The organism is Streptomyces sp. Ru71, from assembly GCF_002920535.1.
Classification (GTDB): domain Bacteria; phylum Actinomycetota; class Actinomycetes; order Streptomycetales; family Streptomycetaceae; genus Streptomyces.
This window is the reverse complement of the sequence record NZ_PQSS01000001.1, coordinates 1-111,506: the sequence shown is the minus strand read 5'-3', so window position 1 is coordinate 111,506 and position 111,506 is coordinate 1. Positions and strand designations below refer to the sequence as shown.

At 72.8% G+C, this 111,506-nt stretch carries 105 protein-coding genes and 4 pseudogenes (1 of these 109 running past the window's edge); 53 read left to right on the top strand and 56 right to left on the bottom strand.

Annotated features, from left to right (window positions below; translation table 11 throughout):
- Together C3489_RS00545 and C3489_RS00540 are read right to left on the bottom strand one after the other, a co-directional pair.
- Positions 1-238: the beginning of a glycoside hydrolase family 15 protein gene (locus C3489_RS00545; protein WP_103778604.1), read on the bottom strand. 1,589 nt of this gene lie to the left of the window's left edge; 238 of the gene's 1,827 nt are visible here — the first part of the coding sequence; the start codon lies at positions 236-238; its stop codon lies off the left edge, out of view.
- A gap of 202 nt (positions 239-440) precedes the next feature.
- On the bottom strand, positions 441-971 hold the full coding sequence (locus C3489_RS00540; protein WP_103778602.1) for a hypothetical protein: 531 nt from the start codon (positions 969-971) through the stop codon (positions 441-443).
- Between the two features lie 213 nt (positions 972-1,184).
- Between C3489_RS00540 and ctaD the strand changes: the two genes are divergently transcribed.
- Both ctaD and C3489_RS00530 read left to right on the top strand, forming a co-directional pair.
- Positions 1,185-2,924, top strand: coding sequence for a cytochrome c oxidase subunit I (ctaD, locus tag C3489_RS00535; protein ID WP_103778600.1), 1,740 nt, complete (start codon positions 1,185-1,187; stop codon positions 2,922-2,924).
- A complete protein-coding gene (locus tag C3489_RS00530; protein ID WP_103778598.1) occupies positions 2,921-3,292 on the top strand; it encodes a hypothetical protein in 372 nt (123 codons plus the stop codon). The genes ctaD and C3489_RS00530 overlap by 4 nt, the downstream gene beginning before the upstream one ends.
- A gap of 52 nt (positions 3,293-3,344) precedes the next feature.
- Here C3489_RS00530 and C3489_RS00525 read toward each other — a convergent pair whose 3' ends face one another.
- The gene (locus C3489_RS00525; RefSeq protein WP_103778596.1) at positions 3,345-3,941 is read right to left on the bottom strand and encodes a hypothetical protein; all 597 of its coding nucleotides are present in this window, start codon (positions 3,939-3,941) and stop codon (positions 3,345-3,347) included.
- 179 nt (positions 3,942-4,120) lie between these two features.
- Here C3489_RS00525 and C3489_RS00520 point away from each other — a divergent pair, with 179 nt between their 5' ends.
- Both C3489_RS00520 and C3489_RS00515 read left to right on the top strand, forming a co-directional pair.
- Entirely contained in the window at positions 4,121-5,599 is a 1,479-nt protein-coding gene (locus C3489_RS00520; protein WP_103778594.1) for a glutamate--cysteine ligase, read from the top strand.
- 129 nt (positions 5,600-5,728) lie between these two features.
- Entirely contained in the window at positions 5,729-6,553 is an 825-nt protein-coding gene (locus C3489_RS00515; protein ID WP_103778592.1) for an NAD(P)H-binding protein, read from the top strand.
- 20 nt (positions 6,554-6,573) lie between these two features.
- On the opposite strand, the gene C3489_RS00510 is transcribed toward C3489_RS00515, so the two are convergent.
- Positions 6,574-9,366, bottom strand: a complete 2,793-nt coding sequence (locus C3489_RS00510; protein WP_258054507.1) for a LuxR family transcriptional regulator — start codon at positions 9,364-9,366, stop codon at positions 6,574-6,576.
- 254 nt (positions 9,367-9,620) lie between these two features.
- Between C3489_RS00510 and C3489_RS00505 the strand changes: the two genes are divergently transcribed.
- Positions 9,621-9,950: a hypothetical protein gene (locus tag C3489_RS00505; RefSeq protein WP_103778874.1), complete on the top strand. Its 330-nt coding sequence runs from the start codon at positions 9,621-9,623 to the stop codon at positions 9,948-9,950.
- Positions 9,951-10,009: 59 nt separating this feature from the next.
- Here C3489_RS00505 and C3489_RS00500 read toward each other — a convergent pair whose 3' ends face one another.
- A complete protein-coding gene (locus C3489_RS00500; RefSeq protein ID WP_103778588.1) occupies positions 10,010-10,423 on the bottom strand; it encodes a hypothetical protein in 414 nt (137 codons plus the stop codon).
- A 263-nt stretch (positions 10,424-10,686) separates the two neighbouring features.
- On the opposite strand from C3489_RS00500, the gene C3489_RS00495 reads away from it, so the two are divergent.
- Entirely contained in the window at positions 10,687-11,769 is a 1,083-nt protein-coding gene (locus C3489_RS00495) for a class I SAM-dependent methyltransferase (protein WP_103778586.1), read from the top strand.
- Between the two features lie 73 nt (positions 11,770-11,842).
- On the opposite strand, the gene C3489_RS00490 is transcribed toward C3489_RS00495, so the two are convergent.
- Positions 11,843-13,372 (bottom strand): ricin-type beta-trefoil lectin domain protein, encoded by a 1,530-nt coding sequence (locus C3489_RS00490; protein WP_103778584.1) that lies wholly within the window; start codon positions 13,370-13,372, stop codon positions 11,843-11,845.
- Between the two features lie 136 nt (positions 13,373-13,508).
- Between C3489_RS00490 and C3489_RS00485 the strand changes: the two genes are divergently transcribed.
- Entirely contained in the window at positions 13,509-14,906 is a 1,398-nt protein-coding gene (locus C3489_RS00485) for a cellulase family glycosylhydrolase (RefSeq protein ID WP_103778582.1), read from the top strand.
- Here C3489_RS00485 and C3489_RS00480 read toward each other — a convergent pair.
- Positions 14,879-15,814, bottom strand: a complete 936-nt coding sequence (locus C3489_RS00480; RefSeq protein WP_103778580.1) for a LysR family transcriptional regulator — start codon at positions 15,812-15,814, stop codon at positions 14,879-14,881. The genes C3489_RS00485 and C3489_RS00480 overlap by 28 nt on opposite strands.
- 96 nt (positions 15,815-15,910) lie before the next feature.
- Between C3489_RS00480 and mdlC the strand changes: the two genes are divergently transcribed.
- The 4 genes and pseudogenes from mdlC to C3489_RS00460 all read left to right on the top strand — a co-directional run bounded on the left by mdlC (position 15,911) and on the right by C3489_RS00460 (position 20,858).
- Positions 15,911-17,500 (top strand): benzoylformate decarboxylase, encoded by a 1,590-nt coding sequence (gene mdlC, locus C3489_RS00475; RefSeq protein ID WP_103778578.1) that lies wholly within the window; start codon positions 15,911-15,913, stop codon positions 17,498-17,500.
- 14 nt (positions 17,501-17,514) lie between these two features.
- Positions 17,515-18,970, top strand: a pseudogene (locus tag C3489_RS00470) (benzaldehyde dehydrogenase).
- A 54-nt stretch (positions 18,971-19,024) separates the two neighbouring features.
- Entirely contained in the window at positions 19,025-20,269 is a 1,245-nt protein-coding gene (locus tag C3489_RS00465; RefSeq protein ID WP_103778576.1) for an aromatic acid/H+ symport family MFS transporter, read from the top strand.
- 214 nt (positions 20,270-20,483) lie between these two features.
- Entirely contained in the window at positions 20,484-20,858 is a 375-nt protein-coding gene (locus tag C3489_RS00460; protein WP_103778574.1) for a VOC family protein, read from the top strand.
- Here C3489_RS00460 and C3489_RS00455 read toward each other — a convergent pair.
- A pseudogene (locus tag C3489_RS00455) lies at positions 20,839-22,291 on the bottom strand (phytoene desaturase family protein). The gene C3489_RS00460 and the pseudogene C3489_RS00455 overlap by 20 nt on opposite strands.
- On the bottom strand, positions 22,288-24,603 hold the full coding sequence (locus tag C3489_RS00450) for an FdhF/YdeP family oxidoreductase (RefSeq protein ID WP_103778572.1): 2,316 nt from the start codon (positions 24,601-24,603) through the stop codon (positions 22,288-22,290). Before C3489_RS00450 ends, C3489_RS00455 begins: the two are co-directional and overlap by 4 nt.
- Positions 24,604-24,816: 213 nt before the next feature.
- On the opposite strand from C3489_RS00450, the gene C3489_RS00445 reads away from it, so the two are divergent.
- From C3489_RS00445 to C3489_RS00435, 3 genes are all read left to right on the top strand, one after another.
- Entirely contained in the window at positions 24,817-25,557 is a 741-nt protein-coding gene (locus C3489_RS00445) for a hypothetical protein (protein WP_103778570.1), read from the top strand.
- Between the two features lie 222 nt (positions 25,558-25,779).
- The gene (locus tag C3489_RS00440) at positions 25,780-26,241 is read left to right on the top strand and encodes a GreA/GreB family elongation factor (protein WP_103778568.1); all 462 of its coding nucleotides are present in this window, start codon (positions 25,780-25,782) and stop codon (positions 26,239-26,241) included.
- A gap of 141 nt (positions 26,242-26,382) precedes the next feature.
- Positions 26,383-27,312: a LysR family transcriptional regulator gene (locus C3489_RS00435; RefSeq protein ID WP_103778566.1), complete on the top strand. Its 930-nt coding sequence runs from the start codon at positions 26,383-26,385 to the stop codon at positions 27,310-27,312.
- Positions 27,313-27,347: 35 nt separating this feature from the next.
- Here C3489_RS00435 and fdhD read toward each other — a convergent pair whose 3' ends face one another.
- The 3 genes from fdhD to C3489_RS00420 form a co-directional block, all read right to left on the bottom strand.
- Positions 27,348-28,181: a formate dehydrogenase accessory sulfurtransferase FdhD gene (gene fdhD / locus C3489_RS00430; RefSeq protein WP_103778564.1), complete on the bottom strand. Its 834-nt coding sequence runs from the start codon at positions 28,179-28,181 to the stop codon at positions 27,348-27,350.
- Positions 28,169-30,484, bottom strand: coding sequence for an FdhF/YdeP family oxidoreductase (locus C3489_RS00425; RefSeq protein ID WP_103778562.1), 2,316 nt, complete (start codon positions 30,482-30,484; stop codon positions 28,169-28,171). The genes fdhD and C3489_RS00425 overlap by 13 nt, the downstream gene beginning before the upstream one ends.
- Positions 30,485-30,809: 325 nt before the next feature.
- Positions 30,810-31,598 carry a metalloregulator ArsR/SmtB family transcription factor gene (locus C3489_RS00420; RefSeq protein ID WP_103778560.1) on the bottom strand — a complete coding sequence of 263 codons (789 nt, stop codon included), beginning with the start codon at positions 31,596-31,598 and terminating at the stop codon, positions 30,810-30,812.
- Between the two features lie 122 nt (positions 31,599-31,720).
- On the opposite strand from C3489_RS00420, the gene C3489_RS00415 reads away from it, so the two are divergent.
- Both C3489_RS00415 and C3489_RS00410 read left to right on the top strand, forming a co-directional pair.
- Positions 31,721-33,430: an FUSC family protein gene (locus C3489_RS00415; RefSeq protein ID WP_103778558.1), complete on the top strand. Its 1,710-nt coding sequence runs from the start codon at positions 31,721-31,723 to the stop codon at positions 33,428-33,430.
- Positions 33,431-33,546: 116 nt separating this feature from the next.
- Complete coding sequence (locus C3489_RS00410; protein ID WP_103778556.1) at positions 33,547-33,915, top strand: thioesterase family protein; 369 nt, start codon at positions 33,547-33,549, stop codon at positions 33,913-33,915.
- Positions 33,916-34,010: 95 nt separating this feature from the next.
- Here the strand turns inward: C3489_RS00410 and C3489_RS00405 are convergent, their stop codons facing one another.
- Positions 34,011-34,721 (bottom strand): TetR/AcrR family transcriptional regulator, encoded by a 711-nt coding sequence (locus C3489_RS00405; RefSeq protein ID WP_258054506.1) that lies wholly within the window; start codon positions 34,719-34,721, stop codon positions 34,011-34,013.
- Positions 34,722-35,361: 640 nt separating this feature from the next.
- On the opposite strand from C3489_RS00405, the gene C3489_RS00400 reads away from it, so the two are divergent.
- The 4 genes from C3489_RS00400 to C3489_RS00385 all read left to right on the top strand — a co-directional run bounded on the left by C3489_RS00400 (position 35,362) and on the right by C3489_RS00385 (position 39,135).
- Positions 35,362-36,126 (top strand): glucose 1-dehydrogenase, encoded by a 765-nt coding sequence (locus C3489_RS00400; RefSeq protein ID WP_103778554.1) that lies wholly within the window; start codon positions 35,362-35,364, stop codon positions 36,124-36,126.
- A 185-nt stretch (positions 36,127-36,311) separates the two neighbouring features.
- Complete coding sequence (locus C3489_RS00395; RefSeq protein ID WP_103778552.1) at positions 36,312-37,442, top strand: LLM class flavin-dependent oxidoreductase; 1,131 nt, start codon at positions 36,312-36,314, stop codon at positions 37,440-37,442.
- On the top strand, positions 37,442-38,188 hold the full coding sequence (locus C3489_RS00390) for a glucose 1-dehydrogenase (RefSeq protein ID WP_103778550.1): 747 nt from the start codon (positions 37,442-37,444) through the stop codon (positions 38,186-38,188). Before C3489_RS00395 ends, C3489_RS00390 begins: the two co-directional genes overlap by 1 nt.
- The gene (locus C3489_RS00385) at positions 38,185-39,135 is read left to right on the top strand and encodes an alpha/beta hydrolase (RefSeq protein ID WP_258054505.1); all 951 of its coding nucleotides are present in this window, start codon (positions 38,185-38,187) and stop codon (positions 39,133-39,135) included. Before C3489_RS00390 ends, C3489_RS00385 begins: the two co-directional genes overlap by 4 nt.
- Before the next feature lie 91 nt (positions 39,136-39,226).
- Here the strand turns inward: C3489_RS00385 and C3489_RS00380 are convergent, their stop codons facing one another.
- The 7 genes and pseudogenes from C3489_RS00380 to hsaA (C3489_RS00350) all read right to left on the bottom strand — a co-directional run bounded on the left by C3489_RS00380 (position 39,227) and on the right by hsaA (C3489_RS00350) (position 46,248).
- Complete coding sequence (locus tag C3489_RS00380; protein WP_103778548.1) at positions 39,227-40,039, bottom strand: SDR family NAD(P)-dependent oxidoreductase; 813 nt, start codon at positions 40,037-40,039, stop codon at positions 39,227-39,229.
- A gap of 22 nt (positions 40,040-40,061) precedes the next feature.
- Positions 40,062-41,735 (bottom strand): FAD-dependent oxidoreductase, encoded by a 1,674-nt coding sequence (locus C3489_RS00375; protein ID WP_103778546.1) that lies wholly within the window; start codon positions 41,733-41,735, stop codon positions 40,062-40,064.
- 48 nt (positions 41,736-41,783) lie between these two features.
- Positions 41,784-42,654 (bottom strand): annotated as a pseudogene (locus tag C3489_RS00370) (MaoC/PaaZ C-terminal domain-containing protein).
- A gap of 31 nt (positions 42,655-42,685) precedes the next feature.
- The gene (locus C3489_RS00365; RefSeq protein WP_258054504.1) at positions 42,686-43,186 is read right to left on the bottom strand and encodes a flavin reductase family protein; all 501 of its coding nucleotides are present in this window, start codon (positions 43,184-43,186) and stop codon (positions 42,686-42,688) included.
- Complete coding sequence (locus C3489_RS00360) at positions 43,174-44,067, bottom strand: VOC family protein (RefSeq protein WP_103778544.1); 894 nt, start codon at positions 44,065-44,067, stop codon at positions 43,174-43,176. Before C3489_RS00360 ends, C3489_RS00365 begins: the two co-directional genes overlap by 13 nt.
- Before the next feature lie 141 nt (positions 44,068-44,208).
- Positions 44,209-45,069: a 4,5:9,10-diseco-3-hydroxy-5,9,17-trioxoandrosta-1(10),2-diene-4-oate hydrolase gene (gene hsaD, locus C3489_RS00355; protein WP_103778542.1), complete on the bottom strand. Its 861-nt coding sequence runs from the start codon at positions 45,067-45,069 to the stop codon at positions 44,209-44,211.
- 12 nt (positions 45,070-45,081) lie between these two features.
- On the bottom strand, positions 45,082-46,248 hold the full coding sequence (hsaA, locus tag C3489_RS00350; RefSeq protein ID WP_103778866.1) for a 3-hydroxy-9,10-secoandrosta-1,3,5(10)-triene-9,17-dione monooxygenase oxygenase subunit: 1,167 nt from the start codon (positions 46,246-46,248) through the stop codon (positions 45,082-45,084).
- Between the two features lie 226 nt (positions 46,249-46,474).
- Here hsaA (C3489_RS00350) and C3489_RS00345 point away from each other — a divergent pair, with 226 nt between their 5' ends.
- Complete coding sequence (locus C3489_RS00345) at positions 46,475-47,929, top strand: FAD-dependent oxidoreductase (protein ID WP_103778540.1); 1,455 nt, start codon at positions 46,475-46,477, stop codon at positions 47,927-47,929.
- A 209-nt stretch (positions 47,930-48,138) separates the two neighbouring features.
- Here the strand turns inward: C3489_RS00345 and C3489_RS00340 are convergent, their stop codons facing one another.
- From C3489_RS00340 to hsaA (C3489_RS00330), 3 genes are all read right to left on the bottom strand, one after another.
- Positions 48,139-49,704 carry an FAD-dependent oxidoreductase gene (locus tag C3489_RS00340; protein WP_103778538.1) on the bottom strand — a complete coding sequence of 522 codons (1,566 nt, stop codon included), beginning with the start codon at positions 49,702-49,704 and terminating at the stop codon, positions 48,139-48,141.
- Positions 49,705-49,904: 200 nt separating this feature from the next.
- Positions 49,905-51,533 (bottom strand): FadD3 family acyl-CoA ligase, encoded by a 1,629-nt coding sequence (locus C3489_RS00335; protein WP_103778536.1) that lies wholly within the window; start codon positions 51,531-51,533, stop codon positions 49,905-49,907.
- A 97-nt stretch (positions 51,534-51,630) separates the two neighbouring features.
- Complete coding sequence (hsaA, locus tag C3489_RS00330; protein ID WP_103778534.1) at positions 51,631-52,797, bottom strand: 3-hydroxy-9,10-secoandrosta-1,3,5(10)-triene-9,17-dione monooxygenase oxygenase subunit; 1,167 nt, start codon at positions 52,795-52,797, stop codon at positions 51,631-51,633.
- A gap of 176 nt (positions 52,798-52,973) precedes the next feature.
- Between hsaA (C3489_RS00330) and C3489_RS00325 the strand changes: the two genes are divergently transcribed.
- Entirely contained in the window at positions 52,974-53,834 is an 861-nt protein-coding gene (locus C3489_RS00325; RefSeq protein WP_103778532.1) for an IclR family transcriptional regulator, read from the top strand.
- 56 nt (positions 53,835-53,890) lie between these two features.
- Here the strand turns inward: C3489_RS00325 and C3489_RS00320 are convergent, their stop codons facing one another.
- The 9 genes from C3489_RS00320 to C3489_RS00280 all read right to left on the bottom strand — a co-directional run bounded on the left by C3489_RS00320 (position 53,891) and on the right by C3489_RS00280 (position 61,829).
- Positions 53,891-54,667: an SDR family oxidoreductase gene (locus C3489_RS00320; protein WP_103778530.1), complete on the bottom strand. Its 777-nt coding sequence runs from the start codon at positions 54,665-54,667 to the stop codon at positions 53,891-53,893.
- Positions 54,668-54,712: 45 nt separating this feature from the next.
- Positions 54,713-55,774 (bottom strand): ferredoxin--NADP reductase, encoded by a 1,062-nt coding sequence (locus C3489_RS00315; protein ID WP_103778528.1) that lies wholly within the window; start codon positions 55,772-55,774, stop codon positions 54,713-54,715.
- Positions 55,767-55,994 (bottom strand): hypothetical protein, encoded by a 228-nt coding sequence (locus tag C3489_RS00310; protein WP_103778526.1) that lies wholly within the window; start codon positions 55,992-55,994, stop codon positions 55,767-55,769. The genes C3489_RS00315 and C3489_RS00310 overlap by 8 nt, the downstream gene beginning before the upstream one ends.
- A gap of 1 nt (position 55,995) precedes the next feature.
- Entirely contained in the window at positions 55,996-57,156 is a 1,161-nt protein-coding gene (locus C3489_RS00305; protein WP_103778524.1) for a Rieske 2Fe-2S domain-containing protein, read from the bottom strand.
- Positions 57,157-57,188: 32 nt separating this feature from the next.
- Positions 57,189-58,214: a 4-hydroxy-2-oxovalerate aldolase gene (gene dmpG, locus C3489_RS00300; RefSeq protein WP_103778522.1), complete on the bottom strand. Its 1,026-nt coding sequence runs from the start codon at positions 58,212-58,214 to the stop codon at positions 57,189-57,191.
- Positions 58,211-59,116 carry an acetaldehyde dehydrogenase (acetylating) gene (locus tag C3489_RS00295; RefSeq protein WP_103778520.1) on the bottom strand — a complete coding sequence of 302 codons (906 nt, stop codon included), beginning with the start codon at positions 59,114-59,116 and terminating at the stop codon, positions 58,211-58,213. Before C3489_RS00295 ends, dmpG begins: the two co-directional genes overlap by 4 nt.
- Positions 59,113-59,913 carry a 2-keto-4-pentenoate hydratase gene (locus tag C3489_RS00290; RefSeq protein ID WP_103778518.1) on the bottom strand — a complete coding sequence of 267 codons (801 nt, stop codon included), beginning with the start codon at positions 59,911-59,913 and terminating at the stop codon, positions 59,113-59,115. Before C3489_RS00290 ends, C3489_RS00295 begins: the two co-directional genes overlap by 4 nt.
- 208 nt (positions 59,914-60,121) lie before the next feature.
- A complete protein-coding gene (locus C3489_RS00285; protein ID WP_103778516.1) occupies positions 60,122-61,036 on the bottom strand; it encodes an SDR family oxidoreductase in 915 nt (304 codons plus the stop codon).
- 13 nt (positions 61,037-61,049) lie between these two features.
- A complete protein-coding gene (locus C3489_RS00280; RefSeq protein ID WP_103778514.1) occupies positions 61,050-61,829 on the bottom strand; it encodes an SDR family oxidoreductase in 780 nt (259 codons plus the stop codon).
- Positions 61,830-61,909: 80 nt separating this feature from the next.
- Here C3489_RS00280 and C3489_RS00275 point away from each other — a divergent pair, with 80 nt between their 5' ends.
- The 8 genes from C3489_RS00275 to C3489_RS00240 are packed head-to-tail and all read left to right on the top strand — an operon-like array spanning position 61,910 to position 68,171.
- Positions 61,910-62,662 (top strand): enoyl-CoA hydratase family protein, encoded by a 753-nt coding sequence (locus tag C3489_RS00275; RefSeq protein ID WP_103778512.1) that lies wholly within the window; start codon positions 61,910-61,912, stop codon positions 62,660-62,662.
- Positions 62,663-62,680: 18 nt separating this feature from the next.
- Positions 62,681-63,532 (top strand): CoA transferase subunit A, encoded by an 852-nt coding sequence (locus tag C3489_RS00270; protein ID WP_103778864.1) that lies wholly within the window; start codon positions 62,681-62,683, stop codon positions 63,530-63,532.
- Positions 63,529-64,284, top strand: a complete 756-nt coding sequence (locus C3489_RS00265; RefSeq protein WP_103778510.1) for a CoA-transferase subunit beta — start codon at positions 63,529-63,531, stop codon at positions 64,282-64,284. The genes C3489_RS00270 and C3489_RS00265 overlap by 4 nt, the downstream gene beginning before the upstream one ends.
- Positions 64,281-65,348: a nitronate monooxygenase family protein gene (locus C3489_RS00260; protein ID WP_103778508.1), complete on the top strand. Its 1,068-nt coding sequence runs from the start codon at positions 64,281-64,283 to the stop codon at positions 65,346-65,348. Before C3489_RS00265 ends, C3489_RS00260 begins: the two co-directional genes overlap by 4 nt.
- Positions 65,349-65,404: 56 nt before the next feature.
- Positions 65,405-66,322, top strand: a complete 918-nt coding sequence (locus C3489_RS00255; protein WP_103778506.1) for a tyrosine-protein phosphatase — start codon at positions 65,405-65,407, stop codon at positions 66,320-66,322.
- Positions 66,323-66,334: 12 nt separating this feature from the next.
- Complete coding sequence (locus C3489_RS00250; protein WP_103778504.1) at positions 66,335-67,252, top strand: LLM class F420-dependent oxidoreductase; 918 nt, start codon at positions 66,335-66,337, stop codon at positions 67,250-67,252.
- The gene (locus C3489_RS00245; RefSeq protein WP_103778502.1) at positions 67,249-67,587 is read left to right on the top strand and encodes a hypothetical protein; all 339 of its coding nucleotides are present in this window, start codon (positions 67,249-67,251) and stop codon (positions 67,585-67,587) included. Before C3489_RS00250 ends, C3489_RS00245 begins: the two co-directional genes overlap by 4 nt.
- Positions 67,584-68,171, top strand: a complete 588-nt coding sequence (locus tag C3489_RS00240) for a Dabb family protein (protein ID WP_103778500.1) — start codon at positions 67,584-67,586, stop codon at positions 68,169-68,171. Before C3489_RS00245 ends, C3489_RS00240 begins: the two co-directional genes overlap by 4 nt.
- 50 nt (positions 68,172-68,221) lie before the next feature.
- Here the strand turns inward: C3489_RS00240 and C3489_RS00235 are convergent, their stop codons facing one another.
- From C3489_RS00235 to C3489_RS00220, 4 genes are read right to left on the bottom strand one after another with little or no spacing between them, the layout of a single operon-like run.
- A complete protein-coding gene (locus tag C3489_RS00235) occupies positions 68,222-69,379 on the bottom strand; it encodes an acetyl-CoA C-acetyltransferase (RefSeq protein WP_103778498.1) in 1,158 nt (385 codons plus the stop codon).
- A 49-nt stretch (positions 69,380-69,428) separates the two neighbouring features.
- On the bottom strand, positions 69,429-70,016 hold the full coding sequence (locus C3489_RS00230; protein WP_103778496.1) for a TetR/AcrR family transcriptional regulator: 588 nt from the start codon (positions 70,014-70,016) through the stop codon (positions 69,429-69,431).
- Between the two features lie 39 nt (positions 70,017-70,055).
- Positions 70,056-70,838: an SDR family oxidoreductase gene (locus tag C3489_RS00225; protein WP_103778494.1), complete on the bottom strand. Its 783-nt coding sequence runs from the start codon at positions 70,836-70,838 to the stop codon at positions 70,056-70,058.
- Positions 70,835-72,001, bottom strand: coding sequence for an acyl-CoA dehydrogenase family protein (locus C3489_RS00220; protein ID WP_103778492.1), 1,167 nt, complete (start codon positions 71,999-72,001; stop codon positions 70,835-70,837). Before C3489_RS00220 ends, C3489_RS00225 begins: the two co-directional genes overlap by 4 nt.
- 79 nt (positions 72,002-72,080) lie before the next feature.
- On the opposite strand from C3489_RS00220, the gene C3489_RS00215 reads away from it, so the two are divergent.
- The 5 genes from C3489_RS00215 to C3489_RS00195 all read left to right on the top strand — a co-directional run bounded on the left by C3489_RS00215 (position 72,081) and on the right by C3489_RS00195 (position 76,784).
- Complete coding sequence (locus tag C3489_RS00215; protein ID WP_103778490.1) at positions 72,081-72,938, top strand: enoyl-CoA hydratase; 858 nt, start codon at positions 72,081-72,083, stop codon at positions 72,936-72,938.
- Positions 72,938-74,107 (top strand): acyl-CoA dehydrogenase family protein, encoded by a 1,170-nt coding sequence (locus C3489_RS00210; RefSeq protein WP_103778488.1) that lies wholly within the window; start codon positions 72,938-72,940, stop codon positions 74,105-74,107. The genes C3489_RS00215 and C3489_RS00210 overlap by 1 nt, the downstream gene beginning before the upstream one ends.
- Positions 74,107-75,108, top strand: coding sequence for an acyl-CoA dehydrogenase family protein (locus C3489_RS00205; protein ID WP_103778486.1), 1,002 nt, complete (start codon positions 74,107-74,109; stop codon positions 75,106-75,108). The genes C3489_RS00210 and C3489_RS00205 overlap by 1 nt, the downstream gene beginning before the upstream one ends.
- On the top strand, positions 75,105-76,187 hold the full coding sequence (locus tag C3489_RS00200; RefSeq protein WP_103778484.1) for an acyl-CoA dehydrogenase family protein: 1,083 nt from the start codon (positions 75,105-75,107) through the stop codon (positions 76,185-76,187). Before C3489_RS00205 ends, C3489_RS00200 begins: the two co-directional genes overlap by 4 nt.
- Before the next feature lie 75 nt (positions 76,188-76,262).
- Positions 76,263-76,784: a flavin reductase family protein gene (locus C3489_RS00195; RefSeq protein WP_103778482.1), complete on the top strand. Its 522-nt coding sequence runs from the start codon at positions 76,263-76,265 to the stop codon at positions 76,782-76,784.
- 298 nt (positions 76,785-77,082) lie between these two features.
- Here the strand turns inward: C3489_RS00195 and C3489_RS00190 are convergent, their stop codons facing one another.
- Positions 77,083-77,721, bottom strand: coding sequence for a PadR family transcriptional regulator (locus tag C3489_RS00190; protein ID WP_103778480.1), 639 nt, complete (start codon positions 77,719-77,721; stop codon positions 77,083-77,085).
- Between the two features lie 89 nt (positions 77,722-77,810).
- Between C3489_RS00190 and C3489_RS00185 the strand changes: the two genes are divergently transcribed.
- Entirely contained in the window at positions 77,811-78,176 is a 366-nt protein-coding gene (locus C3489_RS00185; RefSeq protein ID WP_103778478.1) for a hypothetical protein, read from the top strand.
- Between the two features lie 90 nt (positions 78,177-78,266).
- The gene (locus C3489_RS00180; RefSeq protein ID WP_103778862.1) at positions 78,267-78,809 is read left to right on the top strand and encodes a MarR family winged helix-turn-helix transcriptional regulator; all 543 of its coding nucleotides are present in this window, start codon (positions 78,267-78,269) and stop codon (positions 78,807-78,809) included.
- Between the two features lie 118 nt (positions 78,810-78,927).
- Here the strand turns inward: C3489_RS00180 and C3489_RS00175 are convergent, their stop codons facing one another.
- The 11 genes from C3489_RS00175 to C3489_RS00125 are packed head-to-tail and all read right to left on the bottom strand — an operon-like array spanning position 78,928 to position 88,978.
- The gene (locus tag C3489_RS00175) at positions 78,928-79,947 is read right to left on the bottom strand and encodes an aromatic ring-hydroxylating dioxygenase subunit alpha (RefSeq protein WP_103778476.1); all 1,020 of its coding nucleotides are present in this window, start codon (positions 79,945-79,947) and stop codon (positions 78,928-78,930) included.
- Between the two features lies 1 nt (position 79,948).
- A complete protein-coding gene (locus tag C3489_RS00170; protein WP_103778474.1) occupies positions 79,949-80,176 on the bottom strand; it encodes a recombinase-like helix-turn-helix domain-containing protein in 228 nt (75 codons plus the stop codon).
- Between the two features lie 32 nt (positions 80,177-80,208).
- Positions 80,209-81,156 (bottom strand): PDR/VanB family oxidoreductase, encoded by a 948-nt coding sequence (locus tag C3489_RS00165; protein ID WP_103778472.1) that lies wholly within the window; start codon positions 81,154-81,156, stop codon positions 80,209-80,211.
- Positions 81,157-81,168: 12 nt separating this feature from the next.
- Entirely contained in the window at positions 81,169-82,794 is a 1,626-nt protein-coding gene (locus C3489_RS00160; protein ID WP_103778470.1) for a thiamine pyrophosphate-binding protein, read from the bottom strand.
- A gap of 58 nt (positions 82,795-82,852) precedes the next feature.
- Positions 82,853-83,638 carry an SDR family oxidoreductase gene (locus C3489_RS00155; RefSeq protein ID WP_103778468.1) on the bottom strand — a complete coding sequence of 262 codons (786 nt, stop codon included), beginning with the start codon at positions 83,636-83,638 and terminating at the stop codon, positions 82,853-82,855.
- 24 nt (positions 83,639-83,662) lie between these two features.
- Positions 83,663-84,406, bottom strand: coding sequence for an SDR family oxidoreductase (locus C3489_RS00150; protein WP_374936706.1), 744 nt, complete (start codon positions 84,404-84,406; stop codon positions 83,663-83,665).
- Entirely contained in the window at positions 84,399-84,920 is a 522-nt protein-coding gene (locus tag C3489_RS00145; RefSeq protein WP_103778464.1) for a cupin domain-containing protein, read from the bottom strand. Before C3489_RS00145 ends, C3489_RS00150 begins: the two co-directional genes overlap by 8 nt.
- 6 nt (positions 84,921-84,926) lie before the next feature.
- The gene (locus C3489_RS00140) at positions 84,927-85,718 is read right to left on the bottom strand and encodes an alpha/beta fold hydrolase (protein WP_103778462.1); all 792 of its coding nucleotides are present in this window, start codon (positions 85,716-85,718) and stop codon (positions 84,927-84,929) included.
- A complete protein-coding gene (locus C3489_RS00135; RefSeq protein WP_103778460.1) occupies positions 85,715-86,515 on the bottom strand; it encodes an aspartate dehydrogenase domain-containing protein in 801 nt (266 codons plus the stop codon). Before C3489_RS00135 ends, C3489_RS00140 begins: the two co-directional genes overlap by 4 nt.
- Entirely contained in the window at positions 86,512-87,474 is a 963-nt protein-coding gene (locus tag C3489_RS00130; protein WP_103778458.1) for a VOC family protein, read from the bottom strand. The genes C3489_RS00135 and C3489_RS00130 overlap by 4 nt, the downstream gene beginning before the upstream one ends.
- A 16-nt stretch (positions 87,475-87,490) precedes the next feature.
- Complete coding sequence (locus C3489_RS00125; protein ID WP_103778456.1) at positions 87,491-88,978, bottom strand: aldehyde dehydrogenase; 1,488 nt, start codon at positions 88,976-88,978, stop codon at positions 87,491-87,493.
- Between the two features lie 316 nt (positions 88,979-89,294).
- Between C3489_RS00125 and C3489_RS00120 the strand changes: the two genes are divergently transcribed.
- Entirely contained in the window at positions 89,295-90,683 is a 1,389-nt protein-coding gene (locus C3489_RS00120; RefSeq protein WP_103778454.1) for an MFS transporter, read from the top strand.
- Positions 90,684-90,734: 51 nt separating this feature from the next.
- Here the strand turns inward: C3489_RS00120 and C3489_RS00115 are convergent, their stop codons facing one another.
- On the bottom strand, positions 90,735-91,259 hold the full coding sequence (locus C3489_RS00115) for a hypothetical protein (RefSeq protein WP_103778452.1): 525 nt from the start codon (positions 91,257-91,259) through the stop codon (positions 90,735-90,737).
- A 172-nt stretch (positions 91,260-91,431) separates the two neighbouring features.
- On the opposite strand from C3489_RS00115, the gene C3489_RS00110 reads away from it, so the two are divergent.
- A complete protein-coding gene (locus tag C3489_RS00110; protein WP_103778450.1) occupies positions 91,432-92,418 on the top strand; it encodes an aldo/keto reductase in 987 nt (328 codons plus the stop codon).
- Between the two features lie 27 nt (positions 92,419-92,445).
- Here the strand turns inward: C3489_RS00110 and C3489_RS00105 are convergent, their stop codons facing one another.
- Together C3489_RS00105 and C3489_RS00100 are read right to left on the bottom strand one after the other, a co-directional pair.
- Positions 92,446-93,327 carry a YegS/Rv2252/BmrU family lipid kinase gene (locus C3489_RS00105; protein ID WP_103778448.1) on the bottom strand — a complete coding sequence of 294 codons (882 nt, stop codon included), beginning with the start codon at positions 93,325-93,327 and terminating at the stop codon, positions 92,446-92,448.
- A gap of 40 nt (positions 93,328-93,367) precedes the next feature.
- Positions 93,368-94,967, bottom strand: a pseudogene (locus C3489_RS00100) (FAD-binding oxidoreductase).
- A 172-nt stretch (positions 94,968-95,139) separates the two neighbouring features.
- Here C3489_RS00100 and C3489_RS00095 point away from each other — a divergent pair.
- The 7 genes from C3489_RS00095 (at position 95,140) to C3489_RS38515 (ending at position 100,541) form a co-directional block, all read left to right on the top strand.
- Entirely contained in the window at positions 95,140-95,739 is a 600-nt protein-coding gene (locus tag C3489_RS00095) for a TetR/AcrR family transcriptional regulator (protein WP_103778446.1), read from the top strand.
- Positions 95,736-97,307: a glycerol-3-phosphate dehydrogenase/oxidase gene (locus tag C3489_RS00090; RefSeq protein WP_103778444.1), complete on the top strand. Its 1,572-nt coding sequence runs from the start codon at positions 95,736-95,738 to the stop codon at positions 97,305-97,307. Before C3489_RS00095 ends, C3489_RS00090 begins: the two co-directional genes overlap by 4 nt.
- Before the next feature lie 311 nt (positions 97,308-97,618).
- Positions 97,619-98,239 (top strand): DUF6230 family protein, encoded by a 621-nt coding sequence (locus C3489_RS00085; RefSeq protein ID WP_103778441.1) that lies wholly within the window; start codon positions 97,619-97,621, stop codon positions 98,237-98,239.
- Positions 98,230-98,796, top strand: coding sequence for a DUF6114 domain-containing protein (locus tag C3489_RS38975; protein ID WP_219821912.1), 567 nt, complete (start codon positions 98,230-98,232; stop codon positions 98,794-98,796). Before C3489_RS00085 ends, C3489_RS38975 begins: the two co-directional genes overlap by 10 nt.
- The gene (locus tag C3489_RS00075; RefSeq protein WP_181139435.1) at positions 98,793-99,455 is read left to right on the top strand and encodes a hypothetical protein; all 663 of its coding nucleotides are present in this window, start codon (positions 98,793-98,795) and stop codon (positions 99,453-99,455) included. Before C3489_RS38975 ends, C3489_RS00075 begins: the two co-directional genes overlap by 4 nt.
- Positions 99,456-99,699: 244 nt before the next feature.
- Entirely contained in the window at positions 99,700-100,155 is a 456-nt protein-coding gene (locus C3489_RS00070) for a tellurite resistance TerB family protein (RefSeq protein ID WP_103778439.1), read from the top strand.
- A 17-nt stretch (positions 100,156-100,172) separates the two neighbouring features.
- The gene (locus tag C3489_RS38515) at positions 100,173-100,541 is read left to right on the top strand and encodes a hypothetical protein (protein ID WP_103778437.1); all 369 of its coding nucleotides are present in this window, start codon (positions 100,173-100,175) and stop codon (positions 100,539-100,541) included.
- Positions 100,542-100,659: 118 nt separating this feature from the next.
- Here C3489_RS38515 and C3489_RS00060 read toward each other — a convergent pair whose 3' ends face one another.
- Both C3489_RS00060 and C3489_RS00055 read right to left on the bottom strand, forming a co-directional pair.
- Entirely contained in the window at positions 100,660-101,334 is a 675-nt protein-coding gene (locus C3489_RS00060; RefSeq protein ID WP_103778435.1) for an ABC transporter ATP-binding protein, read from the bottom strand.
- On the bottom strand, positions 101,331-102,419 hold the full coding sequence (locus C3489_RS00055; RefSeq protein WP_103778433.1) for an ABC transporter permease: 1,089 nt from the start codon (positions 102,417-102,419) through the stop codon (positions 101,331-101,333). Before C3489_RS00055 ends, C3489_RS00060 begins: the two co-directional genes overlap by 4 nt.
- A 248-nt stretch (positions 102,420-102,667) precedes the next feature.
- Between C3489_RS00055 and C3489_RS00050 the strand changes: the two genes are divergently transcribed.
- Positions 102,668-103,918 (top strand): sensor histidine kinase, encoded by a 1,251-nt coding sequence (locus C3489_RS00050; protein ID WP_258054503.1) that lies wholly within the window; start codon positions 102,668-102,670, stop codon positions 103,916-103,918.
- Positions 103,915-104,553 carry a response regulator transcription factor gene (locus C3489_RS00045; RefSeq protein WP_103778429.1) on the top strand — a complete coding sequence of 213 codons (639 nt, stop codon included), beginning with the start codon at positions 103,915-103,917 and terminating at the stop codon, positions 104,551-104,553. Before C3489_RS00050 ends, C3489_RS00045 begins: the two co-directional genes overlap by 4 nt.
- Before the next feature lie 3 nt (positions 104,554-104,556).
- Here C3489_RS00045 and C3489_RS00040 read toward each other — a convergent pair whose 3' ends face one another.
- Positions 104,557-104,895 carry a transglycosylase family protein gene (locus C3489_RS00040; protein WP_103778427.1) on the bottom strand — a complete coding sequence of 113 codons (339 nt, stop codon included), beginning with the start codon at positions 104,893-104,895 and terminating at the stop codon, positions 104,557-104,559.
- Positions 104,896-105,247: 352 nt separating this feature from the next.
- Here C3489_RS00040 and C3489_RS00035 point away from each other — a divergent pair, with 352 nt between their 5' ends.
- Positions 105,248-106,591 carry a chloride channel protein gene (locus C3489_RS00035; RefSeq protein WP_103778425.1) on the top strand — a complete coding sequence of 448 codons (1,344 nt, stop codon included), beginning with the start codon at positions 105,248-105,250 and terminating at the stop codon, positions 106,589-106,591.
- 118 nt (positions 106,592-106,709) lie between these two features.
- On the opposite strand, the gene C3489_RS00030 is transcribed toward C3489_RS00035, so the two are convergent.
- The gene (locus C3489_RS00030; RefSeq protein ID WP_103778423.1) at positions 106,710-107,618 is read right to left on the bottom strand and encodes a YhjD/YihY/BrkB family envelope integrity protein; all 909 of its coding nucleotides are present in this window, start codon (positions 107,616-107,618) and stop codon (positions 106,710-106,712) included.
- Between the two features lie 243 nt (positions 107,619-107,861).
- Here C3489_RS00030 and C3489_RS00025 point away from each other — a divergent pair, with 243 nt between their 5' ends.
- The 3 genes from C3489_RS00025 to C3489_RS00015 all read left to right on the top strand — a co-directional run bounded on the left by C3489_RS00025 (position 107,862) and on the right by C3489_RS00015 (position 109,425).
- Positions 107,862-108,524, top strand: coding sequence for a GAP family protein (locus C3489_RS00025; RefSeq protein ID WP_103778421.1), 663 nt, complete (start codon positions 107,862-107,864; stop codon positions 108,522-108,524).
- 126 nt (positions 108,525-108,650) lie between these two features.
- On the top strand, positions 108,651-109,073 hold the full coding sequence (locus C3489_RS00020; RefSeq protein WP_103778860.1) for a DUF6325 family protein: 423 nt from the start codon (positions 108,651-108,653) through the stop codon (positions 109,071-109,073).
- 34 nt (positions 109,074-109,107) lie between these two features.
- On the top strand, positions 109,108-109,425 hold the full coding sequence (locus C3489_RS00015) for an SHOCT domain-containing protein (RefSeq protein WP_103778419.1): 318 nt from the start codon (positions 109,108-109,110) through the stop codon (positions 109,423-109,425).
- 99 nt (positions 109,426-109,524) lie between these two features.
- Here the strand turns inward: C3489_RS00015 and C3489_RS00010 are convergent, their stop codons facing one another.
- Positions 109,525-110,586 carry a YihY/virulence factor BrkB family protein gene (locus C3489_RS00010; RefSeq protein WP_103778417.1) on the bottom strand — a complete coding sequence of 354 codons (1,062 nt, stop codon included), beginning with the start codon at positions 110,584-110,586 and terminating at the stop codon, positions 109,525-109,527.
- Positions 110,587-110,794: 208 nt separating this feature from the next.
- On the opposite strand from C3489_RS00010, the gene C3489_RS00005 reads away from it, so the two are divergent.
- The coding region (locus tag C3489_RS00005; protein WP_146075253.1) for an MFS transporter at positions 110,795-111,506 on the top strand (712 nt) is incomplete at its 3' end.

The following is a 111,506-nucleotide window of genomic DNA, read 5'->3' as shown; positions in this document are numbered from 1 at the left end:
ACCGGGTGACGAGGATCGCGGTGTCCGGGAAGTACAGCTGGCGGGTGGCGACGTCCGGGCCCTCCACGGTGATGGCGAAGTGGCCTCCGCGCTCGTGGTCGAGGAGGGCCGCGAAGACGCTGGGCGCGTCGAAGCGGGGCGAGCACAGCCAGTCGACGACACCGTCGGAGGAGACCAGCGCAGCGGTCTGGAGGTCGCCGACGAGGCCGTGGTCGGCGATGGGCGGGTAGCGTCGCATGAGTTCCTCCGCGTGAGCCGCTCGTGGGCCACGGGCCGCGTGGGCGGCTCGTGGGACACCTCGCCCCTGACCCCGCAACGGCCTGCCCGCGCTTGAAGCATCCGGCCGTCCCGGCTGTACGTCCATGTGGGGTACGCCGGGCGGGTGAGGCCCCGGCGACCCGACGACCGGCGGCCCGCGTGGGACAGGACTTGATACCCCGTCAAGCTGCCGTAGCCACAGGTTGGTTCACGGTCATCGTCGCCAACCGCTTGATCTTGCGCCGCACCACGTACAGCGGAATCACTCCGAACACGCCGAACGACATGTCGATCACCGACCACCACAACGGGATGCCCCGCAGGGGCCCGCAGATCAGTGCGAGCGGGATGATGCCGGCGCAGGCGATCATCCCGAACTCGACGACCCAGATGTTGCGGACGGGGTCGCGGTAGGGGCCGTAGAAGGCGACCGCGATGACCAGGTGGGCGAAGGCCAGCCAGTCGGTGCCGTAGAGGAGGAAGGGGTAGTCGGCGTCGGCGGTGTCGAGTCCGTCGCGGACCCGCTCGATCCAGTGCATCAGGCCGGGCAGGTACTCCGGCGCGGACAGGGCCCGCAGCGCGGACTCCGCCCACCGCAGTTCGTGCACCAGGGGGAAGGCCGTGGCGCCGCTGAGCACCAGGCAGACGACGAAGAGGACCAGCCAGGCGCGCACGCTCTTCAGCAGCGCGGCTCTATCGCTCGCATCACTCATGGCGGCAGCATACGCCGGGAATTGAACATGTTCAAAAGCCTTGCCCGAGAGGTGAGCAAGGAGCTACGGATCGCATGTCCGCTGCTCCATTCGCGTGTGATCGTCACGTGAACAGCCGCGTGTCGCTGCTCGCGGACCGCACCTCGGTCCGCGTACCGCGAGGATGGCCGGACCGACGTGGGCGAAGCCAGTCTTTCGAGAGAGACACCGCTTGTGAGCATCCTCAACGAACCCCAGGGTTCCCCGGCCGAAGAGGCGTATTACCAGGACGAACTGCCCATTCGGCGCAAGCGCCCGGGCAATGTGGTGGTGAAGTGGCTGACGACCACGGACCACAAGACGATCGGCACGCTGTACCTGTCGACGTCGTTCGCCTTCTTTCTGATCGGCGGGGTGATGGCGCTGGTCATGCGCGCCGAACTGGCCCGCCCCGGCCTGCAGATCGTGTCGAACGAGCAGTACAACCAGGCGTTCACGATGCACGGCACGATCATGCTGCTGATGTTCGCCACGCCGCTGTTCGCCGGCTTCACGAACTGGATCATGCCGCTGCAGATCGGCGCCCCCGACGTCGCCTTCCCGCGGCTGAACATGTTCGCCTACTGGCTGTACCTGTTCGGCTCACTGATCGCGGTCGCGGGTTTCCTCACCCCGAACGGCGCGGCCGACTTCGGCTGGTTCGCCTACACACCGCTGTCGGACGTCATCCGCTCGCCGGGCATCGGCTCCGACCTGTGGATCATGGGTCTGGCCTTCTCCGGCTTCGGCACGATCCTCGGCTCGGTCAACTTCATCACCACGATCATCTGCATGCGCGCCCCGGGCATGACCATGTTCCGCATGCCGATCTTCACCTGGAACGTACTGCTGACCGGTGTCCTGGTCCTGCTCGCCTTCCCGGTGCTCGCGGCCGCGCTGTTCGCCCTGGAGGCGGACCGCAAGTTCGGCGCCCATGTCTACGACGCGGCCAACGGCGGGCCCATCCTGTGGCAGCACCTCTTCTGGTTCTTCGGCCATCCAGAGGTGTACATCATCGCCCTGCCGTTCTTCGGCATCGTCACCGAGATCCTGCCCGTGTTCTCCCGCAAGCCGGTCTTCGGCTACATGGGCCTCGTGGCCGCGACGATCGCGATCGCCGGTCTGTCCGTGACGGTGTGGGCGCACCACATGTTCGTCACCGGGGCGGTCCTGCTGCCCTTCTTCTCCTTCATGACCTTCCTGATCGCCGTCCCGACCGGGGTGAAGTTCTTCAACTGGATCGGCACGATGTGGCGGGGGGCGCTGTCCTTCGAGACACCCATGCTGTGGGCCACCGGCTTCCTCGTGACGTTCCTCTTCGGCGGTCTGACCGGGATCATCCTGGCCTCGCCGCCGATGGACTTCCACGTCTCCGACTCCTACTTCGTGGTGGCGCACTTCCACTACGTCGTCTTCGGCACCGTCGTCTTCGCGATGTTCGCCGGCTTCCACTTCTGGTGGCCCAAGTTCACCGGCAAGCTGCTCGACGAGCGCCTGGGCAAGATCACCTTCTGGACGCTGTTCTTCGGTTTCCACGGCACCTTCCTGGTCCAGCACTGGCTGGGCGCCGAGGGCATGCCGCGCCGTTACGCCGACTACCTGGCGGCGGACGGCTTCACCGCCCTGAACACGATCTCGACGATCGCCTCCTTCCTGCTCGGTCTGTCGATGCTGCCGTTCCTGTACAACGTGTGGAAGACGTCCAAGTACGGCAAGCACGTCGGTGTCGACGACCCGTGGGGCTTCGGCCGCTCGCTGGAGTGGGCCACCTCCTGCCCGCCGCCCCGGCACAACTTCCTCACCCTGCCGCGGATCCGCAGCGAGTCCCCCGCGTTCGACCTGCACTACCCGGAGATCTCCGAACTGGACCAGAAGGAGGTCACCGGACGGCGGGACGCCATCGACGCCGCAGGGCATGAAGGCGACCGGCGATGACCGACTCCCGCGGGCCCCTCGCCGAGCAGCGGGAAGGCGCGCTGGCCAACGAGGTCGAGGGCTACCTCCTCGCCCGGGCCGACCAGGAGCAGGCACGGCGTGAGGCGGACGCCTTCTGCGCCCGCCTGCCGTGGCTGACCACGGCCCAGGCCGAGGAGGTGGCACGGCTCTACGCCGAGCAGCACATCGAACTGACCCGGCAGCGCCTGCGCCACACGATCCGGCGTGCCGAGGAACTGCGCCGGGAGTACGAGGCCCGCTACGCCCAGCTCCGGCACCGCCTGCTCACCTGGCACGCCCTCTGCGGGTCGGCTGTGCTGGCCTGTGCCACGGGGGTGAGCGCGGCCGTCTGCGCGGTCGTGCGCTGAAGCGGCGCCGCCGGCTGCCCGGTGGTGCGCTGAGGCGGAGCCGCCGGCGGTTTCAGAACTTGCCCATGTGATCGACGGTGCGGTGTCCCAGCCGGCGCCCGAACTCCGCGACGAAACCGGCGGCGAGCGGGGGCCAGCCCCAGAAGTCGAAGGCGAGGGCACCGACCGCGAAGCCGGACTCCCACCGCCACTCGGTGACCGGGACCGAGGCGCCACACGCCGGGCAGGGGGCGCTGCCCTCCCCCTGCTCCTCCCAGGCGGCGATCGCCTCCCTGAACGGCCCCCAGACCTCCTCGTCCGCCTCGAACCGCTCGGGGTAGTCGATGAACACGGTTCTGGTCCCGCAGCGCGGACAGTCGGCGTACTCCGCCTCGTCCGCTCCCTGGCCCCCGACGTGGTGGTGACGGCCGACGACGACGGCCACCGGTCCCGGCAGCCAGTCCGGGTCCGACGCGTCGGCGACGGCCCGCGGCCAGTTCGGGCCGGGCAGGTATCCCTCGTCGGCGTACAGGCTGTACACCCCCTCCGCGGACGTCTCCCGCGTGATCAGCCCCTCGCGCACCATCCAGTCGACCATCCGCTCGGCGAGCGGCCCCGCCTCCTCGCCGCCCACCTCGACGTCCACGATCCGCTCGTAGTAGTCGCCCATCGCTCGGCTCCCCTCTCGATCACCGCGGGCATCGTAGTGACCACCCGCGGGCCGGCGGCCCCGCACGGGCCCGGCGGGCAGGCCCGGGCGGCGACGCCACGGTCCCGTCTGGTCGCTCCCGGGCGGCGGTGGGATTCTGGGGTGAGAGGCAGCGCAGTCAGGCGCGACCGGGAGGGCCCATGGGACGGGACGTCCCGGCGCTGGTCTTCACCCGTGAGGACCGCCGCCGGTACCGGATCAAGATGCAGGAGTGCCTCGACGTCCTCGCGCAGATGCTGCGCGAGGCACGGTTCGAGTCCGAGCGGCCCCAGGTGGGGCTGGAGATCGAACTGAACCTGGTGGACGATCGGGCCGAGCCGGCGATGCGCAACATCGACGTGCTGGAGGCGATCGCGGACCCCGCCTGGTCGACTGAGCTGGGCCGGTTCAACCTGGAGATCAACATCCCGCCCCGCCGGCTGACGGAGGGTGGCCCCGACGCCTGGGAGGGGGAGATCCGCGCCGCGCTCAATCACGCGGAGGACCGCGCCCGCTCGGTCGGCGCCCACCTGATCATGATCGGCATCCTGCCCACACTGCGGCAGCAGGACGTCGGCGAGGCCGCCCTGTCGGAGAACCCGCGCTATCGCCTGCTCAACGACCAGATCTTCGCCGCCCGCGGGGAGGACCTGCACATCGAGATCGACGGCGTGGACCGGCTGCGCACCTACGCGGACACCATCACGCCGGAGGCCGCCTGCACCAGCACCCAGTTCCACCTGCAGGTCTCCCCGCAGGAGTTCCCCGACTACTGGAACGCGGCCCAGGCCATCGCCGGTGTCCAGGTGGCGCTGGCCGCCAACGCGCCGTTCCTGTTCGGCCGGGAACTGTGGCACGAGACCCGTATCCCGCTGTTCGAGCAGGCCACCGACACCCGGGCCCAGGAGATCAAGGTGCAGGGGGTCAGGCCCCGGGTGTGGTTCGGGGAGCGCTGGATCACCAGCGTCTTCGACCTCTTCGAGGAGAACCTGCGCTACTTCCCCGCGCTGCTGCCGCTGCGCGACGAGCAGGACCCCACCGAGACACTCGAACGCGGCGACATCCCGCACCTCGCCGAGCTCACCCTGCACAACGGCACGATCTACCGCTGGAACCGTCCCGTCTACGCCATCGCCCACGACAAGCCGCACCTGCGGGTGGAGAACCGGGTGCTGCCGGCCGGCCCCACCGTCGCCGACACGCTCGCCAACGGCGCCTTCTACTACGGCCTCACCCGGGCCCTCGTCGAGGAGGAACGCCCCGTGTGGTCGCGGATGTCCTTCTCCGCCGCCGAGGACAACCTGCGCACCGCCGCCCGGGACGGCATCGAGGCCCGGCTGTACTGGCCGGGCATGGGCGAGGTGCCCGTGCCCGAACTGGTGCTGCGGCGGCTGCTGCCGCTGGCGCACCGGGGCCTTGAGCGCACCGGCATGGACGCGTCCTGGCGGGAGCCACTGCTCGGCGTCATCGAGCAGCGGTGCGTCACCGCCCGCAACGGGGCGGTCTGGCAGACGGAGATGTTCCACCACGTCGACGCCCTGTCCCGCGCCGGCCGGCACGAGGCCCTGCGGCGCATGACGCGGCAGTACATCGACTACATGCACCTCAACGCCCCGGTGCACACCTGGCCGGTCGACTGACCCGCCGGCGCATGCCCGGATCGCCGGACGCCGCCGCCACCCCCGTGGGACAGTGGCGGCGGCTCGTCACGGCGCTCGCCGTGCCGCCGAGCCCGGCCGCACCGCCGCGTCACACCCCATGGAGGGACGTTGTTACTCGTCACAGGCGCCACCGGCAACACCGGGTCCGAGCTCGTCCGGGAACTGGCCGCGCGGGGCGTGCCGGTGCGGGCCCTGGCCCGGCGGCCGGACGCGGACCTGCCGCCGGGAACGGAGCGGGCCACCGGCGACCTCGACCGGCCCGACACGCTGGGCCACGCGCTGCGGGACGTACGGGGGATGTTCCTGCTGCCGGGCTACGCGGACATGCCGGGGCTGCTGGAACGCGCGCGGGAGGCCGGCGTACGGCATGTGGTGCTGCTCTCCGGCGGGTCGGCCGCGCTGGAGGACCTCACAAACGCCGTGTCCCGGTACATGACGCTGTCCGAACGGGCCGTGCGCGACTCGGGAATGTCCTGGACGCTGCTGCGACCGCGGGCGTTCATGTCGAACGCGCTGCGCTGGCTGCCGCAGCTGCGCGCGGGCGACGAGGTGCGGGTGCCGTTCCCCGACGTGCCCGCCGCCTGCGTCGACCCCCGGGACATCGCCGCCGTGGCCGCCGAGGCGCTCACCGGCGAGGGGCACGAGGGGTGCGTCTACGAGTTGACGGGACCGCAGTCCCTGCTGCCCGCGGACCAGGTCGCCGTGCTCGGCACAGTGCTCGGACGGCCGTTGCGCTGCGTGGGCCTGTCGGACGAGGAGGCGCGGGCCGAGATGGAGGCGGGCATGCCGGCCGAGTACGTGGAGGCGTTCTTCCGCTTCTACCGCGGCGGCGATCTGGACGAGTCACAGGTCCTCGACGACCTGGTGAAGGTGACGGGGCGTCCCGCGCGCACCTTCGCGCAGTGGGCCACGGACAACCGTCACCGGTTCTAGAGCGCCGGCCTTCCCTCCTCTCAGCCGCCGCCGATGGGTTCGGCCAGCTGCTGCCGTGAGGCGAGGTTCAGTTTGCGCATGGCGCGGGCGACGTGCTGTTCCACCGTGCGGGGCGACAGGTGCAGGGTGGCGGCGATCTCCCGGTTGGTCAGGCCGGCGCCGGCCAGCTCGGCCACCTCGCGCTCGCGCGGGGAGAGCTGGTCGCCGTAGGCGGGTCGGCCGTGCGGGCGGCGCTGCGGCGCGGGGCTGTGGGCGCGCAGCAGCGCACGGGTGCGGGCGGCGTCCCAGGCGGCGCCCAGCTCGGTGAACTGCTCGATGCAGCAGGTGAGTTCGGCGATGGCCCGGTTGTCGGGGCCGTCGTCTCCGTCGGGGGACGGTGTGCGCCCAAGAGCCTCGCCGGTGTGCACGCCGCCCTGACCTGCGCGTCCGCCGGTCCCGTACGCCTCCGGGCCCTCGCTTCCGTCCTCGTACGCCTCCTTGTCCACTCCTGCGTCGGCGCCGTCGGCGTCCCGGGCCGCCAGTGCGCTGCGGCCCGCGCCCTCCGCTGTCAGGGCCTGGGCGTACGGGCGGCCCAGCGCGGCGTAGGCCGCCGAGGCGGCGCGGTACAGCGGGACCGCCCGGGCCGGGTGGCCGGTGGCTTCGGCGAGGGCGGCGCGGGACCAGGTCAGTGCGGCGCGGGCGCCGGGCGCGTCGACGCCGTCGAGGCCCTCGGCGAAGGCGTCGACCATCGTCCGGGCCTCCCCCGCGCGGCCCGCGCGCGCCGTGGCCTCCACCGCCCAGGGGGCCAGTTCGGCCGCCCAGGCCCAGATGCCCTTGCGGACGACCTTCTCCCAGGCCGTGCGGGCCTCGGCGGCAGCGTTCTGGACCGCGTCCCGGGCCAGTTCGCGGCGGATCAGAGCGCCGGACATGGCCGCGGCCTGACTGGGTGAGGCGTACTCCGGTGCCGTGCCGTGCTCGCCGGACAGCCAGGACACCGCCCGGCCCCACTCCCCCTGGGCCAGCGCCAGCAGGCCCAGCACCATGCGCCCGTCGCTGGAGATGAGCGGCATGTCGAAGGTGGCGGCCACGAACGTCTCGCACCGCTCGGCGAGGCCCTGCCAGCGTCCCAGCATCCAGTCGAGCGTGAGGCGGGCACCGAGCGCGGTGTGTTCGGTGAACGGCGAGCCGCTGGTCACGGAGAGTTCGACGCCCTCGGCGAGCAGTTTCTCGGCCCGCTCGTAGTGGCCGAGCCAGACGGCCGCGTCGGCGGCGTTGCACAGCCCGCGCGCGGCGTGCCGACGCGCCTGGACGTCGGTGCTGGTGGTGGGCAGGGCATCCAGCAGGGCCCAGCCCCGCGGATCGCCCCGCATGGTGGCCAGGGTGACCCGGGCGGCTGCGACGGCGGCCGAGGCCGCCGGGTCGCCGCTGTCTGCGGCTGCCCGGTCGGCGGCCCGCAGCCACTTCTCGTGCGCGTCGGCGCCGGTTCCGGGCCAGCGCGGTGAGGAGAGCGCGCACATGGCCCGCGCGGCGAGGGCGGGGCGCTCCTCGCGCAGTTCGGCCGCGGCCTGCTCCAGCACGCTGCGGCCGTCCTGACCGCCGACCTGGTTGACGAGAAGCAGTCCGAGGTCGAGGCGGATCTCGCCGCGCACCGCGGCCGGCAGGGTGTCGTCCCGGACGACGCGCTGGAGGGCCTCGACGGTCTGGTCGGAGCGCAGACCGTCGACCGCGCTGCGCGCCAGCACCGGCGCCAGCCGGGCACGGGCCTGCGGGGAGACGGCCGGGGAGGCCATCGCCTCCTCCAGCAGCCCGATGGCCTGCTGGTAGCGGGCGCTCTCGCCGAGGGCGTGGGCCTGCCGGGCGGCCTGTTCCACGGCTCGCAGCCAGCTGCGCACCCGGCCGGCGGCGCGGCGGTGCCGGGCCAGTTCGGGCCAGGAGGCCGGCTGCCGGGCGGCGAGCACGTCCGCGGCCCGTCCGTGCAGGTCCTTGCGCAGTGGGCCGGGGAGCACCTGCTGCAGTGCCCGGGCCGCGAGCGGGCAGACCAGCCGGTAGTGGCCGTCGCCGGTCTCGGCCAGCAGCCCGGTCGCCAGGGCGGCGCCCAGTGCGTCGCGGCCCTCGTGCGGTGCGAGGGCCGCGACGGTGAGCAGGTCGGTGTCCGTGGCGGGCCGCTCCAGCACGGCCGCCGCCCACACCACGGGCCGGTGGTGCTCGGGCAGCGCGGCGGTGCGGCTCCGCACGAGGTCGGCCAGCCGGACGGGGACGCCGGCCGCGTCGACGTCGGCGGGGGTGAACCACTGCTGGCCGGGACTGTCGTGCAGGGCCTCCACCAGGTCGGCCACGACCTGCGGCACACCCGCTGACCGTTCGTACAGCCGGGCGACCGCCTCGGGTGTGCAGCGCCTGCCGAGGGCCTGACCGGCGTACCGGCGCACCTCGTCGGCGGTCCACGGCTCCAGGCGGTGCCGGCGGACGGACAGGCGGGAGGGGTAGTGCGGGGGCGGCGTGCCGAGCGGCAGGCCAGGTTCGGGCAGTTCCTCGGGCCGGTAGGTCACCACGGCCGCCAGTCCCTGGCGGGCGCCTTCCAGCACCGCGCGCAGCCACGCCAGGTCCCTCTGCCCGGCTCGGTGCAGGTCCTCGGCGACCAGCAGCAGGGGCCGGTCGCCGGCGGGCGGCGCGGGTGGCTCGCCGTCCGCGCACGTCCACACCTCGTGTGCCGTCCCCGCCGCCCACGGTGCGGTGGTCAGGCACCGGACGAGGTGGCTCTTGCCGTGCCCCGCAGGGCCCTCCACCAGGACGAGGACGGGCCGGGTGTCCTCGCCGTCGAGCGTCCGCCGCACTCTGCGTGTCCACGGAGCGTCACCAAGCGCCACCACATTGCTCCAGCCGTCGGCCCCCGGATCTGCCAGCGTTCGAACGTCGATTCTGCGACCGGGGTGGGCCTCAGGAGAAGACGTGTGCGCACATCGGGGGGCACTTCGGTCCGCGCGGCGGGTTAATTGCGTATACGTAGCGCCGGGTCCCCGGATGGCAGGTGGCGCGGATCGCCCATACGTTCGTCACACCGACCGACCGACACAGGAAGGTGGACGTGGTGGCCAAGCCGTACTTCCAGGTCGACGTCCCGATCACGCACCAGGCCCAGCCCGACCGGCGGGGCAGCTATGTCTTCACCGGCCAGGCGGACAGCGGCCGGGAAGCCGTGCGGATCGCCCGCGAGGTGTGCGACGCGGCACTCGCCGCCCACGCGGCGGGGCTCGCCGTCCCGCGCCGCCGGCCGGACGGATGGGGGGCGCGCGGGGTGCGGCCCGGCTGGGAGCCCGACTGGGCGGCGGCGCGGGCCCACCTGTGGGACACCGCGCACGGCTGGTTCGTCCGCTCCGCCCGCTCGGGCGCTCCGGTGCCGGGCCTGCCGGGCGCCTGACCGAGGGGGCCGCCCCGAGGCCGTCTGCCGGGCCGCCGGACCGGAACGGGCCGCCTTGCTCAGGCCTGGCGCAGGACGACGAGGATCACGAGCAGCACGGTGGCGCCGGCGCTCGTGCCGTGGGCGACGACGGCGGTCAGCGGGAAGTGCCGCTCGGCGGTGGCGCCCGCGGCCTGGGAGTGCCGGCCGGAGCTGGGCAGCCAGCGCAGCAGCATCATGAATCCGAACGCGGCCACGATCAGGACGACCACGCAGGCCGCCCATGCGGAACCGCGCACACCGCCGAGCAGATAGGTGCTCCAGGCGGCGAGTCCGCCCACCGCGAGCGTCACGTGCCCCAGCACCAGCCACAGCGGCAGCCTGGTCACGCCGGGCGTCCGCTGGCGCAGGCCGCCGTGCCGGATCCACACCGTGGCGAGGTAGCCGCCGAGAGCGGCCGTCAGCAGCCATGCGCACAACACGACGAGACGCATAGGTCTCACTCCCCCTGCCTTGTGGGCCGGGCACCGTCCGGTCGGGCCCCGCGCGGTTCAGCACACCGGACACAGCGGGAGACGTCCGGAAATCCGTCCTGTAATTCACTCGTTGGGGTGAAGCGTTATGGGACTGGCACTTTCCCCGGCCGGTCTGCCGTTCTCGCTCCGTAAGATCCGCTGCCGCCGCCCGGGACTAGCATGAGACGCGGTCGACAACACCCGTCCGGCGGCGCCGGCCGCCCCAGGCGGAGGGAGAGATCATGTCGACTCTCGACACACCCCACGCGCCCCTGGACGCCGCGAAGCAGGAGGCGTTCGCCGGTGAAGTCGCCGATGTGCTGAACAAGGCCGTGCTCGCCCTGCTCGCCAGCGTCGGCCACCAGTGCGGGCTGTTCGACACCCTGGCCGCGCATCCGCGGTCGACCAGCCCCGACCTCGCCAAGGCGGCGGCCCTCGACGAGCGTTACGTCCGCGAGTGGCTCGGCGGCATGGTCGTCGGCGGATTCGTGGAGTACGACCCGCAGGACGGCACCTACACCCTGCCGCCCGAACACGCCGCCTCCCTGACCACGGCGGCCGGCCCGGACAACTTCGCCGGGATGATGCCGTACATCGCGCTGATGGGCGAGGTGGAGCAGCAGGTGGTGGACTGCTTCCGGCACGGCGGCGGGGTGCCGTACTCCGCCTATCCGCGCTTCCAGCGGCTGCAGGCCGAGGAGACGGCCCGGGTCTACGACGTGGCGCTGGTCGACACCATCGTGCCGCTGGTGCCGGGGCTGACCGAGCGGCTGCGCGCCGGTATCGACGTCCTGGACGTGGGCACCGGTCAGGGACACGCGCCGCTGGTGCTGGCCCGGGCCTTCCCGGCCAGCCGCTTTTGCGGGCTCGACCAGTCCGAGTCGGGGATAGCCGCCGCCCGGGCCGAGGCGGACCGTTCTGGGCTGGGCAACCTCGACTACGTCCTCGCCGACGCCACGCAGATCACCGGCGCCTACGACCTGATCACCGCCTTCGACGTGATCCACGACCTCGCGCGCCCCGCCGAGACCCTGCGGGCCATCGCGGGTGCGCTGCGCCCCGGTGGCACGTTCCTGATGGGGGACATAGCGGCCTCCAGCAAGCTGGAGGAGAACCGGGGGCATCCCTTCGGACCCGCCCTGTACGGCTTCTCGGTCTTCTACTGCATGACGACCTCGCTCGGCACGGGCGGCGCCGGTCTGGGCACGGTGTGGGGTCAGGACACCGCGGTGCGCATGCTCAAGGAGGCCGGTTTCGAGCACGTCGACGTCACCTCGATAGAGGGCGACCCGATCAACGTGTACTACGTGGCCTCCCAGGGCTGACGGGAGGGGGCCGGCCGGGCGGTGCGCCCGGCCGGCCCCATCGTGCGGCCCGCTGCGGCCGCCGTGCCGGTTCCTAGGAGGTGAAGCGCTGGCTCGCCGTGCCGTCGCAGTTCTGCAGGCGCAGCGGCTCGCGCGGCGCCGTCTGGGTCAGGCACAGGCCCGTCGCCGCCGCCGGGCGGATCGTGGCGCCGTCCCGGACGAACTTCTGGTTCGCGGCACCGGAGCAGTTCCAGACGATCAGTGCCGTGCCCGCCTTGTACTGGGCGCCGGGGACGTCCAGGCAGCGGTCCTGGGTGAGTTCGGTGTGGTAGGTCTGCCGCGCCTGGTCGTACCACCAGTGCTGGTTGCGGTTGCCGGTGCAGTCCCAGCCGAGCACCCCGGTGCCGTTGGCGCTCCGGGAGCCGGTGACGTCCATGCAGGTGCCGGTGGCCTGGTTGCGGACGCCGGCGTAGACGTCGTCCCAGGCGAACGGGAAGAGCGTCGGCGTGCCGGCCGAGTCGACGTCCGCGCAGGACGCCTCGCGCAGGTTCGCGGCGTAGAAGCGGGTGAGGCAGGTGGCGAAGGCGGCGTGGCCGCGGGCGTTGGGGTGGAAGGACTGGCGCACGGAGTTCTCGTCGGGCAGGCCGGGCTTGGTCACGTCGATGAACAGGCCGCGGGCCCAGGTGTTGTCCGAGCACACCTCATGGCCGTGGAAGAGGCGGGAGTTGTCGAGGTAGTAGGCGCCGGTCTCGGCCGCGGCCTTGCGGATGCCGCGTTCGAAGGCGGGGACGGCGGTGTTGCGGCCCCAGACGGTGTCGGAGTCGTAGCCGAGGCCGCCGCAGGCGAGCTTGGTGCTGAAGTCGGGGTTGTCGCGGAAGTCGGGGCCGATGGGGCTGGGGTAGCTCATCAGGACGAGCTTGTAGTCGCCGTCGGAGTAACCGGCGTCGCGCATCACGGACTTCAGGTCGCGGACGGTCTGCTCGACCTTCGGCACCAGGGCGTCGACGCGGGCCTGCCAGCCCGGCGCGTACTTGGGCTCGCAGGGGCCCTGGGAGAGGAGGTAGCGCTCGACGCAGTCGGTCATGACGGGGCCGAACTGGAGGTCGTCGTTGGCGCCGGCGACCAGCAGCACCATCTTGACGCGGGTGTTGCGTGCCTGGACGGCCAGGCTGTCGCTCTGGACGAGTTCGTCGGCGTACTGCTTGCTGCCGCCGATCCTGATGTTGCCCGTGTAGGCGCCGGAGCAGGCGACGTTGTAGGTGACGTCGGCGGCGATGCCGGTGCGGTGGATGGCGGCCTCGGGTGAGCGGTGGCACCAGTTGTCGGGGCCGTTGGTGGGCGATTCGTAGGTTCCGACGCCCTCGCCGGAGATCTCGCTGTCGCCGAGGGAGATCAGCGCGCTCTTGCGTTCGCTGAGCGGGCGTTCGGCCGGATCGCCGTAGAGCCGGGTGGCCTCGGCGGCGCGGATGGCCTCCAGGTCGGGCGGGAGCGGCGTGGCGGCGGTCGCCTGCCGCGGGGCGCCGTCGGCGGCGGCCGCGGTGGCGGGAAGGGCGGCCGTCGCCATGCCGAACAGGGCGGCAAGGGTGGTGACGGTCCACCGGATGCGGTACCCGGAGCGTCTCATGACACCTCCTGGACGTGGGGTTACCCACGGTATTTACTGGTCGGTAGCCGCGTTTGGGAATACCTCTGCCGAGTAAAGTTGAGGGAGTATCACGTTCCGTTTCGCGGCCCCGTGAGCCCCGACCCCGGAGGTGTCCGTGCTGCGAACGACCCTGACGGCGAGCGTGGTTGTGGCCGCGCTGCTCGCCCCCGCCACCGCGCGTGCCCAGCAGGAGGAGCCGGACATCCCCCGCCTCACCGACCGGCACGGCCGGGTGCTCACCCTGCGCGGCTGGAACGTCGAGGACAAGGCGAACCGGGGCGACAAGGCACTGTCCGCCATCACCGAGCGGCACTTCAGGGACATGCGCGCCCAGGGCTTCGACTTCGCGCGCCTGCTGGTGTTCTGGGACGACCTGGAGCCGCGGCCCGGACAGTACAGCGAGGCGTATCTGCGCAGGATCGAGCGCATCCTCGACTGGGCCCGGCGCTACGACGTCAAGGTGCTCATCGACGCCCATCAGGACGTCTTCGGGCCCGCGTTCGGCCATCGCGGCATTCCGCGGTGGGCGACCAGGACCGACGGTCTGCCGTTCACGCCGCATCCCGACGACTGGTTCGCCGAGTACTTCGAACCCGCCGTCCAGCGTGCCTTCAGCCATCTCTACGACGACCCCGACCTGCGACGCGCCCAGGCCGACGCGTGGCGGGTGCTCGCCGCCCGCTTCGCAAACCACCCGGCCGTGATCGGCTACGACCTCGTCAACGAGCCGATGGGTGAGCTGAAAGACGGTGAGGATCTGCCCACGGCCGCGAGTCGTATCGAGCGCGAGCAGCTCACGCCCATGTACAACCGCCTTGCCGACGCGGTCCGTTCGGCCGACCGGGACGCCTGGGTGTTCGTCGAGCCCACACCGATCGTCGGCGAGGGCGTACCGACGGGCCTCGGGCGCGTCGACGACCCGAAGGTGGTGTACGCCCCGCACTTCTACAACACCGCCATGGAGGCCGGCGCCGACTACGACCCGGGCGCCGGATGGATCGAGGCGTACGAGCGGGCCGTGGTGGAATACCCGAAGCGCTACAAGGTGCCGGTCGTGGTGGGCGAGTGGGGCCCGCTGAACAACTCCCTGCCGAACATGCGGCGCTTCTACGGCGACGCGATGGCCTCCCTGGCGCGCTACACCTCCGGCTGGGCGGGCTATGTGTGGTGCTACGGCGGCGGGTACTGCGCGGTCGACGGCACCGGTGCCTTCCGCGCCAACAAGGAGCTGACGGCGCAGCCGTACGCGGCGAGCGTGGCCGGCACGGTCCGCTCCGCCTCGTACGACCCTGCGACGGGCCGGTACCGGCTGGCCTACCGTGCCGCGTCACACGGCCCACGGCTGACCGAATTGTCCCTGCCCCCGGGCGACTGGCGGGTCAGGGCGGACGCGACGGTGCTGCGCCGTGAGCCGGGACGGGCCTGGGTGGTGGCCGCGCCGGGACGGGAGGTGGTGGTCACCGCCGAGCGGGTGCAGGGCCCCGGTCAGCGGCCGGTGGACGGCGGGAGCTGAGCCGGGCTGACCCGCTCACCGAGCACATCGGCCATGAACCGCACCAGCCACCGCTGCGACGGGCTGCGCGAGGACTCGTGCCGGGCGTACAGCGCCACCTCGATCGGTTCCGTCTCGAAGGGCAGGCGCACCAGACGCAGCCGGCGGGAGGCGGTGAAGACCTCCCCCACGAACTCGGGGACGATCGCGATCAGGTCGGTCTGCTCCAGCAGGTAGGGCAGCATGGAGAACCGGGTGGCGTCGACGGCCACCCGGTCCAGCAGGCCGTAGGTGGCGAGCACCTCGCGCGGTACGACGTGGCCGCTCGGGCCGTAGACGGTCGCGTGGTGCTCGGCCGCGAGCTGCTCCAGGGTGACCGCGTCCCCGCGCACCCGGGGATGGTCGGCGGCGACCATGGCGACGTAGCGCTCGCCGAACAGCGGGATGCGCACGGTGCGGTGGGAGGTCAGCACCGGGGTCGCCACGAAGGCGTCGAGGTCGCCGCGGCCGAGCTGGTTCTCGGCCTCCTCCACATCGAGCGCGCGCACGGTGAACGACACCCGCGGGGCGCGCACCCGGGCCGCCGCGAGGAGCCGGGGCAGCAGGGTGGCCTCGCCGAGGTCGGACAGGGCCAGGGTGAAGCGGCCCGGCATGGTCTCGGGGTCGAAGGCGTCGGACTGGCGCACCGCGCCGTCGATCTCCGCGAGCGCGCGCTGCAGCGGCTCGTACAGCCGGCGGGCGCCGGCTGTCGGCGTCAGCCCGCGGCCGGTACGGCGGAACAGCTCGTCGCCGAAGTGGCGGCGCAGCTTGGCCAGGCTGTAGCTCACGGTGGGCTGGGTCAGGTGCAGCGTGTCGGCGGTGGCCGTGACGCTGCCGGTCTCGTACAGCAGGACGAAGACGCGGGCCAGGTTGAGGTCGAAGCTCCTCATATCGATGGACTCTATATCGACGCGCGGAAACATCTATTGGAGTCCATGTCGCGGTGTCCTTAGCGTGGCGTGCGTCACTTCGGAAAGGACCTCTCCGTGCCCTCCGTACGCCGCGTGTCCCACGAGTTCCTGCACCGCCAGGGCCTCACCACGATCTTCGGCAACCCCGGCTCCAACGAACTGCCCTTCCTCGCCGGGCTGCCGGAGGACTTCCGCTACGTCCTGGGCCTGCACGAAGGCGCCGTCGTCGGTATGGCCGACGGCTACGCCCAGGCCACGGGCCGGCCGGTCCTGGTCAACCTGCACGCGGCGGCCGGCTCCGGGAACGCGATGGGCGCGCTGACGAACGCGGTCGCCTCCCGTTCGCCGCTGGTGGTGGTGGCCGGCCAGCAGGTGCGGCCGGCCGTGGGCGTGGAGGCGAACCTCACCAACGTGGACGCCCCCGCGCTGATGAAGCCGCTGGTCGGCTGGGCCGCCGAGCCGGCCTGCGCGCGGGACGTGCCGCGTGCGCTCGCCCAGGCCGTCTTCGAGGCGCGGCTGCAGCGCCGTCCGACGTATCTGTCCGTGCCCTACGACGACTGGGCCGCCGACGCCGGGGACAACGCCCTCGCCGTCCTGGACCGGCAGGTGCGACAGGCCGGGGCGCCCGACGCGGAGCAGGCGCGGTGGCTGGTGGACCGGGTGACCTCGGCGCGACGGCCGGCGCTGGTGCTGGGCGGCGACATCGACGCCGACGGCCACTTCGACGCCGCCGTCCGGCTGGCCGAGGCGATGGGCTGCCCGGTGTGGGCGGCGCCGTCGCTGTTCCGGCTGCCCTTCCCCAACCGGCACCCGCTGTTCCGGGGCGTGCTGCCCGCCGGGATCGAACCGGTCCGTCAGGCCGTCGAGGGACACGACCTGGTGCTCGTCCTCGGGGCGCCGGTGTTCCGCTACCACGAGCACCTGCCGGGCCGCTATCTGCCCGAGGGCACCCGGCTGATGCAGGTGACCGGCGACGCCTCCGCCGCGGCACGGGCACCGATGGGCGAGGCGCTGGTGGCCGATCCCGGCGCGGTGCTGGAGCTGCTCCTGGCCGCCCTCGCCACTCCCGACGTATCCCCGGGCGCCTACCGGCCGGTGCCGCCGCCGCGCCCGGCTCAGGGCGCGGGCCTGCACCCGGAGGAGGTCTTCGCGGCGCTGCGCGACAAGCTGCCCGAGGACACGGCGTACGTCGTCGAGTCGACGTCGACCAACGCCGCGTGGTGGCGCCAGATGGACCTGCGCCGGCCGGGCTCGTACTACTTCCCCGCGGCGGGCGGGCTCGGCTTCGGGCTGCCCGGCGCGGTGGGCGTCGCCCTCGCACAGCCGTCGCGGCCCGTCGTCGCGGTGAGCGGGGACGGCTCGGCCAACTACGGCATCACGGCCCTGTGGACGGCGGCCCGGCTGCGGCTGCCGCTGACGGTGGTGCTGCTGCGCAACGGCACCTACGGGGCGCTGCGCTGGTTCGGCGGCCTCCTCGGCGTGCCGGACGCGCCGGGCCTGGACATCCCCGGCCTGGACTTCACGCGGATCGCCGAAGGGTACGGCGTCCCCGCCCGGCACGCCTCCGGCACCGAGGAGCTGCGCGCCCTGCTCTCCGAACGCCCCGACGGGCCGCGGCTGATCCAGGTGGACACCGCGCTCACCACCCCCGACGACTCCCGATGAGAAAGGATCCGCCGATGACACTCCTGGACAGCGCCGTCTGGGACGGGAAGTTCTTCAGCGACGGCTGGCGGGACTCCGCCACCCGGCAGCCGGTGATCGAACCCGCCACCGGTGACCGGCTCGGCACGGTCGGGCACGCCTCGCCCGACGACGTGCGGGCCGCTTCCGCCCGCGCCGCCGAGGCACAGCGGGCCTGGGCGCGCACCCCGCCGCAGCAGCGGGCCGCGGTGCTCCGCCGCGCGGGCGAGCTGTTCACCGAGCACGCCGCCGAGATCGAGGAGTGGCTGGTGCGGGAGGCCGGCTCGGTGCGGGCGAAGGCCGGCTTCGAAGCAGGGCTCGCGATCGGCGAGTGCTTCGAGTGCGCGGGCCTGCCGACGCACCCGCAGGGCGAGGTGCTCACCTCCGAGGACGCCCGCTGGTCTTTCGCCCGGCGCCGGCCGGCCGGTGTGGTGAGCGTCATCGCACCCTTCAACTTCCCGCTCGTCCTGGGCCTGCGCTCGGTCGCGCCGGCGCTCGCGCTCGGCAACGCGGTGCTGCTCAAGCCGGATCCGCGCACCGCGGTGAGCGGGGGCGTGGTCATCGCCCGTGTCTTCGAGGAGGCCGGGCTGCCGGACGGAGTGCTGCACCTGCTGCCCGGTGACGGTTCGGTGGGTCAGGCGGTCGTCGCGGCGTCGGAGGTGCGGGTGGTGTCCTTCACCGGCTCCACGGCGGTCGGGCGCGCGATCGGCGAGCAGGCCGGCCGGCTGCTGAAGCGGGCGCACCTGGAGCTCGGCGGGAACAACGCGCTGGTCGTGCTCCCGGGCGCCGACGTGGCGAAGGCGGCGTCGGCGGGGGCCTTCGGGTCCTATCTGCACCAGGGGCAGATCTGCATGACGACGGGCCGTCACATCGTCCACGAGTCGCTGCACGACGACTATGTCGCCGCGCTCGCGGCGAAGGCCGAGGCGCTGCCGGTGGGGGATCCGGCGCGCGAGGACGTGGCACTGGGCCCGATCATCGACCGCCGTCAGCTGGAGCGCGTCCACCGCATCGTCACCGACAGTGTGGCCGCCGGTGCCAAGGTCGCGGCGGGCGGCGAGATCGCGGGGCCCGCGTACCGGGCCACCGTGCTGACCGGTCTCGCCCCCGACATGCCGGCCTGGCAGGAGGAGATCTTCGGACCGGTCGCGCCCGTCGTCGGCTTCTCCACGCTGGAGGAGGCCGCCCGGATCGTCGACGACTGCCCCTACGGGCTGTCCGTCGGCATCCTCGGCGACGTCGGTACGGCCATGCGCCTGGCCGACCTCATCGAGTCCGGCAAGGTGCACATCAACGAGCAGACCGTCGGTGACGAGCCCAACGCGCCCTTCGGCGGGGTGAAGGCCTCCGGCACCGGGTCCCGGCTCGGGGGCGCCGCGGCCAACATCGAGGCCTTCACCGAGACCCAGTCGGGTGACCGTCCGCCCGGACATCGCCGACTACCCCTTCTGACACTCCCCCGCTCGTGCCGTACCCCGCGGCCGCCTCCGAGGAGAACACCTCCCCATGACATCCGCTCCCCCCTCCCCCATACCGGGCCGCAACGCCTGGACGGTGGTCCTGTGCTGGATCACCGTCCTGCTGGAGGGCTACGACCTCGTCGTCCTCGGCGCCATCATCCCGACCCTGCTGAAGACCCATCACCTCGGCATGACCGCCGGTGACGCCACCACCGTGGCCACGCTCTCCCTCGTCGGCGTGGCGATCGGCGCGGTGTCCGTCGGCCCGCTCGCGGACCGGCTGGGCCGCAGGCTGGTCCTCATCGGCTCGGTGGTGCTGTTCTCGCTGTTCACGATCCTGGTGCCGCTGGCCGGCTCGGTCACCGTGTTCGCCGCGCTGCGGCTGGTCGCGGGACTGGGCCTGGGCGCCTGTATGCCGGTCTCCCTGACGATGATGGCCGAGCACATGCCGGCCGAACGGCGGGCGCGGGCCAGCACCCTGACGATGACCGGCTACCACACCGGCGCCGTGATCACCTCGCTGCTCGCGCTGCAGGTGACCGACCACTGGGAGGCCCTCTTCTACGTCCTGGGTGCCGCCGGTTTCGCCGTCGCCGCGATCCAGTGGTTCCGGCTGCCGGAGTCGGAGGCGTTCGTGCGGGCCCGCAGGGCCGACGAGGCGTCCGCGCGGGTGCCGTTCACCGAGCTGCTCAAGCCCGCGTACCTGCGGGCGGGCGTGGGCGTGTGGATCGCCTCCTTCATGGGGCTGCTGCTGGTGTACGGGCTGAACACCTGGCTGCCGAAGCTGATGAACGACGCCGGCTACCCGGTGCCGACGGCGGTCACCCAGCTGCTCGTCCTCAACGTCGGCGGTGTCGTCGGGCTCGTGCTGGCCGGCTCCATCGCGGACCGGCGCGGCATCAAGGGCACCACGCTGGGCTGGTTCGCCGCCGCCGCGGTCATGCTGGCGCTGCTGAGCGTCCGCACGGACAGCGACCTGCTGCTGAACACGGTCGTCTTCCTGACCGGGGTGTTCGTCTTCTCCGCGCAGGTGCTGGTGTACGCCTATGTGACGTCGTTCTACCCGGCGGCCGTGCGCGGCACCGCGCTCGGTTCGGCCTCCGGCATCGGGCGGATCGGCTCGATCGTCGGCCCCTCGGTCAGCGGGGCGCTGGTGGCCGCCGGGATCGGGCACCCGTGGGGCTTCTACTTCTTCGCCGCGGTGGCGGCCCTCGCCGTGCTGGCGGTGCTCACCCTGCCCGGTCGCGGCCCGCGTCCCCTGGAGGAGCCGGCCGCCCAACCCGCCGTCTGAGATACCGCGTTGTGCCGGCCGGTGTGATCGCGTAGGGTCCTGCGACGTGAACACCGGACCGGCACTGCGCCACGCACGGATCGGCGATCCGGTGGAGGGCTGATCCCCCACCGGGTGCGCGACGCGCACTCCCATCGCCCGGCACGCGGACCTCCCGATGCTCGTGATCCACGAGCGTCCCATTCCGTATCCGCGACAGCGAGGTCTGCCGAACATGTCCGTCAGCTTCAACCACACCATCATCGCCGCCAAGGACCGCGAGGAGTCGGCCCGCTTCTTCCGCGAACTGCTGGAAGTGCCGCCGGCGCCGTCCTGGGGCCCGTTCACCAACATCCAGCTCCCCGACGGGGTACTGCTGCAGTTCGCCGAGCCGCCGGTGGACATCCAGATGCAGCACTACGCCTTTCTGATCGACGACGCGCTGTTCGACCGGGCCTACCGGCGGCTGTGCGACGACGGTGTCGAGCACTGGGCCGATCCGCAGATGCGCCGCCCGGGCGAGATCAACCACGAGCACGGCGGGCGGGGTGTGTACTTCAAGGACCCCGCCGGCCATGCGATCGAGCTGATCACCCGGCCGTATCTGTAGCGGGCAGGACCGCCGACGGCATGCCGAGGTGGCGCAGCGCCGACCGCGCCGCCCCGGCGCCGCACATGCCGTGGGCGCCGGGGCCCGGCGGGGTCGCCGCCGAGCACAGGAACACGCCGGGCAGGCCCGTGGTGTACGGATCCCGTGAGGGGCGTGCGCCGAACAGCAGGCGGGGCACGGTCTCCGCGCCGGTGAGGATGTCCCCGCCGGTGAAGTTGGCGTCGCCGGCGGCCAGGGCCGCGGGCGGCGTGGCGCGCAGGCCCACGATCCGCTCACGCACGCCGGGGGCGAAGCGCTCCAGCTGGGCCAGCACGGCCTGGGTGGCGTCGCCGTCGTAGCCGTGCGGGACGTGCGCGTAGGCCCACACCGGGTGGGTGTCGCCGGCCGACCGGGAGGAGTCCGCCAGGTACTGCTGGCCGACCAGGACGAAGGGGCGCTCTGGCATGCGTCCGGCCGCGATGTCCCGCTCGGCCCGGGCGACCTGGGCGAACGGGCCGCCGAGGTGGACGGCGACGGCGCGGCGGGCGTCCGGGCTGCGCCAGGGGACGCCGCCCTCGATCGCGAGGTCGAGTTTGAAGGCGCCGGGGCCTCGGCGGTAGCGCCGGTAGGCGTTGCGGGTCCTAGCCGGCAGCCGGTCGCCGTAGATCGCGGCGACCTGTCCCGGGTCGAGGTCGAGCAGGGTCACGTCCGCGGGCGGGAGCTGCCGCCGGTGGGTGATGCGGACGCCGGTGTGGAGGGTGCCGCCGTGCTCGCGCAGGACGCGTTCCATGGCGCGGGTGATGGAAAGCGAGCCGCCTTCGGCGACGGCCCACCCGGTGGCGTGCCCGGCGACGAGCACGCCCAGACCGATGGCCGAGCTGAACGGCCGGGTCAGGGGACGGAAGCCGTGGGCGGCTACCCCGGCCCACAGGGCTCTGGCCCGCGGTGTCGTGAAGACGCGGGCCAGGGCCGTGGCGGGCAGGGCTGTGGGCAGTCCGAAGCGGGCCAGGAGCAGCGGGTGGGCGGGGACGCGCACGAGGGGGCCCATGGATGTCGCCGGCGAGTGCGTCCCAGTGGCGGACGGACGGCTCGACCAGGGCCCGGTAGCGGCCGCCGTCGGGCCCGAGCAGGCGGCTCGTCTCCGTGACGGACCGCAGCAGGACCCCGGCGGTGCCGTCGTCGAGCGGGTGCGCGCAGTCGACGTCGGCCCAGCGCCAGCGCAGCCCGTGGTGCTCCAGGCCGAGGGCGCGGTGGGCGGGTGAGGTGACGGCCATGGGGTGGATGGCGGAATGGTGGTCGTGCAGCAGCCCGGGCATCAGCGCCTCGGAGCTGCGGGTGCCTCCACCGGCCTCGTCCGCGGCCTCCAGTACCGTCACCTCCAGCCCCGCGACCGCCAACAGGGCAGCCGCGGCCAGTCCGTTGGGTCCGGCGCCGACGACGAGCGCCGACGTCATGCCCGTACGTGACGGATCGTCACCTTCAGGTGCTTCATCAGGGGCTGGTCGCTCTGGGCGCTGTAGTCACCGTGCGCGACCAGCGCGTTCATCTCCGGCATGTATCCGGCCGCGCAGCCGCGCGGCATGTCGTACGGGATGGCGAGGTAGCCGTCGAGGGTACGGGTGCTGCCGTCCTTGGCGGTGGCGGTGATGCTGACCGGGTCGAACTCCACCAGGCCGCGGTCGCGCATGTCGTCCTCGTTCATGAAGACGAGGGTGCGCAGGTTCCTGATGCCGCGGTAGCGGTCGTTGTCCGAGTAGATGGTGGTGTTCCACTGGTCGTGGGAACGCATGGTGCCCAGCGCCAGTGTGCCGTTCGCGGGGACGACGTCGGGCAGGGGCGCCGAGGAGAACTCGGCGCGTCCGGAGGCGGTACGGAAGACCAGTTCGCGGGCGGGCTGCTTGATGCGGAAGCCCAGCGGCAGGCGTACCCGGCGGTTGAAGTCCTCGAAGCCGTCGAGGACCTGGGCCATGGTGTCGCGGATGCGGTCGTAGTCCTCGACGTACCACTCCCACGGGGTGGGGCTGTCGGGCAGCGCGGCGCGTGCCATGCCGGCGATGATCGCGGGCTCGGACAGCAGGTGGGGGGACGCGGGGCGCTTCATGCCGACGGACAGGTGGACCATGCTCATCGAGTCCTCGACCGAGGTGCTCTGGATGCCGCCGCGCTGGTGGTCCTTCTCGGTGCGGCCGAGGCAGGGCAGGATCAGGGCACGCCGGCCGTGGACGAGGTGGCTGCGGTTCAGCTTGGTGCTGACCTGGACGGTCAGCTCACACTTGCGCAGCCCCTCGTAGGTGTAGGAGGTGTCGGGCGCGGCGAGCGCGAAGTTGCCGCCCATGCCGACGAACACCTTCACGTCACCGCTGTGCATCGCGCGGATGGTGCCGACGGTGTCCAGTCCGTGTTCCCGGGGCGGGTCGATGCCGCAGACGCCGGCGAGGCGGTCCAGGAACTCGGGCTCCGGGCGGTGGTCGATGCCGCAGGTGCGGTTGCCCTGGACATTGCTGTGTCCGCGCACCGGGGAGGGTCCGGCTCCCTCACGGCCCAGATTGCCGCGCAGCAGCAGGAGGTTGACGATCTCGCGGACGGTGTCGACGCCGTGCTCGTGCTGGCTCACGCCCAGGCACCAGCTGATGATGGAGCGGTCGGCGTCCCGGTACACGCGGGCCGCCTTGAGGATGTCGTCGCGGCTGAGACCGGACTGGTGCTCGATCTCCTCCCACGGGGTGGCCTCGCACACCTGCCGGTAGGCGTCGAAACCCGTGGTGTGCCGGTCGATGAACTCCCGGTCCACCGCCTTGGGATCGCTCCCCGCCTGTTCCAGTACGGCCTTCGCCATGCCCCGCACCAGCGCCATGTCACCGCCGATGCGCGGCTGCAGGTTCAGGGTGCTGGTCGGGGTCGAGTGGCCGGTGGCCATGTCGCCGAAGTCGTGCGGGATGATGGTGCGCCGGGCGGCCGCCTCGATCAGCGGGTTGATGTGCACGATCTGCGTGCCGCGCTTGTACGCCTCGGCCAGGGCGGTGAGCATCCTCGGTGCGTTGGAGGCGGCGTTGACGCCGATGATGAACAGCGCGTCCGTCGTCTCCCAGTCCTTGAGGTCGACGGTGCCCTTGCCGGTGCCCAGGGATGCCTGCAGGGCACGGCCGCTGGCCTCGTGGCACATGTTGGAGCAGTCGGGCAGGTTGTTGGTGCCCAGTTCGCGGGCCATCAGCTGGTACAGGAAGGTGGCTTCGTTGCCGAGCCGGCCGGAGGTGTAGAAGGCGGCCTGGCCGGGGTGGTCCAGTTCGCGCAGGGTCCGGCCGACCAGTGCGAAGGCGTCGCGCCAGCTGATCGGGACGTAGTGGTCGGTGTCCGGGTCGTAGACCATCGGCTCGGTCAGCCGGCCCTGGTCCTCCAGGGCGAAGTCGCTCCACTCGGACAGCTCGCCGACCGAGTGCGCGGCGAAGAACTCCCGGCCGACCCGCTTGCTGGTCATCTCCCAGGTGACGTGTTTGATGCCGTTCTCGCAGATGTCCAGGTGCAGGCCCTTGGTGTCGTCGGGCCACGCGCACCCGGGGCAGTCGAAACCGCCGTTCTCGTGGTTCATGCGCATGATGGCCCGGGGCCCGTCCAGCAGCGCGCCCTCGCGCGCGAGGAACCTGCTCACACTCTTCGCGGCGCCCCAGCCGGCGGCGGGGTGACGGTAGGGGCGGTAGCGCGGTTCACCCTCGGGAGTGGGCCCCACACGGGGCTCCGTCCGTGCCTGCTCGTCCTTGGAGGTGGTCACGACTCTCACCCTTCCGCCACGGGGACGTGCGCCGATTCCGGCGTGTGGCGCCTGCGGCCAGGCTATGCCCGCCCCTCAGCGGGCGCCACGCGGCTGTGCGGAGGGCCTTGCAGGGGTGGGAGCCGTCCCTCCATGCTGTCTTCTCAACTGATCGCCCCGTGTCACGGCGGCAGACCTGCTGTGTCACCCCGGGATCTAGGGAGAACCGACACCATGTCCGACAGCAGTCTCTCCAGCACCGAACTCACCTCGCAGTACCTCGCCCAGGTGACCAGCGACCTGGAGCACAACACCAAGGAACGTGAGCGCATCAGCGCGGAGATCACCGCACTGCAGGAGCAGTTCGCCGCGCTCCAGCACGACTTCGCCGTACTGCAGAACATGCGCCGTGCGCTGGAGGGCACTTCGGCAGCGGCCGAAGCGCGGGCCGTCCCGGAGACGGCGGTGCCCGAGAGCCCCGCCGAGGCGGTCGTGCCCGCACCGCGCAAGGCGGGCAGCCGTGCGTCCGGCGCGGGCAAGCGGACGGCCCCGAAGGCGGCGAAGGCGACGAAGACTGCGAAGTCCGCGACGGCACCGCGCAGCACGGCGAAGAAGAAGCAGCCGGCGAAGAAGTCGACCGCCGCCAAGTCCTCGGCTGCCGCCACGTCCCCGGCCGCGAAGTCCTCAGGCGCCTCGACGGGAGCGCCGAAGCTCGTCGAACTCGTGCGCAGGCATCTGGCGGAGCAGAAGGAACCGCGTTCGGCGGCGGAGATCACCGAGGCGCTCGGGAAGGCGTACCCCGAGCGCAGCGTCAAGACGACCGTCGTGCGCACCACGCTCGAAAGCCTCGTCGCCCGTAACCAGGCTCAGCGCACCAAGCAGGGCACGTCGGTGTTCTACACCGCCCCCGAGGCGACGGCGGCGAACGAGGCGCAGGCCGAGGCGCCCGCGCAGGACGGGCAGCAGGAGAGCTGAGAAGTCGTCAGCCCGCCGTCAGGACTGGGGGCGCCGACCGTGGTTCGCGGCGTGCTTACGGCGGGACTTCTTCTTCCGGCGTCGCTTGGACGACATGAGTACCTCCCCAGGCAGGGACGGAGGACACACAGGTCACTGACGTATCCGTGAACACCATACTGCTAGGCTCACAATGTCGCATTTGTCGATCATTGTCCTGTGGTGTGCGCCCCCGGAGTGAGCATGACTGGTGACCCCGAGCCGATCAGCGCCGACGCCCGTCGCGCACTGGAACAGGAGCTGGCCAATGTGCGGGCCGAACGCGCGACGGTCGCCGCGACCCTGCGGGACACCGACGCGGTGGGCGACCGCGCCGACGAGGCCGACCAGTTGCAGCGCGCCGACGACCTGAAGCGGCTGGACAACCGCATCAGCGACCTCACCGTGCGTCTTGAGCAGGCGGGCCTGGCGGGCCCCGCCCGGACCGATGTCGTCGGCGTGGGCAGTACGGTCACCGTCCGCTTCCCTGACGGTGCCGTGGAGACGTACCGCGTCGCCGAGATCGCCGACGCGCTGGACCAGACCCTGATCACCGCCGACAGCCCGCTCGGCCGTGCCCTCCTCGGCCGCCACGCCGGGGACACGGTCCACTACGACGCTCCCGGCGGGCGGGCGAGCGCGGTGGTGGAGTCGATCGGCGGCTGATCCGGGGTGGGGACCGGTGGCTCATCGGCGGTGGGGACCGGTGACGGATCGGCGGCCCGATCGCGGCCCGGATCGAGGGTGATCGCGGTCCTGACCGAGGGCGGATTGGCGTTCCGGGAAGGCGTCGGGTAGACCGAGGGCGTGCTGTTTCGCCAACTCGAATACCTGGTGGCGCTCTCCCGGGAACGTCATTTCGCCCGTGCCGCTCAGGCCTGCTACGTCTCCCAGCCCGCCCTGTCGGAGGCCATCCGCAAGCTGGAGGAGGAGCTCGACGTGCCGCTGGTGCGGCGCGGCCGCAAGTTCGAGGGCCTCACCCCCGAGGGCGAGCGGATCGTCGTGTGGGCGCAGCGTGTCCTGGCCGACCGCGACGCCCTCAAGGACGAGGCCGGCGCTCTGCGCAGCGGGCTGAGCGGCCGGATGCGGATCGGCTCGGTGCCGACGGCGTCCGGGGCCGCCTCGCTGCTGACCGACCCGTTCTGCGCGGCGCACCCGCTGACCACGGTGGAGGTCATCGCCGACCTGCAGCACGAGGACATCCTGCGTCAGCTGCAGAACTTCGAGATCGACGCCGGTCTCACCTATGTCCGCGACGAGCTGCCGGAGCATCTGCAGTCCGTGCCGCTGTACGAGGAGCGCTACGTGCTGCTCCTGCCGGCGGCCGACGCCCTGGCCGCTCGTGCGACTGTCACCTGGGAGGAGGCGTCCCGGCTGCCGCTGTGCCTTCTGACGACGTCGATGCAGGGCCGCCGGGTGCTCGACGAGGTGTTCGGCGAGGTGGGCACGAGGCCCTCGCCCCGGGTCGAGACCGACTCGGTGGCCGCGCTGTTCGCCCATGTCAGGACGGGCCGGTGGGCGAGCATCGTGGCGCATGCCTGGCTGCATGTCTTCGGCGTCCCGCACGGCATGCGGGCCGTGCCGCTGGTCGAGCCGGCCCGGACCGTGCCGGTGGGCCTGGTGGTGATGGCCCGGGAGCCGGGTTCGGTCATGGCCCGCGCCCTCACCGACATCGCCCGGCGCACCGATGTGTCGGCCGCCCTGGAACGCCTTCCCGGGGGCCCGGGGTTGTCATGAGCGGAGCCGTCATCGGGCTGCGTGAGTCCGGCCTGTCATGAACAGAACTCGACCAGGCGCTCGGCACCGGCGTAGACGTTCATCGACTCGCCGCGCAGGAAGCCGACCAGGGTCAGTCCGCTGTCCTCGGCGAGCTCCACGGCCAGCGAGGACGGGGCCGATACGGCGGCGAGCATCGGGATGCCGGCCATCACCGCCTTCTGCACCAGCTCGAACGAGGCGCGGCCACTGACCATGAGCACGCTCCCGCGCAGCGGCAGCAGCCCCTCCCGGAGTGCGTGTCCGACGACCTTGTCCACGGCGTTGTGCCGGCCCACGTCCTCGCGCAGGCAGAGCAGTTCGCCGTCGCCGGTGAACAGACCGGCGGCGTGCAGGCCGCCGGTGCTGTCGAACACCTTCTGCGCCGCCCGCAGCTTGCCGGGCAGCGCCGCGAGCAGTTCGGGGCCGAGGGTGAGCGGGTCGTCGGCCACCGACCACGCGGCGGTGGTGCGCACCGCGTCCAGACCGGCCTTGCCGCACAGTCCGCAGGACGACGTGGTGTAGAAGTTCCGCTCCAGCGAGGCGTCGGGCGCGGGCACGCCCGGCGCGAGGGCGACGTCGACCACGTTGTAGGTGTTGCCGCCGTCCGCGGTGGCGCCGGCGCAGTAGCGGATCGCGGCGACGTCCGCGGCGGCGTGCAGCACGCCCTCGCTGACCAGGAATCCGGCGGCGAGGTCGAAGTCGTCCCCGGGGGTGCGCATGGTCACCGCGAGCGGCCGGCCGCCCACCCGGATCTCCATCGGCTCCTCGGCGGCGAGGGTGTCCGGGCGGTGCGAGAGCACGCCGTCTCGGATGCGCAGCACCTTCCGCCGTGCGGTCACTCGTCCCATGCCGTCTCCTTCGAACCGGGCGTGCGGGCGGCTTCCAGGCGGACCAGGACGGCCTTGGAGGTGGGGGTGTTGCTGATGTCGGCGACGCTGTCCAGCGGGACGAGGACGTTGGTCTCGGGGTAGTAGGAGGCCGCGGAGCCCCGGCTGGTGGGGTAGGCGACGACGCGGAAGTTCTCCGCCCGGCGCTCCACGCCGTCGTGCCAGACCGCCACCAGGTCCACGAGGTCGCGGTCGGCGAACCCGAGGGCGGTCAGGTCGTCGGGGTTGACCAGGACGACCCGGCGGGCGTTGTGGATGCCGCGGTAGCGGTCGTCCATCGCGTACGGGACGGTGTTCCACTGGTCGTGGGAGCGCAGCGTCTGCAGCAGCAGGTGTCCGTCCGGGATGTCCGGCATGGTGAAGTCGTTGCGGGTGAAGACGGCCTTGCCGCTCGGGGTGCGGAAGACGTGCTGGTTGACGGGGTTGGGCAGACGGAACCCGCCGGGCCTGGACACCCGGGCGTTGAAGTCCTCGAAGCCGGGGACGACGCGGGCGATGCGGTCGCGGACGGTGCCGTAATCCGCCTCGAAGTCCTCCCAGGGGATGTCCGGGGTCTCACCGAGCGTGCGGCGGGCCAGGCGGCTGATGATCGCGACCTCGCTGAGCAGGTGCGGGGAGGCAGGTGCGAGGCGTCCTCGGGAGGCGTGGACCTCGCTCATGGAGTCCTCGACGGTGATGAACTGCTCGCCGGTGGCCTGGACGTCCCGGTCACTGCGGCCCAGGGTGGGCAGGATCAGCGCGATCTCGCCGCAGACGGTGTGGGAGCGGTTGAGCTTGGTGGAGATGTGCGCGGTGAGCCGGCAGCGCCGCATCGCCTCCTCGGTGACCTGGCTGTCGGGGGTGGCCCGGACGAAGTTGCCGGCCACGCCGAGGAAGAGCTTGGCCCGGCCGTCGCGCATGGCCCGGATGGCGTCCACCGAGTCCAGGCCGTGCCGGCTCGGCGGGGTGAAGCCGAACTCGCGGCCCAGGGCGTCGAGGAACGTCTGAGGCATCCGTTCCCAGATGCCCATCGTGCGGTCGCCCTGGACGTTGCTGTGACCGCGCACCGGGCAGACGCCCGCGCCCGGCCGGCCGATGTTCCCGCGCAGCAGCAGGAAGTTGACGACCTCGCGGATGGTGGGGACGCCGTGCTTGTGCTGGGTCAGGCCCATCGCCCAGCACACGATGATCTTCTTGCTCTCCAGGACCAGGTCGTGGATGCCTTCGATCTCGTCGCGGGTGAGCCCGGTGGCGGTGAGGATGTCGTCCCACTCGACCTTGCGCGCGTGCTCGGCGAAGTCGGCGAAGCCGGTGGTGTGGTCGTCGATGAAGGTGTGGTCGAGCACGGCGCCCGGAGCGATGTCCTCGGCCTCCAGCAGCAGCCGGTTGAGCGCCTGGAACAGGGCGAGGTCGCCGCCGGGGCGGATCTGCAGGAACCGGTCGGCGATCGCGGTGCCGCGGCCGATGATCCCGCGCGCCTTCTGCGGGTGCTTGAAGCGGATCAGCCCGGCCTCCGGCAGCGGGTTCACCGCCACGACCCGGCCGCCGTTGCGCTTGGTCTCCTCCAGCGCGGACAGCATCCGCGGGTGGTTGGTGCCCGGGTTCTGCCCGACGACGAAGACGAGGTCGGCGTGGTGGATGTCGTCCAGGGAGACGCTGCCCTTGCCGATGCCGAGGGTCTCCTGGAGTGCGGACCCGCTCGACTCGTGGCACATGTTGGAGCAGTCGGGCAGGTTGTTGGTGCCGAAGGCGCGGGCGAACAGCTGCAGCAGGAAGGCGGCTTCGTTGTTGAGCCTGCCGGAGGTGTAGAAGAGGGCCTCGTCCGGCGAGTCCAGGCGGCGCAGTTCGCCGGCGAGCAGGTCGAGCGCCTCGTCCCAGCCGATCGGCTCGTAGTGCTGCGCGCCGGGCCGCTTGACCATCGGTTCGGTCAGACGGCCCTGCTGGTTGAGCCAGTAGTCGGACTTGGTGTCCAGTTCGGCGATCGAGTGGCGGCGGAAGAAGTCGCGGGTGACGCGGCGCGTGGTGGCCTCGTCGGCGATGTGCTTGGCGCCGTTCTCGCAGTACTCGTTGAGGTGGCGCTTGCCCGGCGCGGGCTCCGGCCAGGCGCAGCCCGGGCAGTCGAAGCCCTTGACCTGGTTGATGTTCAGCAGGGTCAGCGCGGTGCGCCGCACGGACGTCTGCTCCAGGGAGTACTCCAGTGCGTGCGTCACCGCCGGGACGCCCGTCGCCCAGCGCTTGGGCGGGGTGACCGACAGATCGTCGATCGGGTCCTCGATGCTGCTCATGCCGCCGTCCGCCTCTTTCTGCCGGGTGCGCGATCAACCGAAGGGCAGCTTCTTCCCGGTTCCGAGAAAATGTCAAAGAGGCATTTTCGATGACCTGATAGGCGCCGCTTATCAGGCGTCTGGCCAGGGAGAACATCGGCAGATAAGGCGGGCCTATCGCGGCATCGACCGCCCCTCTTTGACGGCCGGCGCGAAATGACCCGACGCTGGAAGCCGGGCGATCGACACGACTTTCCCCGGTTTTCCGAAGACCTTTCCAGGAAGAAGGCGGCACGTGCCCCGACCCCCGCACCCCATTGAGCGGTGTGCGTGCCGGACCGTCGGCTCAGGAGCGCGTGGGGGCCATCTCCCACGGCGCCTGCGGCAGGACCTCACCGGTCTCCAGCAGCGACTTGAGGTTCGCCAGCACGGCCGGCCAGCCCTGGGAGATCTCGTTCAGCCCCTTCTGGTCGGGCAGGTTCTCGTGGGTCACGGTGAGCCGGACGATGTCCTGGTGCGGTTCGACGAGGAAGGTGACCACCGACGCCTCCTTGTCCCGTCGCTCCTCGGAGGCGTCCTCGAAGGTGATGACCAGGCGGGTCGGGGGTTCGGCCGCGATCACCCGGCCGACGAGGTCGACGGCACCCGATCCGTCGACGCGCCGGTGCTCCCAGCGCGAACCCGGCTGCCAGTCCGACACGTTGGCATGCCCCCAGTAGCGCGCCGTCAGGTCGGCGTCCGTCAGGGCGTGCCACACCTGCTGCGCGCTCGCGCGGATGTAGGTGACGTAGACGTAGGTCGGCACGGCGGCGGATGTGTCCGTCATGGCGTACTCCTCTGCGCGTTTCTTGATGGCGTCGAGCGCTTGCAGGCGGGGCCTGTCGAACTCCGAGATCCAGCGCTCCTGCACCTCGTGGATCGGTGTCGGATTGAGGTAGTGGAGCCGTTCCCGGCCGCGCCGCACCACGGTCACGAGGTTGGCCCGCTGGAGGATGTCCAGATGCTGGGTCGCCGACTGACGGGCCATGCCCAGGTCCTCGCACAGCCGGCTGAGCGTCTGCCCGTTGTCCGCGCGCAGACGGTCGAGGAGAAGTCGGCGGGTGGGGTCGGCCAGCGCCTTGAAGACCGAGTCCATCGCATTCACCTCAAGGCTCATGACCCCATTATGCAAGTTTCTGCCTGCCTATTGTCAACGGCGGCCTCCACCGTCCGCCGTCGAACACCCGGCGTTCCCGTCGCCCGCCATCGGGGGATGACATGACCGCGGCCGAACGGCGGCTCCGCCGACGGTGGCAGCGGCGTCCGGTCGGTGCCGTGTCGCGGGTGCTGTCGCCGCACGGTGCACTGGCCCTGCACCGGGTCGACGGAGCCCTGCTGTTCGCCGCGCGGGCGGCGCTGGCCACGGCGTCCGTGGCGCTGCCCGCCGTGCTGGCCGGCCGGCCCGACCTCGCCGTGTACGCCATGCTCGGCTCCTTCACCACCACCTTCGGCCGCAACCTGCCCTACCCCCGGCGGGCGCGGGTGCTCGCCGTCGTCGCGGTGGCCATGACGGCGTGCGTGGGCTGCGGTTCGGCGCTCGCCGCGGCGGCCCGGCCGTGGGAGTACGGCGCCGGCGCGGCGGTGGTGGTCACAGCCACGGCGGTGGTCGCGGGGCTGGCCAAGTACGCCTGTGACGTGACCCGACTGGGTGGACTCGGCGCCGTCCTGCTGCTGTTCTCGTTCGCGGTGGCGGCAAGCGGCAGACCGGCACCCTCGGACGTCCTTGCGCAGACGGCGATGGCCGCGGCCGGTGCGGCGGTGGCCTGGGCGCTGGCCCTGCTGGGCCGCTTCGCCCATCCGGACCGGCCGCAGCGCCTGGCGGTGGCGTCGGCACTGCGCGAGCTCGCCGACCTGCTGGATGCGACCGGGGACGACGGCACAAGGCCGTCCCGGTACCGGGCGACCGCTGCCGTCCTGCGGGCGTACCACTGTCTCGGGCTCGCTCCCCCGGCGGGAACCCCGCGCGGCGACCGGGAGATGACGTGTGTGCGCCTGGCCGATCTGTCCTGGTCGCTGCTGGTCGGCTCCGCGCGCGGACCGGCCGACGGCGAGCCCGCTCTCCCCGGACGGCTCCGCCGGCAGGCGGGTCTGCTCGCCGACCGGCGCCGCGGTGATCCGCCGCTCCTTCCCGAGCTCACGCCGCCCGTCACCACTACGGCGGGAGCGGCCTCGCCCTGGTCCGACGAGCGTGCCTGGGAGCTCCTGCGCGGAGGCCCCCATCCGCGGGTGCCGGTCGTGCCCGCGCTGCGCATTGCCCTCGGCACCGGCGTGGCGGGTGGGCTGGCGCTCCTGTTCGGTCTCGGGCACGGCTACTGGGCGGCGATCTCGGCCGCCGCCGTCCTGCACTCGGTCAATGTGCGCACCACCGCCCAGCGCGCGGTCCAGCGCACCCTCGGCACCGGCGTGGGACTGCTGATCGCCCTGGGCGTGCTGGCCACGCAGCCGGCACCGACCGCGCTCACCCTGGTGATCGTGGCTCTGGAGTTCCTGCTGGAGTACGTGGTGGTGCGCAACTACGGTCTGGGCGTCGTCTTTCTCACGCCCTTGGCCCTCCTGCTCAGCGATCTGGCGACGCCGTCCGCCGCCGGGGTCCTGGTCCTCGACCGTGGGCTCGCCAGCATCCTCGGGATCGTGGTGGGACTGGCCTGTGCCCTGCTGGTGGTCCACGACCGGGCCGCGCTGCGGGTGGAGCGAGCACTGGAGGCGTGCACCGAGGCGCTGCAGCTGGCGGAGCGGGCGCTGGCCGACCGCTCGGCGCCGCCGCACCCGGTCGTGCAGGTGCGTCTGGCGGTGGCCGTGGTGGAGCTGCGGGAGGCCGACGACGCCGCGGCGGGCGAACTGTGGCCGGCGGGCATCGACCCCGCGACGCCGGCCACGACCGAGCAGCGGGCCTACGCGCTGCTGGAACGGCTCCAGCACGCTCGCTGAGCGTTGCCGGAGCAGTGCGCAGGGGGGTGCGGCGAAGCGTGCGCACGGAGGTGCGGCGCAGCATGTGCACGGGGGTGCGGCGCAGCTCGGTGATCAGGTCGGGTTAGCGTGGTGGGATGCGCCATGAGGTGACCGACGCCGACACCGCGACCACGCTGGGCAGCGGAGACGTACCCGTACTCGCCACCCCGCGACTGATCGCGTGGCTGGAGGCGGCGACTATGGAGGCCGCAGCGCCCTTCACCGGGGCGGGCCAGACGACCGTCGGCACCGCCATCCGGGTGAAGCACCTGCGTGCGTCAGGGGTGGGCACGCTGGTGGAGGTCAGCGCGCAGCCGCCGTCCACCGCCGACGGGCGGCGTCTCACCTTCCCCGTGCAGGCCGTCGACGGCTCCGGCCGGCTGATCGCGACGGGTGAGATCGACCGAGCGGTCGTCGACCGGGAACGGTTCCTCGGGACCGTCGCGGTGCAGGGCACGGGGTGACCCGGGGCTCGGTCAGTCGCATGCCGAGTCCGACCAGTGCCGGCCCCCGCACCGGGTAACGGGGACGTGCGGGTCAGGCCCGCGGCGGAGACGGGTCAGTTCGAACGGGCTCGCCGCCGGGCCGGCGAGGGGGACGCGGGCGGCTCGCTGACGCGCCGTCGGCCCGGGAAGGCGGCCGTCAGGGCGAGCACGGAACGGGTCACCAGGTCGGAGGGGGATCCTCGGCCGACCGTGGGGGCGTCCGGGTGCCTCGCCCACTCCTCGACCGCCACGCGGATGGCACCGGCAGCGGCCGCCGCCAGCATGCGCACCGTGAACGGATCGGCCGCCGTGCCCGCACGTTCGGCCAACTGGGCCGCGAGCGCCTGCTCCGCCTCCAGGTTGATACGCGCCCACACCGTCCGCAGCGCGGGATCCTCCTCGGCGGCACGCAGCAGACCGCCGGTCAGCCGCATCGCCTCCGCGGCCTGCTCGTCCTCGGGGGTGAGCGCCGTGACGGCGAGCTCGCGGAGGGCGTCGGTGTCCGGCAGGGTGCCGGGCGTGTCCGGGATCATGGACAGCCACCGGCGGGCACCGTCGGCGAGCATCGGCTCGACGGCGTCCTCCTTGCTGCGGAAGTAGCGGTAGAAGGTGCGCAGACCCACCCCCGCCTCGGCGGCGATCTCCTCGGCCGTCGTGGCGTCGGCGCCCCGCTCGGCGAAGAGACGGCAGGCCACGCGGGCGATTTCGCGCCGGGTACCGGCCATACGGCGCTGGGTCAGGGGCGAGCGCGTGGCCGTCCCGTCGTACGCGGGCAGGGGCGTCACCTGTCCGTCCTCCTGATCTTGGACCTCACCTCTTCAGGTTACTGGCGGATGCCGTGACGGCATGCCGTGACGGGCGGCATGCCGCGCGGAGAGGCGCGTCGCGCCGGGCGACTTGGTGCGCCAGGAGGCGCGCTGTGCCGGGTCGCACGCCGGGCCAAGGGGCGCGGTGGGCCGGGTGGCATGCCATGCCGGGCGGCGCACGGTGGCGGGCGGCGCACGGTGCCGGGCGGCGCACGGTGCCGGGGGCGCGCGCTAGGCCAGCGGGCACGCCACGCCGGGCGGCACATTGCGCCGGGCGGCGCGCTGTGCCGGGTCGCACGCCAAGGCCAGGGGGCACGCCACGACGGACGGCACGGCATGCCGAGAGGCGCGTCCTGCCGGGCGGCTCGGTGTGCCCGGCGGCACGCCATGCCCGGACCGCACCCCCAGCCAGGCGGCACGTCATGCCGCGCCGCACGCCCAGCCAGCAGGCACACCACTCCCCACAGCACCCCACGCAGCACGGCAACCCGCCCCACCCGGCACGCCGTGCCATACAGCACATCATGCCATTCAGCACAACGTGCCATATGGCATGTCGTGCCACACAGGCATAAGGTGCAAGCGCACCCCCCAGCCCCCACTCCCGAAAGGACCCCCCATGCACACACTCGAAGGAAAGACCGTCCTGATCACCGGCGGCGCCCGCGGCCTCGGCGCCGAGGCGGCCCGGCAGGCCGTCGCCGCCGGGGCGAACGTCGTGGTCACCGACGTTCTCGACGACGAGGGCGCCCGCACCGCGAAGGAGCTGGGCGAGCGGGCCCGGTACCTGCACCACGACGTGACCTCCGAGCAGGAGTGGCAGGCCGCGGTCGACTACGCCGTCGCCGAGTTCGGTGGCCTCGACGGACTGGTGAACAACGCCGGTATCGCCACCGGTTCGCTCTTCACCGACGAGTCGGTCGAGCGCTTCCGCAAGGTGGTCGACGTCAACCTCACGGGTGTCTTCATCGGCATGAAGACCGTCGTGCCGGCGCTGCGGGCTCGCGGCGCGGGCTCCATCGTCAACATCTCCTCCGCGGCCGGCCTCATGGGTCTCGCGCTCACCGCCGGGTACGGCGCCTCGAAGTGGGGTGTGCGGGGGCTGAGCAAGGTGGCGGCCGTGGAGCTGGGCATCGAGCGCATCCGGGTCAACTCGGTGCACCCGGGCATGACGTACACCCCCATGACCGCCCGGACCGGCATTCAGCGCGGCGAGGGCAACTACCCCAACACACCCATGGGCCGGGTCGGTGAGCCCGCCGAGATCGCCGAGGCGGTGGTCTTCCTGCTGTCCGACGCGGCGTCCTACGTCACCGGCGCCGAACTCGCCGTCGACGGTGGCTGGACGGCCGGACCGACCGTCTCGTACGTGATGGGGCAGTAGGGGAAGCGGGGACACCCAGGAGCATCACCCGCACAGGAGCGCCGGGCCAACGGGTCCGGCGCTTTTTCATGCCCTCCTCCGCCCGGCTTTCCCACTCAGCGGGAGCCCCGCAGCCCGTCCCTCCCACCGCCCCCTGTATGACTGCTAGAAATATTTCGACCAGTAATACAGACGAGGAGTCCGCCGTGAAGTTCTCGATGATCTTCGAGGCGCAGACCGCCGACCCGTCCCCCGAGGCAGAGCGCCGGGTCATCCACGACTGCGTCGAACAGGCCGTGTACGCCGAGGAGATGGGCTTCGACCGGATCTGGGCGGTCGAGCACCACTCCCTGACGCAGTACGCCCACATGAGCGCCTCCGAGGTGTTCCTCACCTGGGTCGCGGCCCGTACCTCCCGTATCCGTATCGGTCACGGTGTGGTGACGATGCCGTTCGGCTACCAGCACCCGGTCCGGGTCGCCGAGCGCGCCGCCATGCTCGACGTGCTCTCCGGCGGCCGCGTCGACATCGGCGCCGGACGGGGCGCCACCCGGCAGGAGATGTCGATGTACGGGGTGCGCGCCGAGGACACCTACCCGCAGATGGAGGAGGCGCTGCGGATCTTCAGCAGTGCCTGGCGGGAGGAGGAGTTCGAGTGGCACGGTTCGCTCGACATCGGCCCTGGTGCCGTGCTCCCCCGCCCGGTGCAGGACCCGCACCCGCCGCTGTTCATGGCGTGCAGCAAGCACGACACGCTCAAGCTCGCCGCCGAACTCGGCATCGGCGCCCTGGTGATGGGCTTCGCCGGGGCGGACGACGTGCGCGCGATGCGCAAGGTGTACGACGAGGCGATCGCCACCCGCAGCGGCGAGCGGTTCGTGTCTAGCGAGGTCAACAACCACTTCTCCGCGCTGTGTCCGACGATCGTGCTGGACGACGCCGAGCGGGCGCACCGGATCGGCACCCGGGGGCAGCGGTTCTTCGCCGAGTCCATCGCCCACTGGTACGGCAACGGCCCGGCGCCGACCGGGTACGACGAGGACGAGGACCACGTGGCCGCCATGGAGAAGGACCGGGAGGACCTGGTCGCCAAGCTGCACGAGGCGAGGATCCCGGTCCGCCCGGTCGACACCGGCCAGTTCAACGCCAAGCACGCCTACGGCACCGCCGAGACCGCCATCGCCTACGTCGACCAACTGCGCGAGATCGGCGTCGACGAGGTCATGTGCCTGATCCAGATGGGCACCGTGCCACAGGAGGTGTGCATGGAGACCATCCGGCAGTGGGGTGAGAAGGTCATCCCGCACTTCCGTGCCCTTGAGACGGGGGCCGCGTGATGGCGGGGCGGCTGGACGGCAAGGTCGTCGTCGTCACGGGAGCAGGCCGCGGACAGGGTGCCGCCGAGGCGCGGTTGTTCGCCGAGCAGGGTGCGCGCGTGGTGCTCACCGACGTCCGAGAGGAGGAGGGACGCACCGTCGCCAAGGACCTCGGCGAGAACGGGCTGTTCGTCCCGCACGACGTCACCGACGCGGCCGGCTGGCAGCGGGTCGTCGGCGCCGGCCTCGACGCGTTCGGCCGGATCGACGCGCTGGTCAACAACGCGGCGCTGTGGCGTACCGCGCCGGTGGAGGAGGACACCGAGGAGAATCTGCGGCGGCTGCTGGAGGTGAATCTCGTCGGGCCGTTCCTGGGTGTCCAGGCCGTCGTCCCGGCGATGTGCCGCACCGGTGACGGCGGGTCGATCGTGAACATCTCCTCCACCGCCGGGCTGGTCGGCATCGAGGGCCACGCCTCCTACGGGGCCACGAAGTTCGGGCTGCGCGGGCTGACCAAGTCCGCCGCGCTGGACCTGGCCCGGCATCGCATCCGTGTCAACTCCGTCCACCCGGGCATGGTCGACACCCCGATGGTCGCGGGCGCGCTCGGCGCCGATGCCGGCCGGCAGGAGTGGCCGAACGTGCCGTTGCGCCGGATGGGCCGCCCCGAGGAGGTCGCGGAGCTGGTGCTGTACCTGGTCTCCGACGCCTCGGCGTACGTCACCGGCGCCGAGTTCGCCATCGACGGCGGACTGACGGCCAAGTGAACGATCCCCTCACCCCACGAGCCCGGCAGCTCGCCGACGTCATGTCGGCGGGCTTTCCCGATCCGGCCCGCGGGCCCGTCGAACCGGACGCCTTCCGGCAGGCCTCCCGGGCCGGTGCCCGGTCGCGGGCGGTACGGCCGCTCCCCCGGGTCACGGACCGGTCCGTGCCCGGCCCGGAGGGTGCACCGGATGTGCCGGTGCGCGTCTACGAGCCCCGGGCCGGCTCCGCTGAACCGCTGCCGGTGGTGGTGTTCTTCCACGGGGGCGGCTGGGTGCTGTGCGATCTCGACACCCATGACGGCATCTGCCGTGAAATCGCCCTCCACACAGGCGCGTTGGTCGTCTCGGCCGACTACCGCCGCGCCCCGGAGCACCGTTTCCCGTCGGCGGCCGAGGACGCGTACGCGGTCACCGCGTGGGTGTCCGCCCATGCGGCCCGGCTCGGCTGTGATCCGCGCCGGCTGGCCGTCGCCGGGGACAGCAGCGGAGGCAATCTCGCGGCGGCCGTGACGCTGATGGCCCGGGATCGCGGCGGCCCGGGCATCGCCGGCCAACTGCTGGCGTATCCGGTGCTCGACCACCGTATGGAGGCCGCCTCGTACACGACGTACGCGACGGGCTTCTTTCACACGACAGCGCACATGCGCTGGTACTGGGAGCAGTATCTCGGCGACGACGGTGACGGCGCGCACCCGTACGCCTCCCCCGGGCTCGCCCCCGACCTGACGGGGCTGCCGCCGGCGGTCGTGGTCCTGCCCGAGTGCGACCCGTTGCGCGACGACGGTCTCGGCTACGCCCGGCGTCTGCGAGCGGCGGGCGCCGCGCCACGGGTGTGGGTCTGGCCGGGTGTGTTCCACGGCTTCCTCGGGCTGGGCGGGGTGCTGCCGGAGGCCGACCGGGCGCTCACCGAGGCGGCCCAGGCCCTGCGGGACGTACTCACACCCTGAGATCGGGAAGCGAATCGGTGACGACCGACGGACAGGGGTCCCGGTCCGGCTCGGTGCCGGGCCGGGACCCCTTTTCGGTGGGCCCGTGGTCTCACATGTGGGTGCCGCCGTCGATGCGCACCTCGGTGCCGGTGACGAAGGCGCCGTCGTCCGAGGCGAGCATGGCCACGACGCCCGCGACGGCCTCCGGGCCGACGAAGCCCGTCGCCGGGTCGGCGAAGCCCTCTCCGAACAGGGCCGGCCTCAGCTTGCCGAACAGCTCCCAGTCGGAGTCCTCGGGCAGCCCGGGACCGCGGTTGCGGCCGCTCGCACCGGAGCCGTCGGTCATGCCGCTGGCGATGCTGCCCGGCGCCACGCACACCGCCCGCAGGCCCTGCTTGGCGTACTCGGCGGCGATGGCGTGGGTGAACGACTGGATGCCGCCCTTGCTCGCCGCGTACGCCGCCATGTAGGGGTGGGCGAAGGACGCCGCGGTGGAGCTGAAGTTGACGATCACGCCCCGGCCGGCGGCGAGCAGCGCGGGCAGCGCCTCACGGGTCGTCAGGAAGGTGCCGGTGAGGTTGACCGCGAGGATCTGGTTCCACAGGTCCAGCGGGGTGTCGTGGGTGTGCGCGGACCGCAGGATGCCGGCCGCGTTGACCAGGACGTCCAGTCCGCCGCCGAGGTCGGTCACCGCGCCGGCGACGGCCTCGCGGACCGAGGACTCGTCCGCCACGTCCACGACCCGGGTGTGCAGCCGTCCGGCGTGGACGGCGGCCAGGCCCGCGGTGTCCTTCAGGCCGGCCTCCGAGACGTCGGCGGCCACGACCGTCGCGCCCTCGGTGAGCAGCCGCAGCACGGTCGCCCGGCCGATGCCCGAGCCCGCGCCGGTGACCAGGGCTGAGCGCCCCTCGAATCGCCGCATGTGTCGCTCCCTCTTGTGACGGTTACCGCGTCCTGTGGTGTCGTGCGATGTGGTCGACGGCGAGCCAGCTGAACGTCATGGCGGGGCCGATGGTGGCGCCGGGCCCCGGGTAGGTCTCGCCCATGACCGCGGCCGAGACGTTCCCGGAGGCGTACAGGCCCTCGATGGCGGTGCCGTCCTCGCGCAGCACCCGGGCGGTGGCGTCGGTGACCAGGCCGCCCTTGGTGCCGATGTCGCCGGGGTGCACCGGGACCGCGTAGAAGGGGCCCTTCTCCAGGGGTGCCAGGTTGGGGTTGGGCAGCGTCGGGTCGCCGTAGTAGCGGTCGTAGACACTGTCGCCGCGGTGGAAGTCCTCGTCGCGGCCGGCGCGGGCGAAGCCGTTGAAGCGGTCCACGGTGGCGCGCAGCCGGGCGGGGTCCGCACCGATGCGTCCGGCGAGTTCCTCCACGGTGTCGGCCTTCTTGACGAAGCCGCTCTCCAGCCAGGGCCTGGGGAAGGGCTGTCCCGGGAACAGGCCGAGGAAGAGGTAGCGGGCCTTGGCGGTGGCGTCGAGGATCATCCAGGACGGCACGGTGCTCGCGCCGGGCTTGTCGGCCACGTACATGGCGTCGACGAACTCGTGGTACGGGGCGGCCTCGTTGGCGTAGCGCTCGCCCGCCGAGTCGACGATCACCATGCCGGGGATGCCGCGGTCGGCGACCAGGAAGAACGGCCGTCCGCCGGGCGGCACCGCGGACGGCGCACCCCACACCTTGTCCATCAGGTCGACGGCCGCGCCGACCGCCATGCCCATCTCCAGGGCGTCCCCGTCCTGGCCCTCGGGGGCCGAGCTCCACTCGGTGGACGTCGGCAAGGGCAGGTGCTTCTCGCGGAGTTGCTGGTTGTGCGAGAAGCCTCCGGAGGCGAGGACCACGCCGCCGGTGGCCCGGACGGTGAGGTCCCGGCCGGCGCGGTGGACGCGGACGCCGGTGACACGGCCGTTCTCCTCGACCAGCCCGGTCAGCGGGGCGGACAGCCACAGGTCGCCGCCCAGGGCGTGCAGCGAGTGCCGCATGCGGGCGATGAGCGCCTCGCCGAGGGAGAGCAGCTTGCGGCCGGTGAGCAGGGCCGCGACCGCCCGGGCGCCGACCTTGGCCGAGGTGCGTCTGCCCGCCCAGGTGCGGGCGACCATGTTCAGATGCCGGAACTCCCGGGAGGTGATGGTGAGTCCGTACGTGGGCAGCCCGGCCCGGCGCATGGTGGCGCGCTGCTCGGGCGGGAGCCGGCGGAAGTCGAAGATCTCCGGTTCCACGGAGCGGCCCTGCGGGTAGCCGCCGAGGCGCTCCGGGTAGTAGTCCGAGTAGCCGGGGGTGTGGACGAACCTCACGTGGGTGCGGTCGTTGAACTCCCGCACCATGCGCGGCCCGTGCTCGATGTAGGCGTCCTTGCGGGCGGCGGGGACCCGGTCGCCGACGGTGGCGTCGAGGTAGGCGCGGGCCTTCTCGGGGGTGTCGCCGAGGCCGGCGGCGTCCAGGTGGAAGTTGTTCGGCACCCAGATCGCGCCGCCGGACAGGGCGGTCGTACCTCCGTAGCGGTCGGTCTTCTCCACCACCAGGACGCTCAGTCCGCGCAGCCGGGCGGTGAGGGCCGCGGCAAGGCCGGCGGCGCCGGAGCCGGCCACCACGACGTCATAGGTGTGGTCCCACTCGGTGCTCATGGGGTCCTCTCTCGGTGAGCGGGGATCAGCGGGCGGGAGCTGCGGGGGTCAGCGGGCGGTGACGTGGGCGTCGGTGAGGACCGGCGCGTCGGCGCGGTCCACGGCGCTCGCGGTCAGCCGGTAGGCGTCGCCGGTGCGCCAGACGCGCAGCCGCAGCGTCTCGCCGGGGTGGAACACCCCCGCGAAGCGCGTCCCGCATCCGGTGATCCGGGAGGAGTCGCCGTCCAGCAGACGGTCGGTGACGGCTCTGACCGCCATGCCGAAGGTGCACAGCCCGTGCAGGATGGGCCGGTCGTAGCCGGCGCGGCGGGCGGTGGCGGGGTCGGCGTGCAGCGGGTTCCAGTCGCCGGCGAGCCGGTACAGCAGCGCCTGCTGAGGCAGGGTCGGGATGTCCAGCACCAGGTCGGGTTCCCGGTCGGGTGCGGGCAGGCGGGCGGAGGGTCCGCGGTCGCCGCCGAAGCCGCCCTCGCCGCGTACGAAGATCTGGTTGCGCTGGGTGATCAGTGGTGCGCCGTCCTCGCCGAGGAGGGTGGACTCCTGGACGATGACGGCGGCCGTGCCCTTGTCGTACACGGCCGGAATGCGGGTGAGGGTGGTGGCCCGGGCGGTGGCGGGCAGCGGGCGGTGCACGGTGATCTCCTGGCCGCCGTGCAGCACGGCGGCCAGGTCGATGTCGACGCCCGGCGTCTCGAAGACCTGGAACCCCACTCCCCCCGGTGCCGCCGGCCACCACGCCGAAGGTGGGCAGCACCTGAAGGCCCTGCTCGTGTCCCTCGTAGACGTAGCGCAGCTGGGCCGGGTCGGTCTCCGGGACGCCCGCGCCGAGCGCCAGGTGGTAGAGCCGCACATCGCGGTCGTCCCAGTCGGCCGCGGCCCGTACGGGCGGGGCGGAGGTGGCCTTCTCGACGTCGATCGGCATGGTGTTCCTCCGGAGGGGGAGCGGAAGGCGGTCAGTTCGCGAAGGTGCCGGTGGCGTAGCGGCTGCGGAAGTACAGCAGGGGCCGCCCGTCCTCCTGGGCGGCGAGGTCGATCACCTCGCCGGTGACGATGTAGTGGTCGCCGGCCTGGTGGACGTCGGCGAGCCGGCAGTCGACGGTGGCCAGGGCGCCGTCGATGCGGACGGTGCCGTAAGCGCCCGCGCTCCACGGGATGTGCGCGAACTTGTCGGGGCCGCTGCGGCCGAGCGCGGCGCAGGTGTCCCGCTGGTCCTCGGCGAGGATGTTGACGCAGAAGCGGCCCGTGCGCTCGATCCTCGGCCAGCTCGTGGACGACTTGCCGACGGCCAGCATGACCAGCGGAGGGTCGAGGGAGAGGGAGGCGAAGGACTGGCAGGCGAAGCCGACGGGTTCGCCGTCGTCCAGGCCGGCCACCACGGTGATGCCGCTGGCGAAGCGACCGAGCACGTCCCGGAAGACGGCCGCGTCGATCCGGTGGTCGTTCAGCCGTTCCACTGGTGGCCCCAGAAACTGTCGGCGGTGATCTCCTTGGCCACCCAGGTGGCGGGGTCGACGATCAGGCCGTCCCAGCCGTACTCGACCTGGAAGCCACCGGGGGCCTGCGCGTAGAAGGACACCATGTGGTCGTTGGTGTGGCGGCCCAGCGTGGAGGCGATCGGGATGCCGGCGGCGTTCATCCGGTCCAGGCCGCGGCCCACGTCGTCCAGGGTCTCCAGCTCCACCATGAAGTGGACGATGCCGGGGGGCAGCGCGCCGGGGTACAGGCCGAGGCTGTGGTGGCGGCGGTTGGGGCTCAGGAAGTGCATCCAGTGGAAGTCCCGCTGCTCGGCGGCGGTCGGGACGGCCTGCGGCGGCAGCTTCATCGAGTCGCGCAGCTGGAAGCCGAGCAGGTTCTCGTAGAAGTCCAGCGCGGCGTCGATGTCCGGCACCGGCAGCACGACGTGGCCGAGGCCGAGGTCGCCGGTGACGAAGCGGTTGCCGTAGGGGGTGCCGAGCGGGGTGTGGTCCTGCGCCTGGCCCCAGTAGATCTCCAGCGGGTTGCCGCCGGGGTCGCTCACGTGGACCATGCCGCGCACGCGGCGCTCGGCGAGTTCGGCGGCGTCGGCCGGCTTGACGGCGTGACCCGCGGCCTCCAGTTCCCGGGTGGCCTCGGCGAGGGCGGCGGCGTTCGCGACCTCCCAGCCGGCCGCGAGCAGCCGGTCGCTGTCGCCCGCCTGGATCGTGAGGCGGTACGCGCGGTCGTCCATGCGCAGGTGGAGGGTGTCCTCGGTGGTGCCGGCGGCCTCCACCATGCCGAGGACGTCGAGGGTGTAGGTGCGCCACTCGGCGAGCTTGGTGGTCTCCAGGCGCAGGTAGCCGAGAGCTCGGATGTCCATGGTCGGCCTTTCGGTCGAAGCGGTGTGCGGGGTGCGGTCGGTGGGAGAAGGCGCGGGGCCCGATCGGTGGGAGAAGGCGCGGAGCCCGGTCGGTGGGAGAAAGTGCCGGGACCGGTCAGTGGGAGAAGGTGCCGGGACCGGTCAGTGGGAGAAGAAGTCGACCGCGAGGCGGTTGAACTCGTCGGCCTGCTCGGTCTGCGCCCAGTGGCCGCAGTGCGGGAAGACGTGCAGGCGGGCGTCGGGGATGGTCTTCAGGGCGACCAGCGCCCCGTCGAGCGGGTTGACGCGGTCCTCGCGGCCCCAGGTGAGCAGCACCGGGTGGGTGATGCGATGGGCCTCACGCCACAGCATCCAGTCCTCGGCCCAGGCCGGGTTGGCGAAGGCGGCCCCCATGCGGGCGCTGCCCAGCCGGTTGTCGGGGTCGGTGGCCGAGGCCCAGCGCTCCTCGACGAACTCGTCCGTGACGATCGACTGGTCGTAGGCCATGACGCCGAGGAAGGCGCGCAGTTGCTCCTTCGTCGGCTCGGGTGCGGCGTTGAACTCGTGGAGCCGCTTGATGCCCTCGGTCGGGTCGGGGGCGAAGAGGTTGACGGAGACACCGCCGGGGCCCATCAGGAGCAGCTTGCCGACCTTGCCGGGGTGGTCGAGGGCCATGCGGACGGCCGTCCCGCCGCCGAGCGAGTTGCCGACGACGTGCGCCTGGGTGATGCCCAGTTCGTCCATGAGGGCGGCCACGGAGCCCGCGCTGTAGCTGAAGTAGTCCTTGTCGAGTTCGGGCTTGTCCGAGCGGCCGAAGCAGGGCTGGTCGACCAGCAGGGTGCGGAAGTGCTCGGCGAACACGGGCAGGTTGCGGCCGAAGTTGCTCCAGGCGGAGGCGCCGGGGCCGCCGCCGTGCAGCATGATCACCACGGGGGCGTCCTCGGGACCCGCCTCGTGATAGTGCAGCGTGAGTCCGGCCGCCTTGGCCGTGCGGGAGGTGGACGCGTAGGTGAGCTGTGCCATGCGGTGCCCCTCTCAGGCCATCGAGTCGTGGATGTCCATGCCGAGCGCGCTCTGCCCGAACATCACCAGCGCCCGCTCCGGGTCGTTGGCGGCGTGGCCGCGGCCGGTGTGGGCGTCGCGCCAGGCGCGCTGCACGGGGTGCGGGCCGGTGCGCATGGCGTTGCCGCCGGCGTTCTCCATCAGCAGGTCGAGTGCGGCGACCGACCGCTCGGTGGCGAGGACCTGGTCGCGGCGGGTGCGGGTGCGCAGGGCCATCGGGATCTCCTCGCCGCGCCGGGCGAGATCGTACATCTCGGCGATGTTGCGGCTCAGTTGGAGCCAGGAGGCGTCGATGTCGCTGCCGGCGCGCGCGATGCGGACCTGTGCGAAGGGGTCCTCGGCGACCTTCTGGCCGTAGGAGACGCGGAAGCGCTGCCTCGTTGCGTCCAGGTAGGCCTCGTAGGCGCCTTCGGCGATGCCGACGATGGGGGTGGAGATGGTGGTGGTGAACACGCCGGCGTACGGCAGCCGGTACAGCGGCTCGTCGTTGAGCTCGTGCCCCGGCACCTGGAGGGCCGTGACCGGGCCGAAGCTCAGCGCGCGGTGCTCGGGTACGAAGACGTCCTCGACGACGACGTCGTTGCTGCCGGTGCCGCGCAGGCCGACGGTGTCCCACACGTCGTCGATGCGGTACTCGGTGCGCGGGATCAGGAAGGTGCGCATGTCCACGGGGTTGCCGTCGGCGTCCGGGACGAGGCAGCCGAGCAGCGCCCACTGGGTGTGGTCGCAGCCGGAGGAGAAGTGCCAGCGGCCGGAGAGCTTGAAGCCGCCGTCGACAGGGGTCGCCTTGCCGGTCGGGGCGTAGGAGGAGGCGATGCGGGTCTTGGGGTCCTGGCCCCAGACCTCCTGCTGGGCGCGCGGGTCGAACAGGGCGACGTGCCAGGGGTGCACGCCGACGACGGAGGCGACCCAGCCGGTCGAGCCGCAGGCCTTGGCGATCTCCTTGACGGCGGTGTAGAAGACCACGGGGTCGGCGGCCCGGCCGCCGAAGGCCTTGGGCTGGAGCAGCTGGAAGAAGCCGGTGTCCTCCAGTTCCTTGACGGAGGTGTCGGGCACGCGGCGCAGCTCCTCGGCCTCGGCCGCGCGCTCGCGCAACGTCGGGGCGAGCGCGCGGATCGCGGCCAGTACGTCTTCGGCCATGGACATCCCCTCTCGGGTGGGCGTGGCGGCGGAAGTGGCAGGACCGTACGGCGTGCTGTCCCGAAGCGAAATACGCGGCTCCCACTGAGCGGGAAGGGGCTGCGGCCACCGGGGACGGCCGCCCGGGGCGGAATGTTTTCCCGGTCACCGGGAGCCGGTGCGTGTGCCCCGCGCCATGGCCGCCCTACGCTCCTGGCCGCATTCCGCGAGGAGAGGAGACGACGGCATGAGACCGTGCGCAGCAGCGGATGTCGGCACCTGGGACCTCACCGCAGACGTGGTGATCGCCGGGTACGGGGTGGCCGGAGCCGCGGCCGCCGTGGAGGCCGCGAGGGCCGGCGCCGAGGTGCTGGTGCTGGAACGCGCCGGCGGCTGGGGCGGGGCCGCCGCCCTGGCCGGCGGATTCATCTACCTGGGCGGGGGCACCGCCCTGCAGCGTGCCTGCGGGTTCGAGGACTCTCCGGAGGACATGGCCGCGTTCCTGACGGCGGCGATGGGACCGGGGGCGGACGCGGCGAAGATCTCCGCGTACTGCGAGGGCAGCGTCGCGCACTTCGACTGGCTGGTGGAGTGCGGTGTGCCGTTTCGGCCGGTGTTCTACGGCGAACCCGCCTGGGAACCCGCCGGCGACGAGGGCCTGATGTACTCCGGCGGGGAGAACGCCCACCCGTTCAGCGAGATGGTGCGGCCGGCGCCGCGCGGTCATCTGCCGCGTATGGAGAACAAGCGCACCGGCGAGCGCGGTGGCGGCTACATGCTCATGAAGCCCCTGGTGGAGACCGCGGAACGGCTCGGTGTGAAGGCGCACTTCGGCCTGCGCATCGAGCAGTTGGTGGTCGAAGGGGACGGCCGGGTGTGCGGCGTGGTGGCGCGCGGCTACGGCGAGCGGGTCACCGTACGCGCCCGGCGCGGTGTGGTGCTCGCCACCGGCGGCTTCACCTACAACGAGGAGATGCTGGCGGCGCACGCCCCGCTGCTGGTGGGCCGTCCGGGCTCGGCGGTCGAGGAGCACGACGGCGTCGCGGTCAGGCTCGCGCAGGGGCTGGGCGCGGGGGTCGCGCACATGGACGCCTGCGAGGTCGCCGTCCACATGGATCCGCAGTACCTGATCCGCGGGATCGTGGTCAACGGCCGGGGCCAGCGGTTCATCAACGAGGACACCTACCCCGGGCGGATCGGGCAGGCCGCGCTCTTCCAGCAGGGCGACGAGACGTTCCTCGTGCTCGACGAGGAGGGGTTCGAGGAGGCCGGGCGGGTCTCCGCCGCGCCGGAGTTCCTCCAGCTGCGGCCGACGTGGGTATGCGGCTCGGCGGCGGAGCTCGGCGCCGAGATGGGACTGCCGCCCGGAGCTCTGGAGGCGACGGTCGAGGTCTACAACCGGCACGCCGAGCACGGCCGGGACCCGCTGCTGCACAAGGCCGCGCGCTGGGTACGGCCCCTGCGCGGCCCGCTGGGCGCGGTGGACCTGCGGGGTATGACCTCGGGCTTCGCGCTGGGCGGGCTGACCACCGGCACGGACGCCGAGGTGCTGCATGTCAGCGGCGAGCCGATCCCGGGCCTGTACGCGGCGGGCCGGGCCACGGCCGGCATCGCCGCCTGGGGATACGCCAGCGGCGCCTCCCTGGGTGACGGCAGCTTCTTCGGCCGCCGGGCGGGACGCGGCGCGGCCCTCGGCCGCTAGCGCACCGGAGCGCGGGGTGCGGACGCGGGCCGCGCCCCGTGGCCGGCGTCCCCGGTGAGCGCAGGGGCACGTCGTCCGGCCGGCCACGCGGCACCGGCTCCCGCTCGGCCGGCGCGGACACGTCTCTCCACCCGGACCAGCCCGGCCGCTCCGGCGTGACGCACTCCGTCACTCCCCGACGCGGCCGGGCCGTCACACCGGATCGACGATCACCGCGCGTCCGTCCGTTCCGCCAGGTCCTCCGCCGCGATGTGGCCGAACACCATGGCGGACCCGATCGGTACGCCGGGGCCGGGGTAGCAGGGGCCGGACACCGAGGCGGTGGTGTTGCCCGCCGCGTACAGGCCCGGGATCGCCGTGCCGTCCGCGCGCAGCACCCGTGCCCGGGTGTCGGTGCGCACGCCGCCCTTGGTGCCCAGGTCGCCGAGGACGATCCGCACGGCGTGGAACGGCCCCTTCTCGATCGGCACCAGGCACGGGTTGGCGCCCTCGCCCTGGGCGAAGAAGCGGTCGTAGGGGTCCTCGCCGCGGTGGAAGTCGGTGTCCACTCCGTCGGCCGCATGGCCGTTGAAGGTCGCCACCGTGGCGCACAGCGCGCCGGCGTCGACGCCGATCCGCGCGGCGAGGGCGTCGAGGGTGTCCGCGGTGTGCCACAGCCCGGCCCGGCTGAAGGCCGTTCGGTCGGCGGGGACGACGGTGATGCCGGGCAGTTCGTCGCCGAACCGGCCGTCGAAGACCCACCAGACGGGGTTGTCCGGACCCGTGCCCGCTTCAGCGGCGAGCATCTGACGGCCCATTTGGTCGTACGGCAGTGACTCGTTGGCGAACCTGCGGCCGGAGCCGTCGACGAAGATGCCGCCGTGCAGACCCAGGGTGAAGGCGGCGGAGCCGTCCGGGAAGCGCAGGGAGGGGCACCACCAGGCCTGGTCGAGCAGGTCGGTGGCGGCGCCGGCCTCGACGGCGGCGAGCAGCGCCTGTCCGGTGTTGCCGCCGGGTGCGCCCATCGTCCAGTCGGCGCCCGGCAGTCCCTGCCATGCGCGGCGCAGCTCGGCGTTGGCCTCGAAGCCGCCGGCGGCGAGCAGGACGCCGCGGCGGGCGCGGATGCGCAGGGTGCGGCCGCCGGCTTCGGCCTCGGCGCCGGTCACGCGGCCGTCCTCGGTCAGCAGCCGGGTCAGGCCGGTGCCCAGCAGCGTGCGGCCGTTGCCGGTGGACTCCAGGGCCAGCAGCAGCCGGCCGATCAGGGCGCGGCCGTCGGTGAGCGGCCCGTCGGGCACCGGCAGGCCGAGCCGCTCGGCCCAGGCCGGGGGCCGGACGGCCGCCAGCAGTGGGTGCGGTGCGTCGGGCAAAGGCAGATCGACGGGGAAGACGGCGCGGCCGGCGTCGAACCGGCCGGGTGCGGCGTAGTAGTCGGGGAACGGCCGGTACTCGAAGCGGACGTGCGGGTTGTCCTCAAGGAAGGCGACGGTCTCCGCGGCGCGGTCGAGGTAGGCGTCCTGGAGGTCGTGGTCGGTGGCGTCGCCGACCACGGCGCGGAAGTAGGCGCGGCCCAGGTCGGCGGAGTCCGTCAGGCCGGCCCGTTCCTGGGCCTGGTTGCCGGGCAGCCACAGGCCGGCGCCGGCGTAGGCGGTGGTGCCGCCGAAGTACTCGGTCTTCTCGATGACCAGGGTGTCCAGGCCGCGTGCGGCCGCGCCGTAGGCGCCGGTGAGGGCGCCGCCGCCGGAGCCTACGACCAGCACGTCGCACTCCTGGTCCCACCTGTTGTCCGTGTTCGCCATGGCATCCCTCGCATCGGGTGGGTTGTCGGTGTGGGGGGGGTCGCGCTCGGTCGGCGCACGCCGAGTATTCGCGGACGTGGCAGGCGGCGGCCATCGTGGTTTCCCGGTGAGCGGGATCAGGGATCGGAGCGGACCTCGCGGGCGACGAGGACCGGGCCGCAGGCCGCCTGCGAGGTCCGCGCACCCCCGCCCCCGTCGGTTCAGGACGGTGTGGACTGCCGTGCCGCGCGCCGCAGTTCGCCCTTGAGGACCTTGCCGCCGGCGTTGCGCGGCAGCTCCGGTACGGCGAGGAAGCGGCGGGGCACCTTGAAGTTGGCGAGCCGTTCCCGCGCCCAGGCGGTCAGCTCCGCCGGGTCCGGTCGCGCGCCGGGTGCCGGGACGTAGAAGGCGACGCCGACCTCGCCGAGGCGTTCGTCGGGGGTGCCGACGACCGCGACGTCGGCGATCCGGTCGTGGCCGCGCAGGACGTTCTCCACCTCGGCCGGGTAGGCGTTGAAGCCGCCGACGATGTACATGTCCTTCAGCCGGTCGGTGATGGACAGATAGCCGCGCTCGTCGAGCACGCCGACGTCTCCGGTGTGCAGCCAGCCGTCGGCCTCGACGGTGTCCGCGGTGGCCTGCGGGTCGTCGAGATAGCCGCGCATCACGTTGTAGCCGCGCACGACCACCTCGCCCGCCTCCCCCGGCCCGCGCGCAGTGCCGTCCGCGCCGACGACCCGTATCTCGGTGCCGGGCAGCGCCGGTCCGGCGGTGGTCGCCACGGTGGTGGCGTCCGCGTCGGGCGGGCAGATGGAGACCACTCCGGTGGACTCGGTGAGGCCGTAGGCGCTGAACACGGCCGGGATGCCCAGCCGGCCGCGGATGTCCTCGATCAGCTCGGGGTGGACGCCGGTGCCGCCGACGCCGGCCAGGCGCAGTGCGCTCAGGTCGTGTTCGGTGCGCCGGGGGTGGTCGAGCAGGCAGGTGAAGACGGTGGGTGTGGCCATCAGCACGCTGACGCGTTCCCGGGCCAGCAGGGGCAGGATCCGGTCGAGGTCGAACACCTCCTCGGGCAGCATGGTGACGCCGTTGAGCAGGCAGGCGACGACACCGGCCTTGTAGCCGAAGACGTGGAAGAACGGGTTGACCAGCAGATAGCGGTCCCCGGCGCGCAGGGTGACCACCCCGGACCACTCCTCAAAGACGCGGAGTGTCTGGCCGTGGGTGGTCATCACGCCTTTGGAGCGTCCGGTGGTGCCCGAGGTGAAGAGGATGTCGGCGAGGTCGTCGGGGCGGACGGCGGCGGCGCGGGCGGCCCGCTCGGCGTCGGGTGTCCGCTCGCCCGCGGCGAGGTAGTCGGCCCAGCCCAGCGTCGAGTCGTCGGCCGGTCCGCGCAGCACCACCGTCTGGCCGAGCCGGCCGAGGTCCTCGCCCGAGTCGCGCAGCATCGCCACGTAGTCGGTGCCGAGGAAGCCGCGTTCGGTGAACAGCAGCCGGGCGCCGCTGCGCCGGATGATGTCGGCGGCCTCGGCCGCCTTGTAGCGGGTGTTGAGAGGCACGAGGACGCCGCCGACGGACACGGCTCCGAGCGCGGCCGCGATCCACTGGCGGGTGTTGGGCGCCCAGACGGCCACGCGGTCGCCGGGGCGGATCCCGTGGGCGAGGGCGGCCCGGGCGGCCGCGTGCACCTCGTCGCGCAGCCGGGTGAAGGTCCAGCGGACCTCACCGTCGGCGAGGGCCTCCTGCTCGCCGTGGGCGTGGGCGGCGAAGTCGGCGAGCTGGGCGAGGGTGGCGGGAGTGGCGGGGGCCTGGGGCCGTGTCCCCGGCCGGTCGTTGAACACGCTCGTCATGACTCTTTCCGTTCAGGGGTGGAAGAAGGGGGCCGCGGCCGTGCGTGCGGGGCGCGCGGCGAGGAGGGCGCCGGGGTGGGGCGGCGAGGCGCGGGGTTCAGACCATGGGGTCGTGGATGTCGATGCCGAGCGCGTCCTTGCCGTACAGGACGAGGGCGCGCTCGACGTCGTTGGCAGCCTGGCCACGGCCGGTGTGCACATCCCGCCAGGCGCGCTCCAGGACGCCGCCGGTGCGCAGGGCACGGCCGCCGGCGTCGCCCAGCAGCAGGTCCACGGCGCCGGCCGCGCGCTCGGTGGCGAGCACCTGGTCCCGGCGGGTCCGGGCCCGCAGGGACGTCGGGGGCACGTCGCCGGCGCGGGCGCGGGCGTACAGGTCGGCGATGTTGCGGGTGAGCTGCAGCCAGGCGGCGTCGATGTCACCGGCGGCGCGGGCGATACGGACCTGGACGAAGGGGTCCTCGGCGGCCCGCTGCCCGTAGGAGACGCGCAGGCGTTCGCGGACGGTCGCCACGTGGTCCTCGTACGCGCCCTCGGCGATGCCGACGATCGCGGTCGAGATGGCGGTGGTGAAGACGGCGGCGTACGGCAGCCGGTACAGCGGTTCGGTGTTGACCTCCTGCCCCGGGCAGCGCAGAGCGCTCATCGGGCCGTAGCCGAGCGTGCGGTGCTCGGGCACGAAGGCGTCGTCGACGACGATGTCGTTGCTGCCGGTGCCGCGCAGACCGACGGTGTCCCACACGTCGTCGACCCGGTAGGCGTCTCGCGGTACGAGGAAGGTCCGCATGTCGACCGGCCGGCCCTGGCCGTCCGTGACGAGTCCGCCGAGCAGCGCCCAGCGGGCGTGGTCGCAACCGGAGGAGAAGGACCAGCGGCCGCGGATGCGGAAGCCGCCGCGCACGGCGGTGACGGTGCCGACCGGGGTGTACGAGGAGCAGATCCGGGCGGAGTCGTCCTCGCCCCACACCTCGCGCTGGGCCCGCGGATCGAACAGGGCCACGTGCCAGGGGTGCACGCCCAGGACGGCGGCGGCCCAGCCGGTCGAGCCGCACGCCTTGGCGATCTCCTTCACGGCGGCGTAGAAGACGGCCGGGTCGGCGCCGAGTCCGCCGTACGCCCTGGGCTGCAGCAGCCGGAAGAAGCCGGTCCGGGCGAGTTCCTTGACGGAGGCGTCGGGCAGGCGGCGCTGCTCCTCGGCTTCGGCCACGCGCTCGCGCAGGGCGGGGGCCAGGTCGCGGACCGCCGTGAGAACGTCGTCGTCGCGCATGCGCAATCCCTCTCCGGGTCCTCGGCTCGTCCTGGGGCGATGGGGGGAACGTACGCGTTACTGTTCCGAAACGAAATACCCTCTTCCCAGCAGATGGGATCCGCTGGCAGTCTCCACGCCAGATCGCCGTGACGGCCCCGCCCCGGGGCTGCCGGCCGTCCGTGTGGGAGGTGCCGATGACGATGCACGCTGTCGAGGCCGGTCACCCGCCGCTGTCCCTGCTGGAGAAGGCGGCGAGAGTACTGAGTGCCTTTCAGACCGCACAGCCGCGGCTCACCCTGACCGAGGTCGTACGCCGTTCAGGCCTGCCCCGGTCCTCGGCGCACCGCATTCTCGACCAGCTGGTGCAGCTGCGGTGGCTGGAGCGGGAGGGCCGCGACTACCGGCTGGGGCTGGGCATGCTGGAGCTGGGCGCCCTGGCCACGCACCACAACCGGCTGCGCCGGGCGGCCCTGCCCCATCTGCACACGCTGCACGAGGCCACCGGCCATCTGGTGCACCTCACGGTGCTCGACGGCGCCGAGGTGGTGTACCTGGAGCGGATCGGCGGCTCGGACGACTCGGGTGTGCCCTCGCGGGTGGGCGGTCGGCAGCCGGCGCACTGCACCGCCTCCGGCAAGGCGATCCTCGCCTTCAGCGACGCCGCCCTGGTGGAGCAGGTGATCGGGCAGGGACTGCGGCCGAGGACGCCGCGCACCATCACCCGGCCCGAGTCGCTGCGCGGGGAGCTGGCGATGGTGCGGGAGCGCGGGGTGGCCTTCGACCACGAGGAGGGGTTCCGGGGGGTGTCCTGTGTGGCGGCGCCGCTGCGCGGGGCGGGCCGGGCCATCGCCGCGATCTCGGTGTGCGGCAACGGCGCCCACCGCGAGCTGGAGCGGATCGCCCCGGCCGTGCGCGGCTGCGCCCGGGCGGTGTGGCAGGCGATGTTCGGGCCGGGCCGGCAGGCGCAGACGGCTGTGGCGGGGATCGAGCCGAGTGTTCCGGAGCCCGCGATGGACACCATGATGGCGTGGCTGCGGTTCAGCGAGTGGATGTGAGCCGGCCGGCCGGGAGGTGACCGGGCCGGGCCGGAGGTGACCGGGCCGGGCCGCTCTCACCAGGTGCTGTCGCCGCGCAGGACGGCGTCGGCGCCGCCGTCGGCGAAGACGACCTGCCCGGTGACATGGGTGTTCTCGGGCGAGGTCAGCCAGGCGAGGAGCGGGGCGATCTGCTCGGGCCGGGCGTGGCCGTGCAGTGGCATCGGCACGCTCTGCTCGACGAGGGCCCGCATCTCGGGGTCGTCGAGCAGGGGCCGGGTCAGCGGGGTGACGACGACTCCGGGCGCGACGGCGTTGAGCGCGATGCCCGCGCCGGCCCAGTCCCCGGTGATCGCCCGGCGGCGGACCCAGCGGGAGACGGCGGCCTTGGACGAGGAGTAGACGAGGTGTCCCTCGCCGCGCTCGACGGCCGCCCGGGACGCGGCCACCGCCGCTTCCTCGTCGCCGGCCAGCGCGGCGTCCACGATGGCGGGGTCGGTCGGGTGCACGGAGTCGATCGAGCCCACGACGAGGGCCCGGGGCTCGGTGCCGGCGGCCAGCAGCGGGCGCAGGCCCTCCAGGGTGGCCACGGCACCGAAGTGGTTGACCTGGACGGTGAGCGGGCCGAAGTGCGCGATCCCGGCGCAGGCGATGACGGCGTCGAGCCGTCCTCCGCTCAACTCCGTTGCCTCGGCGATCAGTTCGCGCCGTCCCTCGGTCGTGGACAGGTCGGCGTGGATGTCGCCGTCCTTCAGATCGGCCGCGATGACGGTGTGGCCCCGCGTGCGCAGGAGGTCGGCGGTGGTCTTGCCGAGACCGGAGGCCGCTCCGGTGACGAGGCAGGTGCGGGGCATGGTCGGCTCCCTGAAGGCGTTGCGTGGTTGGCGGACTGAGGGGGTTCAGGAGTAGGTGATCTCGATGCGGTCAGTCAGGGGCAGTGCCTGGCAGGCCAGGACGTAGCCCTCGGCGATGTCCTGGTCGTCCAGGACGTCGTTGCGGATCATCTTCACCTCGCCGGTGACGACCCGGCAGGTGCAGGCGCTGCAGGCGCCCTCCCGGCAGGAGTACGGGGCGTCCACCCCGGCGGCCAGCAGGACGTCGAGCAGTGGAGTGGCCGACGGCCAGGTGAGGGTGCGGGTTTCGCCGTCGAGCTCCACCTGGGCCGTGCTGCCGCCTTCCGCGGGCGCCTCCGGCGTCACGGCGGGCGCGTCGAAGACGTCCGCGCCGAGGGAGAAGAACCGCTCCCGGTGGATCCGGCCGCCCGGTGCGCCGAGCGCCCGCAGGGCCTGTTCGGCCGCGTCCATCATCGGCTCCGGACCGCAGAGGTACGCCTCGCGGTCGGCGTAGGGCGCGAGCGCGGTGGCCAGGCGGCCGGCCACCGGCAGGCCCTGGAGCGACTCCAGCCAGTGCAGGACGAGCAGCCGCTCGGGATGGTCCTCACTCAGTCTGCGCAGTTCCTCACGGAAGATGACGCAGGTGTCGTCGCGGTTGGCGTAGAGCAGGGCGACCCGGCCCTGACCCTGCGCCAGGGCGGACTTGGCGATGGACAGCACCGGGGTGATGCCGCTGCCCCCGGCGACGAGCAGCAGGTCCCGGTCGAAGGAGTCCGGGGTGAAGGTGCCGGCCGGGGGCAGCACCTCCAGTTCGTCGCCCGCCGTGACGTGGTCGCACACCCAGTTGGAGCCGTGTCCGCCGGCCACCCGTTTGACGGTGACCTTCATCGGCTCCCCGGTGTGCGGTGAGCTGGCCAGGGAGTAGCAGCGGGCGGCCGGCTTCCCGTCCGGCCCGGGCAGTTTCAGGGTGAGGAACTGGCCGGGCCGGTAGGCGAAGCGGCCGGCGCTCTGCGGCGGTGCCTGGAGCACCAGGGAGCGCGCGTCGGCCGTCTCGGCTATCACCTCGGTGACGCGCAGCCGGTGGGTGCGCGGGCCGGCCGGCACCGGCTCCGACGTCGGCTCAGACATCGGCGACCTCCAGGGTGCCCTCCTCGACCGCGCGGTCGATGCTCTCGCGCAGCGCCCGGCAGGTCCGGATCCGGGCGGTGCTGCCGCCCTCGGTGACCCGGCCGCGGAACTCCGCGCAGACGACGGCCGCTTCGGCGGTCCACTGCACGGAGGTGTGGGCCATGCTGAACTTCTCGCACAGGACCTGGTTGCCGCAGGTCGCGCACTCCACGGGCTGCATGTCAGGCTCCGGTCTCCGTGGCCGCCGCCTCGGCCTTGAGGCGGGTCAGGTTGGCCTCGACCTCCGAGCGCCAGGTCTCGTTGGCGCGGCTGGTGTCGAGCTCGAACTCGAAGCGCCGGGTCATCTCGTCCTTGACGTCGGCGGCGTCGACGTAGAACTGCTCGTACCAGCGACGCAGTTGGTAGACGGGGCCGTCCTCCTCGGTCAGCAGCGGGTTGTCGATGCGGGTCTTGTTCCGCCAGATCTCCACGTCCTGCTCGAAGCCCTTGGCCAGGCTGTCGGAGGTGAGCTCGGCGGCCTGCGCGGCCTGCTCGTCGGTCATCCCGGGGAGCTTCCTGACGATCGCGCCGTACTGCAGCACGAAGCTGTTCTCGTCGATCGGGTAGTGGCAGTTGATCAGCACCATCTCCATCTCGACGCCCTCCGCCACGGGCGACCACAGGTAGTCGATCATGTAGGAGGGGCCGTAGTAGGAGGCGTCGGAGCGCAGCGGGGCGCTGAGGGTGCCGAGGTCCACGTCCTGGCGCGGGCTGCTCTCCATGTACTGGATGGCGATGTGGCCCTCGAAGACGTTCTTGAAGTAGGTCGGGAAGGAGAAGTGGACGTAGTAGAAGTGGGCCATGTCGACCACGTTGTCCACGATCTCGCGGCAGTTGGAGCCCTCCACGCGCAGCGACTTCCAGGTCCACTCGCTCCACTGGTCCGCTTCCGGCCCGTGGACGCCGGGGATCTCGGGGATGGTCACCTCGGGCGGCGGGGGGTTGCCCTCCGGGTCGTGCCAGACGAACAGTTGCCTGTTGCGCTCCAGGGTGAGCCAGGAGCGGGTCCTGGCGCGCGGCGGGACCCGGCGGGCGTACGGGATGTCCGCGCAGCGGCCGTTGCCGGACCAGCGCCAGTCGTGGAACGGGCAGGCGACGGTGTCGCCCTTGACGCTGCCGTGGGCGAGGTTGCCGCCCATGTGCGGGCAGTAGGCGTTGAGGACGTGCAGCTGCTGGTCGTCGGCGCCCTGGAAGACCACCAGTTTGGTGCCGAACGCCTCGATCTCGTGGGGCTTTCCGTCCTTGAAGCTCTCGGCGAGGCCGAGGCAGTGCCAGCCCCGCGCGAACCGCGCCGGCGGCCTGCCCGCGTCGATGACCCGGACCTCTTCGTCGATCGCCGTCATCCGGTCCTCCATGTGTGTGTCGGTGGTACGGGTCAGTTCCGCGCGGCGAGTTCCACGGCGATGTCGATGAGCTGGTCCTCCTGGCCGCCGACCAGGCGGCGCTCGCCCGCGCGCAGCAGGATCTCGGCGCCGGACACGCCGTAGCGCTCGGCCTGCCGGTAGGCGTGCTTGAGGAAGCTGGAGTAGACCCCGGCGTGGCCCATCAGCAGGGCGAGCCGGTCGAGTCGGCACTCCTCGTCCATCACCGGGCGGACCACGTCCTCGGCCGCGTCGATGATCTTCAGTACGTCGATGCCGGTGCGGATGCCCATCTTGGCGCACACCGCGACGAGCGCCTCGACGGCGGTGTTGCCGGCGCCGGCACCGAGGCGGCGGGTGGAGCCGTCGATCTGGACGGCTCCGGCCCGGATGGCGGCGATGGAGTTGCCGGTGCCGAGGGCCAGGTTCTCGTGGCCGTGGAAGCCGACCTGGGCGTCGTCGCCGAGTTCGGCGATCAGGGCCTCGACGCGGGCGGTGACGTCGTCCATGACCATGGCTCCGGCCGAGTCGACGACGTACACGCACTGGCAGCCCGCGTCGGCCATGATGCGGCCCTGCCGGGCGAGCTTCTCGGGTGTCGTGGAGTGGGCCATCATCAGGAAGCCGACCGTCTCCAGGCCCCTGTCGCGGGCCAGTCCGAAGTGCTGGACGGCGATGTCCGCCTCGGTGCAGTGGGTGGCGATGCGGCACACGCTCGCGCCGTTGCCGTGGGCGGCCCGGATGTCGTCCTTCACGCCGAGCCCGGGGAGCATCAGGAAGGCGATCCTCGCCCGCCGCGCGGTGTCCACGGCGACCTTGATCAGCTCCTGTTCGGGCGTCCTGGAGAAGCCGTAGGTGAAGGACGAGCCGCCGAGTCCGTCGCCGTGGGTCACCTCGATGACGGGCACACCGGCGTCGTCGAGCGCGGCGACGACGGAGCGGACGTCCTCGGCGGTGAACTGGTGCCGCTTGGCGTGCGAGCCGTCGCGCAGGGAGGAGTCGGTGACCCGGATGTCGAGGGTGTCGGAGTAGGTCCTCACGCGATGATCCCCTTCGCGAACTCCTCGCCGACCTTGGTGGCGGCGGCGGTCATGATGTCGAGGTTCCCGGCGTACGGCGGCAGGTAGTCGCCCGCGCCCTCCACCTCCAGGAAGATCGCGACCCGTGCCATCCCCCCGTTCTCCGGGCGGGGTGCGTCGAACTGCGGCTCGCCGCGCAGCCGGTAGCCGGGCACGTAGGCGGCGACCTGCTCGGCGATCTCCTTGACGGAGGCGGCGATCGCGGCGTGGTCGGCGTCCTCGGGGATCGCGCAGAAGACGGTGTCGCGCATGATGACGGGCGGCTCGGCCGGGTTGAGGATGATGATCGCCTTGCCGCGCTCGGCGCCGCCGATGGTCTCGATGCCGCGCGAGGTGGTGCGGGTGAACTCGTCGATGTTGGCACGGGTGCCGGGTCCGGCGGAGACGGAGGCCACCGAGGCGACGATCTCCGCGTACGGCACGGGCACGACGCGCGAGACCGCGTACACCATGGGAATGGTGGCCTGGCCGCCGCAGGTGATCATGTTGACGTTGGGCTTGTCGAGGTGCGCGCGCAGGTTGGCGGGCGGCACGACGGCGGGGCCGACGGCGGCCGGGGTGAGGTCGACCGACTTGATGCCGAGTTCGGCGTAGCGGGGGGCGTTGGCGCGGTGGACGTAGGCGGAGGTCGCCTCGAAGACGATGTCGGGGAGCTCGTCCTGGGCGAGCAGCCACTCGACGCCGTCGGGGCTCGCCTCCAGGCCGGCCCTGCGGGCGCGGGCGAGGCCCTCGCTGTCCGGGTCGACGCCGATCATCCAGCGCGGTTCGACGAGGTCGGAGCGGAGCAGCTTGTACAGCAGGTCGGTGCCGATGTTGCCGGATCCGACGATCGCGGCCGTGGCCTTGTTCCGGGTGGTCGTCATGACGGTGCATCACCTTCGGTGAACGTGAGGGAGACCTGGCCCAGCCCGGTGAACTCGGCGGTGAACGTCTGACCCGCCGTCACGTCGACGGCGCGGGTGCAGGAGCCGGGCAGCACCACGTGTCCCTTCTTCAGGGGGACGCCGAAGCGGGCCACGGTGCGGGCGAGCCAGGCGACGGAGACGGCGGGGTCGCCCAGCACGGCGTCGCTGCGGCCCTCGGCGAGCAGTTCGCCGCCGCTGGTCAGCCGGGCGTCGATGGCCTTCAGGTCCAGTTCGCGGGGGTCGCGGCCCTCGCCGATGAGGTATCCGGCGGAGGAGGCGTTGTCCGCGATGGTGTCGGCGATGGAGATCCTCCAGTCGCGGATGCGGCTGTCGATCAACTCCAGGGCGGGTACGACGCGTTCGGTGGCGTGGAGCACGTCCTGGGGTGTGCAGTCCTCGCCCGGCAGGTCGTCGCCGAGGACGAAGCCGACCTCGACCTCGACGCGGGGGTGGCAGTAGCGGGCGACGGGCACGGGGGTGTCGGGGCTCAGCTCCATGTCGTCGAGCAGGTGGCCGTAGTCCGGCTCGTCGACGCCCATCATCCGCTGCATCACCGGGGAGGAGAGGCCGACCTTGTGTCCGCGTACCTGGGCCCCGGCGGCGAGGCGGTGACGGATGTTGAGGAGCTGGATCTCGTAGGCGTCCTCGGTGCCGATGTCAGGGAAGGTGTCGGTGAGGGGGTCGACGGGGGTTCGGCGGTGCTCGGCGGTGCGCAGGATCTGCGCGGCGCGCTGCCGCTGGGGGTCGGTGAGCATGGGTGTCCTTCGCGGGGGCGTCGGGCTGTTCGGGGAGGCTAAGGGGGGTGCGGGGCGGGCGGGGAGGGGGTTTTCCCGCTGACTGGGAAGGAGCGCCGTCGGGGTCTGGAGCGCGTTGCCGGGTGCGGGTGCGTGGTGGCTCGTCGCGCAGTCCTCCGCGCCCCTTCTCGGCGTTGCGGTCACCGTTCTCGCCATCGCGCCCCAGGCGTCAGTGCGCCCCGTACACCGGCTGCGGGGCCTGCGCCTGTATGAGGAGTTTCAGGGTTGCCTCTCCCGCCTCCGCCGGGGTCCAGCGGGCGCCCTTGTCCACCGTGGGGCCGGGGTGCCAGCCCTCCATGACCGTGATGCGGCCGCCCTCCGCCTCGAAGACGCGGCCGGTCACCCCGGCGCAGGCGGTGGAGGCCAGCCAGACGACGAGTGGGGAGACGTTCTCCGGGGCCATCGCGTCGAAGCCGCCGTCGGCCGGGGCGGCCATGGTGTCGGCGAAGGTCCGCTCGGTCATCCGGGTCCGGGCCGCGGGGGCGATCGCGTTGACCTGGACGCCGTAGCGGGCCATCTCGGCAGCCGCGACCAAAGTCAGGCCGACGATTCCGGCCTTGGCGGCGGAGTAGTTGCCCTGGCCGACGCTGCCGAGCAGTCCGGCGCCGGAACTGGTGTTGATCACGCGGGCTTGCGGGGTGCGGCCGGCCTTGGCCTCGGCACGCCAGTGGGCGGCGGCGTGCTTGAGCGGCAGGAAGTGGCCCTTGAGGTGGACCCGCATCACCGCGTCCCAGTCGTCCTCGTCGAGGTTGACGAGCATGCGGTCGCGCAGGAACCCGGCGTTGTTGACGAGGGCGTCGAGGCGGCCGAAGGCCGTCAGGGCGGTGGCGACGAGTGAGGCGGCGCCGTCGGAGGTGGTGATGTCGCCGGTGTGGGCGACGGCCTGCCCGCCGAGCGCGTGGATCTCGTCGACGACCTGCTGGGCGGGCCCGGCGGTCCCTCCGGTGCCGTCGAGGCCGACGCCGAGGTCGTTGACGACGACGCGGGCTCCCTCGGCGGCGAGGGCGAGGGCGTGCGCGCGGCCGAGTCCGCGGCCGGCGCCGGTGACGGCGGCTACGCGTCCGGTGCAGATTCCGGTGGTCATGGGGTTCCCTTCGTCAGGAGTGGTTGACGGTGGCGGCGTCCAGGAACGCCGGGCGTTCGCCGCCGCCGTGGACGTGCAGGCTCGCCCCGGTGACGTAGGCGGCCCGGTCGGAGGCGAGGAAGACGCAGGCGTCGCCGATGTCGGCGGGCTCGGCGAGCCGGCCGAGCGGCACGGTGCGGCCGACGGCGGCGATGCCGTCCTCGTCGCCGTAGTGCAGGTGGGACAGTTCGGTGCGGACCATGCCGAGGACGAGCGTGTTGACCCGCACCGTCGGCGCCCACTCCACGGCCATGGACCGGGCGAGGTGGTCCAGGCCCGCCTTCGCGGCGCCGTAGGCCGCGGTGCCCGGCGAGGGCCGGGTGCCGCTGACGCTGCCGATCATCAGGATCGACCCGCCCGACTCCTGCTCCCGCATCACCTCGTACGCGGCGAGCGAGGCGGTCAGCGGGGCGAGGAGGTTCAACTCGACCACGCGGGCGTGCCGTTCGGCGCCGCCTTCGCCGAGCAGCCGGAAGGGGGTGCCGCCGGCGTTGTTGACGAGGGTGTCCAGGCGCCCGTACTCGTCGCGCACCCGCATGAAGAAGGCGTCCACCGCGCCCGGGTCGCGCAGGTCGACGGGGAGGAAGCGGGCGGTGCGCCCGGCCGCCTCGACGGGCCGGTCCGGGGCCGTGCGCGCGCAGGTCACGACCTGCGCGCCGGCCTCCAGGAAGGCGCGGGCGATCCCCGCTCCGACCCCCCGGGTGCCGCCTGTGACCACCGTCACACATCCGGTCAGATCAATGATCGTCGCCAATGAGCACCTCCCGCAGCGCGCGGACCGCTGCTACCTTGCACACCTAACAAACGTTTGGTGGAAAGGTAGCTGATCCGCTCATGGGTGTCTCCACCTCCGCCCCGCAAGAGGGCGTCGCCGTCGTCACCGTGGACTTCCCCCCGGTCAACGCCCTCCCCGTCACGGGCTGGTACGAGCTGGCCGCCGCGGTGCGCGCCGCCGGGGCCGATCCGAAGGTCCGCTGTGTGGTGCTCACCGCGGCGGGGCGCGGCTTCAACGCCGGCGTCGACATCAAGGAGATCCAGCGCACGGCCGGTCACGACGCCCTCGTCGGCGCCAACCGCGGCTGCTACGAGGCGTTCGCGGCGGTGTACGACTGCGAGGTCCCGGTGGTGGCCGCCGTGCACGGCTTCTGCCTGGGCGGCGGCATCGGTCTGGTCGGCAACGCCGACGCGATCGTCGCCGCCGACGACGCCACCTTCGGCCTGCCCGAGCTGGACCGGGGCGCGCTCGGCGCGGCCACGCACCTGGCCCGGCTGGTCCCGCAGCACCTGATGCGCGCCCTGTACTACACCTCACGCACCGTCACGGCCGAGGAGCTGCACCGGCACGGATCGGTGTGGCGGGTGGTCCCGCGCGAGCGGCTGCAGGATGCCGCCCTGGAGCTGGCCGGTGAGATCGCCGCGAAGGACGGCTCGCTGATCCGCCTGGCCAAGGCCGCGATCAACGGCATCGACCCCGTGGACGTCCGCCGCAGCTACCGCTTCGAGCAGGGCTTCACCTTCGAGGCCAACCTCAGCGGTGTCGCCGACCGCGTCCGCGACACCTTCGGCACGGAACAGGAGCTGGGTTAAGTGAGCAGGGACAAGACGATGACCGCCGAGCAGGTGGTCGGCCGCCTGGAGAGCGGCATGACCATCGGCATCGGCGGCTGGGGGTCGCGGCGCAAGCCCATGGCGCTGGTGCGGGCGCTGCTGCGCTCGGACGTCACCGATCTGACCGTGGTCTCCTACGGCGGCCCGGACGTCGGCCTCCTCGCCGCCGCCGGGAGGATCCGCAAGCTGGTCGCGGCGTTCGCCACCCTGGACTCCATACCGCTGGAGCCGCACTTCACCGCGGCCCGGCAGCGCGCGGCCTTCGAGATGGTGGAGCTGGACGAGGCCATGTTCATGGCAGGCCTGACGGCCGCCGCGCAGCGGCTGCCCTTCCTGCCGATCCGCGCCGGACTCGCCTCGGACGTCCTGCGCGTCAACCCGCGGCTGCGGACGGTCACCTCCCCGTACGCGGACGGCGAGGAGCTCGTCGCCGTGCCCGCCCTGCGGCTGGACGCCGCGCTCGTCCACCTCAACCGCGCCGACGTGCACGGCAACGGCCAGTACCTGGGCCCCGACCCGTACTTCGACGACCTGTTCTGCGAGGCCGCCGACACCGCCTATCTCTCCTGCGAGCGGATCGTGGACACCGCCGACCTGCTCAAGGAGTCCGGTCCGCAGTCCCTGCTGGTCAAGCGGGCGTTCGTGAACGGCGTGGTGGAGACACCCAACGGGGCCCACTTCACGTCCTGCGTCCCCGACCACGACCGCGACGAGGCCTTCCAGCGCGCCTACGCGCAGGCCGCCCGGGACCCGGAGGCCTGGCGGGCCTTCACCGAACGGTTCCTCTCCGGTGACGAGGACGCCTATCAGGCCGCGGTGGCGGCCTTCCACGAGGAGGAAGCCCGATGACGGTCACCCGGGCCGAGTACTGCGCCGTGGCCTGCGCCGAAGCCTGGCGGGACGCCGGCGAGATCCTGGCGAGCCCGATGGGCACCGTCCCGGCGATCGGCGCCCGGCTGGCCAGGCTGACCTTCTCCCCCGACCTGCTGCTGACCGACGGCGAGGCACTGCTCACGGCGGACGTCCCGGCGGTGGGCGCCCGGGCCGAGGTGATCGAGGGCTGGTTGCCGTACCGGCAGCATCTGGCCCTGGTCGCCACCGGGCGGCGGCACGTGATGATGGGCGCGAGCCAGATCGACCAGTACGGCAACCAGAACATCTCCTGCATCGGCGACTGGGCCCGGCCCAGGCGGCAACTGCTGGGCGTGCGCGGCGCACCCGGCAACACACTGAACAATCCGACGAGTTACTGGGTGCCCCGGCACTCCCCCCGGGTGTTCGTCGAGCGGGTCGACATGGTCTCGGGTGTCGGCTACGACCGTGCCGCCGCGGCCGGCCCGTCGGCGAGCCGGTACCACCGCATCGCGCGGGTCGTCAGCGACCTCGGCGTCTTCGACTTCGAGACCCCGGACCGGACGATGCGGCTGAGTTCGCTGCACCCGGGCGTCACCGTGCAGCAGGTCACGCAGGCCACCGGCTTCCCCCTCACCGTCCCCGACGAGGTGCCGTACACCCGTGAGCCCACCACCGAGGAACTGCGGATGATCCGCGAGGTCATCGACCCCCAGCGGCTGCGCGAGCGCGAGGTGCCGGCGGCATGAGCGACGTCACGATCCCGACCGCGCTCACCGAACTCGTCGGCGTGCGCCATCCCCTCGTGCAGACCGGCATGGGCTGGGTGGCCGGTCCCCGGCTGGTGTCGGCCGCCGCGAACGCCGGGGCGCTCGGCATCCTCGCCTCCGCCACGATGACCCCGGACCGGCTCCGCTCGGCCGTCCGCGAGGTCCGCTCCCGTACCGACGCGCCCTTCGGGGTCAATCTGCGGGCGGACGCGGGCGACGCGCCCGAGCGGGTGCGGATCATCATCGAGGAGGGCGTGAAGGTCGCCTCCTTCGCGCTGGCACCCTCCCGGGAGCTGATCGCCCGGCTCAAGGACGCCGGGGTGGTGGTCATCCCGTCCATCGGCGCCCGGCGGCACGCCGAGAAGGTCGCCGCCTGGGGCGCGGACGCCGTCGTGGTGCAGGGCGGAGAGGGCGGCGGCCACACCGGGAGCGTCGCCACGAGCGTCCTGCTGCCCCAGGTCGTCGACGCCGTCGACATCCCGGTGATCGCGGCCGGCGGCTTCCGCGACGGCCGCGGGCTGGTCGCGGCACTGGCGTACGGGGCCGCGGGGATCGCCATGGGCACCCGCTTCCTGCTCACCTCCGACAGCACCGTCCCGGACGCGGTCAAGGCCAGATACCTGGCGGCGACGGTCCAGGACGTCACCGTCACCACCAAGGTGGACGGCCTGCCGCACCGGATGCTGCGCACCGACCTGGTGGACGCGCTGGAGCGGTCCGGCCGGGCGGCCGTGCTGCTGCGCGCGGTGCGCCACGCCGCCGCCTTTCGGCGCGAGTCCGGCATGAGCTGGACGCGGATGGTCCGCGACGGCCTCGCGATGAAGCACGGCAGGGATCTGAGGTGGAGTCAGGTCCTGCTGGCCGCCAACACCCCGATGCTCCTCAAGGCCTCGATGGTCGACGGCCGCACCGACCTCGGTGTGATGGCCGCGGGCCAGGTCGCGGGCCTGATCGACGATCTGCCGTCCTGCGCCGAACTCGTCGACCGGATCATGGCCGAGGCACAGGCCACCCTGCGCGCGCTGCCCTCCGCCGAGGGCTGACGGCCGCACACCGCCCCGGCACGGGGACACCCCTCATCCCGTTGGGAGTTGCTCTCATGCGTACTCCGCTCGTCCGTCATCTGACCACCGCCGTCGTCCTGTGCACCGTCGCCCTCGGCTCGCCGCCCATCGCCGCGGCGGCCCAGGCCCCGGCCCCGCCCACGGCCACCGCCCCCTCCCACCCCGGCGGCGTCGTCCCGCTCGACGGCGCGGTCAACGTCCGTGATCTCGGCGGCCTGACGACCGTCACGGGCCGCCAGGTGCGCCACGGCCGGGTGTTCCGGGCCGACTCGCTCGCCAGGCTCACCGACGCCGACGTCACCAGGCTGTCCGCGCTGGGCCTGCGCACCGTCGTGGACTTCCGGGTGCCGGACGAGGTACGGCACGACGGCGCCGACCGTCTCCCCGACGGCCTCACGGTGACCTCCCGGCCCGTGACCGACCTGGGGCTGTCCGCCCGGCTCCAGCAGGTCATCGGCTCGGCGGACCCGGTACGGCAGCAGGAGATGCTCGGCGACGGCAAGGCGGAGGAGATCATGCGCTCCGTCTACCGCGCCTTCGTCACCGACCCGACCGACCGGCGGCAGTTCGCGGACACGGTACGGGACATCGCCGACCACCGCAGGTCTCCCCTGCTGTACCACTGCACCTCGGGCAAGGACCGCACCGGCTGGATGAGCTACCTGCTGCTACGTGCCGTGGGCGTGCCGTCCGGGGCCGCCGAGCAGGACTACCTGCTGTCCAACGCCCTGCGCGCGGACGCCGACCGCGCGGTCCGCGAGGGACTGCGCAAGGCCGGTCTGATGCAGAACCCGGACCTGCTGATCCCGCTCCAGGAGGTCCGCGAGGACTACCTCGAAGCGGCCCTCGCCCAGGCCGAGCACGACTACGGCGGCCTCCTCGGCTATCTCACCGAGGGCCTCGGCCTGGACGTCCCGACCCTGGCGAGACTGCGCGCCGCGCTGCTGAAGTGAAGGATCCGAACCATGCTCCGACTGGGAATGATGGCACCGTTCACCGACGGCCTGATCACCTCCGGGGGCTTCCTCCGCGACCTCGCCGGCACGCTGGAGGAGTGCGGTGTCGAGTCGCTGTGGACGGTCGAGCACGTCGTCGTCGCCGAGGGGTACGAGCCGCTCTACCCGTACTCCGACGACGGCCGCATACCGGGCGGTTCCGGCTCCGTCCCCATGCCCGACCCGCTGGAGACCATCGCCTTCCTCGCCGGTGCCTCCACCGACCTGCGGTTCGGCACCGCCATGATGGTCGCCCCGCTGCACAGCCCCGTGGTGCTCGCCAAGCGTGCCGCGACCATCGACCGGCACTCCGGCGGCCGGCTGATGCTGGGGCTCGGCATCGGCTGGCAGAAGGAGGAGTACGCCGCCGTCGGTGTGCCCTACCAGGACCGGGGGCGCAGGCTGGAGGAGTGCGTGGGAGCCATGCGCGCGCTGTGGGCCGACGCCCCCGCCGCGTTCCGCGGACGGCACGTCTCCTTCGCCGGCCTGCACTCGCTGCCCCGGCCCGGCGGCGGGGCCGTGCCCGTCGTGCTCGGCGGGAACAGCGACCCGGCCGTGCGCCGGGCGGGCCGCATCGGCGACGGCTGGTTCCCGTACACGATCGGGCCGCAGGACTTCGCCCGCCAGGCCGGGCTGCTGCGCGAGGCGGCCCGCGCGGCCGGGCGGCCCGAGGACGCCGTGGAGATCACCGTGTGGCCCGGCTCCTGCGACCGGGAACGGGAGGGTGATCCGTCCTGGGTACGCGGCTTCACCGACGCGGGCGCGACCCGGCTCGTCATCGCGCCGCGTATCCGGGGCGCGGACGGACTGGCCGGCGCGCGCGGGCTCGCCGCACTGCGCGACCAGGTCGACCGCTACCGCGTCGAGGTGCTGGAGAAGCTCGCGTGACCGCGGTCCAGATCCTCGACACCGTGGTCCTGACGGGCGATCAGGTCGAAGGATGGCTGCGTCGCTGGCGCACGGAGTATCTGCCGGGGGCGCGCGAGCGCGGCATGGTCGCCGAGCGCGTGTGGCGCACCTGGACCGGGCCGGACACGGCGGCGGTGCGGATCCTGTGGTCGCTGCCGGACAGCGGGGCGTTCTTCGCCGCGCGGTCGGCGGCGAAACGGGACCCTCGGGTGACCGCGTTCTGGGCGGCTACGGACGAGATCGCCCGGGGCCGTAAGCGTCAGGTGCTCGAACCGGTCGACCCCGACGAGGACGGGGAAGGCGGCGCGGCATGACCCGCTGGGTGGCGCTGCTCCCGGCCGGCGGGAGCCAGGCGTACGACGCCGCGGGCGGGCTTCCCGGTGTGTCGGCTTCGTCGGCGGCGCCCGACCTGCCGGGCAGCTTCGGTGGTACGGGCGCCACCTGGGACGTGACGGCCGACCGGCCGCCCGCCCGGATCGCCGCCGACGCCGGCCTGCCGCCGCCCCTCGACGCGGTGGCGCTGGCGCCCGTGCGCGGCCGCAGCGTCCCGCCGGCCGGCCCGCGCGTGAAGCGGACGCTGCTGCTGACCGTGCGCCCCGGCACGTCCGGCACGCTGGTGGCCCGGCTGGAGCGGGACCTGCTCGCCATGCCGGACCACATCACCGCGATCCGGTCCTGGGCGCTCAGCCGTGTGGACCAGTCGCTCACGCCCTCGCGGTGGACGCATGTGTGGGAGCAGGAGTACGCGGACCTCGGCGGCCTGGCCGCGTATCTGGGCCATCCCTACCACTGGACCTGCGTGGACCGCTGGTTCGACGGCGAGGTGCCCGGCGGCGGGGTCGTGGCACCGGAACTGGCCCATGTCTTCCGCTGGAGCGAACACCCGCTGACGGGATGACAAGCGCGGCGCCCGTCTGGGGACGGGCGCCGCTCCTTCATGAAGGACCGTCAGAGCCGTTCGATGATCGTCACGTTGGCCTGGCCGCCGCCCTCGCACATGGTCTGCAGGCCGTAGCGGCCGCCGGTGCGCTCCAGTTCGTGCAGAAGGGTGGTCATGAGCTTGGTGCCGGTGGCTCCGAGGGGGTGGCCGAGGGCGATGGCGCCGCCGTTGACGTTGACCTTGTCGGGGTCGGCGCCGGTCTCTTTCAGCCAGGCCAGCACCACGGGCGCGAATGCCTCGTTGATCTCGACCAGGTCGATGTCGTCGAGGGTCATCCCGGCCTTCTTCAGCGCGTACGCGGTGGCGGGGATCGGCGCGGACAGCATGCGGATGGGGTCCTCGCCGCGCACGGAGAGGTGGTGGATGCGGGCGCGCGGGGTCAGCCCGTGTTCGCGGACGGCGCGTTCGCTCGCGAGCAGCATCGCGGAGGCGCCGTCGGAGACCTGGGAGGAGCAGGCGGCGGTGATGGTGCCGCCGTCCAGGACGGGCTTCAGGCCTGCCATCCTCTCCAGGCTGGTGTCGCGGCGCGGGCCCTCGTCGGTCGTGACGTCGCCGTAGGGGACGACCTCGCGGTCGAAGCGGCCCTCGTCGATGGCGCGGAGCGCCCGTTGGTGGGAGCGCAGCGCGAACTCCTCCATGTCGCGGCGGGAGATGCCCCACTTGGCGGCGATCATCTCGGCGCCGGCGAACTGGTTGACCGGCCGGTCCGCGTACCGGGACCGCCAGCCCTCGGAGCCCGCGTAGGGGCCCTGGGTGAGGCCGAGCGGTTCGGCGGCCTGGCGGGTGGCGAAGGCGATGGGGATCATCGACATGTTCTGCACGCCGCCGGCGACGACCAGGTCCTGGGTGCCGGACAGCACGGCCTGCGCGGCGAAGTGCACGGCCTGCTGGGAGGAGCCGCACTGGCGGTCCACGGTCACGCCGGGCACCTCCTCGGGCAGGCCGGCCGCCAGCCAGCAGGTGCGGGCGATGTCGCCGGCCTGCGGGCCGACGGCGTCCAGGCAGCCGAACACGACGTCCTCGACGGCCGCCGGGTCGGCACCGGAGCGCTCCATGAGCGCCTTCAGTATGTGCGCGCCGAGGTCGGCGGGGTGGACGGCGGACAGTCCGCCGCCGCGCCTGCCGACCGGGGTGCGCACCGCTTCGACGATGTAGGCCTCGGCCATGATCGACCACTCCTGTTCGCTGTCGGGACGTTCGGGGTTGTTCGGGGTGTCATGCGCGCCGGGTGATGCCTTCCAGCACCATGGACAGGTACTGGCGGGCGATCTCCTCGGCGCTGTGTTGTCCGTCCGGCCGGTACCAGGAGGCGGCGACCCAGATGGTGTCGCGCAGGAAGCGGTACGTGACCCGGACGTCGAGATCGGCGCGGAAGGACCGGTCGGCCACTCCGCGCTCCAGCGTGTGCAGCCATGCCTTCTCGAACCTGGCCTGTGAGTCGGCGAGGTGGGCGAAGCGCGGCTGGGTCTGCAACTGCCGTGCTTCCTTCTGGTAGATGGCGACGGCGGCGCGGTGCCGGTCGATCTCCCGGAAGGACTCGGTGACGAGGGCCTCGATGGTCGGGCGGGGGGCGAGGCCGGCGGCGAGGACGGCGTCGTAGCGGGCCCACAGTTCGTTCAGGAAGCCGGTGAGGATCTCGTCGAGCATCGACTCCTTGGAGTCGAAGTGGTAGTAGAGGCTGCCGGCGAGCATCCCCGCCTCGTCCGCGATCTTCCGGACGGTGGTGGCGCGGTAGCCCTGTGCGGCGAACACCTCGGCGGCGGTGGCCAGGAGGGCCTCGCGCCGTTCGGGCGCGGCGGTCACCGCCGGCCGGCCGTCGTGCGGCGCGGGGTCATCGCGGCCTCACGGGTGCTGGCTGCTGACCGAGACGGTCTCGCCGGTCATGTACGAGGAGTAGCCGGAGGCCAGGAAGACGATCACGTTGGCCACCTCCCACGGCTCGGCGTACCGCCCGAACGCCTCCCGGGTGGTCAGTTCCTCCAGCAGTTCGGGGCTGGTGACCTTCACCAGGTGCGGGTGCATGGCGAGGCTCGGCGCGACGGCGTTGACGCGGACGCCGAACTCGGCGGCCTCCAGGGCGGCGCAGCGGGTGAGTGCCATGACGCCGGCCTTGGCGGCGGCGTAGTGCGCCTGCCCCCGCTGGGCCCGCCAGCCGATCACGGAGGCGTTGTTGACGAGCACCCCGCCCTGTCCGGCGGCCTGCATCCGGCGCAGGGCGGCGCGGGTGCAGCGGAAGGTGCCGTTGAGGGTGACGTCGAGGACTCTCCCCCACTGTTCGTCGGTCATGTCGACGAGGTCGGCGGTGCCGCCGAGTCCGGCGTTGTTGACGACGATGTCCAGCCGGCCGTGCTGTTCCTCGGCGAGGTCGAACAGGGCGGCGACCTGGCGCTCGTCGGTGACGTCGCAGGGCAGGGCGGCGACGCGGTCGGCGCCGAAGCTGTCGGCGAGCTGCGCGGCGTACTCCTTCAGGCGGCGGGGGTGGGCGTCGGAGACGACGACCCGGGCGCCCTCCTCCAGCAGCCGGCGTGCGGTCGCCCCGCCGATGCCGGCGCCCGCTGCGGCGGTGACGACGGCGCCGCGGCCGTCGAGGAGCCCATGGCCGGGCTCGTAGGGCGGTGGGGTCACGGGCGTGCCTCCTTGGGCAGGCCGAGGACGCGCTCGGCGATGATGGTGCGCTGGATCTCGTTGGTGCCGGCGTACAGGGTGTCGGCGCGGGAGAAGAGGAACAGCCGCTGCCAGTCGGTGAGGTCGTACGGCTCACCGGCGGCCAGCATCCCGTCGGCGCCGCACACGTCCATGGCCAGTTCGCCCAGCTCGCGGTGCCAGGTGGCCCAGAAGATCTTGCCGATGGACGCCTCGGGTCCGGGCGCCCCGGCGGCGACCCCTTCGAGCATGCGCAGGGCGTTGCAGCGGATGATCTCCAGGCCGGTCCAGGCCCGGGCGATGCGGTCGCGGATCAGCGGGTCCCGGGCCGCGCCGTTGCGCTTCGCCAGGTCGACGATCGCCTCCAGCTCGCGCCGGAAGCCGACCTGTTGCCCAAGGGTGGACACGCCGCGTTCGAAGCCGAGGGTGGCCATGGCCACCTTCCAGCCCTCGCCGGGCGCCCCGACGATGTGGGACGCGGCGGTGCGCGCCCCGTCGAAGAAGACCTCGTTGAACTCGGAGGTGCCGGTCAGCTGGGTGATCGGCCGGACCTCCACACCGGGCTGGTCCAGCGGCACCAGCAGGTAGGACAGTCCCCGGTGGCGGGCGGAGCCGGGCTCGGTGCGGGCGAGGACGAAGCACCAGTCGGACTCGTGCGCGAGGGACGTCCAGGTCTTCTGTCCGGTGACCACCCAGGCGTCGCCGACGAGTTCGGCCCTGGTGCGCACGCCTGCCAGGTCGGACCCGGCGTCCGGCTCGCTGTAACCCTGGCACCACAGTTCCTCCACCGCCACGATCGGCGGAAGGAAGCGCTCGCGCTGCTCCGGTGTGCCGAAGGCGATGAGGGTGGGGCCGAGCAGCTGCTCGCCGATGTGGTTGACGCGGGCGGGGGCCTCGGCGATGGCGTACTCCTCGTGGAAGGCGACCTGCTGCTCCAGCGTGGCGCCCCGGCCGCCGTACTCCTTCGGCCAGCCGACACAGGTCCAGCCGGCGGCGGCCATGTGCCGTTCCCAGGCGAGCCGTTCGGCGAACGCCTCGTGTTCGCGGCCCGGTCCGCCGCGGCCGCGCAGGGCGGCGAACTCACCGGTGAGGTTGGCCCGCAGCCAGGCGCGGACCTCGGTGCGGAACTCCTCGACGTCGTTCATGGGCGGCTCCGGACGGCTCTCGACGGCTGACGTCCCGGACGTTAACCTACCAAACACTTGTTAGAAAAGGAGGGGGCGGATGCCGACTGCCCGCACGTCGCCCGACGACCCGGTGACCTATGAGCGCCGCGGCCCTGTCGCCGTGGTCACGATGAACCGCCCGGAATACCGCAACGCCCAGAACTCCGCGATGACGTACGCCCTGGACCGGGCGTTCTACCGCGCGGCGGACGACGACGAGGTGAAGGCCGTGATCCTCGCCGGGGCGGGGAAGCACTTCTCCGCCGGGCACGACATCGGCACGCCCGGGCGCGACGCCCATCTGCCGTTCGAGCGCCGGGCCGGACTGTGGTGGGACCACTCCGACAAGGGCGGCGCGGAGAGCCGCTACGCCCGTGAGTCGGAGGTCTACCTGGGCATGTGCCGCCGCTGGCGGGAGCTGCCCAAGCCGCTGATCGCCTCGGTGCAGGGCGCCTGCGTCGCGGGCGGTCTGATGCTCGCCTGGGTGTGCGACCTGATCGTCGCGTCCGAGGACGCCTTCTTCGCCGACCCGGTGGTCCGCATGGGCATCCCCGGCGTGGAGTACTTCGCCCACCCCTGGGTGATGCCGCCGCGCATCGCCAAGGAGTTCCTGTACACCGGCGAGCGGATGACCGCCCGGCGCGCGTACGAGGTCGGCATGGTCAACCGGGTGGTACCGCGCGACGAACTGCACGCCGAATCCATGGAGTTGGCACTGCGGGTGTCCGAGATGCCGCGCATGGGACTGGCGCTGGCCAAGCGCGCGGTCAACCAGGCGGAGGACCTGCAGGGCCTGCACGCCGGCCTGGACTCGGTGTTCGGGCTGCACCATCTGGCCCACGCGCACAACGCGGAGACCGCCCGGGACTCCCTGGGCGGCATGGACGTCAAGGCGATGAAGGAGGCGTCCTCCTGATGGATCTCGCCTTCAGCGCCACCGAGGAGGCATGGCGGGCCGAGGTCCGCGCCTGGCTCGCCGCCCATGTCCCCGCCGACCCCCTGCCCTCCCTGGAGACCGCGGAGGGTTTCGCCGCGCACCGGGAGTGGGAGCGCACCCTGTTCACCGGCCGCTGGTCGGCGGTGACCTGGCCCGAGGAGTACGGCGGCCGGGGAGCGTCCCTGGTGCAGTGGCTGGTCTTCGAGGAGGAGTACTACGCCGCCGGGGCACCCGGCCGGGTCGGCCAGAACGGCGTCAGCCTGCTCGCACCGACCCTCTTCGAGCACGGCACGCCCGAGCAGCGCACCCGGATCCTGCCGTCCATGGCGAGCGGCGAGGTCGTCTGGGCGCAGGCCTGGTCCGAGCCGGAAGCCGGCTCCGACCTGGCCTCCCTGCGCTCGACGGCCACCCGGACCAACGGCGGCTGGCTGCTCAACGGACAGAAGACCTGGTCGTCCAGGGCCGCCTTCGCCGACCGCGCATTCGGCCTGTTCCGCAGCGACCCGGACGCCGACCGCCCGCACCGGGGCCTGACCTACCTGATGTTCCCGCTCGACGCCGAAGGAGTGACCGTACGGCCCATCGGCCGGCTCGACGGGAAGCCCGCTTTCGCCGAACTCTTCCTGGACGACGTCTTCGTACCGGACGAGGACGTGATCGGCGAACCCGGCCAGGGCTGGCGGGTGGCGATGAGCACGGCCGGCAACGAACGCGGGCTGACCCTGCGCAGCCCGGGCCGCTTCCTGGCCACCGCCGACCGGCTCACCGCGCTGTGGCGGTCCTGCGCCGACCCGTCCGACACGGCCCTGCGCGACCGGGTCGCCGACGCGGTCGTGGGCGCCCGCGCCTACCAGCTGTTCACCTACGCCGCCGCCTCCCGGCTGGCGGCGGGGGGAGCGATCGGCGCGGAGTCGAGCCTGAACAAGGTCTTCTGGTCACAGCTGGACATAGCCCTCCACGACACCGCCCTGGACCTGCTCGGCCCGCTCGGCGAACTCGCCGACGACGCCCCCGAGGCACCCGACGGCGGCCGCTGGGCCGAGGGCCATGTCTTCTCACTGGCCGGACCGATCTACGCCGGCACCAACGAGATCCAGCGCGACATCATCGCCGAGCGGCTGCTCGGTCTGCCGAAAGGACGCCGGTGATGCGTTTCCTCCTCGACGACGAACAGCGCGCGTTCGCCCGCTCCCTGGACGCCCTCCTCACGGCGGCCGACACCCCCTCGGTGGTGCGCGCCTGGGCCGACGGCGACCACTCCCCAGGACGCGCACTCTGGTCGCGGCTCGCGGAGGCCGGCGTGTTCGCCCTGGCCGTACCCGAGCAGTACGACGGCCTCGGCCCGCTGCCGGTGGAACTGGCCGTCGCCTTCACCGAGCTGGGCCGGCACGCGGCCCCCGGCCCCCTGGTGGAGACGGCGGCAGCGGCCACGCTGCTGAACCAACTCGGCGCCGCGGAAGCAGCCGGCGCCTGGCTGCCGGGCATAGCCTCCGGCAAGGCCGCGGTGACCCTCTCCATACCGTCCCTCGACGCTCCCTTCGCGCTGGACGCCGACGCGGCCGACGCGGTCCTCGTCGTCGACGGGGACGAACTGCGCCTCGCCGAATCCCACGGCCCTCTCCAGCGTTCCACCGACCCGGCTCGACGACTGGCACGCCCCCAGGCCGGAACGGTAATCGCCCGCGGCCCGCGAGTGAGGGCCGCAGCGGCCCACGCCACCGACATAGCGATGCTGACCACGGCGGCCCAGGCCCTCGGCGTAGGCCGGGCGCTGCTCGCCGGCACGGTCGAACACGTCACACAGCGCGCCCAGTTCGGCGTCCCCCTCGGCTCCTTCCAGGCGGTCAAACACCGGCTGGCGGACACCCTGATCGCCCTGGAATTCGCCGAACCCTTGGTCCACGCGGCGGCCTTGACGCTCGGCGCCCCCTCCGGCAACCACACCGACCTGGCCGCGGCAAAACTCACGGCGTGCGAGGCGGCGCACACAGCGGCCCGTACCGCGCTGCAACTGCACGGCGCGCTCGGCTACACCGACGAACTGCCGCTGTCCCTGTGGATCCGCAAGGCGGGTGCGCTGCGCTCCGCCTGGGGCACACCGGCGTACTGCCGCGCCCGCGTCCTCACCCACCAAGGAGCAGACGCATGAGACCGACCGAGGAACAGCGGGAACTGAGCGCGGCCATACGTTCCCTGCTCATCCGCCACGAGGGCGAAGCGGCATGGCGGCCGCTGGCCGAACAGATAGGGGTGTGCGCCCTGGCGGTCCCGGAGGAGTACGGCGGAGCCGGCGGCGGCCCGCTGGAGATCCACACGCTGATGGAGGAACTGGGCCGCGAACTCAGCCCGGTCCCCTGCCTCGGTTCCGCCGTACTGACCGTACAGGCGCTGCTCGCCTCCGAAGACGGGGCGGCCTGCACCCGCCTGCTGCCGCCGCTGGCCGAGGGCCGGTCGGTGGGCGCCCTGGCCTGGGCCGAACAGGGCAGCTGGAACCCGGCGGCGATAGCGGCGCGAGCCGCTGAGGCGACCGGAGCCGTCCGGCGGATCAGCGGGGTCAAGGATCATGTGCTGGACGGCGCCCGGGCGGACGTCCTCCTGGTCGCGGCCCGAACGGCCCGCGGCCTGTCGCTGTTCGAGGTGTCCGTGGACGACCCCGGAGTGCGCCGGGAGCCCACGCCGACCATGGACCTGACCCGGGCCCAGGCCCGCGTAGTACTGGACGGCGCCGAGGGCCGGATCGTGGGCGAGGAAGGCGACGGCGAACGGATTCTCACCAGGGTGCTGGACCTGGCCTGCACCGCACTGGCCGCCGAACAGGTCGGCGCGGCGGAGCGCTGCCTGGAGCTCACGGTGGAGTACGCCAAGGAACGAGTCCAGTTCGGCCGCCCCATAGGCTCCTTCCAGGCCGTGAAACACCGGCTGGCGGACGCCTACGTCAACGTAGAGGCCGCCCGTTCGGCGGCGCTCGGGGCGGCGGTCGCCGCGGCGGAGGGCTCACCGGAACTGACACGCAGGGCGGCGGCGGCCAAGTCGGCGTGCTCGGAGGCGTTCTCGGCCGTCGCGGGCGAGATGATCCAGCTGCACGGCGGTATCGCCATCACCTGGGAACACTGCGCCCATCGCTACTTCAAGCGAGCGCACGGATCGAGCCGACTCTTCGGTTCACCCACCTGGCACCGAGAGCGGCTGGCCGCAGGCCTGGGCCTGACCGCCACCGGGGGCGCTTGACGCGGCGTTCCGGGCGCGGTCCAATGGCGGTGTTTCTAATCGAAATACTTCGAATAGGCATACCGGAGGCTGACGATGCCGTACACGGACACCGCACGGAACGCCCCCTCGCCCGGCGTCGACGACGCCACGCTGCGCGATGTGCTGAGCCGCTTCTGCACGGGGGTCGCGGTCGTCACGGCGCTCGACGGGCACCGCCCCGTCGGTATGGCGGTGCAGTCCTTCTCCTCGGTGTCGCTGGAGCCGCCCCTGGTGTGCTTCTGCCCCGCGCACACCTCGACGACCTGGCCGAGGATCCGCCGCTTCGGCCGGTTCGCGGTCAACGTCCTGGCGGCGGACCAGGAGGAACTGTGCCGCCGGTTCGCGGTGACCGGCGGCGACAAGTTCGCCGGCACGGCCTGGCGTCCGGGCGGCAACGGAGCGCCCCTGCTGGAGGGGGCGCTCGCCTGGATCGAGTGCGACCTGCACGCCACGCTCCCCGGCGGCGACCACACCGTCGCCCTCGGCAGGGTCACCTCGCTCACGGCGACACCGGCGGACACAGGCGCACTGGTGTACTTCCGGCGAACCTACGGTCGGGTGGAGTCCCACTGCTGAGCGAGGCGGAGACGGAAGACACGACGGCGCGACACCCGCGCACGGCGGAAAGGGGCCGGGGTGGGGGGTGTCCGCCCGCAGCGGCCGGCACCGCCGACCCTCACCGCGTCGGAGACAGCGGGCCGGACCGAGGACGGACACCCCCCACCCCGGCCCCGCCGTGACCACCGGCCGCAGGCGCTACACCAGCCACGACGCAACAGCAACGGGCCGCCGCAGGCATATAAGGGGCGCGGGGAACTGCGCGAGCAACCACAACGAAACAGCGACGGGCCGCCGCAGGCAAACACGTCGACACTTACGACGCCGACGACGCCGAGCCCCCCTCCCGCCCCGCCAGTTCCTCAACATCCGCAAGCATCGCATCAGCAAGATCCCGCTCAGCGGCGTAATACCGCTCCGCCCAGCGCAGCGTTAGCGCCGGGTACGCCCACTCCTCGCGCCCCCGTGACCCCTCCGCGTCCGCCTCGGCCCGCCGTCGCATCGTCTCGGCGTATTCCCGATGCCGCCCCAGGACCTCCCGCATCTGCTCGGGATCCAGCAGATGCCCCAGCCACAGCCGCAGCATCACCCCGTGCTTGAGCACCGGCGGCTCGACCGGCGCCTCGCGCGCCCAGGTACGCACCGCCTCCAACCCCTCGGCGGTGATCCGGTACACCTTCTTGTCCCGGTTCCCGGTCTCCTGGGCCACCATGCGGGCAGTGACGTAACCGGCCTTCTCCAGCCGCTTCAGCTCGCCGTAGACCTGACTGAAGGACGGGCTCCAGTAGAAGAAGCGCAACGACCAGTCCGCCCACTTCTTCACGTCGTAGCCGGACAGTTCCTCCCCGAAGGAGAGCAGCCCGAGCACCGCCCAACTGGTCGCCGGCAGCGCGGGCCGCCCTTCACCGTCCGGCGTACCGGCACTCTCCGTCGCGGGTTTCCTCTGCGCAGCCACAGCGACAGTGTACGGAGCGAGCGATCACCCGGGGACGCGTCGCCGTAGCATCGTCCGACAAGCCTGTGGGCACCACCGGAGGGGGACCCGTGGAACGACCGGACGACCGCATCGCATCGATCCTGCGCTTCGCCACTGAGCTCGTCGCCTGGACAGCCACGCCCTGGGCGCTGTGGGGGCACTCCCGGCTGCTCGCCGTACTGGCGGTGGTCGTGCTGATCGGCCTGCCCACCGTCTTCTCCACACCGGGCGACAAGGCCCAGGTGATCGTCCCGGTGCCGGGAGCGGTCACCGTCCTGCTGGTGCTGCTGCAGCTGGCTGCCGCCGTGGTCGCGGCCTGGGCTGCCTGGCCGGTGTGGGCGGCGCTCACGGTGTCCGTGCTGGCCGCGGCCACACTGGTCACCGAAAGCCCGCGCTGGCGCTGGCTCCTGGCCACGAGCCGCACGGCTCCCTGACGGACGGAGGGGTGCCGACCCCACCACACATATTTCAGGGCTAAGATTTCTCCGCAGGTCGTGCGTGCGCTGATGCAGAAGGGGCACTACATGGCGGGGAAGAAGACTACGGCCCAGCGGGACGCCGTCGCCGCGATCATCGAGGACTGGGCCCGGGAGCGGCCGGAGCTGGACACCTCCCCCCTGGAGGTCCTGGCCCGGCTGCACCGCACCTTCCTGCGCTACCAGACCGGGCTGACCGCCGCCATAGAGCGCCACGGGCTGGCCGTGGCCGGCTTCGACGTGCTGACCGCGCTGCGGCGGGCCGGGAAGCCCTACCGGCTCACCGCGGGCCAGCTCGCCGACTCCGGGCTGATCTCCTCCGCCGGTGTCACGCTGCGCATAGACCGGCTGGAGAAGGACGGCCTGATCGTGCGCGAGCGCGACGCCGACGACCGGCGTGTGGTCTACTCCCGGCTCACCGACGCCGGCCTCGCCAAGGTGGACGAGGTGTTCGCCGAGCACCTGGAGAACGAGCGGCGGATGCTCGCCGAGCTGTCCCCGGCGGAGCGGCGCCAGCTGGCCCGGCTGCTGTCCAAGCTGGAGCGCTCCATCGTAAACGCGGCCGAGACACAGGAGGACTCACCGTCCTGACCCCGGGCCCCGGACACCGGGACACCCGCCCCGGCCCCCGCCCCGGCCCCCGGCGCCTGGCCCCCGGCGCCTGGCCCCCGGCGCCTGGCCCCCGGCGCCTGGCCCCCGGCGCCTGGCCCTACGCCCGCGAGGCACCCGCCTGCGCCTCCGCCTGCTGCCGGTACAGCCGCCTCAGCCGGACCACTCCCAGGTCGTGCTGGTAGAGGTTCTCCCGCTGGTCGGCGTCGGCCGGCATGGCCTCCAGCATCACCCGGTCCTGCTCCAGCACCTGCCAGTGCCGCTCCTCGATGAGCGTGCGGTACAGGAAGCGCCAGGTGTCGCGCTGCCAGCCGGACACCTTGCGGTAGCGCCAGAAGAAGACACCCGTGCGCTCGGCGTCCACCGGGCAGGCCATGCCGACGATCCCGAAGGCGCCGCCGGGGCCCGCCGAGGGCGGGTAGGGAATGGACAGGTCGACCCAGTCGACACCGGTGCGGCACAGCTCCACCCAGTCGAAGTTGACGCCCCGCTGGTCGGTCTTCTCGAAGAAGTAGCCGCGCTCGGTCTCCCGGATGCGGAACCGGGCCTGGGTGTCGCCGTCGTACATGGTGTGCGATTCGTGGTGCAGGAAGGCGCCGTGCATCGGGTCGAGGAGGTTCTCCATGGCGAAGCGCCACGGCACGTTCCACTCGGCGTAGCACAGGAACGAGGCGATCTCCGGGTCGGTCAGCGGCTCGGGCAGGGTGAGGCCGGCCGGCTCGGGGTGCTCCTCGTCGCCGAACCAGGCGAGGATCGCGCCGCCCACCTCGCGCACCGGCAGGGAGGTCACGAGCTTCTTGCCCTCCAGGTTGCAGCCGGGCAGGCCGGGCACCGAGGAGACGGTGCCGTCACCCCGGACCTCCACGCCGTGGTACCAGCAGGCCACCCGGTCACCGAGGTGCTTGCCGAGGGAGAGCGGGGCGCCGCGGTGCGGGCAGCGGTCGGCGAGCAGGGACAGGGTGCCGTCGGACCTGCGGAACAGCAGCCAGTTCTCGCCGAGGGCGGTGACCTTGCGCATGCCGCCCGGCTCGACGAAGTGCGAGGGGACGACCGGGTGCCACTGGTTGCGCAGGCCGTTGGCGTAGACGTGGTCGGCGGTGACGTCGGTGGTGAGGGTCATCTCAGGCTCCCAGGCGGTGCATCTCGGCGCGGAAGGTCTCCTCGGTCCAGGGCGTGCCGTCGGGCGTGTGCACCTGGCGGGCGTTGAGTCCGGCGATCACGTCGGCGAGCTCGTGGCCGTCCTCGGTGAAGATCTCTTCGAGGGTGCGGGCGAGTTTCAGCTCGTACGGGGTGGGCTGGTGGGTGCGGGACTGGTGTGGTTCGAGGTACGGCCAGTCGGTGCTGGTCATCGGGGCCTCCGGGGCAGTCGTGGTCAGGGGGTTCACAGGTCGAGGACGAGCCGGTCGGAGGCGCAGCGCGAGACGCAGATCATCATGGTGGCGTTCGCGGAGTGCTCCGCCTCGGACAGCAGGAAGTCGCGGTGCTCGGGGGTGCCGGCGAGGACGCGGGTCTCGCAGGTGCCGCAGATGCCGTCGCGGCAGGAGGAGGGCACGGCCACGCCCGCCGCCTCGACGGCGTCCAGCACGGAGGTGTCCGCGCCGACGGTGACGGTGAGTCCGGAGCGGCGGCACTCCACCTCGAAGGCGGTGTCGTCACCGGTCCGCTCGACGACCGGGGCGGCGAACCGCTCCAGCCGCAACTGCCCTTCCGGGCACCGCTCCTGCACGGCGGCCAGCAGCGGTTCCGGCCCGCACACGTACACGAGGGCGTCCTCGGGGAGATCGGTGAGGGCGGCCTCCAGGTCGATGTGGCCCTGCTCGTCCTGCGGGACGAGGGTCACCTCGCCCCGGGTGAACGCGGCGAGCTCGCCGCCGAACGCCATGGAGGCGCGGGTGCGTCCGCCGTGCACCAGGCGGTACGGGATGCCGTCGCGGTCGGCCTGGCGGGCCATGGCGAGGATCGGGGTGATGCCGATGCCGCCGGCAATGAAGACGTACGACCCGGCCGGCTCCAGCGCGAAGTGGTTGCGGGGGCCGGCGACGCGAACCCGCTCGCCGGGGCGCAGCCGGGTGTGGACGTGCCGTGAACCGCCGCGCGAGGCGGGCTCGTCGAGGACGGCGACGCGGTACACGCCGAGGTCCTCCGGGTCGCCGCACAGCGAGTACTGGCGGACGTGTCCGCCGACGTGCAGGTCGAGGTGGGCGCCCGGGGTCCAGCTGGGCAGGGGCTTGCCGGCGGGGTCCGCGAGGTCGACGGACAGGACGCCGTCCGCCTCCCAGGTCATACGGCGTACGAGGAGTTCGAGCTCCTGCTCTTCGGTGAGCCTCATGGGACGGCCTCCTTACGCGGTGGGGATCTTCACCGGTGGCGTGAACGGGGTCTTCATCGGGCCGAGCGCGGCGAGGTCCACCTCGACGAGGACCGGCCCGTCCATGGCGAGCGCGTCGCGGATCACCGGTCCGGCGTCGCTCTCGGCGGCGATACGCGCGTACGGCAGCGAGCAGGCGGCGGCGAGTTGGGCGAAGTCCGGGGTGAACAGGTCGACCCCGCTGCGGCGTTCGCTGTAGCGGTCCTGGGTGTTGCGCAGGACGCCGTAGCCGCCGTCGTCGAAGACGAGCAGCAGCAGGCGGGGCCGCTCCTGGGCGACGGTGAGGAGTTCGCCGAGGTGGACGGCGAGGCCGCCGTCGCCGGCGATGACCACGGTGGGCTCGTGGGGGCGGGCGAGGGCGGCGCCGATGCCCATGCCGAGGCCCTGGCCGATGCCGCCGCCGCGCGGGAAGACGTTGCCGCGCGGGTCGTGGATGGGCAGCAGCCGGTTTCCCCAGGTGGAGGACGGGATGGTGACGTCCCGGGCGACGACGGCGCCGGGCGGCAGGGCGGCGGCGAGGGCGTCGCAGATCGCGGCCTGCGGGCCGATGGCGTCCCGCTGGGCGGCACGCACCTCGTCGCGTACGGCGGTGACGCGGGCGCTCCAGCCCGGGTCGGCGGGCGCGGCGGCCGGGGTCAGTTCGGGCAGCACCCGGGCGGCGTCGCCGTGCAGGGTGTGCGTGGCGGGGTGGACGCGGCCGAGGGCGGCGGCGTCGACGTCGATCTGGATGTGCGCCTCGGGGAGGCGGAGGGTGTAGTCGGCGGTCTCGTTGGAGCGGAAGTGCGTGCCGATGGTGACCAGGACGTCGGCGTCGTCGAGCAGGGCGCGTACCGCGGGCGTGGTGGCGTAGTTGCCGATGACCTGCGGGTGGTCCTCGGGGATCGTGCCGCGCCCGGAGTTGGAAGTGATGAGGCCGGCGCCGGTGGCGCGCAGCAGCTCCAGGACGGCGTCCCGGGCACGGGTGGCACCGCCCCCGGCCCAGATCAGCGGGCGTCGCGCGGTGGCCAGCAGCTCGCGTGCGGTGGCGAGTTCTGCCGGGTCGGGAGCCGGGACCTCGGCGTGGGGTGCCGCAGCACCGTCGTCCCGCTGGGCGGCGTACTGCAGGTCGATGGGCCACTCGATGCTGGCCGGTCCCCCGGGTGCGGTCAGGGCCACGGCGGCGGCCTCACGCAGCAGGCGGCCGGCGCTCTCGGTGTCCGGGACGGTCGCGGCGTACGCGGAGACCGCGCGGAGCATGCCGAGCTGGTCCTTGGTCTCGTGGATGAAGCCGCGTCCGCTGCCGAGGTACTGCGTCTCGATCTGCCCGGTGACGTGCAGGACGGAGGTGCCTGCGGCGAGCGCCTCGATCAGGGAGCCGGCCGCGTTGCCGGCGCCGGTGCCGGTGGAGGTGAGGGCGCAGCCGAGGCCGCCGCGGGCGCGGCCGTAGCCGTCGGCGGCGTTGACGGCGGTGGCCTCGTGCCGCACGGGCACGAAACGCAGTTCGCGGTCGACGGCCTCGACCAGGGGGAGGTTGTGCACGGACACGATGCCGAAGACCGTGTCGATGCCGAATTCCTTCAGGACGGCGACGAGGAGGTCGCCTCCGGTGCGGTACGTCATGCGTGCCTCTCAATGCCTGTCAGTGCCTGTCACTGCCTGTCCGTGCCTGTCAGGCGTCCTAGAAGACGCCGCGGCCGACCCCGCCGCAGACGTCGATGGCGGTTCCGGTGATGTACGAGGCGCGCGGCGACAGCAGCGTCACGATCGCGTAGGCGACCTCCTCGGCCCGGCCGAGCCGGCCGAGGGCGACGCCCCGGTCGGCGGCGAGCTCGGCCTGCCAGTCCTCGTAGGACAGGCCGGTGTGGGCGGCGGCGTGCCGGCGGGTCCACTGTCCGGTGTCGATCAGGCCGAGGCAGACGGAGTTGACCCGGATGCCCTCGGGGGCGAGTTCGGTGGCGAGGGACTTGGACAGGTTGAGGATGCCGGCGCGGGCCGCGCTGGTGGTGATCAGGCGAGGCTCGGGCTGCTTGGCGAGGACGGCGTTGACGTTGACGACGCCGGCAGCGTCGGAGCCGCGCAGGTGCGGGCGGGCGGCGGCCAGGGGGTTCAGCACGCCCGTGAACTTCAGCTCCAGTTCGTCGCGCCAGTCCTCGGCGTCGGTGTCGTCGAGCCGTTTCATCCGGGACTGGCCGGCGTTGTTGACGAGTCCGTCGAGGCGGCCGAAGTGTGCGGCGGCCCGCTCGACGAAGGCGGTGACGGCGTCCGCGTCGCGTACGTCGCACACGCCGGTCAGCAGCCGGTCGCCGGCGCCGAGGCGGGCGGCGGCCTTGGCGAGGCGGTCGGCGTCGCGGCCGCAGGTGGCGACGTGTGCGCCTTCGTCGAGCAGCGCGCGGACCGTGGCCAGACCGACGCCCGAGCTGCCGCCGGTGACCAGGACGGTCCGGTCGGCGAGACCCAGATCCATGGAGTTCTCCGGTTCTTGGGGGGATCAGTGCATGGTGAAGCCGCCGTTGACGGCGATCACCTGTCCGGTGAGGTAGCGGGACTCCTCGCCGAGCAGGAAGGAGACGAGTCCGACGAGGTCGTCGGGCTGCTGCGGGCGGGAGATCGCGCGGTGGCCGGCGTAGAGGGTGTGGCGTTCGAGGGGCACGGTCTCAGTGGCCTCGCACTCGGTCAGGCCGGGTGCGACCGCGTTGACGGTGATGCCCTGCTCTCCGAGTTCGCGGGCCATGCCCCGGGTCAGGGCGATGACGGCGCCCTTGGAGGCGATGTAGTGCGCGAGGCGCGGGGAGCCGTACAAGGCGGCGTCGGAGGCGATGTTGACGATGCGTCCGGGGCGGGCGAGCAGCGGGTGCAGCGCCTTGGCGACGAGCCAGGGTCCGCGCACGTTGACGGTCATCAGGCGGTCCCAGGTCTCGATGTCGATGTCCTGGAACTCCTTGCCGCCGACGCCGTTGGCGAGGGCGGCGTTGTTGACCAGCCCCCAGACCGGACCGAACTCGCCCACCTGCTCGGCGAGTTGCGTGACGGAGGCGGGGTCGGCCACGTCGCAGTGGACGTAGTGGGCCTGGCCGCCCTCGGCGCGGATCGCGGACGCGGTGCGTTCGCCCCACTCGGCGTTGAGTTCGGCGACGACGACCCGGTGGCCGTCGGCGCCGGCCCGGCGGGCCATGGCCTCCCCCAGGCCACGGCCCGCCCCGGTCACGACGACCGTGCGCGTCTCGTCAGTCACGGGTGACGCCGTACAGCGGCGAGTACTCGGGGTAGGTCGGCACCTGCGGCTTCTGCGTGCCGATGATCACGCAGAACAGCGCGTCGGTGTCGCCCTCGTTCTTCAGGGAACGGGTGACGCCGGCCGGGACGACGATCATGTCCCGGTAGCCGAGGGTGCGGTACTCGACCTCGTCGGGGCCGCGGTGGATGCCGACGCGGACCTGGCCCTCCAGGACGAAGAAGGCCTCCTCCACGTCGTGGTGGGTGTGGGCCGGGCCCTCGGCGCCGGGCGGCAGCAGCATGTTGGAGAAGGTGAAGCCGCCGGAGGGGATGATCCGGCTGTCGTTCTCGTGGTTGCCCGTGGCGCCGGAGCCGACGTAGCGGATCTGGGCGCGGCGGTACTGCGGGCCGGCCTTCTCCTGGAAGGACAGGGTGCCCCAGTCGGGCTCGCGGGAGTCGCGGCTGGCGATGAGCGAGTCGGTGTACTTGGCGAGGTCGCCGTTGTTGTCGTACTCGGTGGTGGTCAGGGGCATGGCGGGTCAGCCTTTCGTGCGGGGGTTGGTGACGATGTGCAGGTGGGCCAGGACCCAGGCGTTGAAGCGCTCGGGCTGTTCCTGGTTGGCCAGGTGGCCGGCGTCCTTGACGACCACACTGGCGGTCCTGCGCAGGCCACCGGCCAGGGCCTGGGCGGCGTCCGGGCCGGTGACCTGGTCCTTGTCGCCGCACAGCACGAGCGTGGGTGCGGTGATGCGCGGCAGGTCGGCGCGCAGGTCGGCGGAGGCCATGGACGCGGCGGCGTGGGCGTAGCCCGGCAGGCGTACCGCGTGGGCCATGGTGTCGACGACCCGCCGCACGAGCTCGGGGGGTGCGCCGTCGGAGACCAGGCGGGGTCCGCGCCGTTCGGCGAACGCGCGGGGCCCGAGGGCCCGGAGTTCGTCCGCGCGGGCTCGCATCGCGGCGGCCTTGCCGGGGTCGGTGCCGGAGCCGGGGCTGGAGTCGGCCAGGATCAGGGAGGCGACGAGCGCGGGGTGGCGCAGGGCGAGCCGCAGGGCGATGACGCCGCCCCAGGAGACGCCGAGGACGTGGGCGCTGCCGCCGCGGGCCCGGATCACCTCGGCCGCCACGTCCGCGAAGCCGTCGAGGTCGAGCGGTGCGTCCGGGTCGGGCGAGCGGCCGTAGCCGGGGGCGTCCCAGGCAGCCACCCGGAACTCCTCGGCCAGGGCCTGGAGTTGGGGCCCGAAGGAGGCCGAGGAGGAGCCGATGCCGTGCAGGCACAGCAGCAGCGGCCCGGAGGTGCCCGCCTCCTCCACGTGCGCCTTGGCGGGGGTCACAGGATCTGTCCCGGCCGTCCGGCGATCGCGCCGAGCGAGCGCAGCACCGCGTACGGCACGACCTTGCTGGTGGCGGGGTTGTCCGCGTCGGGGGTGTGGGCCGCCTCGAAGCGGTAGGCGCCGTGCGGGCCGGACGCCTCGACGACGTGCCGGGTGTGTACCGCGGCGGGGTCGGCGACGACGCGGACGTGGACGGCGTCCAGGTCGCCGACGGCCAGCGCCACCGAGGCGGCGACGTTCGTGGAGCGGGGGAACTTCACGGGGATGTCCCGGGCGGTGCCGGCGAGGACCTCGACGGGGCCGGTCGCGGTGCGCAGCCGCTGCAGCAACTCCTCGTCCATCCAGGGCTGTTCGAGGGTGCCGGGGAGTTTCGTGGTGGTGAGCCGGACGTGGTCGAGGGGGCCGAGGGCGCGGACGGCCTGGAGGAGGTCGAGGCCACCGACGGCGCCGCCGGTGAAGTACACGCGGCCCGGTCCCGCGGTCAGCAGCCGCTTGGCGAGGTCCTCGTCGGTGAGGGCGCCGGTGGAGGCGACCAGCAGGTCGGTGCCGGAGGTGAGGACCCGTTCGCCCCAGGCGCGGACCACTGCCTGGCCGGCGGCCTCCACGACGAGGTCGCAGCGGTCGACGGCGTCCTCGAAGGGGAGTTGTTCCGCGGGTGCGGCGCCGCCCAGCGGGCGGTTGTCGACGACGCACTCCAGCGTGGCGCCCGGTACGTCCCCGGCGGCGAGGGCGGTGCCGACGACGCGGCCGATGGCGCCCCAGCCGACCAGGGCGACCTTGAGGGGGGTGGGGTTCATGCGGGGGCTCCTTGCGGGGCGGCGGGCCGGGCGTCGAGGGGCGGCTGGACGGGGGTGCCGTCCGGGGTGCCGGCCATGTGGGCGCGGATCAGCGGCGAGGGCGGTCCGGCGGTGCCCCACAGGTCGGACAGCTCGGGGACGCGCCGCCACACCTTGCAGATCCAGCGGTCCTCGACGACCTGGGCGACCTCGGAGGTGTACTCGCAGACCAGACCGGTGGGGTCGGTGAAGTAGGAGAAGGTGTTGTTGCCGGGGCCGTGCCGCCCCGGGCCCCACTGGGGTGTGATCCCGTGGTGGCGCAGCCGGCCGAGGCCGCGCATGAAGTGGTCCAGCGAACTCATCTCGTAGGCCACGTGGTTGAGGGACACCCAGGGCGCCTGGTTGAAGGCGACGCAGTGGTGGTCGCTGTTGCAGCGCAGGAACGCCATCTGGTGCTCGGACCAGTCCGAGACGCGCAGGCCGAGCACCTCGCGGTAGAAGGCGACGGAGGCGTCGATGTCGGGGGTGTTGAGGACGACGTGGGTGACGCCGACGGGCACGGCGGCGTCCCGGCCGCGCGGCGGTACGGCCCAGGTGTCGGCGGACAGCTCGATCAGGCGGCCCTCGTGGTCGTGGAAGCGCAGCCCGTATCCGCCGCCGACCTGGTCGAGGGGGCCGGGTCCGGTGACGGGACGGATGCCGCGCCGTTCGAGCCGGCGGGCGGCCTCGTCGATCTCGGCCGGTGTCGTCACGGCGAAGGCGAGTTTGCCGAGGCCGATGCGGTCGGAGCGGCTGAGCTGGAGGGCGTGGTGCTCCTCGCCGGTGCCGCGCAGCCAGCTGGCGCTGTGGCCGGCCTCGACGACCTCCAGACCCCAGGCCTCCTCGTAGAAGTCGGTGGCCTCGCTGAAGTGCGGGGTGTGCAGTTCGACGGAGCGCAGGGCGCGCAGGTGGGCGACGGGGGGTTCGGGCGGTCGGGACATGAGAACTCCGGGTGGGTCAGCCGGCCCAGGGCAGCGGCGCGGTGGAGGTGCCCCAGTACAGGGACTTCTGGCGCTGGTAGGCGCGGATGCCGTCGCGCCCCTTCTCGCGGCCGAGGCCGCTCTCCTTCATGCCGCCGAAGGGCGTGGAGATGCTGAACTGCTTGTAGGTGTTGATCCAGACGGTGCCCGCCTCGATGCGGCGGGCGATCCGCCAGGCGGCGCGGTGGTCGCGGGTCCAGATGCCGCAGGCGAGGCCGTAGACGGAGTTGTTGGCCTGGCGGACCAGGTCCTCCTCGTCGTCGTAGGGCAGGGCGACCAGAACCGGGCCGAAGATCTCCTCCTGGCAGGTGCGGGCGTCACCCGGCAGCCCGTCGAGGACGGTGGGCAGGTAGTAGGCGCCGCCGTCGTAGGCGGGGCCCTCGGGGACGGCGCCGCCGCACAGCACGCGGGCGCCCTCCTGGCGGGCGAGGTCGACATAGGCGGCGACGCTGTCGCGGTGGGCGGGGTGGACGAGCGGGGCGACCTGGGTGTCGGGTGAGGTGCCGGGTCCGACGCGCAGCTTGCGGACGCGTTCGACGAGGGAGCCGACGAAGTCGTCGTAGAGCGTACGGGCCACGAACAGGCGGGAACCGGCGATGCAGGACTGGCCGCTGGAGGAGAACACGCCGAACATGACGCCCGCGAGTGCCTGCTCGACGTCGGCGTCGGGCAGCACGATGGTGGGCGACTTGCCGCCGAGTTCCAGGGAGACGGGCATCAGCTTGTCGGCGGCGGCTCTGGCGAGCGCGCGGCCGGTGGCGGTGCCGCCGGTGAAGGCGACCTTGCCGACGCGCGGGTCACGCACGATCGCGTCGCCGACGATCCGGCCGGGTCCGGGCAGGACCGACAGCAGGGCCGGGGGCAGGCCGTGCTCCGCCAGGGCGGTGCTGATCAGGCGGCCCAGGGCGAGGGAGACCAGCGGTGTCCACTCGGCGGGCTTGAGCAGGACCGCGTTGCCGGCGGCGAGCGCCGGGGCGAGTTTCTGGGCGTCGCTGGCGACCGGGGAGTTCCACGGGTTGATCGCGCCGACGACGCCGATGGGTTCGTGCACGCTCATCGTGACGTAGGCGCCGCGGGAGGGGGTGAGGGCGTCCTCGGCGGTCTCCAGCGCGGCTGCGGTGTAGCGGAAGGTGCCGGCCGCGCTGGCGACCAGGGCGCGGGTCTCGGTGAGCGCCTTGCCGGTGTCGGCGGTCTGCAGGGCGGCGAGGTGCTCGGCGTCGTCGTCGATCAGCGTGGCGACGCGGTGCAGGAACCGGGCCCGCAGGTGCGGCAGCAGATCGCGCCAGACGGGCTCGGCCGCGGCCTCGGCTCCGGCGCGCGCCGCCTCGGCGACCTCCTCGGCGGTGACGGCGTGGACGGTGGCCAAGGGGCTGCCGGTGGCCGGATCGAGGCTCTGCGCCGGGGCACCGCCGCCGCGTCGCCACCGGCCCGCAACGAGCGCTTCGTCCGGGGGAGTTCGGAGCATACGGGGCCTCCTGAACGCATCGAGTGGGGAGCTGCTTGAGTAAGCGCTAGAAACCTAAGGGCTTAAATATCTGGGACGCAAGGGGGTGGCGCCGACAGATTCGGCGGTTAAATCGCTGCTTCAGGCCTTGACGGGCTCCCGGCGGCGAGAGATACAACTTAAGCGCTTAGAAGCTTTGCGCTTACCTGATGTTTGCGCTCGGCCCTGGTGCGGATCTGGTGCGCTCTGCCACACTGGACCGACTCGCTGGCCGAAAATCGCTCTCCCCGACCCCGTGCTTGTCGTCCCCCCGCCCCCGTGACCAGCGGAGTACCGCATGACGACCGAAGCAGTACCCGACCTCTCGCTCAGAGCCTCCATAGCCGCCCGCTTCGAACGACTTCCCCTGTCCCGCTGGCACGTCACCGTCCGGCTGGTCGTCGGCGCGGTCACGTTCTTCGAGGCCTTCGACCAGCTCCTGATCGCCTACGCCCTGCCCGGGCTGCGGGCCGACTGGCACCTGACCACCTCCGCCGCGACCCTGCTGCTCACCGTGGGTTCGATCGGCATGCTGGCCGGCGCCCTGCTCTCCGGGCGCGTCGCCGACCGGATCGGCCGGGTGCGGGTGATCGCCCTGTGCGTCGCCCTGTCCAGCGTCGCCAACCTGGCGCTCGCCCTCTCCCCCTCCCCCGGCGTCTTCATGGCGGTGCGGTTCGTACAGGGCCTGGCGATCGGCGGCGAGGTCCCGGTCGCGGCCACCTTCATCGCCGAGATCACCCGCAGCCACAAGCGAGGGCGCTTCGTCCTGCTGTACGAGCTGGTCTTCCCGGCGGGTCTGACCGTGGGCGCGCTGGTCGCGGCCTGGGTGGTGCCACTGCTGGGCTGGCGGTGGATGTACGGGCTCGCGGCGATCCCCGGGGTGCTGGCCTTCGTGGTCCACCGCATGGTGCCCGAGTCGCCGCGCTGGCTCGCCGACCGGGGCAGGACCGAGGAGGCCGCCGCCGTGATGGCGCGGATCGAGGCCGCGGTGGAGAAGGCGACGGGCGCACCGCTGCCCGCCGTGCCCGACGAGCCCCCGGTCGCCGCGCCGGCCGGAGCGGAGGGCCACTCCTCCGGTCTGCGCGGCCTGCTCACCGGCCGCTACCGACGCCGCACCCTGGTCGTGGGCGCGCTCTGGTTCGCCGGCTACTTCGTGAACTACGGCATCACGTCCTGGCTGCCCACCATCTACAAGAACCGCTACGGGCTGAACCTGTCCGACGCCCTGCTGTACTCCACGGTCACCTCGTGCGCGGGCCTGGCCGGCTGTCTCGTCGCCGCGCTCACCGTCGACCGCCTCGGCCGCCGCCGGGTGATCACCGGCTGCCTCGCCGGTTCGGCCGCCGTCCTCGGCGTCCTCGGCGTCCTCGGGGCCGGTACGCCGGTGCAGGTGCTGGTGTGGACCTCACTGGCCGCGGTGTTCTTCTTCGGCTCCAACATCAGCCTCTACCTGTACACACCGGAGCTGTTCCCGACCCGTATGCGGGCCCAGGGCAGCAGTGTGGGCGGGGCACTGAACCGGCTCGGGGTGATCCTCGGCCCGATCGTCGTCGGTGCCGTCTACGCCGGCGGCCACCTCGGCGCCGTCTTCCTGACCCTGGGGGCGGTGTCCCTGGCCGGCGCCGTCGTGGCCGGTCTGGGCGCGGAGGAGACGGCGGGGCGGCGGCTGGAGGAGGTCTCGCCGTAGGAGCCTCGGCGACGTGAACCCCGGCGCGCTGTGCGCCGGGGTTCACCCATGTCAGCAGCCGCCGCAGTTGTAGTACAGGACGTCCCAGTGGTTGCCCTCGTCGGCGTAGATGTTGCCGGAGCCGGACTTCCACTGCGGGGCACCGTCGCCACGCAGGCCGATGTAGGTGAAGTTGGTCTTGATGTAGTTCCCGATGCACGTGTACTTGCTGTAGTCCAGCTTGTAGCCGTTCCAGTGCGAGTACGTGCCGGAGGCGTGCCCGGTCTCGGTGCCGCCGGTGATGTTCAGGGCGCACCCGCTGGCCCGCTTCAGGGTCTGGGCGCCCTGCGCGGTGGCGAGGTTGAGCTGCTCGAAGGACGTACAGGTGGAGTTGTAGCGGTCGGAGCAGTTGCCGGAGGACGACCAGGTGATGCCGACCTCGCGGAACATCGAGGTGGCGGTGGCGTGGCTGATCTTGGTGACGGCGAAGGCGTCGCCGGCGGTGCCGAGCACGACGGCACCGGGGGCGATGACGAGGGCGAGGGCGGTCAGGATCGATCTGATCCGGACACCGATGAGGGCTTTCACGTGTTTCACGTGGAACCTCTCTGCGAAGAGTCATGCGTCCTGTGAGGTGACTGTGCAGGTGGTGCAGGGAGATGATGCCGCAGGTCTACGCGCGTTGGCCAGAGTGCGGCTTGACTTGGAGCGCGCTCCAGCTCCTAGCGTCCTGTGCAGATCGTTCCCCACGGCTCCAGGAGGCAGCAGCATGACCCACGTCCCCACCCGGTACCTCGGCGAACTGGCGGTCTCCGCGCAGGGCCTGGGCTGCATGGGCATGAGCCATGGCTACGGCGCCTCGGACGACGCCCGGTCGACCGCGACCATCCACCGCGCCCTCGACCTCGGGGTGAACTTCCTGGACACCTCGGACTTCTACGGAGCCGGGCACAACGAGGAGCTGATCGGCCGCGCGATCGCCGGGCGCCGTGACGAGGTGGTGCTGGCGACCAAGTTCGGCTTCGCCAGCCGTCTGGGCGAACCCACCGTGATCCGCGGCGACGCCGCCTATGTGCGCCAGGCGTGCGAGGCGTCGCTGCGCCGGCTCGGGGTCGACCACATCGACCTGTACTACCTGCACCGTGTCGACCGGCGGGTGCCGATCGAGGAGACGGTCGGGGCCATGGCCGACCTCGTGCGGGAGGGCAAGGTCCGCCATCTCGGGCTGTCGGAGGCGAGCGCGGGGACCATCCGGCGGGCGCACGCCGTGCACCCGATCACCGCGCTGCAGAGCGAGTGGTCGCTGTGGACGCGTGATGTGGAGCGGGAGGTCGTCCCGGTCTGCCGTGAGCTGGGCATCGGCCTGGTGCCCTTCTCCCCGCTGGGCAGGGGCTTCCTGACCGGCCGTTACCAGTCGCTGGACGGCCTGCCGGAGACGGACCTGCGGCGCGGCCAGCCCCGCTTCACCGACGGCAACCTCGAACGCAACCTGGCGATCGTGGCACGGCTGGAAGAGCTGGCCGCTGCCAAGGGCGTCACGGCGGGCCGGCTCGCCCTGGCCTGGGTCCAGCACCGCGGCGAGGACGTCGTACCCATCCCGGGCACCCGGCGTATCGCGTACCTGGAGGAGAACGTGGCGGCCCTGGACGTCGAGCTGTCCGCCGAGGACCTCGCGGCCATCGAGGCCGCCGCTCCCGCGGACCAAGTGGCGGGCAGCCGCTATGACGCGACCAGCCTCACCTTCGTCGACGGCTGAACGACGGCCGAGCCGGGCCGGCCCCGGTCAGTACACGATCCGCAGCGCCCCGGGCAGCACCCGCGCCGTGACGGGCAGGACCGCGTCCACCTCGCCGTCGGCGCCGTAGGGCACCTCGCGGTCGGCCTCGATCCGGATCTCCCGGCCGCGCAGGACGCGGACCTGGGGGCGGGCCACGTGGGCGCCCGTGGCCAGTTCGTTCATCAGGGCGAAGAAGAGGCGGCGGGGGGCGTCCTCGATCATGACGACGTCCAGCAGGCCGTCGTCGACGCGGGCGCCGGGCGCGATCATGCGGCCCGAGCCGTAGTACGGGGAGTTGGCGGCGACGACGGTGTAGCCGCGGTGGGTGTGCTCCTGCCCGTCCACGGTGACCCGGTAGTTGGCCGCCCGCCACGTGGTCACCGCGCGCAGGCCGCCCGCGTAGTAGGAGGCGGAGCCGCGCAGCAGCCGGGCGTGGTTGGCGTGGCGGTTGGCCAGCGCGTCGACGCCCGCGTACACGCTGCCGAGCACGACCGTCTTGTGGTGGACGGCGGACTCCACCTCGACGGTGTCCACCGGCCGCGCCTCGCCCTCCAGCAACAGCCGGGCGAGGGCTTCGGGTTCGGCGGGCAGGCCCAGCGCGCGGGCGAAGTCGTTGCCCCGCCCGGCGGGGACCAGGCCGAGCACGGACCCGGTGCCGCTGAGGGCGCCGCCGATGCCGCCGGCGATGCCGTCGCCGCCGACGGCGAGCACGATCCGGCCGCGTTCACCGGCGGCACGGGCGATGTCCTGGGCGTGGACGAGGCTGCGGCTGTACTCGGTGTCGAGTTCCGCCCCGGCCGCGCGCAGCACGTGGGCGACCCGCAGCAGTGCGGCCGCGGCGGTCGAGCCGCCCGCGGTGGGGTTGACGACGGCGGTGAACTGTCGCATGGGTGAGCCTCCGGGGCGGTCGAGCGGGCGGGCGGGGGTTTCAGTCCGTGGGCAGCAGGACGCCGGGGTTGAGCAGCCCGTCGGGGTCCCAGGCGTGCCTTGACGGCGCGCAGGGCCGCCACACCGAGCGGGCCGGCTTCCCGTACGTACCAGTCGCGGTGGTCGGTGCCGACACCGTGGTGGTGGCTGATGGTGCCGCCGGCGGTGAGGATCGCCTCGTTGGCGGCGTGCTTGGCCCGCGTCCAGTGCGCCACGGGGTCGCCCTCGCCCTGGGCGCTGACGACAGTGAAGTACAGCGAGGCGCCGTTGTCGTAGACGTGCGAGATGTGACACATCACCAGCGGTGGGGTGCCCGCCTCGGTGAGGGTGGAGGTGAGCGCGTCGCGGACGGCCGTGTACAGGTCCGGGATGCGCGACCAGAAGGCGGCGGTCTCCAGGGTCTCGGCGAAGGCGCCCGCGTCGAGCAGGGAGTCGCGCAGGTAGGGGGCGGAGTAGCGGCCGTGTGCCCAGCGCTCCCCCGGTTCCGCGCCCAGGGGGGTGCCGCCGGCTTCGGTGAGGACGGCGGCGGCGCCCTCGCGGCGGTGGGCGGTGTCCTCCTCGGTGCCCTCGAAGCCGACGATCGCCAGGCAGCCGGCGTCGGTGGGCAGGCCGCTCGCGCCGATGGCGTCGGGCTGGGCGAGGCCGATGAGGGTCTCGGTCTCGTCGGACAGCCGCAGCACGGTGGGGCGCGGCCCGTCCTGGGCGAGCCGGCGCAGGGCGGCGGCGCCCTCGGTGAAGGAGGCGAAGCGCCAGCCCTCGTAGCGACGGACGCGCGGCTGGGGGCGGATGCGCACGGTGACAGAGGTGATCACGCCGAACGCGCCCTCGGAGCCGAGGATCAGCTGGCGCAGGTCGGGGCCGGCGGCCGAGCGGGGGGCGCGGCCGGCGTCGAGGGTGCCCTCGGGGGTGGCGACGGTGAGGCCGAGCACCATGTCGTCGAAGCGGCCGTATCCGGCCGAGGCCTGGCCGCTGGAGCGGGCTGCCGCGAAGCCGCCGATGGTGGCCCACTCGTAGGACTGCGGGAAGTGGCCGAGGGTGAAGCCGTGTTCGGCCAGCAGCGCCTCGGCGTGCGGGGCGCGCAGCCCGGGCTGGAACGTGGCGGTGCGGGAGACGGGGTCGACATCGAGCAGCTGGTCCATGCGGCGCAGGTCCAGGGCGACGAAGGGGCCGCGCCGCTCGGGTGCGAGGCCGCCGACGACGGAGGTGCCGCCGCCGAACGGCACGACGGGGAGCCGGTGACGCGCGCACACGCCAAGGACGGCGAGGACGTCGTCGTGGCCGCCGGGCAGCACGACCGCCGCAGGGATGTCGCCGGTGTCGGCGGCGCGGATGCGCAGCAGGTCGGGGGTGGACTTGCCGCGGGTGTGCCGCAGCCGGGTCTCCGGGTCCGTGCGCACCTGGCTCTCGCCGCCGACGGCCTCGGCCAGTTCCCGCCGTACGGCCGCGTCGAGCGGTGAGTCGGGGACGTCGATGTCCTCAAGGCGCGGCGGCTCGGCCTCGCGGGGCTTGACGCCCAGCAGGTCGCGCAGCAGGCCGATCACCGGCTCGGGCAGCGGGGCCGCCTTGGCCGGGTCGCCCCAGCCGTTCCACAGCATGTCCACGGCGCTTGTCCTCATCTGTCGGTCCATCGACCTGTCGATCTGTCGATCTGTCGGCCTCGGTCGGCATGCGTCACCCGTCGCGTGGCGGCCGGTGGGCCGCCGCACGGCCGCCCCGGGACCGCCCGTGGGCGGTCCCGCGGCACCGCGGCGGGGGGGGGTTACACTGTGACACATGACGCCTATTCGTCACAACGATGGGGACAGCGATCCGGTACTGGACGCGGTGCGCGACTGCGTCCTGGCCGTCGGCGTCCGCCGTACGACCCTGACCGACGTGGCGCGTCGCGCGGGCGTCTCCCGGATGACGCTCTACCGGCGCTGGCCCGATGTGCGCACCCTCGTCGGCGACCTGATGACCCGCGAGTGGATCGGCGTGGCCACCGCGGCCATGCCCGCGCCCCGCCCGGGCCGCAGCGCGCGGGAGCTCATCGTGGAGGGCCTGGTGAACGGCGTCGAGGCGTTCCGCGCCCACCCGCTCTTCCGCAAGATCGTCGACGTCGACCCCGAACTGCTCCTGCCCTACGTGCTCGACCGCCGCGGCGCCAGCCAGGAAGCCCTGCTGGACCTGCTGACCGGCGGCCTGCGCGACGGTCACGCCGACGGGTCCGTGCGCGCCGGCCGTCCCGAACGCCAGGCCCGCGCCCTGCTGCTGGTCGTCCAGTCCTTCACGCTGTCGCTGCGGACGATGACCGACGAGGACGACCCGGACCTCGATTCCGCCGCCCTGCTCGGGGAGTTGCGGACCATCCTGGAGAGGACCCTCACGCCATGAGCACCGACGCCCCGCGCCCCGGCTCGTCCCTGTCCGCCGCGCGCCGCACGCGCGACCTCGCCGCGACCGTCGGCGGTGAGCCGGTGGACGTCCTCGTCGTGGGGCTCGGCGCCACCGGCGCCGGGGTGGCCCTGGACGCGGCCGCCCGCGGCCTGACGGTCGCCGCCGTCGACGCCCACGACCTGGCGTTCGGCACTTCCCGCTGGAGCTCCAAGCTCATCCACGGCGGCCTGCGCTATCTCGCCTCCGCGCAGTTCGACGTGGCGCACGAGAGCGCCGTGGAGCGCGGGGTGCTGATGGAGCGCACGGCTCCCCATCTGGTGCGCGCCCAGCCGTTCGTGCTGCCGCTCACCCCGCTGGTGTCGCGCGGTCAGGCGGCCCTGGCCTGGGCCGGCTTCCGGGCCGGCGACGCACTGCGGCTGGCCGCCCGCACCGCCCGGGGCACGCTGCCGGCGCCGCGCCGGCTGTCGGCGGTCGAGACCCGTACGCTCGCCCCGGGCCTGCGCTCTGGCGGACTGCGCGGAGGCCTGCTGTCCTGGGACGGAAGGCTCACCGACGACGCCCGTCTGGTCACCGCCCTGGCCCGGACCGCCGCCGCGCACGGCGCGCGCGTGCTGACCCGGCTGCGGGTGCTGGAGCTGTCGGGGTGGGGCGCACGCGTACGCGACGAACTCACCGGCGAGGAGGGCGAGATCCGCGCCCGCGCGATGATCAACGCGGCCGGGGTGTGGGCGGACGGCCTGGTCGACGGCATCCGGATCCGCCCCTCGCGCGGCACCCACCTGGTCCTGCGGGCCGATCGCCTCGGCCCGCTGCCGGCCGGCCTGCACATCCCGGTCCCCGGTGAGACCAACCGCTTCGTCCTCGTCCTGCCCCAGGGCGACGGCCGGGTCTACGTCGGCCTGACCGACGAGCCGGTCGAGGGGCCGGTGCCCGACGTGCCCGAGGTGCCGGAGACGGACATCGGCTTCCTGCTCGACATCCTCGGCTCCGCCCTGGACACCCCGCTGCACCGCTCCGACGTGGTGGGCGCGTTCGCGGGCCTGCGCCCGCTGCTGGACACGACCGCCGACGGCACCGCCGCCAGGACGGCCGACATCTCCCGCCGCCACGCCGTCCTGACGTCGTCCGACGGAGTCGTCACCGTCGTGGGCGGCAAGCTCACCACCTACCGGCGCATGGCCCAGGACGCCGTCGACCGCGCCGTCGCCACCCGCCGACTGCCCGCCGGCCCCTCCCCCACCGCGGCGCTGCCGCTGGTCGGCGCCGCCGCCCCGGCCCGGCTCGGCGCGCTGCCCGCCCCGCGCCGCCTGGTCCAGCGCTACGGCACCGAGGCCACCGCCGTCCAGGCGCTCGCCGGGCACGATCCGCGCCTGGCCGAGCCCGTGCTGCCCGGCCACCCGGTCACCGGGGCCGAACTGCTGTGGGCGGTGCGCCACGAGGGCGCGCTCGACGCCGCGGACGTCCTGGACCGCCGTACCCGGATCGGCGTCGTGCCGCAGGACCGCGCGGCGGCCCTGCCCGCCGTGGAGGAGATCGTCGGCGGGGCTCTGGCCGAACGCGACTGACGGGACGACAGACCGCGGCCGGGTCGCGCACCCCGAACCGGCCATGGTCACTTCACGGCCAACTGTGCGCTGAGCGGCGGCAGTTGGCCGTTCACCGTGCTTTCGCCATGCGGAAACATGACCGAAACAGTGTTCACGCGGCAACTATGCCAACGCCTACTGGCACCTTTAACCTGACTCGTCAGTAACCCCGCACTGCCCGCGGCGCGAACCGCCGGCGCAGCAGCCTTCCCGTGCGCCCGCTCGCACCGCCGGTCCCTCACCCCTCTCGCCCCTCGGGGCGCCCTTTTCCGCACGAAAGGACAAAGAGGATGAAAGACCAGCAAGGCGGACAGGTTGTCGGCCGCATCCGGTGGAGACGGTTCGCAGCTCTCGCCGTCCCCGGCTGCGCGGCCACCGCCGCCCTCGGCGTCGCCCTCGCACAGGGCGCCATCGCCGCCTCGTTCGCGGTGTCGGGCCAGCAGTTCAAGGTGTCCGCCGACAGCCTCACCGGCCAGGGCTTCGCCCAGTACGGCACCATCGACACCAACGCCCGCAACGACCTTCTGCCGGTCGCCACGGTCGGCATCAGGACCGCGAAGATCAACAACCTCTGCCAGTCGGTGGTCACCAAACTGCCCGTGCTCGGCAACATCTCGCTCACCCTGACCGCCGGCGGCGGCGCCACCCCCGTGGAGGCGGAGAACCTCTTCCTCGACGCCACGCAGCTGGAGGGCAACGCCACCTTCCACACCATCGAGATCGGCCGGGACGCCTCCACCCTCGACAAGGGCCCCGAGGGCGCGCAGGGCATGCAGGACGCCTTCTCCCAGCAGGCCGACGACATGGAGATCACCAACCTCCGGCAGGTGGCCTGGGCCGCCAACGCCGGGACGTTCAAGCTGTCCGGCCTCAAGATGAAGGTCACCAAGGGGAAGAAGGAATGTTTCTGAGCCGGCGCAAGTGGCGTGCCTGGCGCCGCAGCCGGCCCTTCTGGGGCGGCCTGGCCACCGTCCTCGCCGGCGGCGAGATCTGCGTCCTTCCCCTCGCCCCGCTGGAGGTCATGCTCAAACAGGGCGTGGCCGGCCTCCCGTCCGTCCTGCTCGGGCTGGTCATGATCGTGCTCGGCCTGTCCGCGTGGGTCGCCCCGCACTACCGCGGCCTGGCCGGCACGCTCACCGTGCTGCTGGCCGTCGCCGCCCTGGTCATGTCCAACCTGGGCGGGTTCCTCCTCGGCACACTGCTCGGCATCGTCGGCGGCTCGATGATCTTCGCCTGGCAGCCGGTGCGGCCGGAACCGGCCACGGAACCGGCCACGGAACCGGCCGCGGACGAGCCGGGCGGCCCCACCGCCCGGACCGCCGCCCCGGCCCCGGCCACCGCCGAGCCGCCCGAGACGGCCGCCGACACCCCCGGTACGCCACCCCCCACAGGCACCACCGCGCACCGCACCGCACCAACCGTTCGCATCCCGTCAGCCGATACGTACGGAAAGGGACTCACACCATGACGCTCCGTCCCCACAGCGTCCGCACGCTGCTCTGCACCGCCACCGGTGCCGCCGCGACCGCCGCGCTGCTGCTCGCCGGCACGACCGCCGAGGCGCAGACCGCCGCCGGCTCGACCACGGTCACCCCGGCGGGACACTCCTACAAGGCCACGCTGTCCGGCAAGGCCACGTTCAAGGCCGGCACCGTGACCCTCACCTGCTCCGTCTCCACCACCACCGGACAGGTCCCCGCCGCACCCGCCAACCACAACGCCGCCGGCCCGGTGGCCTCCACCCTCGCCGCTCCCACGTTCAGCTCCTGTACGTCGAGCATGGCCGGCGTGACCCCCACCGTGACGACCAGCGGCACCTGGGGCATCTCCGTCCAGAACGGTTCCCCGGTGTCGGCGACGCTGACGGTGCCTCAGGGCGGGATGGTCGTCAAGACCAGCGGCCTGGCCACCTGCACCATCGTCTCCGCGCCGAACGGCCCGGCGTCCATCGCGGGCACCTGGACCAACGGCGCCCCCTCCAGCCTGTCCGTCGTCAACGCCGTCGTGCCCGTGAGCGTCACCGGCACCTTCGGCTGCCCCACCAGCGCGACGACCTCCACCGTCAACCTGGCCTACACCGTGGCCGACACGACCGATCCCAGCCAGCAGATCACCGTCGGTCCCTGATCCGGCCCGACCGGGGGTGCGCGGGCTCCGTCCCGCGCACCCCTGTGCGTTTTCCGGCCGTTGGCGTGCGGACGACGAGAGTGAGGCCCTTTCAGGAACACCCGCAAGCCGGTGTTCGTATCAAGGAGGGGAAGCGGTACGGCCCGGTTCTTCCCTTCCTGATAGTTTCTACAGCGTTGTAGAAGTTCACCGCAGCTCCGGTCGCTCGCCCGGCCGGAGACCTCACTACCCGTATGGAGTTGGCATGGCCCTGTGGGACCGCATCAAGGAGTCCGCATCGCAGATGCAGACCCAGCTCGTGGCGAAGAAGAACGACCTCAAGAGCGGCGCCTTCCGCGACGCGAGCATGGCGATGTGCGCGCTGGTCGCCGCGGCCGACGGCACGATCGATCCCTCGGAGCGCCAGCGGGTGGCCCAACTGATCGCCACCAACGAGGTGTTGCAGAACTTCCCGGCGGACGACCTGCGCCGCCGCTTCGAGGAGAACCTGAACAAGCTGACCGCCGACTTCGACTTCGGCAAGGTCAGCGTGATGCAGGAGATCGCCAAGGCGAAGAAGAAGCCCGCCGAGGCGCGGGCCGTCATCCAGATCGGCATCGTCATCGGCGGCGCCGACGGCGACTTCGACAAGGACGAGCAGGCGGTGGTCCGCGAGGCGTGCTACACGCTGGACCTGCCGCCGCACGAGTTCGACCTCTGACCCGGGGGCACCCGACGGTGAGCACCGCGGAGCAGGACCGCCCCGCGACCGGGGACCCGGCGCCGTCGCTCGCGGGTCGCAACCGGGCCGCCAAGGTCAGCGGCTTCTTCGCGCTGGGCGCGGTCGCCTCCCTGGGCAACTTCGCCACCGGCATCGCCTGGCTCAACCCCGGCGTCTTCATCGGCATGGCGGCCCTGTGCGCGCTGATCGCCGTCCCCGCCGGGCACGTGGGCCGCTTCCGCGGCCGACGGCTCGGCGGTGACGGGCGCGGACTGGCCCTGGCAGGCATCGTGACCGGCTGGCTGGTGCTGTTCGTGTGCGCACTGGCGGAGCTGGCCTTCCTGGGCCTGATGGCCGGACTGGCCGTGCTGGTGGACCACGCCTGACGGCGTCCCGGCCCCGACCGTACTGGCTGAGCCGTGCGACCGCCTGCGCGCTGGTGACGCAACGGCGCCTGCTGCCCGTCCTCGACGGGCTCGACACGATGGACGGCGTCCAGCGCGTTCACGGGACCTCACACAACCGCCCGTCCCGTACCTCCACCACCTGGTCGGTGCCGGCCAGGTGGGTGGGATCGTGGGTGACCAGCACCGTGGCCGTGGCGCGTTCGTGGGTCAGGCGGGTGAGCAGGTCGATCACGGCGGCGCCGCGCGCCCGGTCCAGCGCGCTCGTCGGCTCGTCGACCAGCAGAACCGTCGGCTCGTTCATGAGCGCGCGGGCGATGGCCACGCGCTGGCGCTGACCGCCGGACAGCTGATGCGGGCGGCGGCCCGCCAGCTCGGCCAGTCCGACGGCGTCCAGCAGGGCGAGGGCCCGCTCGCGCGCCGCCCGGGGGCGGCGGCCGGCGAGCTGGGCCATGACCTGGAGCTGCTCGACGGCGGTCAGCGACGGCAACAGGCTGGGCTGCTGGAACACGAGCCCGATCCGCCGCCGGCGCAGCGTGGTGAGCTCGGCGCGGGACAGCCCGGTGGTGGCGGTGCCATCGATGGTCACGGTGCCCTGATCGGGTGTCAGCAGGGTGGCGGCGACCGCCAGCAGGCTGGACTTGCCCGAGCCGGACGGGCCGACCACGGCGGTCAGGCTGCCCTTCGGCACGGTGAGGGTGACGCGGTCCAGGGCGGTCAGGCGGCGCTCACCGTCGGGATAGGTGAGGGTGATGTCGGTCAGGTGCAGGCTCATCGTGCGCTCCCGAGAGCGGTCAGCGGGTCGACGGAGGTGATACGGCGGACGGCGAGGGCGGCGCCGAGCACGCCGAGCAGGACCAGGACCCCGGCGGGGACGAGGACCGTCGCGGGCGTCAGGACGAACGGCACCGCCCGTCCGGCGACCAGACCGCCCACGGCGACGGCCAGGGCGGTGCCGATCAGCGTGCCGCCGGCCAGCACCGCCACGGCCTGCCCGAGCGCGTCCTTCAGCAGGGTCGCGGTGGAGGCGCCGAGGGCCTTCAGCACGGCGATGTCGCCGCTGCGCTGGATGGTCCACACGGTGAAGAAGGCGCCGACGACCAGGGCCGAGATGCCGAACAGGAAGGCGCGCATCAGTTGCAGCGAGCCGTTCTCGGAGGTGTAGGAGCCGATCGCGGCCAGGGAGGCGTCCTTGGAGACCGTCCTGGTGTGCGCCCGCGCGTCCACGGCCGCCAGGTCGGCGCCCGGCACCGTGGACAGGGCGATCACCGTCGCGGTCGCAACGCCGGCGGCACCGCTCGGGGGCGCGAGGCCGCGCCAGGTGGCGAGGCTGGTCCAGACGACCGGGGTGTGGCTGAAGGACGCGTCGGAGCGTACGGCGGCCACGGTCAGCCGCTGCCCGGCCAGCGTGAGCGTGCCGCCCACCTGCAGGCCGAGGTCGTCGGCGGCCCCGGTCGACAGCACCGCCGAACGGTCGTCGATCCGGCCACCGGCCGGTGCCAGGGCGGAGCCCGGCCGCACACCGAAGACGGTCACACCGGCGCTGCGTGCCCCGGCGGTGGCCTTGGCGGGGGTGATGCCGAGCGGTTCGGCCCGGATGACGCCGGGCGTGGCCGCCCAGCGCCGCCACTGGTCCTCGGTGACGGTGGAGTCGGTGTACGACAGGTCACGCCCGTCGGGGGGCGCGGCGAAGGCGATCCTGTCCGCGGGCAGGGAGGTGATCGCCGAGGTGCTCTGCCGGCTCAGGCCCGCTGTCAGTCCGGACAGCAGGCCGACCAGCAGGGTGATCAACACGATGACAGTGCCCATGAGGGCGAAGCGCCCCTTGGCGAAGCGGAGGTCCCGCCAGGCGACGAACACGGCTGCGACCAGGCCTTTCTACGGGGGAAGCGGAACGGCTCCACCCTCAGCCCTCACCCCGGCCCCGGGCATCCGGCGCCGGAGCGCACTTCGCGAGGCGAAAGATGCCGGGGCGATTGCACCTTTCGACAGAGGCCGGGGCCGGCCGCGAAACGTAAGGTGGCCCCGAAGCCCCCCTGTCTCCTCGATCCGCCTGTTCGCCCTGCTCTCCTTCCTCGGTGAGCAGCTCTCCCTCCCCCGTAAGCACCGTGAAGACATCAGCAAGAGCCGTGACCGCCGCCACCTCTCCGCTCCCCGTCCCGACGACCCGGGTCCTGACCTGGTGTCTGCACCTGCTGGTCGTCGGCCTGCTCGGGCTGGCCGCAGTCCGGGCCGTCACCGCCGGGGCGCCCCGTCCCACAGCGGTCACCGCACTCGCCGTGGCGTGCGCGCTGGTCTACGCGGCCGGTCCGCTGCTGCCGCGCGTGCGCGCCTCGCGCCGGGCCGCCGCCGCATGGCTGGGCGCCGTGAGCGTCGTATGGCTGGTGCTGCTGGCGCTGACCCCGGACGGGGTGTGGGTCGCCTTCCCGCTGTACTTCCTGCAGCTGCACCTGCTGCCGCGGCGTGCCGCGTCCGCCGCGGTGGCCGCGACCGCCGCCGCGGCGATCACCGGGTTCGCCGAGCACCAGGGGTCCTTCAGTCCGGCGATGGCGATCGGCCCCGCGCTCGGCGCGGCCGTGGCGATGGCCGTGGTGTGGGGCTACCAGGCCCTGTACCGGGAGAGCGAGCAGCGGCGCCGGCTGATCGAGGAGCTCACCGCCACCCGCGCCGGCCTGGCCGCCGCCGAGCACGCCGCCGGGGTGCTGGCCGAGCGCGAGCGGCTGGCCCGGGAGATCCACGACACGCTGGCGCAGGGCCTGTCCAGCATCCAGCTGCTGCTGACCGCCGCCGGGCGGGCGCTGCCCGGGGCGCCGGAGAAGGCCGCCGGCCACGTGGAGCAGGCACGGCAGGCCGCGGTGGACAACCTGGCCGAGGCCCGGCGTTTCGTCGCGGCGCTCGCCCCCGCGGCACTGGACGGCAGCACGCTGGCCGACGCCCTGGAACGGCTGTGCGCCACCACGTCCGCGCGGCACCCGCTCACGGCGCGTCTGCACCGCGACGCCGCCCCGGTGCCGCTGCCCACCGGGCACGAGGTCGCCCTGCTGCGCGTCGCCCAGTCCGCCGTGGCCAACACCGTGCGGCACGCCCGCGCCACCACCGTCGACGTCACGCTCGGCCGGCTCGCCGGACAGGTCACGCTGGACGTCGTCGACGACGGCGTCGGTTTCGACCCGGAGCGGCAGTCCGCCCCCGATCCGCGGGGCGGCGGTTTCGGCCTGGCGGCCATGCGGGCGCGGGTGCGGGAACTGGGCGGCACGTTCGCCCTGTCGTCCGCGCCGGGGCGGGGCACCGCGCTGACCGTCCGGCTGCCGCTGCCCCCGACCGCCGACTCCGACTCCGAGCCCGAGGCCCGCCCGTGACCGACGACGCCCCCATCCGCCTGCTGCTGGCCGACGACCACCCCGTGGTGCGGGCCGGGCTGCGGGCCGTCCTGGAGACGGAGCCCGGTCTCGCGGTGGTGGCGGAGGCCGCCACCGCCGAGGAGGCCGTCGCGCGTGCGGCCGGCGGCGGCATCGACGTGGTGCTGATGGACCTGCAGTTCAAGGGCGGTATGAACGGAGCCGAGGCGACCGCCGCGATCACCGCCCGGCCGGGCGCTCCGCGCGTCGTCATCGTCACGACGTACGACTCCGACGCCGACACCCTGCCCGCCATCGAGGCCGGTGCCACCGGCTACCTGCTCAAGGACGCCCGGCCCGAGGAGCTCGCCGCCGCCGTGCGCACCGCCGCGGCCGGCCGGTCGGCGCTGGCCCCGGCCGTCGCCGACCGGCTGCTGCACCGGCTGCGCACGCCGGGGACGTCGCTGACCCGGCGGGAGACGGAGGTACTGACCCTGGTGGCCGACGGGCTGTCCAACCAGGCCGTGGCCCGGAGGCTCCACCTGACCGAGGGAACCGTGAAGTCGCACCTGGCGCGGGTGTACGCCAAGCTCGGCGTGGACTCGCGCACCGCGGCGGTCGCGGTCGCCACGGATCTGGGGCTGATCCGCCGCTGACGTTCAGGCACAGCCCCAGGCGGACATGCCCTGCTGGGCGGCGAGACGCCGGGCGACCTTGATCTGCTCCCGGCGGGTGGCGAGATCGGCGCGCGGCGCGTACTTCAGGCCGCCGGCCGCGACCCAGCTGGAGCGGCTGAACTGGAGTCCGCCGTAGTAGCCGTTGCCGGTATTGGCCTTCCAGTTGCCCCCGGACTCGCAGGCCGCGATGGCGTCCCAGTCGGTTCCGAACCGCGGGAGGGCCTCGGCCGTGGTGCCGGCCGTGGTCAGCGCGGCGAGGGTCGTCACGAGCACCAGCGTGGCCTTCGCGCGGCGCGACGGGCAGCCGCCCGCATGCTTCATCACTCTGTGCAACGAGTTCATGACCATACTGTTACATGGTGTGACAATAGGGAGCGGGGATCTCCGCGGCCAGTCGTGTCGGGCCTCCTGCGAACGGAGGACGGACACGCCCGCGCGCCGCCCCGGACCGGCTGCCCGGTCGGCCCCGTACCGGTAAGCGCGACGCGCCGGCCACGGGTATGTTCGTTCGTGGGAACGGCCGCGATCTCCCCGCGGCGTTCCGGCATCCGGACCGACACGTGCCCCCGCGGGGCACCGAGCTCGGGAGGATCCCATCGCTTCCACGACGCCCGAGAGCGCCTCCGGGTCAACGGCGCACAGCCAGCCTCCCGAAGCCAACCTGCTGAGGACGATGCTGGGCCGGCCGGAGTACCGCAGGGCCCTGGTCTTCTGCGGCCTGATCGGCATTCCGGTGGCGCTCATCGCCTTCTGGTTCCTCGTGGCGATCCACGAGCTGGAGAACCTGATCTGGACGGACTGGCCCAAGGACCTCGGCTGGCAGCACGCACCCTGGTGGTGGGGGCTCCCCCTGCTGACGGTCGCCGGAGTCGTCGTCGGCCTGGTGGTCACACACCTTCCGGGCCGGGGCGGACACCTTCCGGCGGGCGGCCTGCACTCCGGCGGGGTCACCTGGCAGGCACTGCCGGGCGTCCTCATCGCCGCGCTGGTCGGCCTGCCCCTCGGCGCGGTACTGGGCCCCGAGGCACCGCTGATCGCGATGGGCGGCGGACTGGCGCTGCTCTTCGGGAAACTGGCCAGGGCGCCGGAGACCCCGTCCAGCACGGCCCTGCTCGGTGCGGCCGGGTCCGCCGCCGCCATCTCCGCGCTCTTCGGGAACCCGGTCGTGGGCGCCGTACTGCTGATGGAGGTCGCCGGGGTGGGCGGCCCGCAGCTGTTCGCGGTGATGCTGCCGGCCCTGCTGGCGAGCGGGGTGGGCGATCTGATCTTCACCGGGTTCGTCCACTGGACCGGTTTCCAGACCGGGAGCCTGAACATCGGCCTGCCCAAGCCGCCGCCCCTCGACTGGCCCGACGTGCTGTGGGTGCTGGTGCTGGCGCCGGCCCTCGCGTTCCTCGTCCACTGGATCTTCGTGGGCGGGCGCTACGCGGCCCGTTTCGTGACGACCCGGACGGTGGGCAACACGACCCTGTGCGCCCTCGGGGCGGCGGTCTGCGTCACGCTGTACGCGATCGCCACCGGACGCTCACCGGCCGAGGCGGCTCTGTCCGGGGAGGCCGCCCTGTCCGGCTTGGCACAGGACCCGCATGCCTGGCCGGTGGGCGCCCTTGTCGCGGTGCTGGCCTTCAAGGGCCTGGCGTACGCCCTGTGTCTGGGCAGCCTGCGCGGCGGCCCCGTCTTCCCCGCCCTGTTCCTGGGCGGGGCGGCCGGTGTGCTGCTGGCGCCGCTGCCCGGTCTCGGGCTGGTGCCGGCGATGGCGATGGGGATGGCGGCCTCCGTGACCGCGGCACTGCGGGTGCCGGTGAGCAGCGTGGTCCTGGTCGTGCTCCTGCTGGGCAACGTGGACACCGTGGCCCTGGTGGTGCTGGCCGCCGTGCTGTCCTTCGTCCTCGCCCAACGGCTGCCGCAGGGCCCGCGGATCCCGGCCTTCGACGAGCAGCCCGGCCGCGCGGAGACGGCGCCCGAGGCGGCCACGGCCCGGGTGAAGGACCGCTCGGCCCCACAGGACGGCGGCTAGCCCGCCGACGCGCCGCACGCTTCGCCCGTGCCAGTCCCACCCGCGCCGCACGACCGGGGCCAGGCCAGTCCCCGGCCCACGACGGCGGCCAGGCCAGTGCCGCGCCGCCGGAACGCGGTCAGGCAGGGACGCCGGGCGTGCCCAGGCGTCGGGCCGCCCAGGGCTCGCGGGCCACGACCGCTCCCACGGTGATGCACAGGGCCACGACCACGCACAGCGAGATCAGCCAGGACAGCAGCGTGAAGACCGCGCCCAGCGAGCCGTATTTCTCCAGGCTGTGATCGAGCGCCCAGGGTACGTACAGCGTCGCGGTGGAGGTCAGCGCGGTCAGCGCCGCCCCGGTCAGCAGCGCGCCCGGCAGTAGGGCCGGCCACGGCACCCGCCCGGCCAGCAGCAGGTGCTGCGTCCACCACCACAGGGCGACCTCCTCGACCAGCAGCAGCGGCACGCCGAGCCACAGCCCCACCCCGAAACCGTCGCGCAGGCTCCCCTGGAGACCGAAGACGAGCAGCCACGCCGCGAGCCAGGCGATCCAGCGCCAGGCGGCCACCCGCGCACCCGACCCGGGCAGGGACCAGGCCCGTTCGCACAGGCGTTGCATGGCGCGGCTGCACGCGGTGGCCGAGATGAGCACCATCAGGCCGCCCACGACCCCGGTGGTCTGCCGCAGCTCGTCGGAGGGCGAGCCGGTGCCCTGGAGGACCATGGCCAGTTGGGAGTTCGCGTTCCCGGACAGCCCGAAGGCGTCCTGCAGGGATCTGGCGAACTGGTCACGCAGCTCCTGCGGGGCGAGGGCGGCCACGACGAACAGCAGGGGCACGGCCGTGAGGAACGCCTGGGCGGCCAGCCGCGTCGCCGAGTCGAGCACGTTCACCGAGACCAGGTGCGACATGAGGTGGGTGATGAGTGGAACGCGGGTCTCCGTCCGCGTGCGCAGCCCCCGCACCCAGGACCCCGTCGCCGCGCCCCGCTCCCGCAGTGAACGGCGGTGCGGTCCCTCCCCTCCGGCCCCGGTCCCTGACTGCATGCTGCCAGCGTGCCGTCGCCGCGGCCGTCCGGCTCGCGGCACGAGCGGGACGCGGGCCGAACGGGCGAACGCGGGCGAGCCCGGGCACGGGGGAACGGGCCCGCCACACCGCCGTCGAGGCGCGCGGCCAGGGACGCACGGGCCCGCGACGACGATTTGTGGGGCGTCGGCGGGGCGGCGATGATGGGGCCATGAGCCAGAGCCGCCCGGTGGCCGGTTCCGCAGGTCCACACGGGGGCCGTCATGGTTCTTGACCTGGTGTTCATCGGTCTGGCGATCGCCGTCTTCCCCTTGTCGGTGACCGCGTTCGTGCTGGTGCTGTCGGCTCGTGGCGGGACCTGGAAGGGGCTCGCCTTCATCATCGCCTGGCTCGCCTGCTTCGTGGCCGTGCTCATCGCCGTACTGCTCACCACCGGCGGCAAGCCCCCGGCTCCCAAGTCCCCACCGTCCACCGCCTCCTCCGCCGTCAAGCTCGCCATCGGCGTGGGCCTGATCGGGTACGGGTGGTACCGGCACCGGGCCCGGCGCCGTGCCGGACCGCGGACCGGTGCGAAGAGTTCGTCCTCCGGCCTGATGGCACGGCTCGACCGGAGCTCGGTGTGGACCGCCGCGGGACTGGGTCCGCTGCTCCAGCCGTGGGGGCTGGTGGCGGCCGGAGCGGCGACGGTGATCGGCGCGGACATGTCCAGCACCTCGTCCTACCTGGTGCTGGCCGGGTACTGCCTCCTCGCCACCAGCGGACTGCTGGCCATGGAGCTGTACTCGGCGTTCTCGCCCGACGCCGCCCGGGTGCGCCTCGGCAGACTGCGCACCTGGCTGGAATCCCACCAGGAGCAGGCACTTGTGGCCGTGGCCCTGGTGGCGGGGCTGTTCCTGGTGGGCCGCAGCATCCAGCAGCTCGCGTGATCGGCGCGGCGGCGTGCGCGTACGGGGTGCGTCGCCCCATGTCCGGTGGTGGAATGGCACTCGGGGGACCCGCAACCGTCAGGGGTGACCACCGTGAGCGAACAATTCGGTGAGAATTTCGACGACATGGGACCCATCGACTACGTGGTGGTGGAGTTCCCCGGCAACCGCATGACGGGCGAGGGCTTTCCCCTGCTGGTCGATCTGGTGGACCGCGGCATCATCCGCATCCTGGACCTGATGTTCATCAGGAAGGACGAGGACGGCTCGGTGACCGCCCTGGAGATCGCCGACCTGACGGGGGACGGGGAACTCGACCTCACCGTCTTCGACGGCGTGCAGTCCGGACTGCTGGGCGAGGACGACCTCAAGGAGGCCGCCGCGGCGGTGGAGCCCGGCAGCTCGGCCGGACTGCTGATCTACGAGAACCTGTGGGCGGCGCCCTTCGCGAGCGCACTGCGGCGCGGCGGTGCGCAGCTGGTCGCCTCCGGACGGCTGAACGTGCAGGCGGTCCTGGCGTCCCTGGAAGCCGCCGAGGCCGCGTCCTAACGAACGAGAACCCTTCGGGGTGGGAGGCGATCACATGCCAGGTCTTCTTCGCGGAGTGGCCCGTACCGCCGTGGTCGCGGGTACGGCGACCGCGGTCTCCAACCGGGTCTCCCGCAGGCAGCAGGGGCGCTGGGCCGCCCAGGCACAGCAGTCCGCCTACGCGGAGCCCCAGGGCTACCAGCAGCAGGGCTATCAGCAGGCCTACCAGGAGCCTCCGCCCCCGCCGGCGCCGCCCGCCGCCGACGACATGACGAGCAAGATCGACCAGCTCAAGGAGCTGGGCGAGCTCAAGAAGCAGGGCATCCTCACCGAGGCCGAGTTCGAGGAGCAGAAGCGCAGGCTGCTCGGCTGACGGACAGGGAACCGGCCCCGCTCCATGCCGTGGAGCGGGGCCGGTTCCCTGCGTCCGTCGGCCGGCGGTGCCTTCCCACCGCCGGCCCCGGGCCCGGTGTCAGGCCTCACCCATGCGCCGCACGTCCTCCTCGTCCCAGGCCCGGGTGTCCCGGGGCTGTGTGTACGGCTCGGCGTCGGCCGGCAGGCCGCCCGCGATGGCCCGCTGGCGCACGGTCTCGGCGTCGAACTCCAGCCCCAGCAGCACCGCGAGGTTGCCGATCCACAGCCACACCAGGAAGACGATGACGCCGGCCATGGTGCCGTAGGTCTTGTTGTAGGACGCGAAGTTGGCGACGTAGACCGCGAACCCGGCGGAGGCGGCCATCCAGATCACCAGGGCGAGGAAGCTGCCCGGGGTGATCCACTTGAACCCCTTGACCTTCGCGTTGGGGGACGCCCAGTACAGCAGGGCGATCATCACGGTGACCAGCAGGACCAGCACCGGCCACTTGGCGATCGACCACACCGTCAGCGCGGTGTCGCCGAGCCCCAGGGCGTCCCCTGCCTGACGGGCGATGCCTCCGGTGAAGACGACGATCAGGGCGCTGACCACCGCCAGCACCATCAGCACGACCGTGACCCCGACCCGCACCGGAAGGATCTTCCAGACGGGGCGGCCCTCCGGCATGTCGTAGACGGCGTTGGCCGCGCGCATGAACGCCGCCACGTACCCGGACGCGGACCACACCGCGACCACCACTCCCACGATCGCCATGAGCGATCCGGTGCCGGCGTTGCCCTGCAACTGCTCGACGGCCCGGGTGAGGATGTCACGCGCCGAGCCGGGCGCGAGCTGCCGGATGTTGTCCAGCACCTTGTCCGTGGTCGAGCGTCCCGTCAGACCCAGGATGGACACCAGCACCAGCAGCGCCGGGAAGAGGGCCAGCACGCCGTAGTACGTCAGGGCGGCCGCCCGGTCGGCCAGTTCGTCGTCCTTGAACTCCCGCAGGCTCCCTTTGAGGATCCGCCGCCACGCTCCCTTCGGCAGTTTCGTCGGGGTCTGCGGTGCCCGGCGCTCCACATCGGGCCCGGGACCGAGGTCCTCGGGCTCCGGTGCGGACGGGCGCTCCGCAGCCTCGTCGCGATGTTCCTTCCGTCCCGGAAGATGCAGCTTCGCCATGCCGGTCAAGTAACCCCGACGGGCGTTCCCATGCCGCGCCGGTGCTCCGCCCCGCCGCGAGGCCCTCGGGTTTTGTTGGTTTCCGTTTGCATCTTTTCGGTGCGAGGGGTCTGTTCAGGACATCCAGCGACTGTTAAGAAATGAAGCCACGCGAGTCACTGACACGTGTAACCCATTCAAACCCCTCATTCCGTTCCCTGGGTGCGTCATGGCCGTCACCGGCCCGTGGCGGCCCCGGGTCCGCCTGCTCACGACGATCGAGGAGGGCACCGTGGCCCTTTCGTCCCCCGCGGCCACCGCCGCCGGCCGCTCCGACGGCCCCGACCGGCCCGCGCGCGGCCTGCTGCCGCTGCTGCTGCTCGGCAACACCGCGATGTACGCGCTGTACATCGGCGTCGCCGGCGTCCTGCTCGCCCTGCAGGTCGAGCACATCGACCCGGCACACAAGGAGGCCAATCTGGGGCTCGTCACCGGGATCGCCGCCGTCTTCGCCACCGTCTTCAACCCGCTCGCCGGCGCCCTGTCGGACCGCACCGGCCGCCGCAACCCGTGGATCCTGGGCGGCGGACTGCTCGCCGTGCCCGCGGTGTTCCTGCTCGGCAGCGTGCACACGGTGCTGATGATCACCATCGGCTGGTGCCTGGTGCAGGCCGTCATGAACGTCTACCAGGCCGCCCTGACCTCGGTCGTCCCGGACCGGATACCGCTGGAGAGCCGGGGCCGGGCCTCCGCCGCCGTGGGCCTCGGCCTGCCGCTGGGCAGCATCGGCGGCGCGCTGGTGGCGGCCGCGTTCACCGAGCGCTACCGCACCGGCTATCTCCTCTTCGGCGCGCTCGTGGCCGTGTCCGCCCTCGTGTTCACGTCTTGTACGCGCGAACAGCGGCTTCCGGCACGGCCGTCGACACCGCTGCGGGCACAGC

Excerpts from the sequence above, each read along its gene's own strand:
- C3489_RS00540 (WP_103778602.1), bottom strand. The coding sequence starts at position 971 with ATGAGTGATGCGAGCGATAGAGCCGCGCTGCTGAAGAGCGTGCGCGCC.
- C3489_RS00530 (WP_103778598.1), top strand. The coding sequence starts at position 2,921 with ATGACCGACTCCCGCGGGCCCCTCGCCGAGCAGCGGGAAGGCGCGCTG.
- C3489_RS00525 (WP_103778596.1), bottom strand. The coding sequence starts at position 3,941 with ATGGGCGACTACTACGAGCGGATCGTGGACGTCGAGGTGGGCGGCGAG.
- C3489_RS00520 (WP_103778594.1), top strand. The coding sequence starts at position 4,121 with ATGGGACGGGACGTCCCGGCGCTGGTCTTCACCCGTGAGGACCGCCGC.
- C3489_RS00500 (WP_103778588.1), bottom strand. The coding sequence starts at position 10,423 with ATGCGTCTCGTCGTGTTGTGCGCATGGCTGCTGACGGCCGCTCTCGGC.
- C3489_RS00495 (WP_103778586.1), top strand. The coding sequence starts at position 10,687 with ATGTCGACTCTCGACACACCCCACGCGCCCCTGGACGCCGCGAAGCAG.
- C3489_RS00490 (WP_103778584.1), bottom strand. The coding sequence starts at position 13,372 with ATGAGACGCTCCGGGTACCGCATCCGGTGGACCGTCACCACCCTTGCC.
- C3489_RS00480 (WP_103778580.1), bottom strand. The coding sequence starts at position 15,814 with ATGAGGAGCTTCGACCTCAACCTGGCCCGCGTCTTCGTCCTGCTGTAC.
- C3489_RS00465 (WP_103778576.1), top strand. The coding sequence starts at position 19,025 with ATGACATCCGCTCCCCCCTCCCCCATACCGGGCCGCAACGCCTGGACG.
- C3489_RS00460 (WP_103778574.1), top strand. The coding sequence starts at position 20,484 with ATGTCCGTCAGCTTCAACCACACCATCATCGCCGCCAAGGACCGCGAG.
- C3489_RS00445 (WP_103778570.1), top strand. The coding sequence starts at position 24,817 with ATGTCCGACAGCAGTCTCTCCAGCACCGAACTCACCTCGCAGTACCTC.
- C3489_RS00440 (WP_103778568.1), top strand. The coding sequence starts at position 25,780 with ATGACTGGTGACCCCGAGCCGATCAGCGCCGACGCCCGTCGCGCACTG.
- fdhD (WP_103778564.1), bottom strand. The coding sequence starts at position 28,181 with ATGGGACGAGTGACCGCACGGCGGAAGGTGCTGCGCATCCGAGACGGC.
- C3489_RS00425 (WP_103778562.1), bottom strand. The coding sequence starts at position 30,484 with ATGAGCAGCATCGAGGACCCGATCGACGATCTGTCGGTCACCCCGCCC.
- C3489_RS00420 (WP_103778560.1), bottom strand. The coding sequence starts at position 31,598 with ATGGACTCGGTCTTCAAGGCGCTGGCCGACCCCACCCGCCGACTTCTC.
- C3489_RS00415 (WP_103778558.1), top strand. The coding sequence starts at position 31,721 with ATGACCGCGGCCGAACGGCGGCTCCGCCGACGGTGGCAGCGGCGTCCG.
- C3489_RS00410 (WP_103778556.1), top strand. The coding sequence starts at position 33,547 with ATGCGCCATGAGGTGACCGACGCCGACACCGCGACCACGCTGGGCAGC.
- C3489_RS00400 (WP_103778554.1), top strand. The coding sequence starts at position 35,362 with ATGCACACACTCGAAGGAAAGACCGTCCTGATCACCGGCGGCGCCCGC.
- C3489_RS00390 (WP_103778550.1), top strand. The coding sequence starts at position 37,442 with ATGGCGGGGCGGCTGGACGGCAAGGTCGTCGTCGTCACGGGAGCAGGC.
- C3489_RS00380 (WP_103778548.1), bottom strand. The coding sequence starts at position 40,039 with ATGCGGCGATTCGAGGGGCGCTCAGCCCTGGTCACCGGCGCGGGCTCG.
- C3489_RS00375 (WP_103778546.1), bottom strand. The coding sequence starts at position 41,735 with ATGAGCACCGAGTGGGACCACACCTATGACGTCGTGGTGGCCGGCTCC.
- C3489_RS00360 (WP_103778544.1), bottom strand. The coding sequence starts at position 44,067 with ATGGACATCCGAGCTCTCGGCTACCTGCGCCTGGAGACCACCAAGCTC.
- hsaD (WP_103778542.1), bottom strand. The coding sequence starts at position 45,069 with ATGGCACAGCTCACCTACGCGTCCACCTCCCGCACGGCCAAGGCGGCC.
- hsaA (WP_103778866.1), bottom strand. The coding sequence starts at position 46,248 with ATGGCCGAAGACGTACTGGCCGCGATCCGCGCGCTCGCCCCGACGTTG.
- C3489_RS00345 (WP_103778540.1), top strand. The coding sequence starts at position 46,475 with ATGAGACCGTGCGCAGCAGCGGATGTCGGCACCTGGGACCTCACCGCA.
- C3489_RS00340 (WP_103778538.1), bottom strand. The coding sequence starts at position 49,704 with ATGGCGAACACGGACAACAGGTGGGACCAGGAGTGCGACGTGCTGGTC.
- C3489_RS00335 (WP_103778536.1), bottom strand. The coding sequence starts at position 51,533 with ATGACGAGCGTGTTCAACGACCGGCCGGGGACACGGCCCCAGGCCCCC.
- hsaA (WP_103778534.1), bottom strand. The coding sequence starts at position 52,797 with ATGCGCGACGACGACGTTCTCACGGCGGTCCGCGACCTGGCCCCCGCC.
- C3489_RS00325 (WP_103778532.1), top strand. The coding sequence starts at position 52,974 with ATGACGATGCACGCTGTCGAGGCCGGTCACCCGCCGCTGTCCCTGCTG.
- C3489_RS00320 (WP_103778530.1), bottom strand. The coding sequence starts at position 54,667 with ATGCCCCGCACCTGCCTCGTCACCGGAGCGGCCTCCGGTCTCGGCAAG.
- C3489_RS00315 (WP_103778528.1), bottom strand. The coding sequence starts at position 55,774 with ATGTCTGAGCCGACGTCGGAGCCGGTGCCGGCCGGCCCGCGCACCCAC.
- C3489_RS00310 (WP_103778526.1), bottom strand. The coding sequence starts at position 55,994 with ATGCAGCCCGTGGAGTGCGCGACCTGCGGCAACCAGGTCCTGTGCGAG.
- C3489_RS00305 (WP_103778524.1), bottom strand. The coding sequence starts at position 57,156 with ATGACGGCGATCGACGAAGAGGTCCGGGTCATCGACGCGGGCAGGCCG.
- C3489_RS00295 (WP_103778520.1), bottom strand. The coding sequence starts at position 59,116 with ATGACGACCACCCGGAACAAGGCCACGGCCGCGATCGTCGGATCCGGC.
- C3489_RS00290 (WP_103778518.1), bottom strand. The coding sequence starts at position 59,913 with ATGCTCACCGACCCCCAGCGGCAGCGCGCCGCGCAGATCCTGCGCACC.
- C3489_RS00285 (WP_103778516.1), bottom strand. The coding sequence starts at position 61,036 with ATGACCACCGGAATCTGCACCGGACGCGTAGCCGCCGTCACCGGCGCC.
- C3489_RS00275 (WP_103778512.1), top strand. The coding sequence starts at position 61,910 with ATGGGTGTCTCCACCTCCGCCCCGCAAGAGGGCGTCGCCGTCGTCACC.
- C3489_RS00270 (WP_103778864.1), top strand. The coding sequence starts at position 62,681 with ATGACCGCCGAGCAGGTGGTCGGCCGCCTGGAGAGCGGCATGACCATC.
- C3489_RS00265 (WP_103778510.1), top strand. The coding sequence starts at position 63,529 with ATGACGGTCACCCGGGCCGAGTACTGCGCCGTGGCCTGCGCCGAAGCC.
- C3489_RS00260 (WP_103778508.1), top strand. The coding sequence starts at position 64,281 with ATGAGCGACGTCACGATCCCGACCGCGCTCACCGAACTCGTCGGCGTG.
- C3489_RS00255 (WP_103778506.1), top strand. The coding sequence starts at position 65,405 with ATGCGTACTCCGCTCGTCCGTCATCTGACCACCGCCGTCGTCCTGTGC.
- C3489_RS00250 (WP_103778504.1), top strand. The coding sequence starts at position 66,335 with ATGCTCCGACTGGGAATGATGGCACCGTTCACCGACGGCCTGATCACC.
- C3489_RS00240 (WP_103778500.1), top strand. The coding sequence starts at position 67,584 with ATGACCCGCTGGGTGGCGCTGCTCCCGGCCGGCGGGAGCCAGGCGTAC.
- C3489_RS00235 (WP_103778498.1), bottom strand. The coding sequence starts at position 69,379 with ATGGCCGAGGCCTACATCGTCGAAGCGGTGCGCACCCCGGTCGGCAGG.
- C3489_RS00220 (WP_103778492.1), bottom strand. The coding sequence starts at position 72,001 with ATGAACGACGTCGAGGAGTTCCGCACCGAGGTCCGCGCCTGGCTGCGG.
- C3489_RS00215 (WP_103778490.1), top strand. The coding sequence starts at position 72,081 with ATGCCGACTGCCCGCACGTCGCCCGACGACCCGGTGACCTATGAGCGC.
- C3489_RS00210 (WP_103778488.1), top strand. The coding sequence starts at position 72,938 with ATGGATCTCGCCTTCAGCGCCACCGAGGAGGCATGGCGGGCCGAGGTC.
- C3489_RS00205 (WP_103778486.1), top strand. The coding sequence starts at position 74,107 with ATGCGTTTCCTCCTCGACGACGAACAGCGCGCGTTCGCCCGCTCCCTG.
- C3489_RS00200 (WP_103778484.1), top strand. The coding sequence starts at position 75,105 with ATGAGACCGACCGAGGAACAGCGGGAACTGAGCGCGGCCATACGTTCC.
- C3489_RS00195 (WP_103778482.1), top strand. The coding sequence starts at position 76,263 with ATGCCGTACACGGACACCGCACGGAACGCCCCCTCGCCCGGCGTCGAC.
- C3489_RS00180 (WP_103778862.1), top strand. The coding sequence starts at position 78,267 with ATGGCGGGGAAGAAGACTACGGCCCAGCGGGACGCCGTCGCCGCGATC.
- C3489_RS00175 (WP_103778476.1), bottom strand. The coding sequence starts at position 79,947 with ATGACCCTCACCACCGACGTCACCGCCGACCACGTCTACGCCAACGGC.
- C3489_RS00170 (WP_103778474.1), bottom strand. The coding sequence starts at position 80,176 with ATGACCAGCACCGACTGGCCGTACCTCGAACCACACCAGTCCCGCACC.
- C3489_RS00165 (WP_103778472.1), bottom strand. The coding sequence starts at position 81,156 with ATGAGGCTCACCGAAGAGCAGGAGCTCGAACTCCTCGTACGCCGTATG.
- C3489_RS00160 (WP_103778470.1), bottom strand. The coding sequence starts at position 82,794 with ATGACGTACCGCACCGGAGGCGACCTCCTCGTCGCCGTCCTGAAGGAA.
- C3489_RS00155 (WP_103778468.1), bottom strand. The coding sequence starts at position 83,638 with ATGGATCTGGGTCTCGCCGACCGGACCGTCCTGGTCACCGGCGGCAGC.
- C3489_RS00145 (WP_103778464.1), bottom strand. The coding sequence starts at position 84,920 with ATGCCCCTGACCACCACCGAGTACGACAACAACGGCGACCTCGCCAAG.
- C3489_RS00135 (WP_103778460.1), bottom strand. The coding sequence starts at position 86,515 with ATGAACCCCACCCCCCTCAAGGTCGCCCTGGTCGGCTGGGGCGCCATC.
- C3489_RS00130 (WP_103778458.1), bottom strand. The coding sequence starts at position 87,474 with ATGTCCCGACCGCCCGAACCCCCCGTCGCCCACCTGCGCGCCCTGCGC.
- C3489_RS00125 (WP_103778456.1), bottom strand. The coding sequence starts at position 88,978 with ATGCTCCGAACTCCCCCGGACGAAGCGCTCGTTGCGGGCCGGTGGCGA.
- C3489_RS00120 (WP_103778454.1), top strand. The coding sequence starts at position 89,295 with ATGACGACCGAAGCAGTACCCGACCTCTCGCTCAGAGCCTCCATAGCC.
- C3489_RS00110 (WP_103778450.1), top strand. The coding sequence starts at position 91,432 with ATGACCCACGTCCCCACCCGGTACCTCGGCGAACTGGCGGTCTCCGCG.
- C3489_RS00105 (WP_103778448.1), bottom strand. The coding sequence starts at position 93,327 with ATGCGACAGTTCACCGCCGTCGTCAACCCCACCGCGGGCGGCTCGACC.
- C3489_RS00095 (WP_103778446.1), top strand. The coding sequence starts at position 95,140 with ATGACGCCTATTCGTCACAACGATGGGGACAGCGATCCGGTACTGGAC.
- C3489_RS00090 (WP_103778444.1), top strand. The coding sequence starts at position 95,736 with ATGAGCACCGACGCCCCGCGCCCCGGCTCGTCCCTGTCCGCCGCGCGC.
- C3489_RS00085 (WP_103778441.1), top strand. The coding sequence starts at position 97,619 with ATGAAAGACCAGCAAGGCGGACAGGTTGTCGGCCGCATCCGGTGGAGA.
- C3489_RS38975 (WP_219821912.1), top strand. The coding sequence starts at position 98,230 with ATGTTTCTGAGCCGGCGCAAGTGGCGTGCCTGGCGCCGCAGCCGGCCC.
- C3489_RS00075 (WP_181139435.1), top strand. The coding sequence starts at position 98,793 with ATGACGCTCCGTCCCCACAGCGTCCGCACGCTGCTCTGCACCGCCACC.
- C3489_RS00070 (WP_103778439.1), top strand. The coding sequence starts at position 99,700 with ATGGCCCTGTGGGACCGCATCAAGGAGTCCGCATCGCAGATGCAGACC.
- C3489_RS00060 (WP_103778435.1), bottom strand. The coding sequence starts at position 101,334 with ATGAGCCTGCACCTGACCGACATCACCCTCACCTATCCCGACGGTGAG.
- C3489_RS00040 (WP_103778427.1), bottom strand. The coding sequence starts at position 104,895 with ATGAAGCATGCGGGCGGCTGCCCGTCGCGCCGCGCGAAGGCCACGCTG.
- C3489_RS00035 (WP_103778425.1), top strand. The coding sequence starts at position 105,248 with ATGCTGGGCCGGCCGGAGTACCGCAGGGCCCTGGTCTTCTGCGGCCTG.
- C3489_RS00030 (WP_103778423.1), bottom strand. The coding sequence starts at position 107,618 with ATGCAGTCAGGGACCGGGGCCGGAGGGGAGGGACCGCACCGCCGTTCA.
- C3489_RS00025 (WP_103778421.1), top strand. The coding sequence starts at position 107,862 with ATGGTTCTTGACCTGGTGTTCATCGGTCTGGCGATCGCCGTCTTCCCC.
- C3489_RS00020 (WP_103778860.1), top strand. The coding sequence starts at position 108,651 with ATGGGACCCATCGACTACGTGGTGGTGGAGTTCCCCGGCAACCGCATG.
- C3489_RS00015 (WP_103778419.1), top strand. The coding sequence starts at position 109,108 with ATGCCAGGTCTTCTTCGCGGAGTGGCCCGTACCGCCGTGGTCGCGGGT.
- C3489_RS00010 (WP_103778417.1), bottom strand. The coding sequence starts at position 110,586 with ATGGCGAAGCTGCATCTTCCGGGACGGAAGGAACATCGCGACGAGGCT.